Annotated in this window: 96 protein-coding genes, 1 tRNA gene and 1 pseudogene (1 of these 98 running past the window's edge); 40 read left to right on the top strand and 58 right to left on the bottom strand. The window is 71.8% G+C overall.

Features of this window, described 5'->3' with window-relative positions:
• Positions 1-89: 89 nt before the first annotated feature.
• From ACIQMX_RS00550 to glyA (ACIQMX_RS00630), 17 genes are all read right to left on the bottom strand, one after another.
• Complete coding sequence (locus tag ACIQMX_RS00550; protein WP_363074554.1) at positions 90-1,475, bottom strand: MraY family glycosyltransferase; 1,386 nt, start codon at positions 1,473-1,475, stop codon at positions 90-92.
• Positions 1,476-1,633: 158 nt separating this feature from the next.
• On the bottom strand, positions 1,634-2,896 hold the full coding sequence (gene glyA, locus ACIQMX_RS00555) for a serine hydroxymethyltransferase (RefSeq protein WP_363074556.1): 1,263 nt from the start codon (positions 2,894-2,896) through the stop codon (positions 1,634-1,636).
• A gap of 180 nt (positions 2,897-3,076) precedes the next feature.
• Entirely contained in the window at positions 3,077-3,718 is a 642-nt protein-coding gene (locus ACIQMX_RS00560) for a protein-tyrosine-phosphatase (RefSeq protein WP_363074558.1), read from the bottom strand.
• On the bottom strand, positions 3,715-4,362 hold the full coding sequence (locus tag ACIQMX_RS00565) for an L-threonylcarbamoyladenylate synthase (protein ID WP_363074560.1): 648 nt from the start codon (positions 4,360-4,362) through the stop codon (positions 3,715-3,717). The genes ACIQMX_RS00560 and ACIQMX_RS00565 overlap by 4 nt, the downstream gene beginning before the upstream one ends.
• A 46-nt stretch (positions 4,363-4,408) precedes the next feature.
• Entirely contained in the window at positions 4,409-5,254 is an 846-nt protein-coding gene (gene prmC / locus ACIQMX_RS00570) for a peptide chain release factor N(5)-glutamine methyltransferase (RefSeq protein ID WP_363074562.1), read from the bottom strand.
• Between the two features lie 206 nt (positions 5,255-5,460).
• Positions 5,461-6,537 carry a peptide chain release factor 1 gene (gene prfA / locus ACIQMX_RS00575; RefSeq protein ID WP_363074564.1) on the bottom strand — a complete coding sequence of 359 codons (1,077 nt, stop codon included), beginning with the start codon at positions 6,535-6,537 and terminating at the stop codon, positions 5,461-5,463.
• Positions 6,538-6,687: 150 nt separating this feature from the next.
• The gene (rpmE, locus tag ACIQMX_RS00580; protein WP_136328765.1) at positions 6,688-6,912 is read right to left on the bottom strand and encodes a 50S ribosomal protein L31; all 225 of its coding nucleotides are present in this window, start codon (positions 6,910-6,912) and stop codon (positions 6,688-6,690) included.
• A 154-nt stretch (positions 6,913-7,066) separates the two neighbouring features.
• Positions 7,067-8,167, bottom strand: coding sequence for an LCP family protein (locus ACIQMX_RS00585; RefSeq protein ID WP_363074566.1), 1,101 nt, complete (start codon positions 8,165-8,167; stop codon positions 7,067-7,069).
• A 355-nt stretch (positions 8,168-8,522) separates the two neighbouring features.
• Positions 8,523-10,568: a transcription termination factor Rho gene (gene rho, locus ACIQMX_RS00590; RefSeq protein ID WP_363074568.1), complete on the bottom strand. Its 2,046-nt coding sequence runs from the start codon at positions 10,566-10,568 to the stop codon at positions 8,523-8,525.
• Between the two features lie 386 nt (positions 10,569-10,954).
• Positions 10,955-11,872: a homoserine kinase gene (gene thrB, locus ACIQMX_RS00595; RefSeq protein ID WP_363074570.1), complete on the bottom strand. Its 918-nt coding sequence runs from the start codon at positions 11,870-11,872 to the stop codon at positions 10,955-10,957.
• Positions 11,873-12,316: 444 nt separating this feature from the next.
• The gene (gene thrC / locus ACIQMX_RS00600; RefSeq protein WP_363074572.1) at positions 12,317-13,387 is read right to left on the bottom strand and encodes a threonine synthase; all 1,071 of its coding nucleotides are present in this window, start codon (positions 13,385-13,387) and stop codon (positions 12,317-12,319) included.
• Between the two features lie 6 nt (positions 13,388-13,393).
• Positions 13,394-14,725, bottom strand: a complete 1,332-nt coding sequence (locus tag ACIQMX_RS00605; protein WP_363074574.1) for a homoserine dehydrogenase — start codon at positions 14,723-14,725, stop codon at positions 13,394-13,396.
• A 123-nt stretch (positions 14,726-14,848) separates the two neighbouring features.
• Positions 14,849-16,240 carry a diaminopimelate decarboxylase gene (gene lysA / locus ACIQMX_RS00610; RefSeq protein WP_363074576.1) on the bottom strand — a complete coding sequence of 464 codons (1,392 nt, stop codon included), beginning with the start codon at positions 16,238-16,240 and terminating at the stop codon, positions 14,849-14,851.
• Positions 16,241-16,266: 26 nt separating this feature from the next.
• The gene (gene nrtL / locus ACIQMX_RS00615; RefSeq protein ID WP_402474135.1) at positions 16,267-17,325 is read right to left on the bottom strand and encodes an ArgS-related anticodon-binding protein NrtL; all 1,059 of its coding nucleotides are present in this window, start codon (positions 17,323-17,325) and stop codon (positions 16,267-16,269) included.
• Between the two features lie 55 nt (positions 17,326-17,380).
• Positions 17,381-17,794 carry a response regulator gene (locus ACIQMX_RS00620; protein ID WP_363074580.1) on the bottom strand — a complete coding sequence of 138 codons (414 nt, stop codon included), beginning with the start codon at positions 17,792-17,794 and terminating at the stop codon, positions 17,381-17,383.
• A 199-nt stretch (positions 17,795-17,993) separates the two neighbouring features.
• A tRNA-Arg gene (locus ACIQMX_RS00625) sits at positions 17,994-18,065 on the bottom strand.
• Between the two features lie 122 nt (positions 18,066-18,187).
• A complete protein-coding gene (glyA, locus tag ACIQMX_RS00630) occupies positions 18,188-19,471 on the bottom strand; it encodes a serine hydroxymethyltransferase (protein WP_402474139.1) in 1,284 nt (427 codons plus the stop codon).
• A 483-nt stretch (positions 19,472-19,954) separates the two neighbouring features.
• Here glyA (ACIQMX_RS00630) and ACIQMX_RS00635 point away from each other — a divergent pair, with 483 nt between their 5' ends.
• A complete protein-coding gene (locus ACIQMX_RS00635; protein WP_402475551.1) occupies positions 19,955-21,865 on the top strand; it encodes a protease pro-enzyme activation domain-containing protein in 1,911 nt (636 codons plus the stop codon).
• 61 nt (positions 21,866-21,926) lie between these two features.
• Here ACIQMX_RS00635 and ACIQMX_RS00640 read toward each other — a convergent pair whose 3' ends face one another.
• The gene (locus ACIQMX_RS00640; RefSeq protein WP_402474142.1) at positions 21,927-23,096 is read right to left on the bottom strand and encodes a Ku protein; all 1,170 of its coding nucleotides are present in this window, start codon (positions 23,094-23,096) and stop codon (positions 21,927-21,929) included.
• A gap of 60 nt (positions 23,097-23,156) precedes the next feature.
• On the opposite strand from ACIQMX_RS00640, the gene ligD reads away from it, so the two are divergent.
• The 8 genes from ligD (at position 23,157) to ACIQMX_RS00680 (ending at position 32,918) form a co-directional block, all read left to right on the top strand.
• Complete coding sequence (ligD, locus tag ACIQMX_RS00645) at positions 23,157-24,053, top strand: non-homologous end-joining DNA ligase (RefSeq protein ID WP_363074587.1); 897 nt, start codon at positions 23,157-23,159, stop codon at positions 24,051-24,053.
• 147 nt (positions 24,054-24,200) lie between these two features.
• Positions 24,201-26,327, top strand: a complete 2,127-nt coding sequence (locus ACIQMX_RS00650) for a HEAT repeat domain-containing protein (RefSeq protein WP_402474145.1) — start codon at positions 24,201-24,203, stop codon at positions 26,325-26,327.
• Positions 26,324-26,659 (top strand): zinc-ribbon domain-containing protein, encoded by a 336-nt coding sequence (locus ACIQMX_RS00655; protein ID WP_326657954.1) that lies wholly within the window; start codon positions 26,324-26,326, stop codon positions 26,657-26,659. Before ACIQMX_RS00650 ends, ACIQMX_RS00655 begins: the two co-directional genes overlap by 4 nt.
• A gap of 98 nt (positions 26,660-26,757) precedes the next feature.
• The gene (locus ACIQMX_RS00660; protein ID WP_363074591.1) at positions 26,758-27,549 is read left to right on the top strand and encodes a hypothetical protein; all 792 of its coding nucleotides are present in this window, start codon (positions 26,758-26,760) and stop codon (positions 27,547-27,549) included.
• Positions 27,546-28,892, top strand: coding sequence for a HAMP domain-containing sensor histidine kinase (locus tag ACIQMX_RS00665; RefSeq protein ID WP_363074593.1), 1,347 nt, complete (start codon positions 27,546-27,548; stop codon positions 28,890-28,892). The genes ACIQMX_RS00660 and ACIQMX_RS00665 overlap by 4 nt, the downstream gene beginning before the upstream one ends.
• A gap of 82 nt (positions 28,893-28,974) precedes the next feature.
• The gene (locus tag ACIQMX_RS00670) at positions 28,975-30,354 is read left to right on the top strand and encodes an FtsW/RodA/SpoVE family cell cycle protein (RefSeq protein ID WP_363074595.1); all 1,380 of its coding nucleotides are present in this window, start codon (positions 28,975-28,977) and stop codon (positions 30,352-30,354) included.
• Positions 30,355-30,388: 34 nt separating this feature from the next.
• Entirely contained in the window at positions 30,389-31,846 is a 1,458-nt protein-coding gene (locus tag ACIQMX_RS00675; protein ID WP_402474150.1) for a peptidoglycan D,D-transpeptidase FtsI family protein, read from the top strand.
• A 4-nt stretch (positions 31,847-31,850) separates the two neighbouring features.
• Entirely contained in the window at positions 31,851-32,918 is a 1,068-nt protein-coding gene (locus ACIQMX_RS00680; protein ID WP_402474153.1) for an amidase family protein, read from the top strand.
• Positions 32,919-32,944: 26 nt separating this feature from the next.
• Here the strand turns inward: ACIQMX_RS00680 and ACIQMX_RS00685 are convergent, their stop codons facing one another.
• Positions 32,945-33,814: a hypothetical protein gene (locus ACIQMX_RS00685; protein ID WP_363074601.1), complete on the bottom strand. Its 870-nt coding sequence runs from the start codon at positions 33,812-33,814 to the stop codon at positions 32,945-32,947.
• A 60-nt stretch (positions 33,815-33,874) separates the two neighbouring features.
• A complete protein-coding gene (locus ACIQMX_RS00690) occupies positions 33,875-34,765 on the bottom strand; it encodes an ADP-ribosylglycohydrolase family protein (protein WP_363074603.1) in 891 nt (296 codons plus the stop codon).
• A 93-nt stretch (positions 34,766-34,858) separates the two neighbouring features.
• Here ACIQMX_RS00690 and ACIQMX_RS00695 point away from each other — a divergent pair, with 93 nt between their 5' ends.
• Genes ACIQMX_RS00695 through ACIQMX_RS00705 form a run of 3 tightly spaced genes read left to right on the top strand, consistent with a single transcriptional unit; the run spans position 34,859 to position 36,342 of the window.
• Positions 34,859-35,395, top strand: a complete 537-nt coding sequence (locus tag ACIQMX_RS00695) for a GNAT family N-acetyltransferase (protein WP_402474157.1) — start codon at positions 34,859-34,861, stop codon at positions 35,393-35,395.
• A gap of 12 nt (positions 35,396-35,407) precedes the next feature.
• Complete coding sequence (locus ACIQMX_RS00700; protein WP_402474160.1) at positions 35,408-35,809, top strand: VOC family protein; 402 nt, start codon at positions 35,408-35,410, stop codon at positions 35,807-35,809.
• Positions 35,806-36,342, top strand: coding sequence for a DinB family protein (locus ACIQMX_RS00705; RefSeq protein ID WP_402474162.1), 537 nt, complete (start codon positions 35,806-35,808; stop codon positions 36,340-36,342). Before ACIQMX_RS00700 ends, ACIQMX_RS00705 begins: the two co-directional genes overlap by 4 nt.
• 12 nt (positions 36,343-36,354) lie before the next feature.
• On the opposite strand, the gene ACIQMX_RS00710 is transcribed toward ACIQMX_RS00705, so the two are convergent.
• The gene (locus ACIQMX_RS00710) at positions 36,355-37,464 is read right to left on the bottom strand and encodes a ferritin-like domain-containing protein (RefSeq protein ID WP_363074611.1); all 1,110 of its coding nucleotides are present in this window, start codon (positions 37,462-37,464) and stop codon (positions 36,355-36,357) included.
• A 178-nt stretch (positions 37,465-37,642) separates the two neighbouring features.
• Here ACIQMX_RS00710 and ACIQMX_RS00715 point away from each other — a divergent pair, with 178 nt between their 5' ends.
• The 5 genes from ACIQMX_RS00715 to ACIQMX_RS00735 all read left to right on the top strand — a co-directional run bounded on the left by ACIQMX_RS00715 (position 37,643) and on the right by ACIQMX_RS00735 (position 43,776).
• Entirely contained in the window at positions 37,643-38,578 is a 936-nt protein-coding gene (locus ACIQMX_RS00715; RefSeq protein ID WP_402474165.1) for a diiron oxygenase, read from the top strand.
• Between the two features lie 91 nt (positions 38,579-38,669).
• Entirely contained in the window at positions 38,670-39,422 is a 753-nt protein-coding gene (locus tag ACIQMX_RS00720; RefSeq protein ID WP_363074615.1) for a TetR/AcrR family transcriptional regulator, read from the top strand.
• A gap of 17 nt (positions 39,423-39,439) precedes the next feature.
• Positions 39,440-39,706 (top strand): hypothetical protein, encoded by a 267-nt coding sequence (locus ACIQMX_RS00725; RefSeq protein ID WP_363074617.1) that lies wholly within the window; start codon positions 39,440-39,442, stop codon positions 39,704-39,706.
• Between the two features lie 84 nt (positions 39,707-39,790).
• Positions 39,791-42,403 carry a PQQ-binding-like beta-propeller repeat protein gene (locus ACIQMX_RS00730; RefSeq protein WP_402474169.1) on the top strand — a complete coding sequence of 871 codons (2,613 nt, stop codon included), beginning with the start codon at positions 39,791-39,793 and terminating at the stop codon, positions 42,401-42,403.
• A gap of 158 nt (positions 42,404-42,561) precedes the next feature.
• Positions 42,562-43,776 (top strand): C40 family peptidase, encoded by a 1,215-nt coding sequence (locus ACIQMX_RS00735; protein ID WP_402474172.1) that lies wholly within the window; start codon positions 42,562-42,564, stop codon positions 43,774-43,776.
• A gap of 94 nt (positions 43,777-43,870) precedes the next feature.
• On the opposite strand, the gene ACIQMX_RS00740 is transcribed toward ACIQMX_RS00735, so the two are convergent.
• The 5 genes from ACIQMX_RS00740 to ACIQMX_RS00760 all read right to left on the bottom strand — a co-directional run bounded on the left by ACIQMX_RS00740 (position 43,871) and on the right by ACIQMX_RS00760 (position 49,743).
• Positions 43,871-45,112 (bottom strand): styrene monooxygenase/indole monooxygenase family protein, encoded by a 1,242-nt coding sequence (locus ACIQMX_RS00740; protein WP_363066163.1) that lies wholly within the window; start codon positions 45,110-45,112, stop codon positions 43,871-43,873.
• An 81-nt stretch (positions 45,113-45,193) separates the two neighbouring features.
• The gene (locus tag ACIQMX_RS00745) at positions 45,194-45,844 is read right to left on the bottom strand and encodes an ATP/GTP-binding protein (RefSeq protein ID WP_363066165.1); all 651 of its coding nucleotides are present in this window, start codon (positions 45,842-45,844) and stop codon (positions 45,194-45,196) included.
• Positions 45,825-46,241, bottom strand: coding sequence for a DUF742 domain-containing protein (locus tag ACIQMX_RS00750; RefSeq protein WP_328896329.1), 417 nt, complete (start codon positions 46,239-46,241; stop codon positions 45,825-45,827). The genes ACIQMX_RS00745 and ACIQMX_RS00750 overlap by 20 nt, the downstream gene beginning before the upstream one ends.
• Positions 46,238-46,717 (bottom strand): roadblock/LC7 domain-containing protein, encoded by a 480-nt coding sequence (locus ACIQMX_RS00755; protein WP_363066167.1) that lies wholly within the window; start codon positions 46,715-46,717, stop codon positions 46,238-46,240. The genes ACIQMX_RS00750 and ACIQMX_RS00755 overlap by 4 nt, the downstream gene beginning before the upstream one ends.
• Positions 46,714-49,743 carry a nitrate- and nitrite sensing domain-containing protein gene (locus tag ACIQMX_RS00760; RefSeq protein WP_402475553.1) on the bottom strand — a complete coding sequence of 1,010 codons (3,030 nt, stop codon included), beginning with the start codon at positions 49,741-49,743 and terminating at the stop codon, positions 46,714-46,716. The genes ACIQMX_RS00755 and ACIQMX_RS00760 overlap by 4 nt, the downstream gene beginning before the upstream one ends.
• A 364-nt stretch (positions 49,744-50,107) precedes the next feature.
• Between ACIQMX_RS00760 and ACIQMX_RS00765 the strand changes: the two genes are divergently transcribed.
• Positions 50,108-50,890 (top strand): protein phosphatase 2C domain-containing protein, encoded by a 783-nt coding sequence (locus ACIQMX_RS00765; protein WP_402474176.1) that lies wholly within the window; start codon positions 50,108-50,110, stop codon positions 50,888-50,890.
• 78 nt (positions 50,891-50,968) lie between these two features.
• On the opposite strand, the gene ACIQMX_RS00770 is transcribed toward ACIQMX_RS00765, so the two are convergent.
• Positions 50,969-51,466, bottom strand: a complete 498-nt coding sequence (locus tag ACIQMX_RS00770) for a MarR family winged helix-turn-helix transcriptional regulator (RefSeq protein WP_402474178.1) — start codon at positions 51,464-51,466, stop codon at positions 50,969-50,971.
• A 224-nt stretch (positions 51,467-51,690) separates the two neighbouring features.
• Between ACIQMX_RS00770 and ACIQMX_RS00775 the strand changes: the two genes are divergently transcribed.
• Entirely contained in the window at positions 51,691-52,536 is an 846-nt protein-coding gene (locus tag ACIQMX_RS00775; RefSeq protein ID WP_363066173.1) for a lysozyme, read from the top strand.
• Between the two features lie 395 nt (positions 52,537-52,931).
• On the top strand, positions 52,932-53,612 hold the full coding sequence (locus ACIQMX_RS00780; RefSeq protein WP_363066653.1) for a polysaccharide deacetylase family protein: 681 nt from the start codon (positions 52,932-52,934) through the stop codon (positions 53,610-53,612).
• Positions 53,613-53,712: 100 nt separating this feature from the next.
• Here the strand turns inward: ACIQMX_RS00780 and lon are convergent, their stop codons facing one another.
• Complete coding sequence (lon, locus tag ACIQMX_RS00785; RefSeq protein ID WP_402474181.1) at positions 53,713-56,133, bottom strand: endopeptidase La; 2,421 nt, start codon at positions 56,131-56,133, stop codon at positions 53,713-53,715.
• Positions 56,134-56,349: 216 nt separating this feature from the next.
• Here lon and ACIQMX_RS00790 point away from each other — a divergent pair, with 216 nt between their 5' ends.
• The 6 genes from ACIQMX_RS00790 (at position 56,350) to ACIQMX_RS00815 (ending at position 64,736) form a co-directional block, all read left to right on the top strand.
• Positions 56,350-56,949, top strand: coding sequence for a cysteine hydrolase family protein (locus ACIQMX_RS00790; protein WP_402474184.1), 600 nt, complete (start codon positions 56,350-56,352; stop codon positions 56,947-56,949).
• Complete coding sequence (locus ACIQMX_RS00795) at positions 56,946-57,764, top strand: nucleotidyltransferase (RefSeq protein WP_402474187.1); 819 nt, start codon at positions 56,946-56,948, stop codon at positions 57,762-57,764. Before ACIQMX_RS00790 ends, ACIQMX_RS00795 begins: the two co-directional genes overlap by 4 nt.
• A 157-nt stretch (positions 57,765-57,921) precedes the next feature.
• The gene (locus ACIQMX_RS00800) at positions 57,922-58,617 is read left to right on the top strand and encodes a spermidine synthase (protein ID WP_402474190.1); all 696 of its coding nucleotides are present in this window, start codon (positions 57,922-57,924) and stop codon (positions 58,615-58,617) included.
• A 232-nt stretch (positions 58,618-58,849) separates the two neighbouring features.
• A complete protein-coding gene (locus ACIQMX_RS00805) occupies positions 58,850-59,587 on the top strand; it encodes a response regulator transcription factor (RefSeq protein WP_148020697.1) in 738 nt (245 codons plus the stop codon).
• Complete coding sequence (locus ACIQMX_RS00810) at positions 59,584-60,660, top strand: HAMP domain-containing sensor histidine kinase (RefSeq protein ID WP_363066183.1); 1,077 nt, start codon at positions 59,584-59,586, stop codon at positions 60,658-60,660. Before ACIQMX_RS00805 ends, ACIQMX_RS00810 begins: the two co-directional genes overlap by 4 nt.
• A 257-nt stretch (positions 60,661-60,917) precedes the next feature.
• On the top strand, positions 60,918-64,736 hold the full coding sequence (locus ACIQMX_RS00815; protein WP_402474193.1) for a multifunctional oxoglutarate decarboxylase/oxoglutarate dehydrogenase thiamine pyrophosphate-binding subunit/dihydrolipoyllysine-residue succinyltransferase subunit: 3,819 nt from the start codon (positions 60,918-60,920) through the stop codon (positions 64,734-64,736).
• A 73-nt stretch (positions 64,737-64,809) separates the two neighbouring features.
• On the opposite strand, the gene fxsT (ACIQMX_RS00820) is transcribed toward ACIQMX_RS00815, so the two are convergent.
• The 13 genes from fxsT (ACIQMX_RS00820) to ACIQMX_RS00880 all read right to left on the bottom strand — a co-directional run bounded on the left by fxsT (ACIQMX_RS00820) (position 64,810) and on the right by ACIQMX_RS00880 (position 86,498).
• Entirely contained in the window at positions 64,810-67,809 is a 3,000-nt protein-coding gene (gene fxsT / locus ACIQMX_RS00820; protein ID WP_402475554.1) for an FxSxx-COOH system tetratricopeptide repeat protein, read from the bottom strand.
• 413 nt (positions 67,810-68,222) lie between these two features.
• Entirely contained in the window at positions 68,223-69,500 is a 1,278-nt protein-coding gene (locus ACIQMX_RS00825) for a CHAT domain-containing protein (RefSeq protein WP_363066187.1), read from the bottom strand.
• Entirely contained in the window at positions 69,493-71,430 is a 1,938-nt protein-coding gene (locus tag ACIQMX_RS00830) for a hypothetical protein (RefSeq protein ID WP_402474195.1), read from the bottom strand. The genes ACIQMX_RS00825 and ACIQMX_RS00830 overlap by 8 nt, the downstream gene beginning before the upstream one ends.
• Positions 71,431-71,437: 7 nt before the next feature.
• Complete coding sequence (locus ACIQMX_RS00835) at positions 71,438-72,382, bottom strand: AAA family ATPase (protein WP_402474197.1); 945 nt, start codon at positions 72,380-72,382, stop codon at positions 71,438-71,440.
• On the bottom strand, positions 72,379-72,792 hold the full coding sequence (locus tag ACIQMX_RS00840) for a CU044_2847 family protein (protein WP_402474199.1): 414 nt from the start codon (positions 72,790-72,792) through the stop codon (positions 72,379-72,381). Before ACIQMX_RS00840 ends, ACIQMX_RS00835 begins: the two co-directional genes overlap by 4 nt.
• A 70-nt stretch (positions 72,793-72,862) precedes the next feature.
• A complete protein-coding gene (fxsT, locus tag ACIQMX_RS00845; RefSeq protein WP_402474201.1) occupies positions 72,863-75,856 on the bottom strand; it encodes an FxSxx-COOH system tetratricopeptide repeat protein in 2,994 nt (997 codons plus the stop codon).
• 81 nt (positions 75,857-75,937) lie between these two features.
• Complete coding sequence (locus ACIQMX_RS00850) at positions 75,938-77,329, bottom strand: aKG-HExxH-type peptide beta-hydroxylase (protein WP_402474203.1); 1,392 nt, start codon at positions 77,327-77,329, stop codon at positions 75,938-75,940.
• Entirely contained in the window at positions 77,326-78,483 is a 1,158-nt protein-coding gene (locus ACIQMX_RS00855; RefSeq protein WP_402474205.1) for an FxsB family cyclophane-forming radical SAM/SPASM peptide maturase, read from the bottom strand. Before ACIQMX_RS00855 ends, ACIQMX_RS00850 begins: the two co-directional genes overlap by 4 nt.
• 316 nt (positions 78,484-78,799) lie before the next feature.
• The gene (gene fxsA / locus ACIQMX_RS00860) at positions 78,800-78,991 is read right to left on the bottom strand and encodes an FxSxx-COOH cyclophane-containing RiPP peptide (RefSeq protein ID WP_363066201.1); all 192 of its coding nucleotides are present in this window, start codon (positions 78,989-78,991) and stop codon (positions 78,800-78,802) included.
• A 156-nt stretch (positions 78,992-79,147) separates the two neighbouring features.
• Positions 79,148-82,678, bottom strand: coding sequence for an SAV_2336 N-terminal domain-related protein (locus tag ACIQMX_RS00865; protein ID WP_402474208.1), 3,531 nt, complete (start codon positions 82,676-82,678; stop codon positions 79,148-79,150).
• Positions 82,679-82,685: 7 nt separating this feature from the next.
• Positions 82,686-83,705, bottom strand: a complete 1,020-nt coding sequence (locus ACIQMX_RS00870; RefSeq protein ID WP_363066203.1) for a MoxR family ATPase — start codon at positions 83,703-83,705, stop codon at positions 82,686-82,688.
• A 127-nt stretch (positions 83,706-83,832) separates the two neighbouring features.
• A complete protein-coding gene (locus ACIQMX_RS00875; protein WP_402474212.1) occupies positions 83,833-85,917 on the bottom strand; it encodes a trypsin-like peptidase domain-containing protein in 2,085 nt (694 codons plus the stop codon).
• On the bottom strand, positions 85,914-86,498 hold the full coding sequence (locus ACIQMX_RS00880) for a CU044_2847 family protein (RefSeq protein ID WP_402474214.1): 585 nt from the start codon (positions 86,496-86,498) through the stop codon (positions 85,914-85,916). The genes ACIQMX_RS00875 and ACIQMX_RS00880 overlap by 4 nt, the downstream gene beginning before the upstream one ends.
• Before the next feature lie 1,289 nt (positions 86,499-87,787).
• On the opposite strand from ACIQMX_RS00880, the gene ACIQMX_RS00885 reads away from it, so the two are divergent.
• Positions 87,788-87,973, top strand: a complete 186-nt coding sequence (locus tag ACIQMX_RS00885) for a DUF6104 family protein (RefSeq protein ID WP_046907272.1) — start codon at positions 87,788-87,790, stop codon at positions 87,971-87,973.
• Positions 87,974-88,012: 39 nt separating this feature from the next.
• On the opposite strand, the gene ACIQMX_RS00890 is transcribed toward ACIQMX_RS00885, so the two are convergent.
• A complete protein-coding gene (locus ACIQMX_RS00890) occupies positions 88,013-88,846 on the bottom strand; it encodes a hypothetical protein (RefSeq protein ID WP_402474218.1) in 834 nt (277 codons plus the stop codon).
• A gap of 164 nt (positions 88,847-89,010) precedes the next feature.
• On the opposite strand from ACIQMX_RS00890, the gene ACIQMX_RS00895 reads away from it, so the two are divergent.
• Positions 89,011-89,868, top strand: a complete 858-nt coding sequence (locus ACIQMX_RS00895) for a hypothetical protein (RefSeq protein WP_363066213.1) — start codon at positions 89,011-89,013, stop codon at positions 89,866-89,868.
• Between the two features lies 1 nt (position 89,869).
• Positions 89,870-90,859, top strand: a complete 990-nt coding sequence (locus ACIQMX_RS00900) for a helix-turn-helix transcriptional regulator (protein ID WP_363066215.1) — start codon at positions 89,870-89,872, stop codon at positions 90,857-90,859.
• A gap of 56 nt (positions 90,860-90,915) precedes the next feature.
• On the opposite strand, the gene ACIQMX_RS00905 is transcribed toward ACIQMX_RS00900, so the two are convergent.
• From ACIQMX_RS00905 to ACIQMX_RS00920, 4 genes are all read right to left on the bottom strand, one after another.
• Complete coding sequence (locus ACIQMX_RS00905; RefSeq protein WP_402474221.1) at positions 90,916-91,491, bottom strand: Clp protease N-terminal domain-containing protein; 576 nt, start codon at positions 91,489-91,491, stop codon at positions 90,916-90,918.
• The gene (locus ACIQMX_RS00910) at positions 91,491-91,700 is read right to left on the bottom strand and encodes a sigma factor-like helix-turn-helix DNA-binding protein (protein WP_266782775.1); all 210 of its coding nucleotides are present in this window, start codon (positions 91,698-91,700) and stop codon (positions 91,491-91,493) included. The genes ACIQMX_RS00905 and ACIQMX_RS00910 overlap by 1 nt, the downstream gene beginning before the upstream one ends.
• A 38-nt stretch (positions 91,701-91,738) precedes the next feature.
• Positions 91,739-92,704 carry a zinc-binding dehydrogenase gene (locus ACIQMX_RS00915; protein ID WP_363066219.1) on the bottom strand — a complete coding sequence of 322 codons (966 nt, stop codon included), beginning with the start codon at positions 92,702-92,704 and terminating at the stop codon, positions 91,739-91,741.
• A 179-nt stretch (positions 92,705-92,883) separates the two neighbouring features.
• Positions 92,884-94,107 carry an NADP-dependent malic enzyme gene (locus tag ACIQMX_RS00920; RefSeq protein ID WP_363066221.1) on the bottom strand — a complete coding sequence of 408 codons (1,224 nt, stop codon included), beginning with the start codon at positions 94,105-94,107 and terminating at the stop codon, positions 92,884-92,886.
• A 522-nt stretch (positions 94,108-94,629) separates the two neighbouring features.
• On the opposite strand from ACIQMX_RS00920, the gene ACIQMX_RS00925 reads away from it, so the two are divergent.
• Genes ACIQMX_RS00925 through ACIQMX_RS00935 form a run of 3 tightly spaced genes read left to right on the top strand, consistent with a single transcriptional unit; the run spans position 94,630 to position 97,341 of the window.
• Complete coding sequence (locus ACIQMX_RS00925) at positions 94,630-95,604, top strand: ABC transporter substrate-binding protein (RefSeq protein ID WP_363066223.1); 975 nt, start codon at positions 94,630-94,632, stop codon at positions 95,602-95,604.
• 28 nt (positions 95,605-95,632) lie between these two features.
• Complete coding sequence (locus ACIQMX_RS00930) at positions 95,633-96,583, top strand: amino acid ABC transporter permease (RefSeq protein ID WP_363066225.1); 951 nt, start codon at positions 95,633-95,635, stop codon at positions 96,581-96,583.
• On the top strand, positions 96,580-97,341 hold the full coding sequence (locus ACIQMX_RS00935; protein WP_148020678.1) for an amino acid ABC transporter ATP-binding protein: 762 nt from the start codon (positions 96,580-96,582) through the stop codon (positions 97,339-97,341). Before ACIQMX_RS00930 ends, ACIQMX_RS00935 begins: the two co-directional genes overlap by 4 nt.
• A 72-nt stretch (positions 97,342-97,413) precedes the next feature.
• On the opposite strand, the gene ACIQMX_RS00940 is transcribed toward ACIQMX_RS00935, so the two are convergent.
• From ACIQMX_RS00940 to ACIQMX_RS00950, 3 genes are all read right to left on the bottom strand, one after another.
• Positions 97,414-98,172 (bottom strand): hypothetical protein, encoded by a 759-nt coding sequence (locus tag ACIQMX_RS00940; protein WP_363066227.1) that lies wholly within the window; start codon positions 98,170-98,172, stop codon positions 97,414-97,416.
• Entirely contained in the window at positions 98,169-98,657 is a 489-nt protein-coding gene (locus ACIQMX_RS00945; RefSeq protein WP_363066229.1) for a SigE family RNA polymerase sigma factor, read from the bottom strand. The genes ACIQMX_RS00940 and ACIQMX_RS00945 overlap by 4 nt, the downstream gene beginning before the upstream one ends.
• Positions 98,658-98,805: 148 nt before the next feature.
• Positions 98,806-99,582, bottom strand: coding sequence for a class I SAM-dependent methyltransferase (locus ACIQMX_RS00950; RefSeq protein WP_363066231.1), 777 nt, complete (start codon positions 99,580-99,582; stop codon positions 98,806-98,808).
• A 75-nt stretch (positions 99,583-99,657) separates the two neighbouring features.
• Here ACIQMX_RS00950 and ACIQMX_RS00955 point away from each other — a divergent pair, with 75 nt between their 5' ends.
• Complete coding sequence (locus tag ACIQMX_RS00955) at positions 99,658-100,287, top strand: CGNR zinc finger domain-containing protein (RefSeq protein WP_363066233.1); 630 nt, start codon at positions 99,658-99,660, stop codon at positions 100,285-100,287.
• Here ACIQMX_RS00955 and sodX read toward each other — a convergent pair.
• Positions 100,191-100,649 carry a nickel-type superoxide dismutase maturation protease gene (sodX, locus tag ACIQMX_RS00960; RefSeq protein ID WP_363066235.1) on the bottom strand — a complete coding sequence of 153 codons (459 nt, stop codon included), beginning with the start codon at positions 100,647-100,649 and terminating at the stop codon, positions 100,191-100,193. The genes ACIQMX_RS00955 and sodX overlap by 97 nt on opposite strands.
• 180 nt (positions 100,650-100,829) lie before the next feature.
• On the opposite strand from sodX, the gene sodN reads away from it, so the two are divergent.
• The 3 genes and pseudogenes from sodN to ACIQMX_RS00975 all read left to right on the top strand — a co-directional run.
• The gene (sodN, locus tag ACIQMX_RS00965; RefSeq protein WP_219567071.1) at positions 100,830-101,225 is read left to right on the top strand and encodes a superoxide dismutase, Ni; all 396 of its coding nucleotides are present in this window, start codon (positions 100,830-100,832) and stop codon (positions 101,223-101,225) included.
• A 483-nt stretch (positions 101,226-101,708) separates the two neighbouring features.
• Positions 101,709-102,959 (top strand): helix-turn-helix domain-containing protein, encoded by a 1,251-nt coding sequence (locus ACIQMX_RS00970; protein ID WP_363066656.1) that lies wholly within the window; start codon positions 101,709-101,711, stop codon positions 102,957-102,959.
• A 516-nt stretch (positions 102,960-103,475) separates the two neighbouring features.
• Positions 103,476-103,707: pseudogene (locus ACIQMX_RS00975) on the top strand (IS5/IS1182 family transposase); the annotation flags it as partial.
• A gap of 543 nt (positions 103,708-104,250) precedes the next feature.
• Here the strand turns inward: ACIQMX_RS00975 and ACIQMX_RS00980 are convergent.
• A complete protein-coding gene (locus ACIQMX_RS00980) occupies positions 104,251-105,363 on the bottom strand; it encodes a hypothetical protein (protein ID WP_402474230.1) in 1,113 nt (370 codons plus the stop codon).
• A gap of 278 nt (positions 105,364-105,641) precedes the next feature.
• Here ACIQMX_RS00980 and ACIQMX_RS00985 point away from each other — a divergent pair, with 278 nt between their 5' ends.
• From ACIQMX_RS00985 to ACIQMX_RS00995, 3 genes are all read left to right on the top strand, one after another.
• Complete coding sequence (locus ACIQMX_RS00985; protein ID WP_402474232.1) at positions 105,642-106,154, top strand: hypothetical protein; 513 nt, start codon at positions 105,642-105,644, stop codon at positions 106,152-106,154.
• 192 nt (positions 106,155-106,346) lie between these two features.
• Positions 106,347-106,700 carry a hypothetical protein gene (locus ACIQMX_RS00990; RefSeq protein WP_402474234.1) on the top strand — a complete coding sequence of 118 codons (354 nt, stop codon included), beginning with the start codon at positions 106,347-106,349 and terminating at the stop codon, positions 106,698-106,700.
• Between the two features lie 72 nt (positions 106,701-106,772).
• Positions 106,773-107,312: a GNAT family N-acetyltransferase gene (locus ACIQMX_RS00995; RefSeq protein ID WP_363066371.1), complete on the top strand. Its 540-nt coding sequence runs from the start codon at positions 106,773-106,775 to the stop codon at positions 107,310-107,312.
• A gap of 179 nt (positions 107,313-107,491) precedes the next feature.
• Here the strand turns inward: ACIQMX_RS00995 and ACIQMX_RS01000 are convergent, their stop codons facing one another.
• Positions 107,492-108,949: an MFS transporter gene (locus ACIQMX_RS01000; RefSeq protein WP_402474237.1), complete on the bottom strand. Its 1,458-nt coding sequence runs from the start codon at positions 108,947-108,949 to the stop codon at positions 107,492-107,494.
• A 101-nt stretch (positions 108,950-109,050) separates the two neighbouring features.
• Here ACIQMX_RS01000 and ACIQMX_RS01005 point away from each other — a divergent pair, with 101 nt between their 5' ends.
• Positions 109,051-109,677, top strand: coding sequence for a TetR/AcrR family transcriptional regulator (locus ACIQMX_RS01005; RefSeq protein WP_363066375.1), 627 nt, complete (start codon positions 109,051-109,053; stop codon positions 109,675-109,677).
• A gap of 78 nt (positions 109,678-109,755) precedes the next feature.
• Here ACIQMX_RS01005 and ACIQMX_RS01010 read toward each other — a convergent pair whose 3' ends face one another.
• The 6 genes from ACIQMX_RS01010 to ACIQMX_RS01035 all read right to left on the bottom strand — a co-directional run.
• On the bottom strand, positions 109,756-110,370 hold the full coding sequence (locus ACIQMX_RS01010; RefSeq protein ID WP_402474241.1) for a nucleotidyltransferase domain-containing protein: 615 nt from the start codon (positions 110,368-110,370) through the stop codon (positions 109,756-109,758).
• Positions 110,371-110,400: 30 nt separating this feature from the next.
• Entirely contained in the window at positions 110,401-111,333 is a 933-nt protein-coding gene (locus ACIQMX_RS01015; protein ID WP_402474243.1) for an SDR family oxidoreductase, read from the bottom strand.
• On the bottom strand, positions 111,330-111,686 hold the full coding sequence (locus tag ACIQMX_RS01020) for a DUF952 domain-containing protein (RefSeq protein WP_402474246.1): 357 nt from the start codon (positions 111,684-111,686) through the stop codon (positions 111,330-111,332). Before ACIQMX_RS01020 ends, ACIQMX_RS01015 begins: the two co-directional genes overlap by 4 nt.
• A gap of 89 nt (positions 111,687-111,775) precedes the next feature.
• Positions 111,776-113,122, bottom strand: a complete 1,347-nt coding sequence (locus ACIQMX_RS01025; protein WP_402474248.1) for a choice-of-anchor A family protein — start codon at positions 113,120-113,122, stop codon at positions 111,776-111,778.
• A 251-nt stretch (positions 113,123-113,373) separates the two neighbouring features.
• Positions 113,374-114,387, bottom strand: a complete 1,014-nt coding sequence (locus ACIQMX_RS01030; protein ID WP_402474250.1) for an NAD-dependent epimerase/dehydratase family protein — start codon at positions 114,385-114,387, stop codon at positions 113,374-113,376.
• 132 nt (positions 114,388-114,519) lie between these two features.
• Positions 114,520-115,017, bottom strand: partial view of a LysR family transcriptional regulator gene (locus ACIQMX_RS01035; protein ID WP_363066386.1) — the 3' portion only. The gene runs 453 nt beyond the window's last position; the window shows 498 of its 951 coding nt (coding positions 454-951); its start codon lies beyond the right edge, outside the window; it ends in the stop codon at positions 114,520-114,522.

The following is a 115,017-nucleotide window of genomic DNA, read 5'->3' on the forward strand; positions in this document are numbered from 1 at the left end:
GTGTGCTTGCTGTCACACGTGAGAGCTAATCAGCGCGTGTGAGCAAGACAACTCAACGACTTGTCTGGTATTGCCCCTTGGTGACCGAATCAACGAGGCGTCGAGTCGGCCTTGCGGCGGTCCGCGAAGCGTGATCGGTGACCGATCGCCGTCGCTCCGTTGACGCCGGACACCCCCGCGGCGATCGGGGCCTGCGGAGCGGCCTCGTGCCCATTCTGCCCCATCTGATCACCCACGGGCCCCTGTTGGCTCTCCAGCCCCTGCGACAACCCCGTCCCGGGTCCCGCCCCGCGGCGCCGGCGGCGGTACCGCGGCGGTACGAAGCGCTCCGCCCAGCGCGGTGCGCGCGGGGTGAACCGGGGCATCAGCAGGAGGATCAGGCCGAGCGCGCTCAGCCCCACGATCAGGAGCACGATCCACATCGACGTCGAGTGCACCGAGTAGCCGACCGCGCCGAAGGCGATCAGGGCCGACCAGAAGTACATGATCAGCACCGACCGGCTGTGCGAATGGCCGATCTCCAGCAGCCGGTGGTGCAGATGGCCGCGGTCCGCGGCGAAGGGCGACTGGCCGTTCCACGTGCGCCGCACGATCGCCAGCACCAGGTCCGCCGCGGGGATGGCGATGATCGTCAGCGGCAGCAGGAGCGGGATGAAGACCGGCAGCATCGCGTGCGTCGCCTGCCGCTCGCTCCCCGCGAACAGCTTCATCGCGTCCGGGTCGACCTGTCCCGTGACGGAGATCGCACCGGCGGCGAGGACGAGGCCGATCAGCATCGACCCGGAGTCCCCCATGAAGATCCGCGCGGGATGCATGTTGTGCGGCAGGAAGCCGAGGCACATGCCCATCAGGATCGCCGTGAAGAGCGTCGCGGGGGCCGCGGCCTCGATCCCGTACCCGTACCAGAGCCGGTAGGTGTAGAGGAAGAGCGCGGCCGCGGCGATGCACACCATGCCGGCCGCCAGGCCGTCGAGACCGTCGACGAAGTTGACCGCGTTGATGGTGATGACGACGAGCGCGACCGTCAGCAGCGTGCCCTGCCACTGGGTGAGCGGGACGGTGCCGACGCCCGGGATCGGCAGCCACAGGATCGTGAGGCCCTGGAGCACCATGACCGCCGCGGCGATCATCTGCCCGCCGAGCTTGATCAGGGCGTCGATCTCGAACTTGTCGTCCAGGACACCGATCAGCCAGATCAGCGCGGCTCCGGAGAGCAGCGCGCGCGGTTCGTTGGAGAGCTCGAAGACGCCGTCGAGGTTGGCCAGATGATCGGCGACGATCAGCCCGGCACACAGCCCGCCGAACATGGCGATGCCGCCGAGCCTCGGTGTCGGTTCGCGGTGGACGTCGCGCGCACGGATCGCGGGCATCGCCCCGACCGCGATGGCGAACTTACGCACCGGGCCGGTGAGCAGATACGTCACCGCGGCCGTGACACAGAGCGTCAGCAAGTAATCACGCACGGGCTGCCCCATAAATGTCGCCGGCCATCTCAGCCCACACTTTAGCCCCGCTCCTGATTCCGTCCCCCCACGTGCCGGCCCCGCTCAACCAGGGCGGCCTCGTGGTGGAGGACACGGCAGGCCCCGCGATGGTTGCACAGGCTGGCGCCCTCGCGGAGATCAGATGCGTTTCACCCGGGGTACGGCGGATGCTGTGCGGCCATCTCCCGCACCTCCGCGAGGACGTCGCCCTCCTCGCGCACCGCTGACCCCATCAGCACCGCGAGGCGGGCCATGTCGGTGTCGTCCATGCCCTGCGTGGTGACGGCCGCGGTGCCGAGCCTGATGCCTCGGGCGTCCCCGTACGGCAGCGCGCAGGTGTCCAGCACCAGGCCGGCCGCGGCCAGCCGGGTCCGGGCGGTGGGGCCGTCGACGCCGAGCGGGGCGGGGTCGGCGACGATCAGGTGGGTGTCGGTGCCGCCGGTCGTGACGTCGAAACCCTCGGCCTCCAGGCCGGCGGCCAGGACCCGGGCGTGGTTGACGACCTGGTGGGCGTACGCGGCGAAGGCGGGCGCGGCCGCCTCGCCGAACGCGACGGCCTTCGCCGCCACCGTGTGCATCTGGGCGCCGCCCTGGGTGAACGGGAAGACGGCCCGGTCGATCCGCTCCGCCAGCTCCGCGCCGCACAGGATCATGCCGCCGCGCGGTCCGCGCAGCACCTTGTGCGTGGTGGCGCAGACCACGTCCGCGTACGGCACGGGGTTCGGCGCCGCTCCCCCGGCGATCAGGCCCATCGGATGTGCGGAGTCGGCGATGAGGTACGCGCCCACCTCGTCGCAGATCTCCCGGAACTGCTCGTGGTCGGGGTGGCGGGGGTAGGAGATCGAGCCGCTGACGATGGCCTTGGGCCGGTGCGTACGGGCCAGGGTGCGGACCTGGGCGTAGTCGATCAGGCCGCTCTCGGAGTCCACCCCGTAGCCGATGAACTCGAACCAGCGGCCGGAGAAGTTGGCGGGCGAGCCGTGCGTGAGGTGGCCGCCGTACGGGAGGCCCATCGCGAGGACCGTGTCGCCGGGACGCAGCAGCGCCGCATAGGCCGCGAGGACGGCCGAGGATCCGGAGTGGGGCTGCACATTGGCGTGCTCGGCGCCGAAGAGCGCGGTGGCCCGGCGGATCGCGATGCGTTCGGCCGCGTCCGCCTGCTCGCAGCCGCCGTGATGGCGGGCGCCGGGGTAGCCCTCGGCGTACTTGTTGGCGAGCGGGGAGCCGAGGGCGGCCAGGACCGCGGGCGAGCTGAAGTTCTCCGCCGCGGTCAGCTGGAGGGTGCCGGACTGCCGGCGGAGCTCTTCCACCAGGACGTCGGCGATCTCCGGATCCTCCCGGAGCAGGGCGTCGAAGTCCTGCGGCAGGGCGGCGACGGCGGAGGGTGCGGCAGCAGCGGTGGTGACCGGCATCGGGGGCTCCGGGCCTGGGGAGGGGCGACGCCCGGGGAGGGTGGCGTCAGCTCCAATGTAGGCCCGGGGCGGGGCCGCTGCCCGCCGTCCTGAGCCATGACGCACCCGATCGGCCCCCAGGGGACCAGGTCCTCGCCGTACGGCCGTCAGCGCGGCAGGGACGGCCTCCCGGGCGGCCCTTCAGTGCGGCGCGGAGACACCCGTCAGCGCGGTGACGACGGGGTCCAGGGCCTGGTTGATCTCGTCGCCGATGGACCGGAAGAAGGTGATGGGGGCGCCGTACGGGTCGTAGACCTCGTCGGCCTCGGCGGTCGGGGCCAGCAGCCAGCCGCGCAGCGCGGCGGCCGCACGGACCAGGGCGCGGGCACGCTCGACGACGCCCTCGTCCCTCGCGTCGGGCAGCGTCGCGGGGTCTATCGCCCGGACCAGGCGGGTGAATTCCTTGAGCGTGAAGGTGCGCAGTCCGGCCGAGTGACCCATCGAGATCACCTGGGCGCGGTGGTCGCGGGTGGCGGTGAGCACCAGGTCGGCGCGGATCACGTGCTCGTCGAGGAGTTCGCGGCCGACGAACCCGGTGGCGTCGGCGCCGAAGTCGGCGAGGACCACCTCCGCGTTCGCCTCCATCGGGGCGCCCTCGTGCCCCCAGGTGCCCGCGCTCTCCACGATCAGCCCGCCCAGGAACGGGTCGCCCAGGCGGTCCACGAGGGCATGCCGCGTCAGCCGCTCGGTGATCGGTGAGCGGCAGACGTTGCCGGTGCTGACGTGGAGGATGCGGAAGGTGTCGGTCTGCCCCGCTATGCCACGCCCCTCAGGGGCGGTCAATTGGCCACCTCGAGGTCGGGTACCACCTTGCGCAGCTCCTCCGCGGAGAGCGCGCCGGCGCGCAGCAGGACCGGCACCTTGCCGGTGACGTCGACGATCGAGGACGGGACGATGCCCGGGGTCGGGCCGCCGTCGAGGTACACGGAGACGGCGTCGCCGAGCATCTCCTGGGCGGCGTCGCAGTCCTCGGGCGAGGGGTGTCCGGTGAGGTTGGCGCTGGAGACGGCCATCGGGCCGACCTCCGTGAGCAGCTCGATGGCGACCGGGTGCAGCGGCATCCGGATGGCGACGGTGCCGCGGGTGTCGCCGAGGTCCCACTGGAGCGAGGGCTGGTGCTTGGCGACGAGCGTCAGCGCACCCGGCCAGAAGGCGTCGACGAGTTCCCACGCCTGCTCCGAGAAGTCGGTGACCAGGCCGTGCAGGGTGTTCGGCGAGCCGATGAGGACCGGGGACGGCATGTTGCGGCCGCGGCCCTTGGCCTCCAGGAGGTCGCCGACGCTCTCGGAACTGAAGGCGTCCGCACCGATCCCGTAGACGGTGTCGGTGGGCAGCACGACCAGTTCGCCGCGGCGGACGGCGGACGCGGCCTCGCGCAGACCCGTCGTACGGTCCGTGGCGTCGTTGCAGTCGTATCGCCGTGCCATCAGCCGGCCTCCTCAAGCATGTACGGGTAGGGGTGGTTTCCTCCGGTCACGGCATGGCCTTGCGGGCCGTGGCGAACCGGGGGCGCCTGTTGAGGTCGGGGTGGTCGGCCGCGTCGGCCCAGCCACGCTCCTCGGTGAAGATCCACGGCACCTGGCCGCCCTGGGTGTCGGCGTGCTCGATGACGACGAGGCCGCCGGGACGCAGCAGACGGTGGGCGGTGCGCTCGATGCCGCGGATGGTGTCGAGGCCGTCCTCGCCGGAGAAGAGGGCCATCTCCGGGTCGTGGTCACGGGCCTCGGGGGCCACGTACTCCCATTCGGTGAGCGGGATGTACGGCGGGTTGGAGATGACCAGGTCGACCTGTCCGTCGAGCTCGGGAAGGGCCGTCAGCGCGTCTCCGCGGTGCACGGTGACCCTGGACCCCTCGGCGTTCTTCCTGGTCCATTTGAGGGCGTCCTCGGACAGCTCCACGGCGTGCACGCGCGAGCGCGGCACCTCCTGGGCCATGGCGAGGGCGATGGCGCCCGATCCGGTGCAGAGGTCGACGATCATCGGCTCGACGACGTCCATCGCGCGGACGGCGTCTATCGCCCAGCCGACGACCGACTCGGTCTCCGGCCGGGGCACGAAGACGCCGGGGCCGACCTGGAGCTCCAGGTAGCGGAAGAAGGCGCGGCCGGTGATGTGCTGGAGCGGTTCGCGGGCCTCGCGCCGGGCGATGGTCTCCCAGTAGCGGGCGTCGAAGTCGGCGTCCGGCACGTTGTGGAGTTCGCCCCGCTTGACGCCGTGCACGAACGCGGCGAGTTCCTCCGCGTCGAATCGCGGTGAAGGGACACCGGCGTCGGCCAGCCGCTGGGTGGCCTGGGCCACCTCGGCGAGCAGCAGGTTCATCGCGGTTCTCCGTACGGGTTACGAGCGGGGCGGTGGGGCTCGGGGCTCGGGGCGACCGTCACCTGGGGTGCGGCGTCGCGGGGCCGGGCACGCGCGTCTGCGGCGTTGTCGTCAATCACAAGGGCTCCGCCATTGCTCAGTCCTCCGCCTTGCAGCTGCACGCACCCAGCCCCGCTCCTTCTTCCACCCCCATGTGCCGGCCGCCCTTACGCGGCGGCGAGCTTGGCTGCGGAGTCGGCGTCGACACAGGCCTGGATCACGGCGTCCAGGTCCCCGTCGAGCACCTGGTCCAAGTTGTACGCCTTGAAGCCGACGCGATGGTCCGAGATGCGGTTTTCCGGGAAGTTGTACGTACGGATCTTCTCGGACCGGTCGACCGTGCGCACCTGGCTGCGGCGCACGTCGGACGCTTCCTGCTCGGCGGCTTCCTGGGCCGCGGCGAGAAGCCTCGACCGCAGGATACGCATGGCCTGCTCCTTGTTCTGGAGCTGGCTCTTCTCGTTCTGGCAGGAGGCGACGACACCGGTGGGCAGGTGCGTGATGCGGACCGCGGAGTCCGTGGTGTTGACGGACTGGCCGCCGGGGCCGGAGGAGCGGTACACGTCGATACGGAGATCGTTGGCGTGGATCTCGACGTCGACCTCCTCGGCCTCGGGCGTGACGAGCACACCGGCGGCCGAGGTGTGGATGCGGCCCTGGGACTCGGTGGAGGGCACGCGCTGCACGCGGTGCACGCCGCCCTCGTACTTCATCCGGGCCCAGACACCCTGGCCGGGCTCGGTGGCACCGTTGCCGCCCTTGGTCTTCACGGCGACCTGGACGTCCTTGTAGCCGCCGAGCTCGGACTCGGTGGAGTCGATGATCTCGGTCTTCCAGCCGACGCGCTCGGCGTAGCGCAGGTACATGCGCAGCAGATCACCGGCGAACAGGGCGGACTCGTCGCCGCCCGCGCCCGCCTTGATCTCCAGGAGCACGTCCTTGTCGTCACTGGGGTCACGGGGTACGAGCAGGAGGCGGAGCTTCTCGGTGAGCTCCTCGCGCTCCTTCTCCAGGTCCTTGACCTCTGCGGCGAAGTCGGGGTCGTCGGCGGCGAACTCTCGGGCGGTCTCGATGTCGTCGCCGGTCTGCTTCCAGGAGCGGTATGTGGCGACGATCGGGGTCAGCTCGGCGTAGCGCTTGTTGAGCTTGCGCGCGTTGGCCTGGTCGGCGTGGACCGACGGGTCCGCGAGCTTCTTCTCGAGATCGGACTGTTCGCCGATCAGTTCCTCGACCGCCTCGAACATCTTCGGGCTCCTGGTTTCTACGCTCATCGTGCCTGCCGGCCGGCGGATGCCTGCCGTGCGGGATACGGGGTCGCCGTCGTCCCGGCCGGAAAAAAACGCCGGTCCCGGCGCCCCCGGGAAGAGGGCGCCAAGGACCGGCGCAGTGGCTCGCTACTTGCTGGCGGAGCCGGCGGCCTTGCCGAAGCGGGCCTCGAAGCGGGCCACGCGGCCACCGGTGTCGAGGATCTTCTGCTTGCCCGTGTAGAACGGGTGGCACTCGGAGCAGACGTCGGCACGGATGGCGCCGCTGTCCAGGGTGGACCGAGTGGTGAACGACGCGCCACAGGTGCAGCTGACCTGAGTCTCGACGTACTGGGGGTGAATGTCGCGCTTCAAGGGTTTCTCCTAGGTTCGGGAGGGCGCCGGGTCGTACGCACGGATTGCGCGTCCGTGAACCGGGGCCGACGTACCAGTCTGCCAGGACTGGCCGTATCTCCCAAAACGGGGGTCGGCCGCCCGCTATTCCCGGTGCCGGTCGCGGGTGGGGCCGTCACTGCACGATCTGCCCGGCGTCGCCCTTGTCGCCCGCCGACTTCTCGGTGGCGGAGGCGGGGATCGGCCGGTCGTGGAGGAGCGCCTGCCACACCTGCTTGCCGGCCTCCTCCTGCGGGATGACGCGGTTCGGGTCGGCGGGGTCGTACTCCACGGGCAGCGTCACCATGTGGACGTCGTCCGAGCCGAGCCCCTTGAGGCCGCTCGCGAAGGACGCGAGTTCCTTGACGGAGCCGAGGTCGGAGTCGGTGGTGATGGCCTTGGTCGCGGTGTCCGCGATGCCGTACAGCTTGGTGCCGTCGAGGATGCCCACGCTCTTGGCCTGTTCCATCAGCGCCTTGATGAAGGCCTGCTGGAGCTGGATGCGGCCGAGGTCGCTGCCGTCGCCGACACTCTTGCGGGTGCGGACGAGGCCGAGCGACTCCTCGCCGTTCAGGGTGTGGGTGCCCGGCTCCAGGTTCAGATGGCTCTTGGAGTCGTTGATCGCCTGCTTGGTGGTGATCTCGACGCCGCCGAGCTTGTCGACCAGCTTCTTGAACCCGGTGAAGTCGACCTCGATGTAGTGGTCCATGCGGATCCCGGACATCGACTCGACGGTCTTGACCGCGCAGGCCGGTCCGCCGACCTCGTACGCCGTGTTGAACATCGCCCGCTGCTCCCCGGCGACGGGCTGTCCGCTCTCGTCGCCGGTGCACTCGGGCCGGGTGACGAGGGTGTCGCGCGGGATGGAGACGACACTCGCCGTCCTGTGGCCCTTGTTGACGTGCACGACCATCGCCGTGTCCGAGCGGGCGCCGCCCTGGTCCTCGCCGTACTGCGCGTTGGCGCCGGAACGCGAGTCGGAGCCGAGGACGAGGATGTCCTCGGAGCCGTTGTCGACGTTGTCGGGGCGGTCCTTGCCCAGCGCGTTGTTGATGTCGACGGCCTTGAGATTGCCGTTGAGGTGGACGTACGCGTACCCGAGTCCCGCTCCGCCGACGACGACCAGGCCGGCCAGACTCCACACGGCCGTGACGGTCGCCCTGCGGCGGCGGGACGGCTTCCTCCGGCGTTTGCCGGTGGCCCGTATTCGGCTGCTGCTCCCGCTCTGCCCGCTCATCCGTCTCCTCGTTCCTCGGCTGCTCCCGGCTACCCCCTGCAATGGTGTGCGGGTCCGTATGCCGCTTTGTCGCCCATGACGTCACGCGTGGTGTCGCTCCTGGTTACGACGCGGCGGCGACAAGAAGGGTTGCACAGGGGCCTGTGGCCTCCGGGCGGCCCCGGGACCGGCTCAAGGAGTCCGGGAACAGCCGGTCACCCGGCACTCACCTGCGGTTTCTTGCCCGCTACAGGCAACGGGGCGTGGCCGTGGGCCCACCGGCCGTGTGGCGAAGGTCTCGGGAGGGCAACGGCACAGGGCCGCCCCCGGCACCGAAGTGCCGGGGGCGGCCCTGTGTACTGCCGACGGGCTGCGACTAGTCGTTGTTGCCCGGAGCCGGCGTCGTCTTCTGGATCTGGAGCAGGAACTCCGCGTTGGACTGGGTCTTCTTCATCCGGTCCAGGAGGAGCTCGATCGCCTGCTGCTGGTCCAGTGCGTGGAGCACCCGGCGCAGCTTCCAGGTAATCGCCAACTCGTCGCTGCCGAGCAGGATTTCTTCCTTACGGGTGCTGGACGCGTCGACGTCCACCGCCGGGAAGATGCGCTTGTCGGAGAGCTTGCGGTCGAGCTTGAGCTCCATGTTGCCGGTGCCCTTGAACTCCTCGAAGATCACCTCGTCCATGCGCGAGCCGGTCTCGACGAGCGCGGTGGCCAGGATGGTCAGCGAACCGCCGTCCTCGATGTTGCGCGCCGCACCGAAGAACCGCTTCGGCGGGTAGAGCGCGGTCGAGTCGACACCACCGGACAGGATGCGTCCGGAAGCCGGGGCGGCGAGGTTGTACGCGCGTCCCAGACGGGTGATCGAGTCCAGCAGGACGACGACGTCGTGACCCAGCTCGACGAGACGCTTGGCGCGCTCGATGGCCAGCTCGGCGACGGTGGTGTGGTCCTCGGCGGGACGGTCGAAGGTCGAGGAGATGACCTCGCCCTTCACCGACCGCTGCATGTCGGTGACCTCTTCCGGACGCTCGTCGACCAGGACGACCATCAGGTGGCACTCGGGGCTGTTGACCGTGATCGCGTTGGCGATCGCCTGGAGGATCATGGTCTTACCGGTCTTCGGCGGGGCCACGATCAGGCCTCGCTGGCCCTTGCCGATGGGGGCGACCAGGTCGATGATCCGCGTCGTCAGGACGTTGGAGTCGGTCTCCAGACGGAGCCGGTCCTGCGGGTACAGCGGCGTCAGCTTCTGGAACTCCGGGCGGCCGCGGCCGGTTTCGGGCGCCATGCCGTTGACCGAGTCGAGGCGGACCAGCGCGTTGAACTTCTCGCGGCGCTCGCCGTCCTTGGGCTGGCGCACGGCACCGGTGACGTGGTCACCCTTGCGCAGACCGTTCTTGCGGACCTGGGCGAGCGAGACGTACACGTCGTTCGGGCCCGGCAGGTAGCCGGAGGTCCGGATGAACGCGTAGTTGTCGAGGATGTCCAGGATGCCCGCGACGGGGATCAGGACGTCGTCGTCGCTGACCGGCGGCGCGTCGCTCGCGAAGTCGTCGCGGCCACGACGGCCGCGGCGGTCGCGGTAGCGGCCCCGGCGGCCACGGCGGCCGCCCTCGTCGTCGAAGTCGTCCTGCGGTCCGCCGCCGCCCTGCTGGCCCTGGTTCTGCCCCTGGCCACCCTGGCCGCCGCCCTGGCCGCCCTGACGCTGACGCTGGCCGCCCTGGCCGCCGCCCTGCTCGTCGCCCTTGCCGCGGCGGTCGCGCTGACGCTCGCGGCGCTCACCGCGTTCGCCCCGCTGGCCGCGGTCCTGGCGGTCGCCACGACGGCCTTCGGCGTTGTCCGCGGCGGCTTCGGCCTTGGACTCGGAACGGTCCTCGGCGGGGGCCTCGTGCTTCGGCTCGTCCTGCGCGCGGTCCTTGGCCTGAGCCTTGGCGTCCGGCTTGGTGTCCGGGCTGCCCGCCTGCGCGGTCGCACGGCGCCGACGACGCTCGCCCGTGGGCTGGTCGTCGCTGGCCGGCTGGCCGGGGATGTCGATCTGCTGCTGGGCCGTGGCCTTCTCGGCGGGTGCGGCGGCCGGGGTCTCGGCCCCGGTGCCGGTGCGCGCCTTGGAGGTGGCCCGGCGCTTCGGCTTGGTCTCCGCCTCTTCGGCGGGGGCCGGGGCGGCCTTGGCCTTGGGCGCGGAGGAGCCGCCGGCCTGGGCCTCCTTGATGACCTCGATCAGCTGGCTCTTGCGCATCCGCGCAGTGCCCTTGATCCCGAGGCCGGACGCGACCTGCTGCAGCTCGGCCAGGACCATGCCGTCAAGGCCGGTGCCGGAGCGGCGGCGCCGTGCGGTGGTGCCAGTGGCAGCACCTTCGGCGGGCGCGGCGCTGTCGACGCTCTTGTCGGCAGTCACGCCCATCAGATCGGTGGTGTCGCTCACGAAGGGTCCTTCCCTGGAGCGGACGTCGGCCTTCTGGCTCGGCGACCGGTTGTGCTGTCCGACTGCGGTCTTCGGTGCGGACCGTGCCGGGGCGGTGGTCCGCCGGATAGGTACGGCGGAGAGATGAAGGTGTGCTGGGGCCCGGCGCGAGCATCCCCCTGCTCGGCCCACTCCTGGACAAGCGAGGGGTGTCGTGCCGGTTCCGGAGCGTGCTCGAAACTGCTCAGGCAGGCTGCTCAGGCAGTTGGGGAGGCTCCCGGAAGAAAAGGTGGTCCCGGAAAGGGACACGAAGCAACGCGCCACATAGACGTCGATTGCAGACTTGAGGTTAACACTACCGGCTCCAACAAACATTCCCCCTCTCACTCACCGGCAATCACTTCTCGCTAAGACGCGAGCGGCAGCACGCTCGCACCCCGGGCGTCGAGAGCGAGCCGGTTGGCCGCCCATCCCTCGCCCGCCAGCCGTGCGACCTTGTCGGCCGCACCGTCCTCGGCCAGCGCCAGCACGGTCGGCCCGGCACCGGAGATCACCGCGGGCACACCGTCGGCGCGCAGCCGGTTGACGAGCTCCACGCTCTGCGGCATCGCCGGTGCGCGGTACTCCTGGTGGAGCCGGTCCTCGGTGGCCGTGAGCAGCAGCTCGGGGCGCCTGGTCAGGGCCTCGACGAGGAGCGCGGCGCGGCCGGCGTTGAAGGCGGCGTCGACGTGCGGGACGCTGCGCGGCAGCAGTCCGCGGGCGGTCTCGGTGAGCACCGGCTTGCCGGGAACGAAAACCACCGGAACGATGGAATCTGCGGGGTCCATCCTGATGGCGCGGGCCGATCCGCCGTCCATCCAGGCGAGCGTGAATCCGCCCAGCAGGCAGGCCGCGACGTTGTCGGGGTGGCCCTCGATCTCGGTGGCGAGCTCCAGCAGCGCCGCGTCGTCGAGCCGGGCGTCACCGCCGGTCGTCACGGCGCGGGCGGCGACGATGCCGGCGCAGATCGCGGCGGAGGAGGAGCCGAGGCCGCGGCCGTGCGGAATGCGGTTGGCGCAGACGATCTCCAGCCCGCGGGGCTGTCCGCCGAGCAGGTCGAAGGCGGTGCGCATGGACCGTACGAGCAGGTGCTTCTCGTCGCGGGGCAGCGTGTCCGCGCCCTCTCCGGCGATGTCGATGTGCAGCCCGGAGTCGGCGACCCGGACGACCACGTCGTCGTAGAGGCCCAGCGACAGGCCGAGGGCGTCGAAACCGGGGCCCAGGTTGGCGCTGGTCGCGGGGACGCGCACCCGGACGGCGGCGGCTCGGAAGGCGGGACCGGCCATCGCTTTGACGACTCTCCTTGTGAGGCGGCGGGGAATGCGAGGAGCTGCGGTGTCCTTCGGGGCTCTCGCGGCTCTTCGGGTTCTGCTCTGTACGGCTCTTCGGGGTTCTGCCGGGCTGGGGATTTCCGGGGTCTGCGGGTGTGTGGGGATTCTTCGGGGCGCGTGCGGCGGCGGGTGAAGCCCTGATCCCGGGAATGAACCGACGGCCGCAACGGCCCGAACACCCCGGCTCATTCGGCGGGGCGGGTTGGGTACAGCTTATCGAAGGAAGGTTCTGTCGCGACATAGGGCGCACAGGAGGCGCACGATGCGTGTCGCACCCCTTCGATGCGCTCTCTGCCCCTGAAAGCGGCGTTTGGACCGGCTTTCCGATGAGCCGCGGCGGCCGTACCCGGGGTCCGTCGTCCGGACCCCGGGCACGGCCGCAACCGTGGCGGGGTACGGCTACGCGAGGCCCAGCTTCTCGGCGGCGGTGACCGCGTCGACCGGGACGGTGACCGGCTGGGGGGCGCCCGCGACGGCCCAGTCCGGGTCCTTCAGGCCGTTGCCGGTGACCGTGCAGACGATCTTCTGGCCGGGGTCGACCTTGCCCTCTTCGGCGGCCTTCAGCAGACCGGCGACGGACGCAGCCGAGGCGGGCTCCACGAAGACGCCCTCCTGCGAGGCCAACAGGCGGTAGGCGGCCAGGATCTGGCGGTCCGTCACCTCGTCGATGAAGCCGCCCGACTCGTCCCGCGCGGCGAGCGCGTACTGCCAGGAGGCCGGGTTGCCGATCCGGATGGCGGTGGCGATGGTCGACGGGTCCTTGACGATCTCGCCGCGCACGATGGGCGCGGAACCGGAGGCCTGGAAGCCCCACATCCGCGGCTTGTGCGTGGACAGGCCGTCCTTGGCGTACTCCGTGTAGCCCTTCCAGTACGCGGTGATGTTGCCCGCGTTACCGACCGGGAGGACGTGGATGTCCGGGGCGTCGCCGAGCGCGTCGACGATCTCGAAGGCGGCGGTCTTCTGGCCCTCGATACGCACCGGGTTGACCGAATTGACCAGCGCCACGGGGTAGTTGTCCGAGAGCGAGCGGGCCAGCGTCAGGCAGTCGTCGAAGTTTCCGTCGACCTGGAGGATCTTGGCGCCGTGGACGAGCGCCTGGCCCATCTTGCCGAGCGCGATCTTGCCCTGCGGCACGAGGACGGCGCAGACCATTCCGGCCCGCACCGCGTACGCGGCGGCGGAGGCGGAGGTGTTGCCGGTGGAGGCGCAGATGACGGCCTGCGCGCCCTCCTCCTTGGCCCGGGTGATGGCCATGGTCATACCGCGGTCCTTGAAGGACCCGGTGGGGTTGGCGCCCTCGACCTTGAGGTGCACCTCGCAGCCCGTGCGCTCGGAGAGAACCTGAGCGGGTACGAGCGGCGTACCGCCCTCACGGAGCGTGACGACGGGCGTCGTGCTCGTGACCGGAAGACGGTCCCGGTACTCCTCGATGATGCCGCGCCACTGGTGGGTGCCCTTGGTGGTCATGGGTCCTTACTCCCCTTCAACACGCATGATGCTGGCGACACCGCGCACGGTGTCGAGCTTGCGCAGTGCCTCGACGGTCCCGGAGAGGGCGGCGTCGGGCGCGCGGTGGGTGACGACGACGAGGGATGCCTCGCCGCCGCCCTGTTCGACGCCGGCTTCGTCGCCGCCGCTCGAATTCCGGCTCTGCTGGCGGACCGTGTCGATCGATACGCCCTGCTCGGCGAAGACCGTCGCCACCTGGGCGAGCACGCCCGGTTTGTCGGCCACGTCGAGGCTGATGTGGTACCGCGTGACGACGTCGCCCATGGGGCTCACCGGCAGACGCGTGTACGCGGACTCTCCGGGCCCGGGGGCCTCGTTGAGTTTGTTGCGGCAGACCGCGACGAGGTCGCCGAGGACCGCGGAGGCGGTCGGTGCGCCACCGGCGCCGGGACCGTAGAACATCAGCTGCCCGGCGGCCTCGGCCTCGACGAACACCGCGTTGTACGCCTCGCGGACGGAGGCCAGCGGGTGGCTGAGCGGGATCATCGCGGGATGCACGCGGGCCGTGACGGACTCCCCGTCGGCTGCCCGCTCGCAGATGGCGAGGAGCTTGACGGTGCAGCCCATGCGGCGGGCGGAGGCGATGTCCGCGGCGGTGACCTCGGTGATGCCCTCGCGGTGCACGTCGCCGATCCGCACCCGGGTGTGGAAGGCGATCCCGGCGAGGATCGCGGCCTTGGCGGCGGCGTCGAAGCCCTCGACGTCGGCGGTCGGGTCCGCCTCGGCGTACCCGAGGGCGGTGGCCTCGTCGAGCGCCTCGGAGTAGCCGGCGCCGCTGGTGTCCATCTTGTCGAGGATGAAGTTCGTGGTGCCGTTGACGATGCCGAGGACCCGGTTGACCTTGTCGCCGGCCAGGGACTCGCGCAGCGGCCGGACGAGCGGGATGGCACCGGCCACGGCGGCCTCGTAGTAGAGGTCCCGGCCGTGCTGCTCGGCGGCGGCGTGCAGGGCCGCGCCGTCCTCGGCGAGCAGCGCCTTGTTCGCCGAGACGACGCTCGCGCCGTGCTCGAAGGCGGTGGTGATGAGCGTACGGGCCGGCTCGATGCCCCCGATGACCTCGATGACCACGTCGATGTCGCCCCGTTTGACCAGGGCGGTCGCGTCGGTGGTGATCAGCGCGGGGTCGATGCCCTCGCGGACCTTGGAGGGCCGGCGCACGGCGACGCCGGCGAGCTCCACCGGTGCGCCGATGCGCGCGGCGAGGTCGTCGGCGTGCGTCGTCATGATGCGGGCCACCTCTGAGCCGACCACTCCGCAGCCCAGCAGCGCCACCTTCAGCGGACGCGTACGCATCATCCGACCTCGTTTCCTTTACATCTGATGTGTGAACCAGTCTCACTCACCGGACGGGGGTTTCCGCCACCCGTCCGGATCCTGAGATGTTTGGCGGGGCCCGGGGGTGTCCCCCGGAATAACGCGTCAGCCGACGTCGAGACGCAGAAGATCTTCCTCCGTTTCGCGCCGGACGATGACCCGGGCCTGTCCGTCGCGCACGGCGACGACGGGCGGGCGCAGGGCGTGGTTGTAGTTGCTCGCCATGGAACGGCAGTACGCCCCGGTCGCCGGGACCGCGATCAGGTCGCCGGGGGCCAGGTCGGAGGGCAGGAACGCGTCCTTGACCACGATGTCACCGCTCTCGCAGTGCTTGCCGACGACCCGGACGAGCATCGGCTCGGCGTCCGAGGTCCGCGAGACGAGGGCGACGCTGTACTCGGCGTCGTACAGCGCGGTGCGGATGTTGTCCGACATGCCGCCGTCGACACTGACGTACGTACGCAGCCCTTCCAGGGGCTTGATGGTGCCGACCTCGTACAGCGTGAAGGCCGTGGGCCCGACGATGGCGCGGCCGGGCTCGACGGAGATCCGGGGAGTGGCGAGCCCGGCGGCCTCGCACTCGCGGGTCACGATGTCGCCGAGCGCCTTGGCGATCTCGTGCGGCTCGCGCGGGTCGTCGTCGGAGGTGTACGCGATGCCGAGGCCGCCGCCGAGGTCGATCTCGGGCAGTTCGACGCCGTGCTCGTCGCGCACCTCGGCCAGGAGCTGCACCACGCGGCGGGCGGAGACCTCGAAGCCGGCCATGTCGAAGATCTGCGAGCCGATGTGGGAGTGGATGCCGATGAGTTCGAGCCCGTCGAGGGTGAGTGCCCTGCGGACGGCCTCGGCGGCCTGCCCGTCGGCCAGCGCGATGCCGAACTTCTGGTCCTCGTGCGCGGTGGCGATGAACTCGTGGGTGTGCGCCTCGACGCCGACGGTCACCCGGATCTGTACGCGCTGGCGCTTGCCGAGCCGCTGCGCGGTGTGGGCGACGCGGACGATCTCCTGGAAGGAGTCGAGCACGATCCGGCCGACCCCGGCCGAGACGGCCCGCTCGATCTCGTCGACGGTCTTGTTGTTGCCGTGGAAGGCGATGCGCTCGGCGGGCATCCCGGCGTCCAGCGCGGTGGTCAGCTCGCCGCCGGAGCAGACGTCGAGGTTGAGCCCCTCCTCCTGGAGCCAGCGCACGATCGCGCGGGAGAGGAAGGCCTTGCCGGCGTAGAAGACATCGGCGTCGGGTCCGAACGCATCGGACCAGGCGCGGCAGCGGGCCCGGAAGTCGGACTCGTCGAGGAAGTACGCCGGGGTGCCGAACTCCTCGGCCAGCCGGGAGACTTCGATCCCGCCGACGGTCAGGGCACCGTGCTCGTCCCGGGTGACCGTGCGGGCCCACACCTTCTCGTCCAGGACGTTGAGGTCCTCGGCGGGGGCGCTGTAGTGGCCCTCCGTCATGACGTCGGCGTGACGGGGCCCGGCGGGGTGTGCGGATCGGCTCATCGTGATGCTCTGCTCTCTCGGGTCTCTCAGAGGTGTTCGGGTGCGCTGATACCGAGCAGGGACAGGCCACCGGCCAGCACCGTCCCGGCGGCCTCGGCGAGGGCGAGCCGGGAGCGGTGGGCGGCCGAGGGTTTCTCGTCCCCGACGGGAAGCGGTGAGGCGGCGTCGTGGAAGTCGAGGAAGGCGCGTGCGACCGCTTCGAGGTGCCGGGCGAGCCGGTCGGGGGCACGGTGGCGTGCGGCGGCGAGCAGTGCGGCGGGGTGGTCGGCGAGAAGCGTGAGCAGCGCGCCCGCCTCGTCGCCGCCGGGCTCCTCGCCGGGCTCGCTCGTGACACCGAGGAGTGCGGCACCACGGGTCAGCGCGTGGACGCGGGCGTGTGCGTAGCGGACCAGGAACAGGGCGTTGCCCTCGCCCTGGACGAGGAGGTCGTCGCCGAGCGGGGCCCGGTCGTGCCCGGCGGGCCGCAGCAGCCCCCAGCGGGTCGCGTCGGGCCCGAGCCGGCGGAGCAGCTCGCCCGCGGTGGCGCCGGCCGGGACGGGCCGTATCTTCGCCGGAAAGGGTTCCTCGGCCTCGACGGTGATCCCCAGCCGCGCCCAGTCCGGGTCCGGCACCCCGTCGCAGCCGATGTGCGCACGCGCGCCCTGCGATCGTACGAGCCCGCCCACCACGTCGGCGGTGACGGCGGCCCGGACCTCGCTCGCGTGGCTGCACCGCAGCAGGTCGCCGGCGAGTGCGTCGCCGTGCCCGTACCGCGGCCCCTGCTCGCGCACCCGGGCCATCAGCGTGGCAAACGCGTCGGCGGAGGCGTCGAGCGTGAAGTTCAGGAATCCGGGCCCGGTGATCTCGACCCGCCCGATGCCGGGCGTCCCGGCCACCCGCTCCCGCAGGATCTCGGCCACGTCCCGCGCGGACAGGGCAGCGGGTCCGGCCAGCTGGAGCGCGACGGCGCTGGCGTAGTCACCGCGTCCGCCGGGCCGCGTCCTCTCGACCCGCACGCGCGCGGGCACGGGGGCACGCAAGGCGTTCTCGTCGACCGCGCGGCGCACGGCGCGCAGCACGGTCATGGAGAGATCGGCGGGGGTCACGGGACAAGCGTATGGGAGAAAGGGGGGCCTTTCGCCAACGCGTTTCGCCATCCGGTCACCCGGCGGCGTTCTCCGCCCGTCCGGCGCCCTGCCTGCCGTCGAACGCGGGCGGCCGCCCGCGTTCCATCAACTGCCGTACGACCCGTACCAGCTCGCTCGGCTCGAAGGGCTTCGCCAGGAACGCGTCGACGCCCGCCGCGACCCCGTTGTCCACCTCGTACGGCGTGCAGGCGCTGATGATCGCCACGGGCAGATGCCGGGTGCGCGGGTCGGAACGCAGCCTGGTGGCCGTCTGCAGACCGTCCAGCCGGGGCATCACGACGTCGAGCGTGATCACATCGGGACTGACCCGATGCACCAGATCCAGACACTCGACACCATCGGCCGCGGTCACGACCTCGAAGCCCTCCAGCTCGAGATTGACCCTGATCAACTGCCGGATGACCTTGTTGTCGTCGACAACAAGCACGCGGCCGCATGCCCCTGACACTCTTCGAGAGTAGGCGGGGCGGAGTGGCTGCGTCCGGGTTTTGCCCACTTCCGCCCACGGACGGGCGGGGCGGAGGGTGGCCGGATGTGCGTGCGATGGGCGGGGGCGTATCTGCGTCGGGGCATGCAAAAAAGGCTCTGGTCAGCATTTCTGCTGGCCAGAGCCTTGATTCCGGAAGTGCCCCCGGCAGGATTCGAACCTGCGCACCCGGCTCCGGAGGCCGATGCTCTATCCCCTGAGCTACGGGGGCGTATCGCTGTGTTGCTCTGCGACGGGTGAAACACTACCAGCTTCCACGGGGTGTCCGTGAACAGGTATTTCCGCGTCGCGGCGAGGGACCCGGGGAGTCCGGGTCCCTCGACCGCCACCCGCTCAGGCCACCGGCAGCCCCGGTGCCGGATACCCGTCCATCAGGTCCTTCACCTCGGCGCGCACCTTCGTGATGACGGACTCGTCGCCGGTGCGGGCGGCGGTCGTCACATGGTCGATCCAGCGCGCGACGGTGGCCATCTGCGAGGCGGGGACGCCCCGTGAGGTCAGGGCGGGGGTGCCGATGCGGATGCCGGAGGGGTCGAAGGGTTTGCGGGGGTCGTAGGGGACGGTGTTGTAGTTGACGACGATGCCGGCGCGGTCCAGGGCCTTGGCCGCGGTCTTGCCGGGGACGTCCTTGTTCGTGAGGTCGATCAGGAGGAGGTGGTTGTCCGTGCCTCCCGAGACGAGATCGAAGCCGCGGGCCGCCAGTTCCTCGCCCAGGGTGCGGGCGTTGGTCACCACGTCGTGGGCGTAGGTGCGGAAGGCCGGTGCGGCGGCTTCGCGCAGGGCTGCGCCGATGGCCGCCGTGGTCTGGTTGTGCGGGCCGCCCTGGAGGCCGGGGAAGACGGCGCGGTCGAGGGCGCGGGCGTGTTCGGCACGGCTCAGCAGCATCGCGCCGCGGGGGCCGCGCAGGGTCTTGTGGGTGGTGGTGGAGACCACGTCCACGTGCGGGGCCGGTGAGGGGTGTGCGCCGCCGGCGATCAGGCCCGCGATGTGGGCGATGTCCGCGACGAGGACCGCGCCCACCTCGCGGGCGATCTCGGCGAAGCCGGCGAAGTCGATCTCGCGGGGCACGGCGGTGCCACCGCAGAAGATCACTTTGGGCCGTTCGGCGCGGGCCAGGTCGCGGACCTCGTCCAGGTCGACGCGGCCGGTGTCGCGCCGCACCCCGTACCGCACGCCGTTGAACCAGGTGCCGGTGGCCGAGACGCCCCAGCCGTGGGTGAGGTGGCCGCCCATGGGGAGCGACATGCCGAGCACGGTGTCGCCGGGCTTGAGGAAGGCCAGGTAGACGGCGAGGTTGGCCGGGGAGCCGGAGTAGGGCTGGACATTGGCGTGGTCCATGCCGAAGAGCGCCTTGGCCCGGTCGACGGCGAGCGTCTCGACCTGGTCGATGATCTGCTGGCCCTCGTAGTACCGCTTGCCGGGGTAGCCCTCGGAGTACTTGTTCTGGAGCACGGTGCCGGATGCTTCGAGCACGGCCGCGGAGACGTAGTTCTCACTGGGGATCAGGCGGAGGGTGTCGGCCTGGAGTTGTTCCTCGGCGGCCACCAGCGCGGCGAGTTCGGGATCTGCTGCCGCCAGGGCGGGGTGGCGGGGGTTCGAGGGTACGGATGCGGTCACGGGATCCTCCCGGGTCGGCCGCTCGCTGCGGCGTGGACCCGGATGCCCAGGCGGACGGCTCTCCGGAGATGACGCCCCGGGCGGGCCCGGGGTGTGCCGCTCCCTCGTGGTCGATTCCACTGAGCACCCCGGCAGGGGCGCGCGCCAGTCGCAGCGGTTCGTACCCTACTCGGCGGCGGACCCGTGAGTCCGGAATACCGTCCGGACGGACAGGCGGCCACGGCGGCGGGCGACCGGGATCATCCGGAGTGATCGGGAGCAACCGGGCGGCACGGTGCGAGCTCGGCCAATCGGTGCGAACTCCCCGGCTCCGGGCAGCCTTTGGCCCATTCTTGATCAATGCATGCCCCTTACATGAGGTGTTCCTCGCCAGAGTGGCGCATTGCATGCGCACAACATTCGGCACATGCGCCACACGCGAGACCCAGATCGCAGGGGGTTGTTTTGAGAATCAGCCGCACCCGACGACGCGCCGCGCTGAGCATGGCGGCGACGCTGCCGCTGCTCGCCGGAGCGCTCACCCTCGGGATAACCGACGCCAGCGCGGATTCCGCGACGGGCGGCCGGGACGCGCTGCAGGGCACCAAGCCGGCCTGGGCCACCGCCACGGCCGATCAGGGAGCCACGGCCGACAGCGGAAAGGTCGCCGTCCGGGTCCACCTGGCAGGGCGGGACGCGAAGGGGCTTGCGGCCTACGCGGCCGCCGTGTCCGACCCGCAGTCGCCGTCGTACGGGAAGTACCTGAGCGCCGCACAGGCGCAGGCGCGGTTCGGGGCCACCCAGGACCAGATCGACCGGGTCAGCCGGTGGCTGGAGGCCAGCGGGCTGACCGTCACCGGCGCCAACCAGCACTACGTCTCGGCCACCGGCGAAGTGGGCCAGACCGAGAAGGCGTTCAGCACTCAGCTGCGCAACTACCGCAAGGGCAGCCGCACTTACCGCGCGCCCGCCTCCACCGCCTCCGTGCCCGCCGCGCTGAGCGATGCCGTGCTCGCCGTCTCCGGCCTCGACAACGCGCCGCACAGGTCGAGCCACGACGAGGTGCTGCCGCCGCCGGACGCGGTGTTCCGCAACTCCGGGCCGTCCTCCTCGTACTTCGGGTCGAAGACCGCCTCCACCCTGCCGAGCGCCTACGGATCCAAGGTGCCGTACGCCGTCAAGGGGTACACGGGCAAGCAGCTGCGCTCCGCGTACGGGGCCGGCGGCTACACGGGCAAGGGGGTCACCGTCGCCATCACGGACGCGTACGCCTCGCCCACCATCGCGAAGGACGCCGCCCAGTACGCGAAGCGCAACGGTGACGCGCCCTACCGCCGCGGTCAGTTCAGCCAGGTGCTGCCGGACGACTACACGAAGACCGAGGAGTGCGGGGCGTCCGGCTGGTACGGCGAGGAGACCCTCGACGTCGAGGCCGTGCACGCCGTCGCGCCCGCCGCGGACATCGTGTACGTGGGCGGCGCCTCCTGCTACGACAACGACCTGCTGGACTCGCTGAACAAGGTCGTCGACCACCGCCTCGCGGACATCGTCTCCAACTCGTGGGGCGACGTCGAGGCCAACCAGACGCCCGACCTGGCGCTCGCCTACGACCAGGTGTTCAAGATGGGCGCGGTCGAGGGCATCGGCTTCTACTTCTCCTCGGGCGACAACGGCGACAACGTCGACTCGACCGGCACCAAGCAGATCGACGTGCCGTCCAACTCCGCCTGGGTGACCTCGGTCGGCGGTACGTCACTGGCCGTCGGCAAGCACGACACGTACCAGTGGGAGACCGGCTGGGGCACGCTGAACGCCCCGCTGGCGGCGGACGGCAGGAGCTGGGCCGGCTTCCCCGGGGCGTACACCTCCGGCGCGGGCGGCGGCACCAGCTCCACGGTGAAGCAGCCGTCCTACCAGCGCGGCATCGTGCCGGACTCGCTGGCGAAGGCGAACGGGGCGACCCGGATGCGGACGGCCCCGGACATCGCGGCCGTCGCCGACCCGAACACCGGCTTCCTGGTGGGTCAGACCCAGACGCTGCCGGACGGATCGCTGGGTTATGACGAGTACCGCATCGGCGGTACGTCGCTGGCGGCGCCGGTCATCGCCGGTGTCCAGGCCCTGGCCCAGCAGGCGCAGCACGGTCGCCCGATCGGTTTCGCCAACCCGGCGATCTACGCCCGCTACCACTCGAAGGCGTACCACGACGTGACGGACCACCCGCTGGGTGCCCACCGTGACCTCGCGGTCGCCCGGGTGGACTTCATCAACGGCTACGACGCGGCGGACGGGCTGCGGACCTCGGTGCGGAGCCTCGGCAAGGACGCCTCGCTCTCGGCGGTGCGGGGCTACGACGACGTGACGGGTGTCGGGACGCCGGCCTCCGGCTATGTGAGCTCGTACCGCAGGCGCTGAACCTGCGGGGCGGGATGTGAGCCGGCCGCCGCGGGGGCGATCCCCCGCGGCGGCCGGCCTGTCATGCGGAGGCCCGTTTGCGGGTGGCCGTCTTCGTGCCGCTCTGCTTCTTGGCCGCCGTCTTCTTGGACGTGGTGCTCTTGGACGTGCCGGACTTGGACGCACCGGCCTTGGACGCGGTCTTCTTCGCGCCGGACCCGCCGCTGGACGCGCTCTTCTTCGCCGCCGGTCCGCCGCTGCCCGCCGTGGACTTCTTCGCCCCCGAGGACTTGGGCGAGGAAGCGGTCTTCCGGGAGGCGCCGGAGGACGAGGAGCGCGACACCGACTTGCCCGTGGGGGTCCTGCGGGTGGTGGAGGCCGACGGCTTGCGGTCCGCGAGCGAGGTGACCGACGCCTTCTCCTCGTCCGCCCCGGCCTCCTCGCCCTCCTCGCCCTCCTCGCTCCCGTCCTCGCCGCGGGCCTCCTTCGCCGCCCGGACACTGCTCTCCAGGGCCGCGAGGAGGTCGATGACCTTGCCGCCGCCGGAGCCCCCGGCCTCGGGCTGCTCCAGGGTCTCGCCGGAGGCCTTGGCCGCGATGAGTTCCTCGACCGCCTCGCGGTAGTCGTCGTGCAGCGAGTCCATGTCGACCTCGCCGAGCGTGTCCATCAGCGCGTCCGCCAGGTCGAGCTCGGCGTCACGGACCGACACGTCGCTCTCCGGGGCGACCCCTTCGGGGGCCCGGATCTCGTCCGGCCACAGCAGTCCGTGCATCGCGATCACGTCGTCGACCACCCGCAGCATCCCCAGGCGCTCCCGCCCGCGCAGCGCGTACTTGGCGAGGGCCACTTTCTGGCTGCGCTTGAGCGCCTCGCGCAGCAGGGTGTAGGGCTTGGCGGCCGGCACCCCGTTGGCGGACAGGTAGTACGCCGCGTCCATCTGGAGCGGGTCGATGGAGTCGGCCGGCACGAAGGCGACGATCTCGATCGTCTTGGCGGTGGGCAGCGGGAGCGAGCCGAGGTCCTCGTCGGTGATCGGGATCATCGAGCCGTCCGCGTCCTCGTACGCCTTCCCGATCTCGGCGGACGTCACCTCCTCGCCGTCCAGCTCGCACACCTTGCGGTAGCGGATGCGGCCGCCGTCGGCGGCGTGGATCTGGCGGAAGGAGATCGAGTGGTTCTCGGTGGCGTTGACCAGCTTGATCGGGATGCTGACCAGCCCGAAGGAGATGGCGCCGTTCCAGATGGACCTCACCGGTCACCCCTTACATGCGTTACGTCCCTGTAGATCCGTATTTCATGTGATTCTTATCGTATGACGCCGATCACCGTGGTGGAGGGGCGGCGGGTGCCGCTCAGCAACCTGGACAAGGTCCTGTATCCCGCCACCGGCACCACCAAGGGCGAGGTTCTGCACTACTACGCGGCCACGGCGGCCGAGGTCCTGCTGGCACACCTGCGGGACCGGCCCCTGTCCTTCCTGCGCTATCCGGACGGGCCGGACGGGCAGTTGTTCTTCACCAAGAACCCGCCGCCCGGTACGCCGTCCTGGGTACACACCGCCCCGGTGCCGCACCACGAGAAGGAACAGGCCCGGCAGGTCGTCGTCCAGGACCTCGCCTCGCTGATGTGGGCGGCCAATCTGGTGGTGGAGTTCCACACCCCGCAGTGGCGGGCCGGGTCGCCGGGGGTGGCCGACCGGATGGTGTTCGATCTGGACCCGGGTGCGCCCGCGACGGTCGTGGAGTGCTGCGCGGTCGCTCTCTGGCTGCGGAAGCGGCTGGCGGCGGACGGGCTGGAGGCGTACGGCAAGACGTCCGGGTCCAAGGGGCTGCATCTGCTCGTACCGCTGGAGCCCACCGCCTCCGAGCGGGTGTCGGCGTACGCGAAGGCACTCGCCGTCCAGGCGGAGAAGGAGCTTCCGGATCTGGTGGTGCACCGGATGAGGCGGGCGCTGCGGCCGGGCAAGGTGTTCGTCGACTTCAGCCAGAACGCGGCGGCGAAGACGACGGCCACCCCGTACACCCTGCGGGCGCGGGCCGAGCCGGCCGTCTCCGCGCCGGTCACCTGGGAGGAGATCGAGGCGTGCCGCGGGGCGGGGGCGCTGGTCTTCCTCGCCGACGACATGCCGGCGCGGCTGGACCGGTACGGCGACCTGCTGGCGCCGCTCACCGAACCGGGCCGGGGGCGGCCGATTCCGGACACTCCGTAGGGCTCCGATGGCCGGGACATACCGCATCGGCGCAGGTCTTGTCATGTTCAAGGGCAAAAGGCGGCATCGGGCGGGTGGATTGTCCGAGCGGTGGTGCACACTCTGCGCAGGACACTGCTTCGTGGGAAACCGTGGGGAGGCGATGGCGTGTTCGCGGGGATCGACGAGGTCGACTGGGCCTCGATGGAGCATGCCTACGGGCCTGCCGACGACGTGCCGGCCCTGCTTCGGGGCCTGGCGTCCGCCGACCCGTCGGAGCGCGAGGCCGCGCTGGACGGCATGTACGGGGCGGTCCACCACCAGGGCGACGTCTACGCCTGCACGCTCGCCTGCATCCCCTTCCTCTTCGAGCTGGTCGTCGACCCGCTGGTCCCGGACCGCGGGGGCATCGTCGAGCTGCTGACCAGCATCGGCGGCATCGACATCGACGAGGAGGACATCGGCGAGGCCGAGGACGACGCGGAGGGTGCGGCGAACTACGCGATGGCGGCGGCGGCCGTCAGCGCGGGCGCCGGGGTCTTCTTCGCCCTGATGGCCGACGAGGATCCGGGCGTGCGGGTCTCCGCGCCGCTGGCGCTGGCCACGCTGCACGGCAGTCCGGCCCGGGTCCTGGCCCTGCTGCGCGAGCGGCTGCCGCTCGAACCGGACGACGAGGTGCGGCTCGCCCTGGTCGAGGCCGCGGGCCGGGTCGCGCTGCGCCACGGCCCGCTGGCCGGCCCGATCGCCCACTGGCTGAGCCGGCTGGCCGCCGAGGCGGACGGGCCGGGGCTTCGGCTGGCGGCCCTGGCCCAGCTGGCTCGGTGCGCGCCCGAGGCGTTGCCGGGCGATGTGGTGCGGATGGTGGCGGGTCTGCTGCGGCAGCTGCGCTCGGCCCCCGCGGCGCCGGAGGTCCCCGGGGCGGGGTCCCGGGCGCTCGGGGCAGCGGCGGATCCCGCCTGTGCCGAGGCCGCGCCGCTGACCCTGGTGGGTCAGCTGCGGGCACCGGCGGCCGAGGACGGGTCCGGGCGCGCGGCGCCCTGGACGGCCGCGCTGCTGCGCACGCTGCACGTCGGTCTCGACGACCGGGTCGCGGACCGGACGGCGCTGCTGACCGATCAGCTGTGCAGCCCCGACCCGGGCCAGCGCATCGACGCCGTCCGGATGAGCGGCGGGCTGATCCGGTCCTGGCGCGGTTCGTACGGGGAGCTCGTCCGGCTCGTGGGCGATCAGCTCGTCTCGGACGAGCCGAAGCTGGCCGAGGCCGCCTCGCACGTGCTGGAGGAGCTGTTCGGCCTGGCCGCGCCCGCGGGCGACGCGCTGGCGGCGCGGGTCGCGGCCGATCCGGGTGCCTGGGTGAAGGAGTGGGCGAGCGGGCCGCCGGGGCTCGGCAGCGCGGTGAAGGCACTGGCCCGGCTGGGCGACGTGCGGGCGGTGCCCGCGCTGGCGGCGGCGCTGGAGCGGCCCGAGGTGCCGCACGACGTGGGGTTCGCCATCGGGCATCTGGGGGCGGCCGCCGCGCCGCTGGCCGGTGTGCTGCGCCGCCGGCTGGGCGAGGTCGGGCTGGACGAGGAGGCGTACGACCGGGCGAGTCCGCTGCTGGCCGGGCTGACCGCGCTCCGGGCGGGCGAGGCGGCGCCGGAGGTGCTGCGGATCCTGCGCGGGGCGCCGGAGTACCGGGGCGAGTGGCTGCGTACGGCGGCGCTGCGGGCGCTCGGCTCGTTCGGGCCCGCGGCGCACTGCGCGGTCCCGGAGCTGCGGACGCTGATCCGGCGCGCCGGGACGCCGGGGGCCACGGAGGCGGCCGAGGCCCTCTGGGCCGTCGACGGGGACGTGGGGGCGGTGCTGCCGGTCCTGATCGAGGGGCTCCAGGCGGAGCACGCGCGCGAGCGGCGGGCGGCGGCGAGCGCGCTGGGCCGGCTCGGCGCCCACGCCGCGGTGACCGCGCCGCGGCTGCGGGCACTGCTGCTGCACGAGGAGCTGTGGCTGCGGGTGGACGCGGCGATCGCCCTGTGGGAGGTTTCGGGACGGGCCGAGGAGTCCGTTCCGGTACTTCTCGCGGCCTGGGAGAAGAACCGTCATGTCAGGGTTCGGGTGGCCGAATGCCTGGCGCGGGCGGGGGCTGCTGGTGCAGGGTCGGAGGCGGCGCACGCGCTGCGCGCCGAACTCGCCTCCGTACGCCGTCACCACGCGATGGACGGCGGATACGGCAGCCACGACACCTACGAGGACGAGAAGCTGCTCGCGCTCTGCCGCCGGGCGCTCCTGGGGAATACGGGGAAGGGACCCACGACATGATCATTTTTGGTACGCGAGGCTATCTCTACCAGCTGGCGGTCCTGACGCTGGTCTGCGGCTGGTGCGGGAATCCGGCGGCGCACACGCTGCGCAAGCGGGTGACGAAGTTCACGCTGTTCTTCGTGCCGCTGTTCCCCTTCTCGACGAAGTACGCGACCCAGTGCACGTTCTGCGGCGGGGAGCAGCAGATCCCCAAGGAGCAGGCGGACCAGCTGCTGGCCCAGCACGTGGCCGCGCAGGGCGGTAACCCCTTCGGCCAGTCCCCGCAGCAGCCGGGCTACGCTCCGGGCTCCCAGGGCCAGGCGCAGGGCCAGAACCCGTACCAGCAGTAAATACGCTTAAGGGACTTCCTTCCGAATAAGGTCTACGGAGCCGGGGCCGTGCGCGCACGCGTGGTCCGGACCGGCGGCCGTCGGAACGGGAGGAAGACATGCGTCCGCAGCACCGGACGGGGCGAGGCGCGGCTGCCGCCGTGGCGGCGCTCACGGGCGCCGCCCTGCTGGCCGGATGCGGCACCGGCGGCGAGCTGAAGAGCGCCGGACGGCCGCCTGCCGCCATCGGCCCCGCGCGCCTCTGGCCGGAGCTGCCACCGGCCTCGGCCGCCCCCTACGACTACGGCGAGGGCGAGACCGCGCACATCCCCGGGATCACCGTCCCGGGCGGGGACGTACGCCGGCTGGACCCGGTGGCGGTGGTGCAGGCGGGACTGAACGCCCGCCCCGACCGGTCCAGCGGCACGGACGCGCTCCCGGACGCGGCCGTGCAGCGGATCAGGGCCTGCCGGACGGCGCCCGCCTCCTGCCCGGTGCTGAAGCCGTACTACCGCGATCTGACGGGAGACGGCCGGGACGAGATGATCCTCGCCATCCAGCTGGCCGCCCGTCAGCTCTCCGTACGCGTCTACATGCCGGAGCCGAGCGGGCTCACCCGGATCATGTCGACCTCCGACGCCGTGATCAGCGTGGAGCTGGCGGGCCGGGCCCTGGTCATGCGGGCGCCTTCGGCCATCACGGGGTACGAGTACCGCACGGCCTGGTCCTGGGACGACCGGCAGCGCGCCATGCTGCCGACCCAGGAGGAGATCCTGCGGATGGACGCACGGCCCGCTCCGGGCCGCCGCCGTGCCCCGAGCGTCCGGCCCTCCGCCCCGCCGACCGCCGACGCGAGCCCGGGGCCCGGCACGGAGGCACCCTCGCCGGCCGTGACCGCGGAGCGCCGGTGAGTCGCCCGCGGACGGGCGCGCGCCGGGTCCGCCGACGAGGCCGGCGGCTGCGGCTGCCCGCCTGGACCGCGACGCTCACCTGGAGGGCCGCCGTCTTCATCACCGTGATGTGCTGCGTCCTCGCCGCCCTGCTCGGCGTCCTGGTGCACACCGCGGTCACCCGGCAGACGGTCGGCCATGCCCGGGAGAAGGCGCTCGCCCGGCTGGAGACGGCCACCGCCGCCTACCAGGCGGGCAGGGCGCTGCCTCCGCGTTCCGGGATCGACCCGCCGGGGCTGCCCGCGTCGCTGCGCGCCCTGGCGGTGGAGGACGGGAAACGGGGCACCATGGTCGCCGACCGTCTCGGCCGCCCCACGATGTGGGCGGCCGCCCCGGCGGACGGGCGCGCCCTGGCGACACAGGTCGACTACAGCCAGAGCGCCCGCACGATCAACGGACTGGACGGGGCGATCCTCGGCTCCTCGCTGCTGGCCATCGGCGCCACGCTGCTCGTCGGCGCGTTCTCCGTCACCCGGGTCACCCGGCGGCTGCACCAGACCGCGCAGGTGGCCCGGCGGATCGGCGCGGGCGATCTGGACGCCCGGGTCGACGACCCCCGCACGGCCGACCCCTCGCGCCGGCCGGACGAGGTCGCGATCGTCGCGGGAGCGCTCGACACCATGGCCTCCGCGCTCCAGCGCAAGCTCGTGGCCGAGCAGCGCTTCACCGCCGATGTCGCGCACGAGCTGCGCACCCCGCTGACCGGTCTGTCGGCCGCCGCCGAGCTGCTGCCGCCGGGCCGCCCCGCGGAGCTGGTCCAGGACCGGGTCCGGGCGATGCGCGCCCTGACGGAGGACCTGCTGGAGATCTCCCGGCTCGACGCCCGGACCGAACAGGTCGACCTCGATGTGCACGAACTGGCACCGCTCGCCGAGCGGGTGGCCCGCGCCTCGGGCAGCGGCACCGAGGTCGAGGTCGTCCGGGACGGACCGCCGGTGCGGGTCGAGACGGACAAGCGGCGCCTGGAGCGGGTGCTCGGCAATCTGATCGGCAACGCGCACCGGCACGGCAGCCCGCCGGTGGTGCTGACGGTCGCCGGGCCGGTGGTGACCGTACGCGACCACGGCCGGGGCTTCCCCGGCTATCTGATCGCGGGCGGTCCGCAGCGCTTCCGCACGGAGGGCGGTACCAAGGGCCACGGCCTCGGTCTGACCATCGCCGTCGGGCAGGCGGAGGTGATGGGGGCCGAGCTGGTCCTGGAGAACGCGCCGGACGGCGGTGCGCTGGCCCGGCTGACGCTGCCGGAGTACGTACGCCTGGACGACGGCGACGAGGACCCGCCGCGCTCCCCCGCCGGACCCTGACGGCCGGACGGCACCCGGACCCCACGCACCTTCCATGAGGACATAAGGGAAATAACACCCACCTCTTGCTACGTTGCGTGGCATGACCGCAACGACGGCGGACGCACCCCCGCCCGAGCTGCGCCTGCCCAAGCGGCGCGGCGTAGAACTCTCGCTCCTCATCGGGGCCGTCCTCATCTCCGTCTACGGCTACGCCGCCGTCGGTCTGGCCCACGACGACGCGGTCCCGCCCGACGTCGCCGGATACGGCGGCGGACTCGGGCTGCTGGCCCTCCTCGCCCATCTCGCCGTCCGCTTCCGCGCCCCGTACGCCGATCCGCTGCTGCTGCCCATCGCCGTGCTGCTCAACGGGATGGGCCTGGTGCTGATCTACCGGCTCGATCTGGAGACGCCGAAGGACCAGGCGGCACCGACCCAGCTGATCTGGTCGACGCTCGGTGTCGCGTTCTTCATCGCGGTGGTGGTGTTCCTGCGCGATCACCGGGTCCTCCAGCGCTACGCGTACCTCTCGGTCGCCGCCGCCCTCGCCCTGATGATCGTGCCGATCTTCTTCCCCGCGGTGAACGGCGCCAGGATCTGGATCAGGGTCGGCGGATTCTCCTTCCAGCCGGGCGAGTTCGCCAAGATCCTGCTCGCCGTGTTCTTCGCCGCCTACCTCGCGGCGAACCACAACGCCCTCGCCTACACCGGCCGCAGGATCTGGAAGCTCCAGCTCCCCACCGGCCGGGTGCTCGGTCCGATCGTGGCGATCTGGCTGATCAGCGTCGGCGTCCTGGTCCTGGAACGCGATCTGGGCACCTCGCTCCTGTTCTTCGGCCTGTTCGTGATCCTGCTGTACGTGGCGACCGGCCGGACCGGCTGGATCGCGGTCGGACTGCTGCTGGCCGCCGTCGGCGCGTTCGCCGTCGGCTCCTTCGAACCGCATGTGCACAGCCGGGTGCAGGACTGGCTCGACCCGTTCGCCTCCATCGACGCCGGCCGGGGCCCCGGGCAGCTCGCCCAGTCGCTGTTCGCCTTCGCCGCGGGCGGGATGCTCGGCACCGGGCTGGGGCTCGGCCACTCCATCCTCATCGGCTTCGCCGCCAAGTCCGACTTCATCCTGGCGACGGCCGGTGAGGAGCTCGGCCTGACCGGGCTGACCGCCCTCTTCATGCTGTACGCCCTGCTGGTGGCGCGCGGCTACCGGGCCGGGCTCGCCCTGCGCGACGCGTTCGGGCGGCTGCTGGCGATCGGCCTCGCCTCGATCCTGGCGCTCCAGGTGTTCGTGATCGCGGGCGGAGTGATGGGGCTGATCCCGCTGACCGGTATGGCGATGCCGTTCCTCGCGCAGGGCGGCTCGTCCGTGGTCACCAACTGGATCATCGTGGCGCTGCTCATCCGGGTCAGCGACGTCGCCCGCAGACCCCACCCCGACGAGGTCGAGACCGGCGTCGTCGCACCGGTACCGGAGAACGAACGGTGATCCCGCATCCGCCGACCGCCCTGGGGGCCCGGACATGATCCGCTACATCCGCCACGCCGCCGCGTTCTGTCTGCTGCTGCTCGTGGCACTCCTCGTCAACGCCGCCCGCATCCAGGTCTTCGAGGCCGACGAGCTCGACGACAACTCCGCCAACCGCCGCACCACGATCGACCGTTACGACCAGCCGCGCGGCAACATCCTGGTCGGCGGCCGGTCCGTCACCGGCTCCGAGGACACCGGCGAGCAGCTCGCGTACGAACGCACCTACCGCGACGGGCCGCTGTACGCGCCGGTGACGGGGTACGCCTCGCAGACCTACGGCACCACCCTGATCGAGAACGCCGAGGACGCGGTCCTCTCCGGCACCGACCCCATGCTCGCCCCGCTCCCCTTCTGGAACGAGGTCACCCGGGACCGGCAGCCGGGCGGCGATGTCGTCACCACCATCAGGGACTCCATGCAGCGCGCCGCGTACGAGGGGCTCGGCGGCCGGCGGGGCGCGGTCGTGGCCCTCGAACCGACGACCGGCGAGATCCTGGCCCTGGTCTCGACGCCGTCGTACGACCCCGGGCGGCTCTCCGGCACCGGGTCGTCCGTCACCGACGCCTGGCGCGAGCTCAACGCGTCCACGAGCCAGCCGATGCTCAACCGGGCGATCCGGCAGACGTATCCGCCCGGCTCCACGTTCAAGATCGTGACGGCGGCGGCGGCCCTGGACGCCGAGGTCGTCACCGATCCGGACGCCGCGACCGACACCCCGTCCCCGTACGTCCTGCCGGGCACCTCGACCACGCTGCCCAACGAGGCCCGGGGCTGCGAGAAGGCGTCGCTGGCCGAGGCGATCCGGGCCTCCTGCAACACCGTGATGGCGCATCTGGGAGTAGAGGTCGGCCTGGACGGCATGGTGGAGGCAGCCGAGAAGTTCGGCTTCAACGACTCCGGCCTGAAGATTCCTTCCGGGGTGGCGAGGAGCAACTTCGACACGGACATGAGCGACGACCAGCTGGCCCAGTCCGCGATCGGCCAGTTCAACACGACGGCCACCCCGCTCCAGATGGCGATGGTGGCCTCCGCCGTGGCCAACGGCGGCGACCTCATGTATCCGCACCTGGTGGACCGCACGACCACGCACGGCGGCTCCACCGTCCGCACCACGGGATCGCGTTCGTACCACCGGGCGATGAACCCGATGACGGCGACGCAGCTGCGGCAGATGATGACCGACGTGGTGCAGGACGGCACCGGCACCAACGCGGCGATCGACGACGCGACGGTCGGCGGCAAGACCGGCACGGCCCAGCACGGAATCGACAACTCCGGTCTGCCCTACGCCTGGTTCATCGCCTGGGCGCAGGCGGAGGGGTCGGCCAGGCCCGCCGTCGCCGTCGCCGTGGTCGTCGAGGACGCCTCCGCCGACCGGGCCGACATCAGCGGCGGCGGCAGCGCCGCGCCGATCGCCCGTTCCGTCATGGAGGCGGCCCTGGAAGACTGAGTCCATGACGGCTTCCCGGCAGGTCTCCGAGGCGCTGGCCGCGATCGGACGGGAGGACCCGCGGCTCTGCGCGTTCCTCGACGTGTGGCCGGGCGAGGCACTCGCCCGGCTGCCGGAGGCGGCCCGGCTGCCCCTCGCCGGAATGCCGTTCGCGGTGAAGGGCCGGGCCGGGATCCGCTCGTACGCCGCGCGCCGGCTGATCGCGGCCGGCGGTGTCCCGGTCGGCTCGACGGCCGTACCCGGCCCCGGCACGCACTGGAAGACCTGGGGTCTGGGCACCCACGGACGCACCGTCAACCCGTGGCGGCCCGACCGGACACCGGGCGGGTCCTCGGCGGGCTCGGCGGTGGCGGTCGCGGCGGGTCTGGTGCCCCTGGCGACCGGCAGCGACGGAGCGGGGTCGGTGCGCATCCCGGCCGCCTGGTGCGGGGTGTTCGGGCTGAAGACGACCAACGGGCTGCTGCCTTCGCCCGACCGCTCCGGCCTCGCCGCCGCCGGGGTCCTGACCCGGACGGCCGCACAGGCGGAGACCTATCTGCGCTGTGTCCTGGACGGCTGCGGACCGGCCACGGCCGAACTGCCCCTGCGCGCCGCCCACGACCAGGACCTGGGGTTCGCCGACGTCGACCCGGAGGTGGCGGCGGTGGTGCGGGGCGCGGTACGGCGGCTGGCGGCGGCGGGAGTGGTACGGCTCGTGGACGGCGGATGCGCGCTGCTGGACCCCGGGGCGGCGTGGCAGGCCGTACGGGACGGAACGGCGGAGCCGCGCCTCGGGGAAGTCCGGCGCGAGAACGACCGCAGGCTCGACGCCTTCTTCGCGGACACGCCCCTGCTGCTGACGCCGGTCACCCCCAACCGCCCGCACGGCCACGACGGTCCGGGCGAGTTCTTCTCCACCTCACTGACCTGGGCGTTCAACCTGAGCGGGCATCCGGCGGCGAGTGTGCCCGCCGGATTCACCCCGGACGGCTGCCCGGTCGGACTCCAGCTGGTGGCGCGGCGCGGTGCCGACGCCCAGCTGCTCGCCATGGCCCGCGCGGTGGAGGAGGCGCTGGGTCCCGTACGGCCGTGAGCGACGGCCACCGGGCCGGCGCCGGGTCAGCCCGCTTCGGCCGCGGCTATCGGCTTGCGGGACTCGGCCCTGACCCTGGCGGTGTCCAGGGCGGCCTTGTCCAGGTCGACCTTCGCCGGGTCCTGGAGCGCGGTCTCGGCGGTGACGACGGCGACGAAGGACGCGGTGTTGTCGTCGCCCCAGGCGCACATGGGCAGGGTGCTGGTGACGCCGCCCTCCTTCGACCGGACGACCTGGCAGGACACCGTGATCCCGTAGCCCTCGGGGGTGAACTCCCGGGCGGGTACGGCGATGGTCATGCCCTCGTTCTGCACCGCGCCCTCGAGGATCTTGTCCCGGGTGAACTCGGGGCCCTTGATCCGGCCCCACATCCCGGAGATGACCAGGGTGCCGCCGCTCTCGGAGGTGTACTGGGTGACGACGGCCTTCGCGTCGCGGATGGTCGGGTCGTAGGTCTGCTCGACGTCCTTCCCGTCGGTCGACGAGGAGTCCTCGAGCAGCGTGTACTCGTCGTCCAGCAGCTTCTTCGGCACGGTCAGCCGGTACTCGGCCGCCGGGAACTCCCCGGCCGACGGGATGCCGCCGGCCTTGTCCACCTCGTCCACCAGCCGCGAGACGCCGAAGGCGATGCCGCCGGCCACCACCAGGGCGCCGAGGGTGATGCCGACGATCAGACCGGTCCTGTTCCGCCGCGGCGGCGGCATCCCGGGCCAGCCGGGCGCGCCGGGTGCCGGAGCGCCCCACGGCTGGGGTGCCTGCGGATACCCGTAGGGCTGCGGCTGCCCCGGCACCGGCTGCTGGGCGTACGGATTCTGCTGGGGCTGCTGCGGGGGTCCGTACGGGCCCTGCGGCGCTCCGTACGGACCCTGCGGGGGCTGGGGCGGGGGCGTGGTCATGGCGCCCAAGTTACGCCACATGGGAACACCCTTTCGTACGCCGGAGCCTGCGGCCCCGCGTCAGCTCAGCGGCTCGCGGCGTCGCAGCCACTCGGCCGGCGCCCCGTCGACTCCGGTGACCGCGCCGACGACCCCGCCGGTGATGGCGCACGTGGTGTCGACGTCCCCGAGCCCTTCGGCGGTGGCCCAGAGCGCCGCCTCCAGGTCGTCCGGATGCCGGGCCGCGGTCCACAGGGCGAACGGCACGGTGTCGTCGGAGCGGATGCGCTGCCCGTTGCCGAGCAGGTCGGCGGCCTTCCAGGGTTCGGTGGCGAACGGCACGTCCACGGCACGGAGAAGACCGTCCCGCACCGGCCCCGCGGGGGTCAGCCCGGCGACCCGGGCGAGCGTGAACTCGCCCCGTACCGCCAGCGCCGCCGCCACCGCGACGGCCACCGCGCCGGCGATGCCCTGCGGGTGCGCATGGGTGACCTCCGCCTGCAGCACGGCCTGCGCGGCCACGTGGCCGAGGTCCCGGTGGAACCGTGCGCCGAGCGGGGCGACCCGCATCGCGGCGCCGTTGCCGAGGCTGCCGCCCTCGAACAGCCCGGGGGCCAGCGTGCGCCAGTCGGCCGGGGCGGCCAGCAGCTGGGGCAGCAGCAGGTGCATGCCGTGGCCGTACCCGCGGGCCTGGTCGGCGTCGAAGGCGAGCGCGAAGTACAGGGCGAGCCGGTCCTGCTCGACGTGCCCGTGGTCGTCGAGGACCCGCTGCAGCGCGCGGGCCAGCGCGGTGTCGTCGGTCCAGTGCCAGACGGGCTCGTGCGGGGTGCGGCGCGCCCTGATCTCGTCGAAGGCCTTCCGGGGTTCCCGGAAGAGCGGGAACCAGCGCTCGCCGAACGCGTCGCCGAGCGCGAGGCCTTCGAGACTGCGGCGGGCGGCGGTCAGGTCGGGGGCGGCTTCGGTGGGGGCCATGGAGGCATCGTCCCGCCGCCGGCCCCGGAACGTACACCGGATTTCGGCCGTGCCCGGGCTGTCCCGGGTGGGGCGCCGTGTGACCCTGGAGCCATGAACGATCGACGTGACCTTGCCGTCGTACAGCCTCCCGCAGGCTCCCTCGCCACCGTGCACGGGCTTTCGGCGCTGCTGGCCGACTACCACCTGCAGACGGAGGCGGAGAAGGGCCGGCCCGTCGCGGACGCGGCCGCGCTGCCCGCGGCGTACCGCGCGGAGGTGGAGGATCCGGACGGCGCGTTCGCAGGTGCCGCCGTGCTCGTCGCGCGCGACGGGGACACCGCGGTGGGCTGCGTCGTGGTCACCGCGCCCTCGGAAGGCCGGGCGGAGATCAAGCGGCTGTGGACGGCACCGGATTTCCGTGGCCGGGGCGTCGCCTCCGCGCTCCTCGATGCCGCGCTCGCGCACTCCGCGCGGAGCGGGGTCCGCACCGTGCGGCTGTCGGTGTGGCGGTGGCGCACGGGAGCGGTCTCCCTCTACGAGCGGCTCGGCTTCTCGGTCACCGCGTCGTGGGACGAGCGCGAGGAACTGGTCTGCATGGAGCGGACATCGCAGGAGCCGGACCCCTGTACAGAGCAGGACCGTTCGTAGATCGTGACTGCCGTGACAGAAACGAACGGCACGGCCGACTGGCCCGGCGATATCAGCGCACTCACCCTGTTCACCGAGGACCTGGAGGAGACCAGGCGGTTCTACCAGGAGGTCTTCGGACTGCCGGTCACCTACGAGGACGACAACTCGGCCGTGTTCACCTTCGGCAACACGCTCATCAATCTGCTGCGGACCACCGCCGCGCACGGGCTGATCGAACCGGCGGACGTGGCCGGCCCGGCCGCCGGCGCCCGGATGCAGCTCACGTTGACCGTGGAGGACGTGGACGCCCTGTGCGAGGTGCTGGCCGATCGCGGTGTGACGCTGCTGAACGGGCCGATGGACCGCCCCTGGGGCATCCGGACCGCCAGCTTCCGTGACCCCGGCGGGCACATCTGGGAGATCGCACAGTGACCGCGGCCGATACCGTCCAGGAGGCCGGGGCCCACACCCCCGGCCCCGAGCTCCGCGCCCTCCTGTCGTTCCTGGACGGCCAGCGCCGCCATGTCCTCGGCATCCTCGAAGGACTCGACGCCGAGGCGCTGCGGCTGCCCGTACTGCCGTCCGGGTGGAGCTGCCTGGGGCTCGTCCAGCACCTGGCGCTCGATGTCGAACGGTTCTGGTTCCGCGCGGTGTTCACGGGCGATCCGGCGGTGATCGCCGCCCTGGAGGAGATCGACGACGCCTGGCAGGTGGACCCCGGGATCACCGCCGGCGAGGTCATCGAGCGCTACCGCGCGGAGACGGCGCTCGCGGACGCCGTGATCACGTCGGCCGTGGCCGAAGCACCCTTGGTCTGGTGGCCGCACGACCAGTTCGGCGCGCCGCATCTGCACACGCTGCGGGACGTCCTGCTGCACGTCATCACCGAGACCGCGTGCCACGCCGGTCATCTCGACGCGGCACGCGAACTCCTCGACGGGCGGCGGTGGCTGGTGCTGACGTAGGCCCGGCCCTGCCTACCGGTCCTGTCCGCCCTCCGCGATCGCGTCCGCGACCTCCGCCACCCGCTCCTGCTCCTCCGCCTCGAAGCGCTCCCGGTCCAACTGCTCGGCTATCTCCTCGTCCTGGGCCATCAGCAGGTCCAGGTTCGAGTCGCCGAGGTCGAAGACCCCCATGTCGACGTACGCCTTCTGCAGGCGCTCGCCCCACAGGCCGATGTCCTTCACGCACGGGACGATCCGGCTGAACAGCAGCTTGCGGAAGAGCTGGAGGAACTCCGAGTGCTCGGAGAGGTCCTTCGCCTCCTGCTTGGCGATGCCGAAGTTCTCCAGCACCTCCACGCCGCTGAGCCGGTCGCGCATCAGGTAGCAGCCCTCGATGACGAACTCCTCGCGTTCACGCAGTTCGGCATCGCTCAGCTGCTTGTAGTAGTCGCGCAGCGCCATCCGGCCGAAGGCGACGTGGCGGGCCTCGTCCTGCATGACGTACGCGAGGATCTGCTTGGGCAGCGGCTGGGTCGTGGTGTCGCGGATCATGCCGAAGGCGGCCAGCGCCAGACCCTCGATGAGGACCTGCATGCCGAGGTAGGGCATGTCCCAGCGCGAGTCGCGCAGGGTGTCGCCGAGCAGTCCCTGGAGGTTGTCGTTGATCGGGTACAGCATCCCGATCTTCTCGTGCAGGAACCGGCCGTAGATCTCCGCGTGCCGGGCCTCGTCCATGGTCTGGGTCGCGGAGTAGAACTTCGCGTCCAGATCGGGTACGGACTCCACGATCCGGGCCGCGCAGACCATGGCACCCTGCTCGCCGTGGAGGAACTGGCTGAACTGCCAGGAGGTGTAGTGCTTGCGCAGCTCACCCCGGTCCTTCTCGGTCATCTTCGCCCAGTGCGGGGTGTCGTACAGGGGCAGGGCGTCGTCGGGGGTGCCGAGGGGGTTGGCGGGGTCGACCTCGATGCTCCAGTCGATGCGCTTGTTGCCGTCCCACTGCTTGTCCTTGCCCTTCTGGTACAGGGCGAGAAGCCGCTCGCGGCCGTCGTCGTAGTCCCAGCTGAACCGGGCGGCACCCGAGGCGGGCACCGTCCACAGCGGCTGCTCGGGGGCGGTGGTGTAGAGGTCGTGTGTCGACACGGACGGCTCCTTCGCCTCTCGGGGCCCGGTAAGTCACCTGACATGTGGCTCAGTTGGCAGGTTCACACGTTGGTAGACGCTGGGTCAACAAGTCGTGCGCAAGGGATTGACGACCTTGCTGACAAGTAGTCTCATCATGCGTGACCGTCGGTAACCCCTGGGAGAGGCGCCTCCAGCCATGACGACCGCGACCGAACGCGATGTGCAGATACTCCGCGACGCACTCGGCCCGCTCCGTGACCGCGAGCAGATCGCCGAACGGCTCCTGGAGGCGTCCGCCAAGCACTCCTTCGACCCGGACAGGGAGCTCGACTGGGTCACCCCGCCCGAGGACGGCAAGTGGTTCTGGCCGCCCGAGCTGATCTCCCTCTACGACACCCCCATGTGGAGGCGGATGTCGCAGGAGCAGCGACAGGAACTGGCCCGGCACGAGGCCGCGTCGCTCGCCTCGCTCGGCATCTGGTTCGAGATCATCCTGATGCAGCTGCTGGTCCGCCACATCTACGACAAGCCGGTGGTCAGCAACCACGTCCGCTACGCGCTCACCGAGATCGCCGACGAGTGCCGGCACTCGATGATGTTCGGCCGGATGATCACCTGGGGCGGCTCGCCCTGCTACCCCGTTCCGCGCCGCTACCACAATCTGGCCCGCGTCCTGAAGACCGTCTCCACGACGCCCGGTTCGTTCGCGGCGACCCTGCTCGGCGAGGAGATCCTCGACTGGATGCAGCGCCTGACCTTCCCCGACGAGCGGGTACAGACCCTGGTGCGCGGGGTCACCCGCATCCATGTGGTCGAGGAGGCCCGGCACGTCCGGTACGCCCGCGAGGAACTGCGCCGCCAGATGGTGACCGCCCCGCGCTGGGAGCGCGAACTCACCCGCGTGAGCTGCGGGGAGGCCGCCCGCGTCTTCTCGGTCTGCTTCGTCAATCCGCAGGTGTACGAGAACGTCGGCCTGGACCGGCAGGAGGCCGTGGCCCAGGTCAGGGCCAGCGGCCACCGGGCCGAGGTCATGCAGACCGGCGCCAAACGGCTGACGGACTTCTTCGACGACATCGGGGTCCTCAACGGCGTGGGACGCAGGCTGTGGAAGAAATCCGGCCTGCTCGCGTGACGGCACCCGGCGCTCATGGCCCTCCGCCGGGATCGTGCCGGACCCCGCGAGCGCCCGGCACGATCCGGACGAGAAGCTCTAAGCTGCTGATATGACCCCTGCCGCAGCCGCGCCGCCCAGCCGTGCGTACCGAAGGCTCAGCGTCGAGGAACGCCGCACCCAGCTGCTCGGTGCGGCCCTCACCCTCTTCGCCCACCGGGCCCCCGACGAGGTCTCGCTCGACGAGGTCGCGACGGTGGCCGGGGTGTCGCGCCCGCTGGTCTACCGCTACTTCCCCGGCGGCCGTCAGCAGTTGTACGAGGCGGCGCTCAGGTCCGCCGCGGAGCAGCTGAAGCTGTGCTTCGCCGAACCGGCCGTGGGCCCGCCCACGGAACGGGTCTCCCGCGTACTCGACCGCTACCTCGCCTTCGTCGACGAGCACGACGCCGGCTTCAGCGCGTTGCTGCGCGGCGGCAGCGTCGCCGAGACGTCCCGTACGAGCACGATCGTCGACGAGGTACGGCGGGCGGCGGCCGAGCAGATCCTCCTGCACCTGGGCCGGGGCGCCGACAGCGAACCCGCGCCGCGGCTGCGGATGATGGTGCGCACCTGGATCGCCGCCGTCGAGGCGGCGTCGCTGATCTGGCTGGACGAGGGCAAGAAGCCGGACGCGTCCGAGCTGCGCGACTGGCTGGTCGACCACTTCATCGGACTCCTCGCCGTCACCGCGACCACCGACCCGGAGACCGCGTCCGCGGTGGCCGGCCTGCTGCCGCTGGAGACCGCGGCGGGCCCGGCCGGCCGGCTCGCGGACCGGCTCGCGCCGCTGGTCGGCGCGGCCGCGCATCTGCTGCCGCCGGACTGATCGGTCAGACTGGGACGGTGAGAAGCGAGAACGTCCCCTTCACCGGCGGCCCGCTGGACGGGCGGGTCCTGCCCGTCCTGGTCGGCGCGACCGGCCACCCGCCCAAGTGGTACGAGGTCCCGGTCCCGGGCTCCCACGGCGGGCCCGCCACCGTGCACGCGTATCTGAGGGTTCCGGCCGGATACACCAAGCGGCTGCGGATCCAGCGTGGCTGGGTGTACGAGTACGCCCCGGCCGGCCGTGAACGCCACCGGCCCAAGTGGCCCTGGTCGAAGCCGGGCTGAGACCCGGGGCGGAATGCGGCGTTGGGGGCCGGACGTCCTAAGATCGACGCTCTGGTCCGAGGGACGGTCACAAGGGGGTGCGCCATGGAGGCGCTGCGTCAGGACGATCCACGCCGCTTCGGCCCGTACACGGCGCTGGCACGCTTCCGTGAGACGGCCGCCGCGGTCCAGTACCTCGCGCACGGCACGGGTCCGGACGGCCTCGTCGTGGTCACCGCGGCCCGGCCGGAGCTCGCCGCCCTGCCCGCGTTCCGGCGGCGGTTCCACGCCGAGGCCCGTACCGCCGACCGGCTGGCCGGTGGATGGGTGGAGGCGCGGCCGGATGCTTCCGCCGACGGCTCCGGGGACGAGGACCCGCTGTGGACGGCCTCGGCGTACGTGCCGGCGCTGACGCTCGCGGAGGCGGTCGACCTGGCCGGGCCGCTGCCCGAGCGCGCGGTGCGGATACTGGGCGCGGGCATCGCCGAAACGCTCTCCCGGGTCCACGCGACGGGGGCCGTGCTCCAGGGCCTCGCCCCCAGGACCGTGCTGCTGGCCGCGGACGGGCCGCGGCTCACCGCGTTCGGGCCGCTGGGCGCGGCGGCCGACGCCGAGGCCAGGCCGGGCGGTCACCTCTCCGTAAGGCTCGGCTATCTGACTCCGGAGCAGGTCGCGGGCCAGGAGGCGGGACCGGCCTCCGACCTCTTCGTGCTGGGCCTGCTGCTCGCGTACGCGGCGACGGGCAGCACCCCGCTGGCGGACGGCCCGCCCGCCGAGGCCGCGGAACGGATCGCGCACACCGACCCCCGGCTGGACTCCGTACCGGATGCCTTGCGGGAGCTGGTCGCCCGCTGCCTGGCGAAGGACCCGGCCGACCGTCCCACCGCGGGCACGGTCGCGGCCGAGCTGGCGCTGGAGGGCGCGGCAGGGCTGGCCAAGGGCGGCTGGCTCCCGGGGCTGCTCGCGGCCGCCGTGGCCGAGCAGAACGCCCGGGCCCGGAAGTCGTTGGCCACGGCCGCCGAGGCCGCGGCGGGCGCCCCGGCCTCGGCGGCCGTGGCCGACGCCCCTGACGTACAGGACGCCGTCCCCGCCGCCTCCGGGGACACGACGCAGGATCCCTCGTCCCGGCCCGCCCCCCACCACGACACCAGGACCGCGCAGTTGGGGGTCATCGACCACCAGGCCCCCCGGCCGGACCGGGCGACGGCCCAGCTCTCCATGCCGTCCGAGCTGCCCGCACCGCCCGGGCAGTCCGCACTGCCCGCGCTGCCTCCCGGGCAGGGGCAGCCGGCCGGGCTCCCCGCCGCTCCTCCGGCCCCGCTCCCCCGGGCGCTGCCCGCCCCCGGCCCCGCGGAACCCCCGACCGCCGCCGCTGCCCCGGCTCCCGCCGGGCGCGTGGCCGTCGACCGCCGGACCCTGCTGATCGGGGCGGCCGCCGGAGCCGCCGGGCTTCTGGTCGGAGGCGGCGGCGTGCTCGCGTTCGGCTCCGGTGACGACGCCGAGCCCGAGGCCGACGCCAAGCCCGCGCCGAGCCCCAGCCGTCCGGTCGTCGCCGGGCTGCCTCCGCAGCCGCGCTGGATCTACACCCACCCGGCCTCCGAACCCGCCCCCCTCACCGCCGCGCTCTGGAACGAACGGCTGCTGGTACTGACCGGCGACACCCATGCGTCCGCCGTCGACCTGAACACCGGGCGCCGGATCTGGGAGAGCCCGGACGCCGCCAAGGGCCAGGCGGCCCTGGCCGCCGGCAAGGAGTTCTGCTTCGTCGCGGGACCGTCCGAGTTCCTGTGGCTGTCCGCGAAGGACGGCCGGGTGGCTCATCGGGTGGCGTACGCCGACGGGTTCGAGGGCGCTCCGCAGCTGTCGGTGCGCGGCCTCGTCGGGTCGGACGGCCCGCAGCTCTGGTTCACCGGTTCGCACCAGGTCACCGTGAAGGCCCCGAAGCCGAAGAAGGGCAAGAAGCCCGGCAAGGACCGGCAGGTCGTCAAGTCGTACCTGTTCGGATACGACATCGAGCAGCGCAAGGAGCTGTGGCGGACGCCCGTGCCCACCGGCCGCGGCCCGGCCGCGCCCGTGTACCGCCCGGTGGCGATCCGGCCGGACGCCGTCGTCGTACGACAGGACCGGCTGACGCTCACCCCCGCCGACGTGAAGGCGGCCAAGGGCAAGGCGCTCTTCCGCAGCTTCGACCGGACGACCGGGAAGCAGCAGTGGGCCAAGGTCTTCGGCACGGCCCCGGACGCGGCGGCCGTGGGAGACGCGGACGGGATGCTGTACGTGGCGTTCGGCGACGACCTGCGGGCCCTGGAGACGCCCGGCGGCCGGCCGACGTGGACGCTGAACGGCACACCGGGTTCCTCGTTCGGGTCCCCCGTCGAGGCCGGTGCGCTCCTGTTCACCACCAGCAGCAACCAGGAAGTGGGCGTGGCCGAACGGGAGACCGGACGGCTGCGCTGGCGGCGGTCCACGGAGTCGACGGCCGCCGGGACGGCTCCCGCCGTCACGGCCAGCGGCTCGGGCGGCACGCTGCTCGCGGCGGATCCCGGGCAGGTCACCGCGTTCGCGGCGGCCGACGGGCGGCGGCTCTGGAAGTTCCAGGACATCGGGGCCCAGGACCCGAAGGGGGCGACCGTCACCGCCCGGTACCAGGTGATGGCTTACGGGAAGAGCGCGCTCGTCCGGCGCGACCGCGTGATCTACGCATTCCCGGTGGACTGACCGGAAGGCGGCGGGCCCGGCCCGCCGCCTTCCGGGGGAACCGGGCGGCCGCCACGCCCGGAGGTTCTTGCATCGCCCGACGGCGAGTGAGCGTATGGAGGAATTGCGCTCACTCATGGGGTAGTCGCACGATTCGCCCCGTTTCCGGAGGTGGTGTCGTGTCAGGCAAACTTCTGCGCTCCCTCGGAACGGCGGCGCTGGCCGCCGTCGTCGTGACGTCGCCGGCCGCAGCCGTCGCGGCCCCCTCTCCTTCGCCGTCCCCCTCGCCGTCCCCCTCGCCGGAAGCCGAGGACTCCGACGCCCCGGCCGACGCCCCGGCCGCCGGCCCGGAAGCGGCGGCCGGCAGCGTCACCGGACTGCTGAACGAACTCCAGCGGCTGTACCAGCAGACCGAGGAGGCCAGCGAGACCTACAACGGGACGGCGGCGGAGCTGAAGAAGAAGGCCGCGGAGGCGAAGAAGCTGGACTCGGCGCTTGCCGCCTCACGGCTCCAGCTGTCCCGCAGCCGCGACGCCGCCGGACGGCTGGCCCGTGAGCAGTACCAGGGCCGCTCCGACCTCTCCGCGTATCTTCGGCTGCTGCTCATGCGCGATCCCGAGTACGCCCTGGACCAGGGCCAGGTCGTCCAGCGGCTGGCCGCCGGCCGGGTGGCGACCATGAAGCGCCTGGACGGCGCCGAGAAGCGTGCCGCCGGGCTGGCCAAGCAGTCCCGCAAGGTCCTGGACCGGCAACGCACCCTGGCGGCCCGGCAGAAGAAGGAACGGGACGCGGTCCAGGCACGGCTGAAGCAGGTCGAGGGGCTGCTCGCCACGCTCTCCGCGGACCAGCTCGCCGAGATCGCCCGCCTCGAACAGGAGGGTACGGACAAGGCGCAGGACGCGCTGGTCGCCTCGGGCGCCCTGTCCTCGGCCCGGCCGGCGACCGCGCAGGGCGGGGAGGCGGTCCGGTACGCGATCGAGCAGATCGGCAAGCCGTACGTGTGGGGCGCGGAGGGGCCGGACGCGTTCGACTGCTCCGGACTCACCTCGCAGGCCTGGGCCGATGCGGGCCGCATCGTTCCCCGTACGTCGCAGGAACAGTGGCGGCAGTTGCGGAAGGTGCCGGTGAACGCCCTGCGGCCGGGCGATCTGGTGGTCTATTTCCCGAAGGCCACCCATGTGGCGCTGTACATCGGCAACGGGCTGGTGGTGCAGGCGCCGCGGCCCGGCTCCCGGGTCAAGGTCTCGCCCATGGCGTCGAATCCGCTGCTGGGCGCCGTCCGGCCCGATCCGGAGAGCGTGCCGCTGGCCACGTACAGGACACCGGATCTTCCCGAAGGGGCGTCCGACGGCTCCGACGAGGGGTACGGCGACACGTCGGCGCCCGGCGAGTAGCACGGGCGCCGGACACGCACGGGCCGGGCCGGGCACCGCCGGGATCTTCCCGCGGTGCCCGGCCCGGCCGGTGCGTTCAAGGGGTACGCGGTACTCAGGCGGCCGGACCCGCGACCGAGGCCAGGTACGCGTTCGTCTTCTCGGGCTCGAAGAAGAAGTTCTCGAAGTCCGCCGGGTTGTTGAACCCGTTGGCGAATCGGTCGGCGACCGGCTGGAGCTGGCCCGCGGCGCCGATCAGGTTCAGCACGTGCTCCGGCGGGACGCCGAGCATCGCGTTCGTCCACTTCGTGACGTGCTGGGCGGTGTCCCAGTAGCGGTCGAAGGTGGCCTGCATCCACTCCGCGTCGAACGCGCGGTCGCCGTGCTCGATGATCGAGTCCAGGTAGGCGTTGGCGCACTTGGACGCCGAGTTGGAGCCCTGCCCGGTGATCGGGTCGTTGGCCACGACGACGTCCGCGACGCCGAGGACCAGGCCGCCGCCGGGGAGCCGGCCGATCGGCTTGCGGACGGTCGGGGCGTAACGGCCGGCCAGGGTGCCGTTGGCGTCGGTCAGCTCGACCTTGGTGGCGCGCGCGTACTCCCACGGGGTGAACTTCTCCATGAGCTCCAGCGTCTTGGCCAGGTGCTCCGAGGGGTCCTTGATGCCCTGGAAGGCGTCGAGCGGTCCGCCCGGGATGCCCTCCCAGAACAGGATGTCGGCACGGCCGGACGTGGTCAGGGTCGGCATCACGAAGAGCTCGCCGACGCCCGGGACCAGGTTGCAGCGGACCGCGTCGAACTCGGGGTGCTCGGGGCGCGGGCCCATGCCGTGGACGTACGCGACGGCCAGGGCGCGCTGCGGGGCGTCGTACGGCGAACGGGAGGCGTCCCGGCCGAACATGGAGACCAGCTCGCCCTTGCCGGCCGAGACCATCACCAGGTCGTAGGTGCGGGAGAAGTAGTCCAGGTCCGAGACGGCCGCACCGTGGATGACGAGCTGTCCGCCGCGCTGGGCGAAGGTCTCCATCCAGCCGGCCATCTTCACGCGCTGGTCCACGGACTGGGCGAACCCGTCCAGCTTGCCGACCCAGTCGATGGCGCGCGAGGAGTCGGGCGCGGCGACCGAGACGCCGAGGCCCTCGATGCGCGGGGCCTGGGACTCCCAGAAGTTGAGCTGGTAGTCCCGCTCGTGCTGGAGCGCGGTATGGAACATGCACTGCGTGGACATGACCCGCCCGGAGCGGATCTCGTCGGCGGTGCGGTTGGACATGAGGGTGACTTCGTAGCCTCTGGACTGCAGTCCGAGAGCGAGCTGGAGCCCGGACTGACCGGCTCCGACTATGAGTATCTTCCGCATCGCGGTTCTCCGTTGTGTGTTCGTGCGAGTGAGGGTTGCTGGGGGACCTCGGCGAGCCCTGCCGGGATCCTCGGTGCCCTCCTAGGCCGGGGTGGCGTCGAGAGCGTGGCCCACCAGGGCCAGCAGCGACTCGACGACGGTGATCCTGTTGCGCGCGTCCATGATCACAACAGGCACGTGCGGGGGGACGGTCAGGGCCTCCCGGACGTCCTCGGCCTCGAAACCGGGTGTTCCCTCGAAGTGGTTGACGGCCACGATGTACGGCAGGCCGCAGCTCTCGAAGTAGTCGAGGGCGGGGAAGCAGTCGGCGAGCCGGCGGGTGTCGGCCATCACGACCGCGCCGATCGCGCCGCGTACGAGGTCGTCCCACATGAACCAGAAGCGCTGCTGGCCCGGTGTACCGAAGACGTACAGGACGAGGTCGTCGTCGAGCGTGAGGCGGCCGAAGTCCATCGCGACGGTCGTGGTGACCTTGTCGGGCGTGGCGCTGAGGTCGTCGGTCTCCTCACTGGCCTGGGTCATCATCGCTTCGGTCTTCAGCGGGGTGATCTCGGAGACCGAGCCCACGAAGGTGGTCTTGCCCACGCCGAAGCCGCCCGCGACCACTATCTTCGTGGCGATCGGGGCCCTGGTGCGGTCGAGCTGCCAGGCCTGGATCGATTCCTCGGCCTGGTCCTTCGGCCCCGGCTGGCGCGGGGCGAACAGCGGCGACTCAGAGACGACGGAGTCCATTGAGCACCCTTTCGAGCAGTGCGCGGTCGGGCTGGCCGGTGCCGTGACCGGTTCCGTACACGCGGATCTTTCCCTGGTCGGCCAAGTCGCTGAGCAGCACCCGGACCACGCCGAGCGGCATCTTCAGCAGGGCGGAGATCTCCGCGACGGTACGCATCCGGCGGCAGATCTCGACGATGGCCTGGAGCTCCGGCATGACGCGCGAGGCCAGGTTCCCGTTCGTCAGTTCGCGGCGCTCGTCGGGGGCGTCGAGCGCCGCGACGAAGGTCTCCACGAGCAGGACGTGGCCGAAGCGGGTCCGGCCGCCGGTGAGCGAGTACGGGCGCACCCGCGCGGGCCGTTTGTCGGCTCCTCGCACGGGGAGCCTGCGGGCGGGTTCAGCAGCAGCGTGGGTCACTGGGTGCTCTCCATCGATTTGCGCAGCTCACTGCGGAGTTCGGGGGTGAGTACGTGTCCGGCGCGGCCGACGAAGAGCGCCATGTGGTAGGCGATGACGCTCATGTCGCAGTCGGGGGTCGCGTGCACACCGAGCAGCGAGCCGTCGCTGATCGACATGACGAAGACACTGCCCTCGTCCATGGCGACCATGGTCTGCTTGACGCCGCCGCCGTCCATCAGCTTCGCGGCGCCGACGGTGAGACTGCCGATGCCGGAGACGATGGTCGCCAGATCGGCGCTGGAGCCGCGGGGGCCGTCCTGCCTGCCTGTCCCCCGGGCGACCTGGTGGCCGGGGTCGGAGGACAGCAGCATGAGTCCGTCGGACGAGACGACGGTGACCGAGTGGACCCCGGGCACCTCCTCCACCAGATTGCTCAGCAACCAGTGAAGGTTCCGGGCCTCGGTACTCAGCCCGAATGTGCTGGGCGCAGTCAACTGCGTGCCTCCTCGACTGTGTCCCCCGTCTCTCCGGATCGGCCATCGGTACGGCCGGCCTGCTCAGTGTGCTCGGTACGTGTGGTGACTCCGGCCGGTCCGGTGCCTTCGGCGATCTCCGCCTCGACGTCCCGGCGGCCGTTCTTCGCGCCCTGGTGGAAGCCGCCGAGGCGGCGGCGCAGGGCCTCCTTGTCGACGCTGCCGGTGCGCTCGGGTGCGGGGGCCGACGCGGGCCTGACGACCTTGGGGGTGCGCTTGGGCAGCCCCTTGTCGGTGATCCGTCCGGGCTGCGGCCCGGGCTCCCGCCCCGACTGCGACTCCGGCTCCGGGTGGCGCGGCCCCGGGAGCGCGTCGGCCACGGGGGTCGGCGCGGGAGCGGGGACCGGGGCGGGCTCGGGGGTCGGCGCGGGAGCGGGGACCGGGGCGGGCTCGGGGGCCGGCTGCGGCGGGACGTTCTCGTCGGCGGTGCGCTCGTGGCGGTCCGGGCCGATGGCGTACGGGCCGGCGGCGGCCGTGGTCTCGGGGCCGTCCCCGAAGGCGGGGGCGTGCGTGAACTCGGGGACGTCGTCGAATTCGGGCACCCGTGGGAGCCGGACCTGCATCGTGGTCTCGGCCTCGGACTCCGCGGGCAGCAGGGGCTCGGGAGCCGGGGCGGGCTGCGCCGCCTGCGGGGGCTCGGGTTCGACGGCGACCGGGGGCTCGTGGTCGGGGGCTGCGAGGACCCCGGCCTCCGGGCGGGGTACGGGAACGGCGTCCGGACCGGCCTCGGCGATCGTCTGCTCGGCGGCCGCGATGAGCGGGTCTCCGGGCAGGGCGAGGGTGCGGGGCGGCAGCGCGTTGGAGTTGGCCTCGGCGACCGATCCGGGGAGGTTCAGCGTGGGCGCGTCCCCGGGGGCCGTGACCGGCGGCGGGGTCGCGGCCGGGGGCGCCTTGGGGAGCAGGGCCTGGGGCAGCACGACGACCGCGGTCACCCCGTTGCCCTTCTGCTCGCGCAGCTGGACCCGTACGCCGTGGCGGGCGGCCAGCAGCGAGGTCACCTGAAGACCGAGACCGGCGCCGTCCGCGCTCTGCTCGCCCGCCTCGAAGAGCGACGGGTCGCCGAGGCGGGTGTTGAGCTCGCCCATCCGTACGGACGACATGCCGATGCCCTCGTCCTGCACGGAGAGCATGACCTCACCGGTCTCCAGCAGCCAGCCGGAGAGCTGGACGCGGGAGTCCGGCGGGGAGAACGACGTGGCGTTCTCCAGGAGTTCGGCGACGAGGTGGCTGAGGTCGTCGGCGGCGAACCCGGCGATCTGGGCGTGCGGCGGCAGGGACTGGATGGTGACCCGCTCGTACCGCTCGATCTCGCTGACCGCGGCGCGCGCCACGTCGACCAGCGGGATCGGCCCCGGGTGCCCGTGGCCGTGCTCGGCGCCCGCGAGGACCAGCATGTTCTCACTGTGGCGGCGCATGACGGTGGCCATGTGGTCGAGCTTGAACAGCGTGCCGAGCCGCTCCGGGTCCTGCTCGCGCTCCTCCAGGGACTCGATGACCCCGAGCTGTCGCTCGACGAGGCCGAGGGTGCGCAGCGACAGGTTGACGAAGGTGTGGTGGACGGTGTTCCTGAGCTTCTCCAGCTGCGCCGTCAGATCCGCGGTGTGGACCTGGAGTTCGGCGCGCTGGAGCGTGAGGGCCTCGCGTCCGGCGATCAGTTCGCCGCGCTCGGCCTCCAGCTTCTCGAACCGTCCGTTGAACTCGTGGAGCAGTCCGTGCAGCCGGCCGTGCAGGGCGTTGATGGAACGGACGACCTGCGCGAACTCGTCGTTGCGGCCGGTGTAGCGGACCGGTTCGGCCTTCTCGGGCTCCGCGGCCAGGCGGCCGGCGCCGATCCGCAGGACGGCGAGCGGCTGGGTGAGGGTGCGGGCCACGGCGGTGGAGACGCCGACGGCGATGAGCAGACAGCCGCCGAGGAGCGCGATCCGCAGTTCCAGGGCCGTGACGTCGTCGTCGCGCAGTTCCCCGAGCCGCTGCACCTGGGCGGTGCCGAGGGCGGACTCGACGCCGCGCATCCGGTCGATCCGGGCGGAGAGGGCCGCCCGGAGCTTCTTGCCGCTGACCTTCTGGTCGGACTCGGAGAGCTCGGGGCGGTCGGTGAGCGCGGCGAGGTACTTCTCCGCGCTGTTGACCTCGGGGCCGGTGACCGTGGTGGACAGCTTGTCGCGGGCGGTGGCGCCGGCGGCCTGGTCGAAGTCGGCGAGGGCGGAGAGTTCGCCGACCCGGGACTGCTGGGCGGCGCTGCTCAGTTCGTCGCGGAGACGGTCCTCCTTGGTCTCGCCCTCGTCCTGGGTCTGGACGGGCAGGCCGGTGAAGGGGTCGATCTGCGGCTGGGCCGGCTCCTTGCGGGGGACGGCGAGCGCGGCGAGCAGCAGTCCGCGGGTGGCGGAGGCCTGTTCGGTGGCCCGGCCGAGCGCGAGGGGGGCGCGGACCGCCTCGGCGGCGCGCGGAGAGGTGTTGTCCGCGAGTTCCTCGGCGAGATCGTGGAGCTTGGAGATGACCTCGGTGTACGCCTGATGGGCCTCCAGCGCCGTGCCCTTGCCGCTGATCGCCTCGCGGCGCAGGGAGGGGATGGCGGAGAGGTCGCGGCGCAGGACGGCGGAGGCCGCGTCCCGGATCTCGTCCACCTGCTGGTCGACGCGGGCGCTGCGGCTGCCCGCGGAACCGCTCGACGCGCCGGGCTTGCCCTCCCGGCCGGCGGCGATGAAGGCGGTGACCTCGTCGCGCTCGTCGGCGAGGGAGTGCGCGAGCGCGATGGCCTGCTGGTTCAGTTCCGCGAGAGTGACCAGGCGCTGGGATTCCGTCAGGTCGGAGGAGGCGCTCAGGGCCGCGGGGGCTCCCGCGGCAATGACGGTGATCCCGACGACCGCGACGCCCGCGACGAGCCGGCTGCGCACGCGCACGGAGCGCCCGCTCTCAGCCGGCGCCGACGACGCCACCTCGGAACCGCTGTGCTGGCTGCCCTTGCTCCGAGGCCGCTTCTTCTGCACCGGTGCTCGCAATCTCGACTCGTCCGCCCTTGAAGCAGAGGTGACGCTCGGTCACATGAACGAGCGCCCCGACCCCTGGTACGGCTTCTGACCATTCCAGTGCTTTTGAGAGGGGGGCGCGCATCAACCGCTCCGCCACTCGAACGAGTGAACCGCACTCCTGAGTTGGCGAACAAGTCTCCCCCCGGGCCCCCGACGACACACCTGGACACTCGGCTGGATCTTCCGAGCAGGCTTTGGCAGGATGCCCGCCCGCACACTGCCCGGAGTGAATCCTTCCGCTCCAGCCGCCCGTCTGACCTGCTGGTACGGGCCAATCCTCGGCCCGTGCAGGCCCCGTGAAGGCATCGTGCAGACTGGCCGCATGCGCATCGAACTCGCCACCGTCGCCGGCCTCGCCGGCCGCCCGAACGAGGACTGGGCGGCCACCGTCCTGCCCGCCTCCGGCCAGGGTGGGGGGCTCGTCCTGCTGGACGGGGTGACCCCGCCGCGGGGTGACGACGGTTGCGCACACTCGGTTCACTGGTTCACGGCACGGCTGGGCGGCGCCCTGGTCGAACTGTCCGGTTCGCGGCGGGATATGACTCTGCGGGAGATCCTCGCGGAGTCCATCCGGCGCACCGCCGACACGCATCGTTCCCTGTGTGACCTTTCTCACGTGCGCACGCCACAGGCAACCGTCGTCATGGCGCGTTGGGACCAGGCGGAGATCGAACACCTGGTCCTGTCCGACTCGGTGCTGCTGCTCGAGTCGCCGGACGGCGCCGTCCGCGCGGTTCTGGACGACCGTCTCGACCGCCTGCCGCCGGGGTCGCTCGCCTCCGAGGCAGCCGCCGACGCGCTGCGGAACCAGGAGGGCGGCTTCTTCACCGCCGCCGCCGACCCGGCCGTGGCGGACCGGGCGGTCACCGGCCGGACGCCGCGCGCCGGGGTGCGGGCGATCGCCGCGATGACGGACGGGGCGAGCCGCTGGACGGAGATGTTCGGCGAGGGCGACTGGGCGGACTGCCTGGGGGTGCTCCACAAGGAGGGCCCCCAGGGGCTGATCGACCGGGTCCGGGCCCTGGAGGAGGCGGACACGGGCCGTACGTACCTGCGGCGGGGCAAGCTGCACGACGACGCGACGGCGGTCTACGCACAGCTGTGAGGGTGCGTGACGGCGGTCTCCGCACAGCCGTGAAGAAGCGACGTGAACCCCGATCGCCCCGCCTCGCGCGGGCCCGGCTCAGCTCTCGGCGCGGGCGTTCAGCTGGTGCAGCAGCCGGGCCAGTTCCGCGACCTCGGCGCGGTCCCAGTCGGCGAGTTTGCGCACGTAGCGGTCGCGGCGGGCGTCCCGGACACTGCGGAAGCGGGCGAGGCCCTCGTCCGTGAGGTGGACGAGGAAGGCCCGCCCGTCGGCCGGGTCCGGCTCGCGGGCGACCAGTCCGAGGTCTTCCAGGGCGCGCAGTTGACGGCTCATGGTGGCTTTGCCGACACCGAAGTACGAGGCGAGGTCGGTGGCCCGCTGACGGCCGGCCGATTCGAGGCGTACGAAGAGCCCATAGGCCGCCGCCTCCAGTTCGGGGTGCACCTCGCGCGCCATTTCACCGGAGTTGGCCCGGGCGCGGCGCAGGAAGACCGCCAACTCCAGCTCCAGGGCGAGGAACTCGTGGTCCACACCACTTCCCCCGGTTGCGCCGGGTTCACTCCCGCGTTCGCTCCCGTGCACGTCAACACCCCTCATGAGCTTTCCCGCCACTGAAAGTTTCTTTCGCCGCCGGTCATCGCCGCAGCTCCACCAGTATTTCGCAGGAGTAGACCAACGGCACCGCCCAGGCCCTCTTCCGCCACCCGGGTCTACGTGCGTAGCGTCATGCATGGCATGTTCACACCATGGCATGCCGCAAGGGGTGCGTCCGTCGTGCCCCGGGTCAGCAGATCCCCCCACCGAGGCCTCGGAGGCACGCAATGCCCGTGCACAGATCCGGCTCCACGACCGTCCGTCGCTCGCGCTTCGCCGCGGCGGGAACCCTGCTCGCAGCTCTCTCCCTCCTCGTCGTCCTGCCCGGCGCCGCCGGCGCGGCCCCCACCGCCGGGGACCCGACCGCGCCCGCCCGGGGCACGGCCACGATGGGCATGGGCGTCGTCGCCCACGACGGCCAGGGCGGCCTGCCCACCACCCGCGCGGTCCAGACCGAAGGCGTGGACGTGAGCAGCCACCAGGGCAACGTCGCCTGGTCGACGCTCTGGAACAGTGGCGTGAAGTGGGCCTACACCAAGGCCACCGAGGGCACTTACTACACGAACCCGTACTTCGCCCAGCAGTACAACGGCTCATACAACGTCGGGATGATCCGCGGTTCGTACCACTTCGCCACGCCGGACACGACCAGCGGAGCCACCCAGGCCAACTACTTCGTGGACCACGGTGGCGGCTGGTCCAAGGACGGCAAGACCCTGCCCGGCGTGCTCGACATCGAGTGGAACCCGTACGGCGCGCAGTGCTACGGCAAGACCGCGGCCGGGATGGTCTCCTGGATCCGTGACTTCGTGAACACGTACAAGGCGCGCACCGGGCGCGACGCGGTCATCTACACCGCGACGAGCTGGTGGCAGTCCTGCACGGGCAACAACGCGAGCTTCGGCAGCACCAACCCGCTCTGGGTGGCCCGTTACAACACCACGGTCGGCACGCTCCCGGCCGGCTGGGGCGTCTACACGATCTGGCAGTACACCTCGTCCGGCCCGACGGTGGGCGACCACAACCACTTCAACGGCGCCCTCGACCGCGTACAGGCACTGGCCAACGGCTAGGACCTCTCGCCCGGATCATGCCGGGCTCGCGGGGTCCGGCCCGATCCGGACGAAAGACCCTGGACCCGTCCCTTGAAAGTCCCGCCTGTCCGGCGACGCCCGGCAGGCACGCCACCTCCCCGCATCGCTTCCCCACGGAGCCCGGTGACGCACCCCGTCACCGGGCTCCGCCCCGTTACGCGTCTCCGACCAGGCACGAAGGCTCCCGGTCATACACACCCACCCCCCTATACATGGCATGTATACGCGCTATGTATAGTCCGTGCAGTCCGCACATAAGTGCGACGTAAGCCATGAGGGAGTGACCCGCCTTGCCCAGTAGGACGAAGTCGATCGGGACGGGGTTGGCCCTCGCTCTTGTGACGGCGCTCACGCTGACGCTGAGCGGCTGCTCGATGGAGACCACGGCCCCCGGCAGCGCCCGGGGCGACGCTGGCTCCGACGCCAAGGGCTCGTTCGGCCCGGTCGACTGCCGCAAGGCGAAGTGCATAGCCCTGACCTTCGACGCGGGGCCGGCCGAGGCCACCCCCCACCTGCTGGACATCCTGAAGAAGGAGAAGGTCCACGCGACGTTCTTCCTGCTGGGCAAGAACCATGTGATGAAGCACCCCGAAATCGTCCGCCGGATCGCGGCGGAGGGCCACGAGGTCGCCAACCACACCTGGTCGCACGAGATCCTGACGGACAAGAAGCCGGCGGAGATACGCGCCGAGCTCAAGAAGACGCAGGACGCGATCGAGGCCATCACCGGCAAGAAGCCGCGGCTGATGCGTCCGCCGCAGGGCCGCACCGACGACACCGTCTCCGGGATCAGCAAGGACCTGGGCCTGTCGCAGATCCTGTGGAGTGCCACCGCCAAGGACTACTCGACGACCGACTCCGCGCTGATCACGAAGCGGATACTCGACCAGGCGAGCAAGGACGGCATCATCCTGCTGCACGACATCTACAAGGGCTCGGTGCCCGCGGTGCCCGGCATCATCAAGGAGCTGAAGAAGCGCGGCTACACCTTCGTGACCGTCCCGGAGCTGATGGCCCCGGCCGAGCCGGTCCCGGGCACCATCTACCGCCCCTGAGCCACGGCCGCCCACGCGGAACGGCCCGCCTCCCCGCAAGGGAAGACGGGCCGCCCGTACCGGCCGTGTCCGTGGCGCCGCGCCCGTCACTGCGTGGCGCCTACGCCGCGGCCGGGATCCTCCGCTCCGCCGGGGCCGAGGCCGGGGCGAGGGCGATCTCCAGGACCTGGCGGACGTCCGTGACCGGGTGGACGTCCAGCGTGTCCAGCACCTCGGCGGGAACGTCGTCCAGGTCGGCCTCGTTGCGCTGCGGAATCACCACGGTGGTGATGCCCGCCCGGTGCGCGGCCAGCAGCTTCTGCTTCAGGCCGCCGATCGGCAGGACGCGTCCGGTCAGCGAGACCTCACCGGTCATCGCCACATCCGTACGGACCAGCCGCCCGGAGAGCAGCGAGGCCAGGGCGGTCGTCAGGGTGATGCCCGCGCTCGGGCCGTCCTTGGGGACGGCGCCCGCCGGGAAGTGGATGTGCACGCCCCGGTCCTTGAGGTCCGCGACCGGCAGTTCCAGCTCCGCACCGTGCGAGCGCAGGAAGCTCAGCGCGATCTGCGCGGACTCCTTCATGACGTCGCCGAGCTGACCGGTGAGGGTCAGTCCGGAGGCACCGGTCTCCGGGTCGGCGAGCGACGCCTCCACGAAGAGCACGTCACCGCCCGCCCCGGTCACCGCGAGCCCGGTGGCCACGCCGGGCACCGCGGTGCGGCGCCCGGCCGGGTCCTGGGCGGACTCGGGGACGTGGTGCGGCCGGCCGATGAGAGCGCGCAGGTCCTCGCCGGTCACCGTGAACGGAAGCTCGCGGTCGCCCAGTTCGTGCTGGGCCGCGACCTTGCGCAGCAGCCGGGCGACGGCCCGCTCCAGGTTCCGGACGCCGGCCTCCCTCGTGTACTCGCCGGCCAGCTTCCGCAGCGCCGACTCGTCGAGCGCGACCTCGTCCTCCTCCAGACCGGCCCGCTCCAGCTGGCGCGGGAGCAGGTGGTCGCGGGCGATGACGACCTTCTCGTCCTCGGTGTAGCCGTCGAGCCGGACCAGTTCCATCCGGTCGAGCAGCGCTTCCGGAATGGCTTCGAGCACATTCGCCGTGGCCAGGAAGACGACGTCGCTGAGGTCGAGTTCGACCTCCAGGTAGTGGTCGCGGAAGGTGTGGTTCTGCGCCGGGTCGAGGACTTCGAGGAGGGCCGCGGCCGGGTCGCCCCGGAAGTCGGAGCCGACCTTGTCGATCTCGTCGAGCAGGACGACCGGGTTCATCGAGCCGGCCTCCTTGATGGCGCGGACGATACGGCCGGGCAGCGCGCCGACGTACGTACGCCGGTGGCCGCGGATCTCCGCCTCGTCCCGGACACCGCCGAGGGCGACGCGGACGAACTTGCGCCCCATGGCGTGCGCCACGGACTCGCCGAGCGAGGTCTTCCCGACCCCGGGCGGCCCGACCAGGGCCAGTACGGCACCGCCGCGCCGGCCTCCGACCACACCCAGCCCGCGGTCGGCACGCCGCTTGCGCACCGCGAGGTACTCGGTGATGCGCTCCTTCACGTCCTGCAGACCCGCGTGTTCGGCGTCGAGGATCTCCTGGGCGCCCTTGATGTCGTACGCGTCCTCGGTCCGCTCGGTCCACGGGAGTTCGAGGACGGTGTCGAGCCAGGTCCTGATCCAGGGGCCTTCGGGGCTCTGGTCGGAGGCACGCTCCAGCTTGTCGACCTCCTTGAGCGCGGCCTCGCGGACGTGCTCGGGCAGGTCGGCGGCCTCGACACGTGCCCGGTAGTCGTCGGACTCGTCCTCCGGGTCGCCGTTGAGCTCGGAGAGCTCCTTGCGCACGGCGTCGAGCTGGCGCCGCAGCAGGAACTCGCGCTGCTGCTTGTCGACGCCCTCCTGGACGTCCTTGGCGATGGACTCGGCGACGTCCTGCTCGGCGAGGTGTTCGCCGAGCCACTGGATGGCGAGCTTCAGCCGGGCGACCGGGTCGGCGGTCTCCAGGAGCTGCACCTTCTGTGCGGTGGTCAGGAAGGGGGAGTAGCCGGAGTTGTCGGCGAGCGCGGAGACGTCCTCGATCTGCTGGACCCGGTCCACGACCTGCCAGGCGCCGCGCGTCTTCAGCCAGCTGGTGGCGAGGGCCTTGTACTCCTTGACCAGTTCGGCGACGGCTCCGGGGAGCGGCTCGGGGACGGTGCCGTCGACCCGGGTCCCCTCCACCCAGAGCGCGGCGCCGGGCCCGCTGGTCCCGGCCCCGATGCGTACGCGTCCACGCCCGCGGATGAGGGCGCCGGGGTCGCCGTCCGAGAGCCGTCCGACCTGCTCGACGGTCCCGATGACACCGATCCCGGTGTAGGTCCCGTCGATACGCGGAACGAGCAGCACCTCGGGCTTGCGGCCACCTTCGCGGGCCGCGGCCTGTGCGGCCTCCACCGCGGCCCGGACCTCGCTGTCGGACAGGTCGAGAGGTACCACCATTCCGGGCAGCACGACCTCGTCGTCGAGCGGCAGCACAGGCAGCGTGAGCGGTGTGACCGCATTGGACTCAGTAGCCATGATCTCCCCTTCGGCAGTCAAGTTGAGCTATGCAGACTCAATGCTCCTGAGCCGCGCAATGTTCCCGGGAGTGCGTTCGCTGTGAGCGATCGCGCACGACTGCCGTGCCGCGCCTTGGTGCAACACCGGCCCCGGGCCCCTTAGTCCTTCCGCCCCAGGACCGGGTCCGTGCGATATCCCGTGGAGCACGAAGAGGCCACCGGACAGGATGACCCCATGACCGATGCCGCGTTCCCTTCCCAGGCCCTGCTCGTCGTCGACGTCCAGAAGGCCGGGGTGACCGGCGACCGGGCCGTGCCCGGCGCGGCCGCACTCCTGGAACGGACGGCGGACCTGATCGCCCGCGCACGCCGGAGCGGCGCGCTCGTCGTGCATCTGCAGAACGACGGCGCCCCGGGCTCGGGCGACGAGCCGCACACCCCCGGCTGGGCGCTCCACCTGCCGGTCGAGACGGGACCCAAGGAGTTCGTGATCCGCAAGACGCGGGACGACGGCTTCGCGGAGACGTCCCTGGGCTCCGTCCTCGGCACGGCGGGCGTCGGCTCTCTCGCCGTCTGCGGCGTCATGTCGGAGATGTGCGTCCAGGCGACGGCCCGCACGGCGCTGGCCCTGGGTTACCGGGTCGTCCTCCCCCACGACGCGCACGCCACGCAGGACATCCCGGCCGCCCCCGGCATCAGCGAGGCGGTCCCGGCGGCCGTGGTCTCGCGGGTCGCGGCCTGGGCGATCAGCGCGGACGCCGACGTCACGGCGCGAGCCGAGGGCGTGACGTTCGCATCCCCGAGCCCGGGCCCGCAGAGCGGGATGTCCTCATGACCGGCGTCCGAGGGCTGAACCAGGACGGCACGATCGCACGGGAGGGGTCGCCGGGCCGGGTACGGCCCGCGTTCGCACCGGTCGTGGCCGCGGCCCGTACCCGGATCGCCGAGGTCTTCGGTCCCGCGCGGCTGGACGGCGCCTACATCTACGGCAGCATCCCGCGCGGCACGGCCGTGCCCGGGGTCTCCGACCTGGACCTGCTGCTCGCCCTGCGCGACAAGCCGACCGGGGCGGACCGCGCCGACGCCGATGCCGTGGAGGGAGCCCTGGACGCGGCGTTCGACGAGATCGACGGCGTCGGCATCCTGCTCTCCGACACGAACACGCTGCTCAGCACCCTCGAACGTCATGACTTGGGCTTCTTCGTCGCCTGCCTGTGCACGCCCCTGCTCGGCGAGGACCTCGCCACCCGGCTGCCGCGCTACCGGCCGACCTCGCTGCTCGCCCGCGAGACCAACGGAGATCTGTGCCTGGCGCTCCCCCGCTGGCGCGAACGGGCCGCCGAGGCCACCACGGACGCCGCGCGGCGCACCCTGACGCGGGGGGTCGCACGCCGGATCGTGCGTACGGGCTTCACCCTGGTCATGCCCCAGTGGGGCGGCTGGACCAGCGATCTGGCGGAGTCGGCCGAGCTCTTCGCCCGCTACCACCCGCACCTCCCCGAACGGGCGGAGCAGATGCGGCTGGCCGCGCGCACGGGCCGCACCCCGAGCGCCGACCCGGCCGTCCTGTCCCTGCTCGTCGACGACCTCGCCCCCTGGCTGGCGGCCGAACACATCGCGGTGCACGGCGAGAAGGCTCCACGTCCCTGACCGGGTCCGCATGCGGCGTGCGTGCGCAGGAGGCGGGTCCGCGGCGGCCGCACACGCGAGCCGCCACCGCCCCGTTCGGGGAAACCGCTGGCCCGGTGGCCACGCCAGCCGACAGGATGGCGGGGACAGCGACCGCCATCCACCGGAGAGCATCGCCATGCCCCTCACCTTCGGCCCCGACATCCTCGCCCCCGTCACGCTGGACCGCCGCCAGGGGCCCCACGGGGAGGTCGTGCTGCGCAGGCGGGGCGACGACTTCGAGATCATCGCCAACGGCTGCTTCCTGATGGACACCTCGGACGGGCGCTCCGAGCGGCTGCTGATCGACGCGGCGCTCGACGCCCTGCCCGCCGGCCGGACCACTCCGGCGGTACTCATCGGCGGGCTCGGCGTCGGGTTCTCGCTCGCCCGGGCCGCCGCCGAGCCGCGATGGGGGCGGATCGCGGTGGCCGAGCGGGAGCAGGCCATCGTGGACTGGCACCGGGACGGGCCGCTGGCGGAGATCTCGGGGGCGGCGCTCGCCGATCCGCGGACCGTGGTCCTGACGACGGACCTCGTCACCCACCTCCGTACGACTACGGACCGTTACGACGCACTGTGTCTGGACATCGACAACGGACCGGACTGGACCGTCACCGACGACAACGGGAATCTGTACTCACCCGCCGGGCTCGCCGACTGCCACGCGCGCCTCACACCGGGCGGCGTGCTCGCAGTGTGGTCCGCACAACCGTCCGAGAAGTTCGAACAGGCCTTGCGGGATGCCGGATTCCATGGGGTACGGACCGAAGAGGTAGGCGTTGCCCGAGGTGTGCCCGACGTGGTTCATCTCGCAATTCGAGCAAGCCGATAAGCCCCCGCCCGGTATGTGGGCCCCCGGGACGCCCGGGGGCCAAGCGCCACAAGCGCGACACTCCGCCTCCGCTGTTCACCCGTACGGCCCCCACCGGCTTGCACCCTGCGTAGCCGGGAGCCCTCCGCTGCCTTTACGCTGCTGAGCGATAGCGGGATCACCCACGAAATTCACGAGCGAAAACCGTACGTCCGGGGGAATGGCCTCCGCGAGAACGGGCAGGGGCGGGGCGATGGAACAGACACACACCACCCACACAGGTGTCGCGGCCACCCCGGGCGCGCAGCGCCGCGTGCTGGTGGTCGAGGACGACGCCACGATCGTCGATGCCATCGCCGCCCGGCTGCGGGCCGAGGGCTTCCTGGTGCAGACCGCGCTCGACGGCCCCGCGGCCGTCGACGCGGCCGAGGCCTGGCAGCCGGATCTGATGGTGCTCGACATCATGCTTCCCGGTTTCGACGGCCTGGAGGTCTGCCGGCGCGTGCAGGCCCAGCGCCCGGTGCCGGTACTGATGCTGACCGCGCGCGACGACGAGACCGACATGCTCGTCGGCCTGGGCGTCGGCGCGGACGACTACATGACCAAGCCGTTCTCCATGCGCGAGCTGGCGGCCCGGGTACACGTCCTGCTGCGCCGGGTGGAGCGGGCCGCACTGGCCGCCGTGACGCCGCGCAGCGGCATACTCCGCCTCGGCGAGCTGGAGATCGACCACGCGCAGCGCCGGGTGCGGGTCCGCGCGGATGACGTGCACCTGACCCCGACCGAGTTCGACCTGCTGGTCTGTCTGGCCAACACCCCGCGTGCGGTCCTCTCCCGGGAGCAGCTGCTGGCGGAGGTCTGGGACTGGGCGGACGCCTCGGGCACCCGCACGGTCGACAGCCACATCAAGGCGCTGCGGCGGAAGATCGGCGCGGAGCGGATCCGGACCGTGCACGGTGTCGGTTACGCGCTGGAGACCCCCGCGCCATGACCTCGCCCGGACCGGGGCTTCGGCCGTTCTCGATCAAGGCCAAGCTGGGCACGCTGGTCGTCGTCTCGGTGTTCATCACGACCGGGCTGGTCATGGTGGCCATGCGCACGCGCACGGAGCTGCGGTTCATCACCGTGTTCTCGGTGATCGCGACGCTCCTGATCACCCAGTTCGTGGCACACGGCCTGACCGCGCCGCTGGACGAGATGAGAGCCGTCGCCCGGTCGATCTCGCACGGCGACTACACCAGACGGGTGAGTGGCGCCGGCCGGCGGGACGAGCTCGGCGACCTGGCGCAGACGATCAACCTGATGGCCGACGATCTCGCGGCCGTGGACCGCCACCGCAAGGAGCTGGTGGCGAATGTCTCACACGAGCTGCGCACACCCATCGCGGCGCTGAGAGCCGTGCTGGAGAACGTCGTGGACGGGGTGTCCGCGGCCGATCCGGAGACGATGCGCACGGCCCTGAAACAGACGGAACGTCTCGGCAGGCTGGTGGAGACGCTGCTGGACCTGTCCCGGCTGGACAACGGCGTGGTCACGCTGAAGGCCAGTCGTTTCGAGGTGTGGCCCTATCTGTCGGGGGTCCTCAAGGAGGCGAACCTCGCCGCCGCGCACCGCCGGCTGTCGTCGGGCTCCGGCAACCACTCCCGCACCGACGTCCATCTGCACCTGGACGTGTCGCCGCCGGAGCTGACCGCGCACGCGGACGCCGAGCGGCTGCACCAGGTGGTGGCCAATCTGATCGACAACGCCGTGAAGCACAGCCCGCCGCACGGCCGGGTCACCGTGCGCGCGCGGCGCGGCGGACAGCCCGAGTCACTGCATCTGGAGGTCGTGGACGAGGGTCCCGGCATCCCGGAGTCCGAGCGGCACCGGGTCTTCGAGCGGTTCAACCGGGGCGAGGAGCCCTCTCCGCACGGCCCGGGCAGCGACGGCGGTACGGGACTGGGCCTGGCGATCGCCCGCTGGGCGGTGGATCTGCACGGCGGCCGGATCGGCGTGGCCGAATCCGCCCGTGGCTGCCGCATACGCGTCACTCTTCCGGGGATCCGTCAGCCGCGAGGTTGACATAGGGTTCGAACCGGAAGGGCACGTTCTACGTGTTCTGTTCAAGGGGTACGGTCCAAGGGGCCGTAACTGCGGTCTCGCGTACCCGGAGCAAAGCGGAACCAAGCTTGTTTCCCGCCATTTCCTGCCCCGAAACCCGACTTTCGATGTGACTTGCACGACGAAGACCGGCCCGGCCTGCAAGGAACGGCCGGGGAGGCGTAGCCTTGATTTCCGCTGTCCATCACCTTGTGAAGCGGAAGAGGGCGGTTGCCGCCGTGTCGTCTCAGTCCCCCAGTAACTCGAGCATCTCCACCGACCAAGCCAGCCCGGGTACGAACCCGGCTGCCGCTTTTGGCCCCAATGAGTGGCTCGTCGACGAGATCTACCAGCAGTACCTCCAGGATCCCAATTCGGTCGATCGCGCCTGGTGGGACTTCTTCGCCGACTACAAGCCGGGTACGTCCGGCACGGCGGACAAGCCCGTTCCCGGCGCCGCAGCCGCGGGGGCTGCGGTGCCCGCGGCCCCGGCCGTCACCGCACCGGCCGCCAACAACACTCCGGCAGCGCCGGCCGCACCCGCGGCCAAGGCTCCGGCCGCGCCCGCTGCCCCGGCGCCCGCTCCGGCCGCACCCGCCGCCCCGGCGGCTCCGGTGAAGGCCGCACCGGCGAAGGCCGCCCCGGCTCCGGCCGCGAAGGCTCCCGCCGCCCCGGCCGCCGAGGCACCTGCCGGCCCGGAGTACGTGACGCTGCGCGGCCCCTCCGCCGCTGTCGCGAAGAACATGAACGCCTCGCTGGAGCTGCCGACGGCCACGTCCGTCCGCGCCGTCCCGGTGAAGCTGCTCTTCGACAACCGCATCGTCATCAACAACCACCTCAAGCGCGCCCGCGGCGGGAAGATCTCCTTCACGCACCTCATCGGGTACGCGATGGTGCAGGCCCTCAAGGCCATGCCGGCGATGAACTACTCCTTCGCCACCAAGGACGGCAAGCCGACCCTGGTGAAGCCGGAGCACGTCAACCTCGGCCTCGCCATCGACCTGGTGAAGCCGAACGGCGACCGCCAGCTGGTCGTCGCGGCCATCAAGAAGGCCGAGACGCTCAACTTCTTCGAGTTCTGGCAGGCCTACGAGGACATCGTCCGCCGGGCCCGCAACGGCAAGCTCGGCATGGACGACTTCACCGGAGTCACCGCCTCGCTGACCAACCCCGGCGGCATCGGCACCGTTCACTCGGTGCCCCGCCTGATGCCCGGACAGGGCCTCATCATGGGCGTCGGCGCGATGGACTACCCGGCGGAGTTCCAGGGCACGTCGCAGGACACCCTGAACAAGCTGGGCATCTCGAAGGTCATGACGCTGACCTCGACGTACGACCACCGGGTCATCCAGGGCGCCGCCTCCGGCGAGTTCCTGCGGATCCTCTCCCAGCTGCTGCTCGGCGAGAACGAGTTCTACGACGAGATCTTCAAGGCGCTGCGCATCCCCTACGAGCCGGTCCGCTGGCTCAAGGACATCGACGCCTCGCACGACGACGACGTCACCAAGGCCGCACGGGTCTTCGAGCTGATCCACTCCTACCGGGTCCGCGGCCACGTCATGGCCGACACCGACCCGCTGGAGTACCACCAGCGCAAGCACCCCGACCTGGACATCACCGAGCACGGCCTCACCCTGTGGGACCTGGAGCGGGACTTCGCGGTCGGCGGTTTCGCCGGCAAGACGATGATGAAGCTCCGCGACATCCTCGGTGTGCTGCGTGAGTCGTACTGCCGCACCACCGGCATCGAGTTCATGCACATCCAGGACCCGAAGCAGCGCAAGTGGCTCCAGGACCGGGTGGAGCGTCCGCGCCCCAAGCCCGAGCGCGAGGAGCAGCTGCGCATCCTGCGCCGGCTGAACGCCGCGGAGGCGTTCGAGACCTTCCTGCAGACGAAGTACGTCGGCCAGAAGCGGTTCTCGCTGGAGGGCGGCGAGTCCGTCATCCCGCTGCTCGACGCGGTCATCGACTCCGCCGCCGAGGCCCGCCTCGACGAGGTCGTCATCGGCATGGCCCACCGCGGCCGGCTGAACGTGCTGGCGAACATCGTCGGCAAGTCGTACGCGCAGATCTTCCGGGAGTTCGAGGGCAACCTCGACCCGAAGTCGATGCACGGCTCCGGCGACGTCAAGTACCACCTGGGCGCCGAAGGCACCTTCACCGGTCTGGACGGCGAGCAGATCAAGGTCTCGCTGGCCGCCAACCCCTCGCACCTGGAGGCGGTCGACCCGGTCCTGGAGGGCATCGCCCGCGCCAAGCAGGACATCATCAACAAGGGCGGCACGGACTTCACCGTCCTGCCCGTCGCGCTCCACGGCGACGCGGCCTTCGCGGGCCAGGGCGTCGTCGCCGAGACGCTCAACATGTCGCAGCTGCGCGGCTACCGCACCGGCGGCACCGTGCACGTGGTGATCAACAACCAGGTCGGCTTCACGGCCGCCCCGGAGTCCTCGCGCTCCTCGATGTACGCCACCGACGTGGCGCGCATGATCGAGGCGCCGATCATCCACGTCAACGGTGACGACCCCGAGGCCGTCGTCCGGGTCGCCCGACTGGCCTTCGAGTTCCGTCAGGCGTTCAACAAGGACGTCGTGATCGACCTCATCTGCTACCGCCGCCGCGGTCACAACGAGGGCGACAACCCGCAGTTCACCAACCCGCAGATGTACACCCTGATCGACAAGAAGCGCTCGGTGCGCAAGCTGTACACCGAGTCCCTCATCGGTCGTGGCGACATCACGCTGGAAGAGGCGGAGCAGGCGCTCCAGGACTTCCAGGGTCAGCTGGAGAAGGTGTTCGCGGAGGTCCGCGAGGCCACCTCGCACCCGGCGCAGCCGCATGTCTCGGACCCCCAGGCAGAGTTCCCGGTGGCCGTGACCACCGCGATCTCCCAGGAGGTCGTGAAGCGGATCGCCGAGTCGCAGGTCAACATCCCGGACCACATCACCGTCCACCCGCGCCTGATGCCGCAGATGCAGCGTCGTGCGGCCTCGGTGGAGGACGGCACGATCGACTGGGGCATGGGCGAGACCCTGGCCATCGGTTCACTGCTGATGGAGGGCACCCCGGTCCGGCTCGCCGGCCAGGACACCCGCCGCGGCACGTTCGGCCAGCGCCACGCGGTGCTCGTCGACCAGGTGACCGGCGAGGACTACACCCCGCTGCTCTACCTCACCGACGAGCAGGCCCGCTACAACGTCTACGACTCGCTGCTCAGCGAGTACGCGGCGATGGGCTTCGAGTACGGCTACTCGCTGGCCCGCCCGGAGTCGCTGGTCGTCTGGGAGGCCCAGTTCGGTGACTTCGTCAACGGCGCGCAGACCGTCGTGGACGAGTTCATCTCCTCGGCCGAGCAGAAGTGGGGCCAGACCTCCGGCGTCACGCTGCTGCTGCCGCACGGCTACGAGGGCCAGGGCCCGGACCACTCGTCCGCCCGCCCGGAGCGCTTCCTCCAGATGTGCGCGCAGGACAACATGACGGTCGCGATGCCGACCCTGCCGTCGAACTACTTCCACCTTCTGCGGTGGCAGGTGCACAACCCGCACCACAAGCCGCTGATCGTCTTCACCCCGAAGTCGATGCTCCGCCTCAAGGCGGCGGCGTCGAAGGCGGAGGAGTTCACCACCGGCGGCTTCCGCCCGGTGATCGGCGACGACTCGGTCGACCCGAGTGCGGTCCGCAAGGTCGTCTTCTGCGCCGGCAAGGTCTACTACGACCTGGACGCCGAGCGCCAGAAGCGCGGCGACACGGAGACCGCGATCATCCGTCTGGAGCGCCTGTACCCGCTGCCGGGTGCGGAGCTCCAGGCCGAGATCGCCAAGTACCCGAACGCGGCGAAGTACCTGTGGGCCCAGGAGGAACCGGCCAACCAGGGCGCGTGGCCGTTCATCGCCCTGAACCTGATCGACCACCTGGACCTGGCCGTCGGCGCCGACGTCCCGCACGGTGAGCGCCTGCGCCGCATCTCGCGGCCGCGCGGCTCGTCCCCCGCGGTCGGCTCGGCCAAGCGCCACCAGGCCGAGCAGGCACAGCTGGTCGCGGAGGTCTTCGAGGCCTGACCGGCACGTTCTTGAACCGGGGGCCCGGCTCCGCGAGATGATCGCGGGGGCGGGCCTTCGGCCTGTGCCGTCCTCAGATGGTCTGTGGCTCGAAGTCCCAGTAGGGCCGGGCACGGGACCGTGCCGACACGGTGTGGACGTGGTGCGCGCCCAGCGTCTTCGCCAGGTCGTCCAGCGCCTCCGACTCGATCTTGTCCGCACGCCGCAGGTCGCGCAGGCTGCGCAGGTCCGCCGCGTGTGCGATGCGGGCGGAGAGCGTCAGCGGGTGGGTCCGGCCGAGCGCCTCGATGGCCCGGGTGACGACGGCGTTCATCAAGGTGGCGGCCGATTCCGGGTCGCCCACGAGATTCCGCAGGGCCGAGGCGTTGATCGCGCAGCCCAGGGTCCAGGGATGGTTCTCGCCCACGGCCCGGCCCATATCGGTCAGCGCTCCCTCCAGCAGATGGTGCGCCTGGTCCCGCTCGCCCATGTTGCGGAGGATCAGGGCATGGTTGGCACGCGTGCCCGCGACATAAGGGTGCTCCTCACCCAGCATGCCGACATATCCACTCACGGTCCTCTCGCTTGTCGCCCGGGCCTGGTCGATATCTCCGTGCTCCCGGGCGAAGAAGCTCTGGCTGGCCGCGAACATCATGGTCAGGGGATCCGCTTCGCCCAGGACCCGCTCGCCCCGTTCCAGCACCCGGGTGAACAGCTCCGCCGCCTCGCTCCGCCTGCCCGAGCGGTACAGGCACAGGGCCAGGTTGTGCTGGGCCCGCAGGGTCTGCGGATTGTCCTGGCCCATCACGATGCTGTGCACCCGGACGCTCTGGGTCTGGAGTGATTCGGCCTCGTCGTACCGGCCGAGCAGACGCAGGTCGGTGGCGTAGTTGATCTCCGAGTAGAGCGTCCAGCTGTGACGGTGGCGGAGCAGTTGCCGACGCGCCTCCAGGGTGCGCCTGTTGAGCTCCAGGGCCTCTTCGTACCGGCCCAGCAGCCGCGTCGAGATGGCCAGGTTGTTCTGCGCGTTCAGCGTGCGCGAGTCCTGCTCCCCCAGCAGCTCCCGGTAGGCGCCCAGGATCCACTCGGACATCTCGTGGGCCTCTTCGTACCGCCCAAGACCCCGCAGATCGGCCGCCAGACCGCCCGCCGCACGCAGGTACTCCAGATCCTGCGCGCCCCGCTCGGCCCGCAGATGGTCGACGGCGGCCCGCTCGATGGCCTCCGTTCCGGCGTAGTCACCGACCGCCCGCAGCAGGTTCGCGTAGTGGTAGCTGAGGTCCCACACCCGTGGATGGTTCTCGCCCAGCAGCTCCCGCCAGGCGTCCATGGCACGCGCGCCCAGCTTCATCCCGGCGCCGTACTCGCCCGAGAGGTACATGTAGCGGAGGCAGTTGAGTACCAGACTGTGCATTGCCGGATCCGTACTACCCAGAGCGTCGGCGAACTTCAAGTGTGGCGTGATCTCCGCGTACGCGGGCCACGACCGGGTGTCCGAGGGACGGCCGGGGTCGGCCGCCGCCAGGGCGCGGCGTACGACGTCGGCGGACTCCCGCTGCTCCCCGTCCGGCACACCCTTGCGGACGATCTGATGGACCATGCGGTGCAGATAGATCGACTCGCCCGAGGACGCGTCGCCGGTGATCACATCCTGGGACTCCAGGCGGACCACGGAGTACTGGCGCAGCTGACCGATCGCCTTGTTCCACAGCAACGGGTCGTTCATCAGACCCGTGAGGCGAGCGGGCAGTTCATCCGGCGGGATCGCCTTCAGCAGCCGTACGGGGACGGAGCCGGGCGCGAAGAAGCTGCACAGGCGCAGCAGGTCGACGGACTCGGGGACCGTGTCGCGGAGTTTGTTCAGCAGTATCGACCAGGCGGTCTGGAAGGCCAGCGGGAAGTCCCCCGAGACGCTGACGACGTCCTGGTCGATGCCGCCCGCGAGGAGGTCGATGTACTCCTCGACGGACATGTCGGAGTCGTTGAGCCATCCCGCGGTCTGGTCGAGCAGCAGCGGCAGGTCCTCCAGCACCTCGGCGAGCCGGTCCGCCTCGGTGTGGGTGAGGCGCGGGGCGCGGCGGCGGATGAAGGCGACCGACTCCTCGCGCTCGTAGACCGGTACCTCGACGAGGTTGCTGTTGTGCTCGCTCCACTCCGGATTGCGGGAGGTGATCAGGACATGCCCCGGCCCGGTCGGCACGAGGTCCCAGATCTGGTCGGGTTCGTCCGCGCCGTCCAGGATCAGCAGCCAGCGGGAGTGCGGGTCGCCGCGGCGCAACGCGTCGCGGACCGCGCGGAGGCGTTCGCCGTACTCGACGCCGGTGGACAGGCCCAGTTCCGGGGCGAGTTCGGCGAGCTTCTGCCGGTAGAGCGCACGCCGGTCCGCGGGCACCCACCACACCACGTCGTACTCGGAACCGAACCGGTACACGTACTCGGCGGCCAACTGCGTCTTACCGATACCGGACATGCCGTGGAGCGCCACCACGCCCGCCCCGGTCCCGGCGTTGTGCAGCGTCTCGTACACCACCGGCAGCAGTCCCTCACGGCCGGTGAAGCGGATGTTGCGCCGCGGGACCCCGCCCCACACCTCGGGCACGTCGCCCGGGAAACGGGGCACGGTCCGAGCGGCGCCGTCGGGCGGCGAGTCGGCGGGCAGCCCCAAGCGCGCCACAAGTCTTCGTTCCGCCTCGTCCGCACCGATACCGGTGAGGTCCGCCGCATCGAGCACCGAGGTGGCGCCCGGCAGCGCGGAGGTCGTGAGCGAGACCGCGGCGAAGCGCCCGGGATCGGGCGCCACGACCTCGCGCAGGGCCCGGTTCCACTCCTCGTGGCTGCGCGGTCCCAGCTGCACGTACCAGTCGCTGAGCAGGACCAGGACCCGGCCCGGGGAGAGCGTGAGGTCCCCGAGTGCCTCCTCCAGCGGCTGTTCGACCGGAGGGGCCCAGCGCTGGTGGTGCACGGTCACCCCGCGCCGCTCCAGCCGGTCCGCGATCCATGCCGCCCAGGCCCGGTTGAACCCGGCGAAACTGAGGGTCACGCTCGTATCGAAGCGGGCGGGTGCTTCGGGGCGGGGGACGGGCGTTCCCGGAATTCTGTGACCGGGATCGGGTCTGCCGGCGGGCCCTTCCGACTCCCGTATGACACAGGGGAGTTCAGCCTTGCGTACCGACGCACCCCACTGGTTGAAGATGGTCAGCCGCAGGACGGCGTCGCCGGTGGCGGATCCCGCGGTGACGAGGAACGTGGCCGGTCCGTACGTGCCACCGAAGCGGTGCAGCACGAGTCCCGGGTCGTCGAGCACCTCGCAGACGAAGTAGGGAAACCCTTCCAGGGAGACGCTGAAGGCCTGCTCCTCCTCGTCGTACGGCCATGCTTCGGGGTCCGGCTCGCCCCAGCTGTCGAGCGGGCCGTGCAGGTCGACGCTGACGCACTGGACGAGGCCGGGTTCGACCTCGGGCAGCCAGCCCACGACGGGTTCGATCAGCAGGGGTCGTTCGTCCCGGGTCACGACGCGTCGGCCTCCGCCCTGACCACATGCTTGGGAGCGCGCCCGTTCAGACGCACCGTACTGAGCGGGTGCCCGTAGTACTGGAACATCAGGCTGTACAGCACACGCAGGACGTTTCCCTGCCGCTCCGCGTCGAACATGCCGTCGTCCCGCACCATCATCGGGACGTCGCTGCCGCCTGCGGCGAACGTCGCGTGGACGTCGGCCCGAAACGTGCGCAGCGCACGGGCCACCGGCCGGTCCGGATCCTCGGTCACGGTGTCGACGATCCGGCGGATCATGATCCTGGCCTCGGTGTCGCCGACCTCTCCGGCCGAGACGATGCAGCCGCCCGCACCCTTCTCCAGGAAGACCTGGGTGAAGCCCCGAAGCCCCTCCAGGCCGTCCCCGTCGTAGTCGACGAGGCGCCCGGAGTGACAGGCGTTGAGGCAGACCAGCGCTTCTTCCTCCCGCAGAACCCGCATGTCGAGTCTCTGGTAGTCCGCCCACGTCGCGTCGGCGAGGGTGAGTTTGCCGAGGTTCTCGTGGTCGAAAGTGCCGTGGCAGCCCATGTAGACCAGACCGGTCGGCTTCGCGGGAACGTCGTCGAGGCTGCGGAGGAAGGTCTCGATGCCGAAATACGGCCGGTGCTCGTACTCCTGGAAGAACTCCTGGTCCCCACCCATGTCGCGGTGGAAGAAGCCGACGACCGCGCCGCTCGGCGCGGTCGGCCTGATCGGGAAGCGGGCCAGCCAGCGTGCCAGGTCGACGAGCGCGCCCAGCGGCCCGCCGGGAAGCTCGTCCTCCGGTGCCGCGGGCAGGATGAGTGCCTCCCACGGCAGGTCGAAGCCGGTCTCGTCGAGGATGACGATCTGCAGTGCGTCGCCGTGGGCCCGCCTGCACCGGTTGATCCATTCCGTCAGAAGATGCTGGTACCCCGACCAGCGCTCGATGGACTTGAACAGTTCGGACGGCGCTGTGCCGCCCCGGCGGGCATGACCGAGGCTGATGTCGAAGGGGCGGAGAAAACCCGCACCCGTGGTGTACGGGAACGTGTCCACGCCGCGGCACCAGGCCTTGACCCCGAAGGCGTCCCGCCGTCCGTTGCTGTCGCGTTGGACGAGGATGGTGGCATGCGCCGCGTCGGGTGCCCGCCCGGCGTGCACGGGGGCGGCCCCCAGGCGCCGTGGTGCTGCCGTACGCACCCCTTCCGGCAACCGGGCCCGCTGCCCGGGCAATGCCTGAGCGGCCGATGCGACCAGGCCCCGGAGCAGACGCAGGCGGTCCTCAACCATGCCGGGCCGCCCGCCGCTCGTCGTCCGCCCACGGCTCCCGCTCCCCCTGTACCGCGACGACTCCGCAACCGAGAGCCTCGGCCAGCGCGGCCGGGAGCCGGGTGTACGGGTGCCGGCCCGGGTCGACGACCACGCAGTGCAGCCGGCTCCGGTCCATTGCGCGGATCCGTGCGGCCACGGCCAGCGCGTCGTCGACGCCCGCCCGTCGCACCGGAACCCGGTCCTGCCTGCCCGCACGGCTCATGGCCAGCGGAACGTTGCCCCGGCCGTCGGTGACCGCGACCAGGAGCGCCTCGACGAGCCCGGCGCGATGGTGGCGGAAGGTGCGCCGCAGCGCGTGCGCGGCCCGGTCGAGCCCGTGCGCGAGGGGCGTGGCCCTGCCCGGCGGGCGGGCCAGCGCGGCCGCGATACGGGGGTCGCGAGTGGAACGGGCCGTGAACCCGCCGGCCCGCAGCTCGTTCGCCTCTCCCGCGCCGCCGACCTCGACGACATGGACCGCGGCCCGGGTGACATAGGCCCAGTGCAGGAACGGTTCGAGCGTCGCGGACCAGTCCTGGTCCCCGCGGCAGGTGTGGTCGAGCAGGAGGGTGAGCATCCTGACCGGTTCGGGCGCCCGGACGTAGCCGCGCAGGTCCTGCGGAAGAATCACCAGCGGGCCGCTGCCGCCCCGGCGCGCCCGGTGCTTGGCGGCCTCCATCGCGGTGCGGACCATGGCCAGGTCCCACAGGTCACGGGCGCGCCGCACCCCGACGACAGGTCCCCGGGAAGCCCGGGCGCCCACCGCCCGGCGGGTGGGGATGCGCAGGGTGGCCCCGCCGGGTCCCGGGCCCGTGATGTCCTCCGGGTACGGGGCAGCCGGGGCCGGCCGCTCCCCGGCCACCGGGGTCTGTCCCAGCGGGACCGCTGACTCGGGGTCGTGTACGGGGATACCCGGCTCCGTGCCCCGCTCCGTCCCAGTCCGGGGCTCGGGCCGGTACAGGTCGCGCCCCGGATCGGGGCGCTCGGGTGCGTCCTGCACCGGGGCCTCGTCGGGCGGGGCTGCCACAGAGGAGAGGGAGCGCAGACTGATCAGCCGGGCGGCCCGGCCGACGTGGCCGGCGGTGACCTGGAGCGGGCTTCCGAGCGGCACACCGTCGGCCGCGGCAGACCCGGCACCGTCCAGGCGGGCCAGGGCGCGGGCGATCCGGGCCAGCGCGAGCGCACGGCGCTGTCCGCCGCTCTCCTGGTCCGCCAGATACTCAAGCACCGCCGGGGCGAGCTCATCGGTGAGCACGGTACGGGGACGCGGGGCTGACGGGTCGAGGGCAGCGGCCCAGTCGGCCGGGAGGGCGCCGAGAGGGTCGGAGCCCGGCTCCGGCCGCAGATCCGGGACGGCCAGGCGGAGAGGGAAGCGGTCCAGCAGGTGGGGGGAGAGGAGTTCGGCGTCCTCGGACCGGCAGCAGGCCAGCCAGCGGGCACGAGGCCGCCAGCGGTGCCGGATGCCGGAGTGTTCGAGGGTGGCGGTGTCCGCGCCGAGCAGTTGGACGGCCGCCCGCATGCCCGGGACGCTCAGCCGGGCCAGATCGGGCACGACGACGAGTTGCGGAGCGTCATCCGTCTCGACCAGCGGTCCGGGCCCGAAGCTGAACTCGATGCCTTGGCCGCTACGGCGCACTCGGGGACGTATCCACAGCTCCTCGTCGACCGTTGCCGCGTCGAGAACCGTCTGTGGCACGGTGAGGCCCTGATCCTGCCCGGCGGCCCGACCCAGCACCTGGGCGAAAACCCTGGCGACGGCGGAGAAATGCTCGGGCGGAAGGTCGAAGAGCAGAACGCCCGTGAGGGACGGTTCGAGGGCGGAGCAGACGAGTGCGGCCAGCAGCCGTCGGGAGACGTCTTCCGGCTCACCCGGGTCTCCCGGTTCCTGGGGCGGCTTCGGCCCGGTGGACATCCGCTGCCTAGCCGAACAGCTCGTCGAGCGCGGTCTCCTCGTCCTGCCCCCAGCTCAGCTCCGACCCGTGGACGGAGTCGGGCCTGCGGTGGCGCAGGGCGAGCGGCAGGACCCGGCGTACGTGCCGGGGTTCCACCTGCGGCGCCTCCTCCTTGGCTGCGAGCGCCCGTGCGGCCTTGGCCACCAGCAGGTCGCCGCGCTGTCCGACAGCCCTCGTACGGACGGCGGCTTCGGCGCAGAGCTCGCCGATGCCCGCGTCCAGCCGAACGGACTTCAGCCGGTCGCGGGCTGCCAGCAGGCCGTTGCGCAGCTGCCGGTTCTCCTCCTCGGCGGTCCGCAGCCAGGCGGATCCGGGAATGTCCCGCTCCTCCTCGAACGTGAGCACGGTGGTGATCATCCGCTGGCGTTCCTCGATGTCCAGCTCGGCCGCGGTCACCATCAGCCCGAACCGGTCGAGCAGCTGGGCCCGCAGGCTGCCCTCCTCGGGATTCATCGTGCCGACGAGTCCGAAGGAGACATGGGTCTGTGTGTCGATGCCCTCACGCTGGACGGAGAGGACGCCGGTGGAGACCACGTCGAGGATGATGTTGACGATGTGGTCGTCGAGGAGGTTGACCTCGTCGACGTACAACAGGCCCTTCTCGTGGGCCTCTTCGAGCAGTCCCGGCTGCCGCTTCACCTCGCCGCGCATCAGCGCGTCCAGTTCCCAGCCGCCGAGGACCCGGTCGTCGGTGGCGTTGATCGGCAGGGTGACGGGCAGCTTGCCGCCGGTCATCAGAGCGAAGGCGCGCACGACGGTGGACTTGGCCGTGCCACGCTGCCCCGCGATGAGGACACCGCCGATGCCGGGAGCGATGAAGTTCAGTTCCAGAGCGAGCTTCAGCTCGCCCTGCCCGACGACACGGCTGTACGGGAGAATGGGAGCAGGCGTCCCCCCGGCCGCCCCGCTCACGACGGGGCCACCACCGCGGTCGCCTGCTCCTCGCGCCCCGGCTGCCAGCGGAAGGTGACCTGGATCTGCGCCTCCGCACCGGCCTTCACCACGGCGGCCATACCCGCCTCGAAGGTGATGCCGACCTGGAGTTCGACCTCGTCGGGCCGCAGCCCGTCGCCGAGGTCGCCCAGCCTGCGCATGGCCTGGGAGGCGCAGCGCCGGGCGAGGTCGAGGCCGTCCCCGTACAGATCGCCGGCCGCCCCCAGCGCGCGCCGGGCGGCACCGGCGCCGTCCCGGGTGTCCACGCTCCCGTACAACGAGTCGGCATCAGTGACGGGCGCCTGGGCCGCGGTGTACGCCTCGGCGTCCACCACGACCGGTATCGGACCGTCCTCGCCGGGTGCCACTGAACCCACCACTACCGCCATGCGCTCCCCCTGGATTGCTCAATTGCCCTGCCACACAAGGTTACTGACGGCATATCAATATCTCTGCGGATCAGATGATCTGAGGCTCGAAATCCCAGTAGGGCCGGACGCGGGACCGCGCCGAAACGGTGTGGACGTGTTGCGCGCCCAAGGTCTTCCCCAGGTCGTCCAGCGCCTCCGACTCGACCTTGTCCGCATGCCGCAGGTCGCGGAGACCTCGCAGGTCCGCCGCGTGCGCGATGCGCGCGGAGAGCGTCAGCGGGTGGGTCCGGCCGAGCGCCTCGATGGCCCGGGTGCTGATCGCGTCCGTCAGCGCGGCGGCGGACTCCGGGTCGCCCACGAGATTCCGCAGCGCCGAGGCGTTGATCGCACATCCCAGGGTCCAGGGGTGGTTCTCACCCACGGCCCGGCCCATCTCGGTGAGCACTTCCTCGAGGAGGTGGTGCGCCTGGTCGCGCTCACCGACGTTGCGCAGGATCAGGGCGTGGTTCGCCCGGGTGCCTGCGACATACGGATGCTCCTCGCCGAGCATGTCGACATATCCACTCACGACCTTCTCGCTTATGGCCCGGGCCTGGTCGATGTCGGCGTGCTCCCGGGCGAAGAAGCTCTGACTGGCCGCGAACATCATGGTCAGCGGGTCGGTCTCGCCCAGGACCCGCTCGCCCCGTTCCAGCACCCGGGTGAACAGCTCCGCCGCCTCGCTCCGCTTGCCGGTCCGGTACCGGCAGAGGGCGAGGTTGTGCTCGGCCCGCAGGGTCTGCGGGTTGTCCTGGCCCATCACGATGCTGTGTACCCGGGCGCTCTGGGTCTGGAGTGATTCGGCCTCGTCGTACCGGCCGAGCAGACGCAGGTCGGTGGCGTAGTTGATCTCCGAGTAGAGCGTCCAGCTGTGACGGTGGCGGAGCAGTTGCCGACGCGCGTCCAGGGTGCGCCGGTTGAGTTCCAGCGCCTCCTTGTACCGGCCCAGCAGACGCAGCGACATGGCCAGGTTGTTCTGCGCGTTCAGCGTGCGCGAGTCCTGCTCCCCCAGCAGCTCCCGGTAGGCGCCCAGGATCCACTCGGACATCTCGTGGGCCTCTTCGTACCGCCCAAGCCCCCGCAGATCGGCCGCCAGACCGCCCGCCGCGCGCAGATGCTCCAGGTCCTGCGCGCCCCGCTCGGCCCGCAGATGGTCGACAGCGGCCCGCTCGATGGCCTCCGTTCCGGCGTAGTCACCGACCGCCCGCAACAGGTTCGCGTAGTGGTAGCTGAGGTCCCACACCCGCGGGTGGTTCTCGCCCAGCAGCTCCCGCCAGGCGTCCATGGCACGCGCGCCCAGCTTGATCCCGGCCCGGTACTCGCCCGAGAGGTACATGTAGCGGAGGCAGTTGAGCACCAGGCTCTGCACCGCGGGATCGGTGCTGCGCAGGACGTCGGCCCACTTCAGGTGCGGGGTGATCTCGGCGTACGTGGGCCACGACCGGGTGTCCGTGGGGCGGCCGGGGTCGGCCGCCGCCAGGGCGCGGCGTACGACGTCGATGAACTCCCGGCGGTCCTGGTCGGGCATGTCCTTGCGGACGATCTGGTGGACCATGCGGTGCAGGTAGATCGACTCGCCCGAGGACGCGTCGTCGATGATCGAGTCGTGGGACTCCAGGCGGACCACGGAGTACTGGCGCAGCTGGCCGATCGCCTTGTTCCACAGCAACGGGTCGTTCATCAGGCCCGAGAGCTGTTCGGGCAGCTCCCCGGACGGCATTTCCTTCAGCAGCCGTACGGGGATGGATCCGGGCGCGAAGAAGCTGCACAGGCGCAGCAGGTCGACGGACTCGGGGACGGTGTCGCGGAGTTTGTTCAGCAGTATCGACCAGGCGGTCTGGAAGGCGAGCGGGAAGTCGGCGGAGACCTTGACGACGTCCTGGTCGATGCCGCCTGCGAGGAGGTCGATGTACTCCTCGACGGACATGTCGGAGTCGTTGAGCCATCCCGCGGTCTGGTCGAGCAGCAGTGGGAGGTCCTCCAGCGCCTCGGCGAGCCGGTCCGCCTCGGTGTGGGTGAGGCGGGGGGCGCGGCGGCGGATGAAGGCGACCGATTCCTCGCGCTCGTAGACCGGTACCTCGACGAGGTTGCTGTTGTGCTCGCTCCACTCCGGGTTGCGTGAGGTGATCAGGACGTGTCCGGGGCCGGTCGGGACGAGGTCCCAGATCTGGTCGGGTTCGTCCGCGCCGTCCAGGATCAGCAGCCAGTGGCCGTGCGGGTCGCCGCGGCGCAGCGCGTCGCGGACCGCGCGGAGGCGTTCGCCGTACTCGGCGCCGGTGGACAGGCCGAGTTCCGGGGCGAGTTCGGCGAGCTTCTGCCGGTAGAGCGCACGCCGGTCCGCGGGCACCCACCACACCACGTCGTACTCGGAACCGAACCGGTACACGTACTCGGCGGCCAACTGTGTCTTGCCGACTCCGGACATGCCGTGGAGCGCCACCACGCCCGCGCCGGTCCCGGCGTCCTGGAGTGCCTGGTAGGCCTTGCTGAGCAGGTCCTCGCGGCCGGTGAAGCGGGTGTTGCGCCGCGGGACCCCGCCCCACACCTCGGGGGTGTCGAACGGGAAGCGGGGCCCGGTCCGGGTCTCGTTGTCCTCGGGCAGCGCGTTCGTGGGCAGGCCCAGGCGGACGAGCAGACGGCGTTCGGCCTCGACCGCGCCGACGTTGGTCAGGTCGGCGGCGCCGAACACGGAGGTGGCGCCGGGCAGGGCCGAGGTCGTGATGGAGACCGCGGCGAACCGGTCGGGGTCGGGGGCGACGACCTCGCGCAGGGCCCGGTTCCACTCCTCGTGGCTGCGCGGGCCGAGCTGGAAGTACCAGTCGCTGAGCAGGACCAGGACCCGGCCGCGGGAGAGCGTCAGATCCTGCAGCGCGTCCTCCAGCGGAACCTCCACCTGGGGGTCCCAGCGCTGCTGGACGACCGTCACTCCACGCCGCTCCAGGCGGTCCGCGATCCACGCCGCCCAGGCCCGGTTGAACCCGGCGAAACTGAGGGTGACGGTCTGCGCCCCGATTGCTCCAACTTGCTTACGCGTACCGGGCATTCAACCGTCTCCCTGACATCGTTGCGAGCCTTTTCACGATACACCGGGGCGTACTCGCTCCGGCCGGAATCACCTGGCTGCTCAGGTCCTGGGCGATCCGTTCCTCTGCTGCCATATCACCCTCGTGGTGTTCACGTACGCGTCCGCGCGCGCCAGGTGACCCGTGGGTGGCGGCGAATCCTCCAGACGGTGGTAGAGCGTGATCATCTCGTTGACGAGCACGCGCCCCTCGGTGGTCAGCAGGGCCGATCCGGCCAGAACGGGCAGTACGGCCCCGACCTGTTGGCGGCAGCGGGCATGTTCGGCCCAGGCCAGGTCGCGGTGGGTGACGCGTCGGGCGCCGAGCGCGAACCGCTGCCAGTAGTCGGCGAGCGCGAGGTGCGAGTAGGCGCCCTGGAGGAGTCCGTCGAAGGGCCTGGGGTCGGCGCGCCACGGGGCGAAGTGGCGGGGCGTGGCGTCCTCGTGGTGCAGCGGGACGAGGGCGCCGAGCGCGGCGAGTTTGGTGTGCTGGAGCTCGTGGACGAGCGTCGAGGCGAAGTAGGCGGGGGTGGCGGGCTTGCTGCTGAGGACCGCGCCGAAGGCCTCGCGCCGGGTGCCGCTGCAGTGGGCCGCGGCCTCCCCGGTGGGCCCCGAGCCGGGCGGCGGGCCGAGCGGGACGAGGCAGCGCAGCAGCACCGCCGCTTCGGTGAGCCGGTGCTCGCCGCCGAGCCGTAGCAGCGGTTCGACTCCGGCCCAGGACGCGATCCAGGCCTTGCGTTCCTGGTCGTCGACATGGGTGGCCGCGCTCAGTCCGTGCCGTTCGAGGCCTGTTCCACGGGTGCGGTACGGATCGACGTCGTCCAGGGGCACGGGGCCGGTGCCGGGCAGCACGGGGTGCAGCATGAGCACCGGGAGCCAGCGGGGGTCGGCGGAGGTCAGGGTGGCGTCCGGCTGGGTCCGTACCGTCAGGGGTGGTCCGCCGGCCGGCCGGACGGTCATCTCGCCGTACTCGAAGGCGATGTCGGCCGGTCCGTCCTCGGCGCGCACCGCCCCGAGGGTGGGCAGGGCGAGCTGTCCGCCGTGGGCCGTGAGCCGGGCGGTGACGGGCATCCCGGCGCGGATCGCGGCCGCTGCGGCGAGGGCGGTCAGGTGGGCCAGGCCGGTGAGGAGGCCAGGGCCCGCCGCGGTCTGCCGGGTGAGACCGGCCAGGAGGCCCTCCGCCCAGGGGCCCGTCATGGGGTGGAACAGCACGGCGCGCACGGCGGCCCGGTCGGTGCGCTCGGCGGCTTCGAGCAGCGCCCAGTCCGTGTGCAGCCGGTCGAGGAGTGGAGGTGGGCACACGGTCGCGGGCGCCGCGGCCGCCGCGTCGAGCAGGGCCCGGAGAAGGACGAGACGGCGGGTGTCCTGGTCGCGTACGAGCAGGCCGAGCGTGTCGGCGGTGCCTTCGGTGCGGCCGAGTTCGCGCAGGGCGCGGTCGGGGACGGCGGAGCTCATGGGGGGTCTCCTGCGGTTGCGTCGGCGAGCCGGTCCGCCACGTGGCGGACCAGCCGGTCGAGGTCGGCGCAGTAGACGGACGGATTGACGAAGCCGTTCTCTGCGCGGTACCGGTGGGCGTAGTGACCGCCGCCGCAGACGTTCAGCAGCGGGCAGGCGCGGCAGACGGCGGCGAGGGCGCCGGCTCCTGCCTGGCGGGCGGCGACGCCCGGGTGGCGCAGGGCGTCGTCGAAGGTGTGGCGGAAGACGTCGAGTCCGGTGGCGGCGGCGGTGTCGTAGGCGGACTTGAGGGAGTCGACCTGTTCGATCGATCCGTCCGTCTCGACCACGACCGCGTTGACCGGGTCGAGGCCGAGTGACTCGGTGGCGGCGGGCAGCCCGAGGAGCAGGGCGACGCACTCCTCGAAGAGCCTGATCCGGGTCTCCCGCCGGGCGGCCGGCCACCAGCGGTCGAAGACGGCGCACAGCCAGTCGCCGTACGGGGTGGCGCGGCCCGGTCGCGGGCCGGTGGGCGGACCGGCCCGGTCCGCCAGGCCCGGTGGCGGACTGGTCCAGTTGCCGTGCGGCAGCAGGAGGTCCAGGGCCGGGGGGCGCAGGGCGAGCAGTGACTCGTACATCTCCACTGGGTCGGTGCGCGGGTCGACGACGGTGAGGATGCCCGCGTACGCCTCCGGGTGGCGGTCGGCGAGCAGCCGGGCGCCGCGCGAGGCGGCGGGCCAGGAGGGGCGGCCCGCGTGGTCGGTGCGCAGGGTGTTGTGTGCGGCCAGGCCGCCGTCCAGGCTGATGCCGATGCGGATGCCGTGCCGGGCGAGCGTGGTGGCGCCGGCGTCGGTGAGCAGGGTGGCGTTGGTCTGCACGGTGGCGTGGACGGTGCAGTGGGCGGGCACCCGTGCACGCAACCGGCCGGCGAGTGCGGCGAGCCGTTCGGGGCCGGCGAGGAGGGGTTCGCCGCCGTGCAGGACGAGGGCGACATGACGGAGCCGGTGGGTGGCCGCGTGTTCGGCGATGCGGTCCGCGGTGCGGTCGAGGACCTCGGGCGAGGCGGCGGCGGGGCGGGTCCGCCAGGTCGTGTCGGGGCCCTCGTAGAGATAGCAGTAGCGGCACGCGAGGTTGCAGCGGCCGTGCACCTTCACGATGAACTGCCCGAAGGGCACGGGGGCGGCCTCCGGGGAGGGCGGGGCCGGTTGCGGGCGTGCCGCCTCCTGCGCGCGCCGCGGCGTCGTTGGTCGGGCCACTCGGGCACCCCCGTGCTGTGCGTCTGCCGGGACGGATCCCGGATCCGGCTGCCCGGGCCGCAGGGCCCCCGCGTCGCCCGGCGGGGGCCCGCCGGTCCCGGGCGGTGAGGTCGTGGTCGTCGGCACCCCGGACCGCGTGGCTGCGGGGCCCTGCGCCGGGGACCGGGTGGCTGCGGGACTCCCCGCCGCGGCCGTCGGCGGCCCGGACCGCGTGGCTGCGGGGCGGGGCCCCGCCTCAGAAGGCGTTGTTGAATCCCCAGAGCATTTCCCGCGGCTGCTCGACGCGGCCGCGCAGATCCGCGACCACCTCGGACAGCACGGGGTGGTCCAGCGTCCGCAGGGACTCCAGATCCAGGCCCAGCAGATCCGGCAGCTCCCCGGCCACGCCGCTCGCCCCCGCCTCGTCCTTACGTGTCGACTCGCTCATCACGCCTCCCCGTAGTGCAGCACCGGAACCGCCGCGCCCGCGCTCGCCGTTGAGCGCACACCGCCGGTCCCGCGTCCCTGACCCGCCTCGGGCCCTTCGTGTGGATCACACCGGGCGTCACCGGTCACGCAACGCCCTGTGCTCGCCGTTGAGCACTCAGCGCTCCAGCTCGGCCAGCCGCGCGGCGGTCGACTCCCCCGCCGCGCCGCCGCCGTCCGGCAGTTTCCGCCACTCCTGACGGGCCGCCCGGTACGCGTCCCGCGCGGCCCGGGGGCGCCCGGCACTCTCATAGGTCTTACCCCGCCAGTGGTTGGCTGTAGCACCCAACTCCACAGCCTCTTGCAGCTGTTGTGGACTCATCTGCTCCGCTTCTGCCTCCGCGGCGGACTCGGCGGCCGACCGGAAGGCCTCTGCCGCGTCATCGCGGCGGGCCGGCCGGTCCAGTACGTCGGCGGCCTCCAGGCAGGCCCGGCCCAGCTCCAGCCAGCAGCGGGCCGCGGTCAGCGGGGCCGCCGCCTCCTGCGCCGCCAGCCTGAGCAGATGCTCCGCCTCCCGCAGGTCGACCCGGTCCGCGCCCGCCCGGTGCCTCAGCATCAGGGCCCGGCCGAGCATGAGCAGCCGCTCGGACTGGTGCGCGCCGCCCGCGGGCGTCTCGGACCGGCAGTCACGCAGTACCCGCACGGCCGCGCCGACGTACCCGCCGCCGTCCGGCAGTTCGGCGCGGCGCAGCAGCGTGGCCCCCCACTCGGCGAGCAGGTCGGTGTGGGCCCGCGAGTCGCGCGGGGTGCCGCGGGCGGCGCGGGCGAACCAGTCGGCGGCGGCGACGAGTTCGGCCGGGTCACCGGTGTGTTCGTAGCGGGCCGCCCGGACCCGCCCGGCCCGGGTCTGCAACTGGGCGCGCTGCCGCTGCTCGCGTACGGTCTCCAGGGCCTGGCCGGTCAGCGCCGCGGCTTCGTCCGGTTCCTCGCCCGAGGCGAGCACGGCGTCCACGAGATCCAGCACGATGCGGTTCTCGGTGCCCATGGTGTGTCCGCCGCCCTGGGTGAACGCCGTGCGCAGGGAGCGGGCGGACTGGCGTGCGTACTCCCGGGACTGTTCCGCATCCTCGGTGGCACCGGCCAGTTTCAGCAGCGTTCTGCCGTGCTGCAGCGGCAGCGAGGCCGGGCGGTTCTCCTGGTCGGGCCAGGAATCGGCGAAGGCCTCCAGCATCCCGCAGGCGCTCTGGAGCAGGGCGCTGTCGCCGTCGAGCCGCCACTGCGCCTCCAGCGCCCGCACCCGCTCCAGGGTGAGCCGCAGGGCGTCGGCGGGCTCCAGCCCGGGGGCCGCGCAGGCGAGGATGTACTCGCGCTCGGCGCGCCGCAGAAGGTCCAGGGCGCCGCGCCGGTCCCCCCGCCGCCGCGCGTCGTCGGCCGCCGCGTGCAGTACCTGGGCCAGCACCGCGCGTTCGCGTACGGCGCCGGGCTGGGCCACGGCCCGTTCGGCGGCGCTCCTGGCCTCGCCGAGGAGATCGTCACCGCCCCGCACCTCCCAGAGCCTCAGCGCACACCGGGCGTGCGCGGCCGAGAGCTCCGGATCCGCGGCGGCCTGCGGGCTGTTCCCGGCGGCTCCTCTCAGCAGTTGCACGGCGTCGATCAGGCGCTGCACCATCTTGTCCGCCTCGAACTGCCGCACGAGCTCGCGGGCCTGTTCCACGGCGGGGCTCGTACCGGCTTCCGGGAGGCCCGTCCCGTCGGCGGGCTCCCGGGTCACGAACCCGGGGGGTACGGGCATGAAGCGCTCCAGCACGCGGGCCGCGACCTCGGCGAAGGCGTGCGGGACACCCAGGCCGTCGCCCGGCTCGTCCTCCTCGCCCCCGATCCCGTCCGGCTCGTCGCCGCCGTTCTCCTCGCCCGCCGCGGTGTCCGGGGCCCCGTCACCGGGCCGGGTCCGGGTCATGGCGCCGGTCCGTGCGCCGTGCAGCGTGCCGTCCCCGAGCTGGGCGAAGGCGAGCGCGGGGAAATTGGGGCCGCTCTTGCCGAACCGCTGCTCGATGTACTGCGAACAGTGCTTCAGCACGAGGAGGGCCTCGTCACGCCCGAGCGGTCCGAGGAGTGCGTCCTGGACGCCGGGCTCGAACGCGTACCACTGCCCGCGGCCGCCACCACCGTCGGCGCGGCTGAGCAGTCCGCTGAGCAGCACCTCGGCCAGTTCGGAAGGTCCCGAGTGGGGCAGCATCGTGCGCTGCACGAGCTGCATCACCGGGAGGTAGAGGGGGGCGGCCGCCAGATGGACGGCCAGTTGCCCGGCGGCCGGTGAGGCCACCGAGCGGAAGCGGCTGACGAGCTGGAGCGAGGAGAGCGGTCCGCCGGACCGCTGGGCCGCTGCCGCCGGCTGGTCGGCCCGCACCCAGCCGACCGCCCCGTCGATCCGGGCCGCACCGGTGCCGGAGAGCAGCCGGGCCCAGGCCCCGAGCGCGTCCGCCGTCGGCGGGAGGACCGGGACGGCCAGCGCTCCGGGGTGGACGGCGGGGCCCGTCCCGGCGTCCTCCGTGACCTTCAGCTGCGCCGCTCCGGCCGGGCCGTCGCCCCGCGAGAGGGCGCCGAAGGTGACGGGCAGCCTGGTCCGGCTCCACATGCGCTGCGGCAGGGGCTGCAGGACCGCGACCGGGGACTGGCCTGCCAGTTGGTGCAGCAGCCGGTGGGCGCGCCCGCTGTGCCAGAGCGGTCCGGCGCAGTCGCTGATCACGACGGTGACCCGGCGCCCGGTCGGATCGCTGAGCCGGTCCGCGGAGTGCAGCGGTCCCGCCGCCGGGTCGGAGCTGCGGCTGACCGCGCATCCGCCGTCGGGCCCCTGGTGCAGATAGCGCACCTGGACATCACGGAAGGCGCCCAACTGGGCGAATATGCGCTGGAGCTCATGGAACATCCGGTCCCACACCAGCATGGAGGAGGAGGCGTCCATGACGCACTGGAGGATGGCGTCGCCCCGGCGGATGCCACGGAACACCGGCATGATCATGCCGCCCGCCCGGGCGCTGCGTTCAGCGGTCGCCGTCTCGTCCAGGGCGCGCCGCAGCGGCGCGGAGGCGGGATGGTAGCGCTGCAACGGCCGCAGCGCGCGGGTCAGTTCGAGAGGTGCGGGGAGCACGGGGGCGGCGGGCACGCCGAAGGTGAGCGCGGTGTCGGGGGCGCCCGCCCGGGGCTGCCGGCCGGATCCGCGGTCGTCGCCGTGGGGCGCGTCCGCCCGGCCCGGGAGGGGGTACAGGGAGATCTTGCCGTCGCCGCTCGGCCCGCGCGGCTTCTCGGGCGGGGCCTCCTCGCCCGCGTCCGGAACGTCTCTCCCCGGCGTGGCCCCCGTTCCGGTGCGGGCGGGAGGCGCGGGCTCATCGGTGAGCGGCTCCGGCGAGAACGCCTCCGGCTCCCCGGGCCCGTCCCGGTCCGTTGCGGGCTCGTCGGCACTGCGGGTCCACCGGGCCAGCCAGAGCGCGTCGCACAGCTGCTCCACGTCGGGGTCGAGCCCGGCTCCGCGCAGGCGGGCGACCAGTGTCGCCAACTGCCCCTCACCGGGCGCCGGTCCGTCCGGGCCCGCGCCGTCGGCACCGGATGCCGCACGGCTCACGCCCGCACCGGGCGCCGGGCCCTCCGGCTCGGGCGCCCTGTCCGGCCCCCGGCCCTCTGGGGCCCCGGGCGTCCCGTCCGCCGCACGCATCAGCGCGTCACCTCGGCCGGTCGAGTCGCTGGATGAGCAGGTCGGCGAGCCGGTCGCGGCCGGTCGGGGCCGCCGTCTGGGTGAGGTAGATCGCGTTCAGCAACTGGTCGGTGGCCAGGAGTTCGCTGCGCGAGCGCTCCAGGAAGAGCGTGATGAGGTCCTCGCTGGACCGGGCGGCCTCCTCGCCGAGGTGGGCCTTGACGAACGCGGCCAGGCGCTTGTGGTCGGGGCGGCCCAGCTCCAGGTGAATGCAGCGGCGCATCAGCGGGGCGGGGAAGTCCCGTTCCCCGTTGCTGGTCAGCACCACGAACGGGAAGGCCCGGCACTGCACCCGGCCGCCCTTGATCCGCACCTTGTTGCCGTCGTGGTCGAGGACGTCCGCCTCGCCGTCGGGCAGCCGGTCCGCGATCCGTTCCAGTTCGGGGATGGCGAACTCGCCCTCCTCCAGGACGTTGAGCAGATCGTTCGGCAGGTCGATGTCGCTCTTGTCGAGCTCGTCGATGAGCAGCACCCGCGGCCGGTCCGAGGGCAGCAGCGCGGTACCCAGCGGGCCCAGACGGATATAACTGCCCACGCTCTGGGCCGAGTCCGCCCCGGCCCCGCCGCCGGCGGAGGCGTGCGAGGCGATCTGCACGTCCTGCAGCCGGGCGATGGCATCGTAGTGGTAGAGGCCGTCGAGCAGCGTGGTGCGGCTGACGACGGGCCAGCGCAGCACCTTGCCGAACTCCAGCTCCCGCGCGACGGAGTGGGCCAGGGTGCTCTTGCCGGCGCCCGGGTCACCGGTGACCAGCAGCGGACGCCTCAGGTACAGCGCGGCGTTGATCATTTCGAGTTCCTCGGCCCCGGGCCGGTGCTCATCGGCGATGCGCCCGGGAATCCCGAGGCGGCGGTCGGCCGACTCGGCCCCGTCCGCTCCGCCGGACGCACCGGCGAAATCGCGCCAGGGCGGAGGCGGGGGCAGCTGCGCCACCTCGTCGTGCGGTTCGCCGATGCCTCGGTAGATGAGCCACTCGCTGGGTTCACTCATAGCGTGTTCCTCGTTGTCACTCGCCTGCGGGCGGCCACCGTCGAACCTGCCTTACCGTATCGATCCGGAGTAACCCCCGTAAGGGGCATGGCTCTTGGGCCCCGGGCACGAGGTGTTGAACTTCGCTTCACGGCGCCTCCAGGAACGCGTCCGAATCCGGCAGTGCACGGTTCGGATCTTCGTAGTACAGGGCGACTCCGTCGGACCAGAACATGTCCGTACGTCCCGCCCCCACTCCTCTTCTCAGCTCATGGATCTTCCACGGCAGCCGGTCCCGGGTGCGGGCGTCCGCGACGGCCTCGGTCACGCGTCGGTGGAATTCCCTGCAGACCGTGTCGGCCTCGGCGGCCCTTCGCTGCAGCAGGACGGCCCCGAAGCCGGTGTCGATCAGCCGCACCACCGCGGCGGTGGTGTCGGAGTCCGGCCGGCTGCCGTAGCGGCAGAGGACCGGCACGGTGTCGTGTGCCAGGGCCCGCAGCCGCGTCACATCCGGTACACGTACCCGCAGATCGTCCTCGCAGTCGACCGCTTCGGCGTGGATCCCCGGCACCGGCCCGGTGTCCCAGCGCACGCGGCGCTCCTCCGCAGGCCCCTGGTACGCGCTGCGCAGGACCACCGGGCGCACGGCTCCGAGCGGCAGCCCGTTCGACGGGAGCACCCAGTCGTCGACCGGAAGTCCGAGGAGCGCGGGCGCCACGACGACCTGGAGCATCGCCGGGCTGCCCGGCTCGTCGCACCGCCGGAAGGCCTCGGCGAGCGCGGCTGCGAGCCGGTCGGGAACGGTGCCGAGCGGGGCGCCGCGGCTGTCCTCGTCGATGGGCTCCGCCCCCGAGGCCTGCCGGTCGACGGCGACCCGCCAGTCGTACTGGTCGCGGGCCCAGCCCTGAAGGTCCACGTTCAGCACGACTCCGTCGCGGTCCCCGTACAGGACGGGTTCGCTCACGGACGGGCGCACGGCCTGCTGACGGCTCTGTTCCAGGCGCAGCCGGATGGCCGCCCACTCCATGTCGAGCTGCCCGCGCAGGTCCCGGGACAGCTCGACGTCGGCGATCCGCTTCACCCACCCCCACAGCGCCTTGGCGTTCGTGACGGAGAGCTGTCCGCAGGGCCGGTCCACCGTGAGGACACCCATGCAGTAGCGCACGATCAGTTCGAACCGGGCCTGCCGGTCGCGGGCACGGGTGTCGTACAGCACTCCCAGCCCGTCCCGCCAGCCGCGCGGGGCCGGCCGGTGGTCGCGGGAGTACACGCCGGGCAGACGGTCGAGGAGGGTGAGCAGACTGCGGGTGCTGGCCGGTGGCGGGAGTTCGGCGAGCCGCCCGAGCAGATCCGCGCGCAGCCGGGGGCCGAGGATGCCGGCCGGGGTCCCCGGCAGTTCGCTCTGCACGTCGGTCCAGGTCCGCTCGGTGCCGACCGCGACGTTGTGCCGGTCCGCGTGGTAGCGGTCGTGGGCGTGGAAGACGGACTGGTAGGTGTCGTCGGTCTCGGTCTCGATGGGCGTGGACGGCACCTCCAGGGTGCGCAGGCGCTCGATGCCGACGGCCGTTCCGCCCTGCTGCCGGTCCAGCCGCGACTTGACCACCCCGACCACCTCGCCCCGGGCGAAGTCGATCACGGGCCCGCCGGACATGCCCGGCTCCAGCCAGCCCTCGTCGAGGAGGACGACCTGCTCCACGTCGTCGGCGGCACCGTAGGAACCGTTCACCCGATAGGTGCCGTTGCGCAGCTTCAGGCCGCCGCCGGGCGAGTTGACCCATCCCACGCAGCGGATGTCACCGCCGCGGAGCAGGGCCCCGGAGCGCTCGGCGACGTACACGCAGGCGTGCTCGACGGGCCGGCGGAGCTGGATGAGCGCCAGGTCGGGGGCGGGCCAGGCGGCGGTATCCGGCGGCCGGGTGCCGGGCATCGCGACGACGACCTTGCCGGGGACCTCGGCGAGTTCGCCGGTGTAGCGGTCCGCCTTGAACACCACGTTCACCATGCCCCCCTCCCCCCGCATGGCCACGTGGGCGCACGTCAGGATCCAGCTCGGAGCGATGAAGAACCCGCTCCCCAGGAACTCTCCCCCCGGGGCCTGACCGCCCGGTCCGTCAGGGGCATACCCGGACGCCGGTCGATGGATGCGTACGGTCGCGTCCTCCACGAGGCCCAGAAGAGCAGCGTCCGACTGTCCCCGGCCGCCCTCTGCGCCCCCGTCGGGGTCCGAGGTCATGCCCCGCCGCCGTCGGTGTCGTCCGCGCCGTCGGGGTGTGCCGGTGCGCCGGGGGCTGCCCCGGCGTGCGGAAGGCCCGTGGGTGCGCCGGCGGGCGGCGCCGGGGGCACGGGCGCCGGGGGCGCGAACGGGACGGGCGGCACCGCGGGGGCGGGGGCAGGGGCAGGAGCGGGCGCCTGGGCCGGTACGGGCACGGGTTCCGGCGGGGGCGGATCGACCGGTGGCCCGCCCCCGTTCCAGGTCAGCGTGACCTTGATCGCGCCCTTGGCCTCACCGTCCGCGAGCAGTCCGACGACCTTGCCGGACTTGGCGGTGAGCTCGATCCCGAACTCGACGCTGACCTCGTCCGGCCGCACCGCGCGCAGCGGCACGGCGAGCGAGCGCGCGACGCTGGTCACCACGGAGTGCAGGCTCTCCACCCGCGCCTGCACCTGGCCGGTGAGGTTCCCGAATCCGGTGTCCGTGAACGTCAGCCCACCGGGCTCCGGACGGTCCAGTTCCTCTGCTCCGGAGATCCGCGCCCAGACCGGTGTGCCGTCCGGCATCTCGATGCGCGTAATACGGGTCCCGCTGTCGTCCATGAAGCCCCCCGTTCCCCAACTACCCGCAGGTTAACGGCCGTAGGCGGCCGATGCGAGGTACTTGGACCATGACGCGTGTGCGTGGCGGCCCGGTTCTCGGCCGGTCCGCGCGGCCGCCGGCGGCCCGCATCCCGGGATGCGGCCTCTGCCGCTGCCGGCGGTCACCGCGCAGCGGTGAGGGGCCCGCCGCTCGATGGAGCGGCGGGCCCGGTGGTGCACCCCCGGCTCCACCAGATGAGGCCGGTGACGACGGCCCCTCCGGCTGCGGACGCCAGGCCGTGGACCAGTCCATGGCCTGCGGTGAGCGCGAGGGAGCGCAGATCACGGTGGCGCCTCACAGGGACGTCACCACTGCCGGACGCCCCTGCGGGCAAGGCCCCGAGCGACGCCTTGCGCCGTAAGGGGAGGGTCGACGTGCCTTCCGGATCGTCCGTAGGCTCGGATGTGCAACCCATGGTTCTCTCCTTTGATCGGTGGAGCTACTGGGCAAGGCACGCGGCCTCCTGTTCGCAGCAGGGGGCCGCAGCCGTTTTCGTACGCCTCCTCTCGACTTCGCCCGTCCGCCATGAAGCGGCCGGGGCGCAACCCACGGTTCCGGTCTCCCGGACAGGCGCTGTGGACCCGTCCGGGAACGCCGGTCGTGCACGGCGGGGATCGTCGCAAAAGAACACCGCTCGGGCGGGCCCCGTCGCTCGAAGGCGTGGCGGCCGACACGGACAGCACCGGCGGCGTTCGGTCTCGCCCTCCTCGCTGTCGCACTCCACGGCACCCGCACACCACACGTGGGAATCCAGCCGGGCGCGCTGAAGAACACGCTCCCCGGGTCACGGGGGTCCGTCCGAGGACTTACCCGACCCCGCCACCACGGATGCGCACGGTCGCCGCCATGACGAGGTCACGCAACGCAGTGTGCGCGTCTGCCGTTCCACGGGGTCGCCGATCACGGTCGGGGACACGGCCCTGGCCCGAGCGCAGGATGCCAGGTCACAGCCACAGCGGGGCGCCGGGCCGGCAGCCATCGCCGACAGAGAAGCGGCACTGCGGCCCGCCCCACCACGGCCCTGCCCGGGTTGGCCCGCCTCGGCCCTGCGCGGGTTGCCTCGCCTCGGCCCTGCGCGGAACGCCTGCCTGCCCCACGGTCCTGCGCGGGACGCCTGCCTACCCCTCGGTCCTGCGCGGGACGCCTCGCTTCGACCCTGCGCGGGACGCTTCGCCCCGGCCCCGTGCGGGGCGGTTCACCAAGGCCTGGAGCGTGCCGGGCCAATCCGCTTCACCAGTAAACTTGCGCCATGTACTTCACCGACCGCGGTATCGAGGAGCTGGAGAAGCGGCGAGGCGAGGAAGAGGTCACTTTCGAGTGGCTCGCCGAGCAGCTGCGCACCTTCGTCGACCTCAACCCCGACTTCGAGGTGCCGGTCGAGCGCCTCGCCACCTGGCTGGCCCGGCTGGACGACGAGGACGACGACGAGGACTGAGCGGCCGGGGAAGTCCGGCGCGCGGGACTGACGGGCCCGTCAGTCCCTGATCCGGTCGTACGCGAGGCCGAGCGCCCCGTGCGCCATCAGCAGGGCCCCCGCGAAGACCCATCCGCCCCTGCGCCGGCCCGCTCCCCAGAGGGCCATCGGGAGCCCCGCCGCCAGTTGGGCGCCCGCCAGGGCGCGGGCCCGGGGGCCACGCATCCAGGGGCCCAGGCGGCTGCTCTCCACGGCTTCGAGTTCGACCCTGACCGCGTCCCGCCAGCCGGCCCACTCGATCTTCTCGGCATCCGGCGGCAGCCCGGCCCCCGCGACCGGCCGGCCGGAGGGCTCACCGGGGTCGAGGCCCGCCGGGAGTTCCAGACCGATGCGGGTGAGCACGGCGAGCAGGCCGCGGAGCCGGGCCCGGGCGTCCGTCTCCGGATCAGGACGGGTCAGGGCTTCGAGGGCCTGGACATCCAGCACGGGATCGAGGCCGAGCCGCTCGGCGAACGTACGCATCGCCTCGTCCTCACCGGCGGGGGTCCCGTCGGCGAGCCAGACATAGCCGACCGGGCGGCGGAATCCCGCGGCGAGCGTGCATCCGGCCCGGTCGCCGTCCCACCACAGCGCCAGGACCGGCCAGGTGGACCCGACCGCGAGTGCGGTGGCCCAGCCCCCGAGGACCCGGTCGACGGGTTCGGCGGTCTCCCCGGCCGCCGGCGGCCCGGCGTTCCCGCCCCGCCAGGGCGTTCCCTCCGGCACGAGGACGCTCCAGTCCTCCCCGGCGGGCGCGAGCAGCATCGGCTCGCGCAGCAGATGGGCGACCGGCCGCACGGTGTCCGGCTCGGCCCGGCACAGCAGCAGTGCTCCCACGGGTGATGTCGCGTCCATGCTCCACACCGTAGGACAAATTGCCCACTTCTGATGCACTTTGCCCCACTCGCCATCTCGCCCACTCCCCCACATCGGCCTTGACTTCCCCTATCCGCGATATATCGTGTTCCGCAAGAGACGCGATATGTTGCGTCATCCGCGCTCCCCAGGAGGTCAGATCCATGCCTGTGTCGACGTGGGCCATCGCCGAGCCTCGCAAGCTCACCTTCGACGAGCCCGTGACCGCGCTGAGCGTGCGCATCGTCAACGGGACGGTCAACGTCGTCGGCACCGACGAGCCGACGGCCAGGCTGGAGGTCTCCGGCATCGAGGGACCGCCGCTGATCGTCACCCAGCAGGACGGCGTCCTGACCGTCTCGTACGAGGACCTGGCCTGGCAGAGCGTGCTCAAGTGGCTCGACCGCAAGGGCTGGCACCGCCGCGCGGTGGTCTCCCTCGCGGTCCCGGCCGATGCGACGGTGGAGGTCGGCGCGGTCGGCGCGGGCGCGTTCGTCTCCGGGATCCGCGGCCGTACGGACGTACGCGGCGTCACCGGCGACACCACGCTCGTCGGGCTCGCCGGGCCGGTCGGCGCGGAGACCGTGTCCGGCAACGTGGAGGCCCAGGCCGTCACCGGCGACCTGCGCTTCCACTCGGTCTCCGGCGATCTGACCGTCGTCGAGGGCGCCGGCGCCTCCGTGAAGGCGGATTCGGTCAGCGGCAGCATGGTGCTCGATCTCGACCCGACCGGGAGGCCCACCGACGTCCGGCTGGCCACGGTCTCCGGCGAGCTCGCCATCCGCCTGCCGCACCCGGCCGACGCCAGGGTCGAGGCGAACACCGCGAGCGGCTCCGTCTCCAACGGCTTCGAGGACCTCCGGGTCAGCGGCCAGTGGGGGGCGAAGAAGATCACCGGCACGCTGGGCTCCGGAACGGGGACACTGAGGGCGACGACGGTCTCGGGATCGATCGCCCTGCTGCGCCGCCCACCGGCCGAGGGCGAATCGCACGACGCCGAGCCGACCGGAAAGGTGCTCTGACATGCCCCCCGTTTTCGCCCATGGCCGCCTGCGCCTCTATCTGCTGAAGCTGCTCGACGAGGCCCCTCGCCACGGCTACGAGGTGATCAGGCTCCTGGAGGAGCGTTTCCAGGGGCTGTACGCCCCGTCCGCGGGCACCGTCTACCCGCGCCTGGCCAAGCTGGAGGCGGAGGGCCTGGTCACGCACGCCACCGAGGGCGGCCGCAAGGTCTACTCGATCACCGACGCCGGCCGCGACGAACTGGCGGGCCGCACCGGCGAGCTCGCCGATCTGGAGCTGGAGATCAGGGAGTCGGTCTCCGAGCTGGCCGCCGAGATCCGCGACGACGTCCGGGGCGCGGCGGGCAAGCTGCGCAGCGAGATGCGCGCCGCGGCCGACGAGTCACGGCACACGGGCTCCGCCCGGCCGGGCGGCAGGACCGCCGAGGAGCCCCCGTTCGGCGCCTTCGGCGACTTCGGGGACAAGGAGGCCTGGCGCACCGCCAAGGAGGAGCTGCGCAAGGCCAAGCAGGAGTGGAAGGAGCAGGCGCGCCGGGCGAAGGACGAGTCCCGCCGCGCCCGCGAGGAGGCCCAGCAGGCCCGCCGCCAGGCCAAGGAGGCCCAGGACAGGGCGCGTGAGCAGATGCAGAACGCCGCCCGCCAGGTCCAGGACCACTTCGCCCGGGGTGACTGGCCGGCAGGCGTACGGGAGGGACTGGCCGAGATCACCGGCCAGCTGGGCGGCTTCGCCCGTACCGGCAACTGGCCGCCTCACGTGAAGCCGGACACCGCCGGAACCGACCCCGAGTGGGGCAAGGACTCGGGCGGCACCGGCGACCCGGCCCGCGACCTGGACCGCCTGCTCGACCGGTTCCGCGACGACATCCGCGATGCGGCAAGGGACCGGGGGGTGACGGAGGACCAGCTCGCGGAGGCCCGCCGGCATCTGTCGACGGCGGCGGCCCGCATCGGGGCGCTGCTGCGGAAGGACGCCGACGGCCCCGCGAAGTAGGACGGGACCGGCCGGGCGGCCCGGGAAGCGGCAACGCTCCCCGGGCCGCCCGTCGTTCAGCCCGCCTCGCGGTCCCGGCCCGCTTCGCCGTCCCCGTACAGCGCACGGCTGACCGTCTCGTACGTCGCGCCGTGCTCGGCGAGCACGTCGGCCACGACTCCGGGGGACGCGGTGAGGGCCAGCAGGAGGTGTTCCTCACCGATGAAGCGGTCGCGGCGGCCGACCGCGATCCGGAGCGACCGCTCCAGGATCTTCTTGGCCCCGGGTGTGAACGGGCGATGCCCCGTCAGCCGGCGGCGACCGCCGCGGCCGCCCTCGAGAGCACCCTCGCCGTGCGCCTCCTCGACACGGGACACGATCGCGCCGAGATCGATGCCGATGTCCGCCAGGGCGTCGGCATCGGCCCTCGTCATACCGCCGCGCCTGCGCGCGTCGGCCAGGGCCGCCTCGACGGACTCCCTGCGGTCGGTGAGGCCCAGCGCGGTCAGGGCGAACGGCGCCCGGCCGCCCTCCTGGTCCAGCAGCGCGAGCAGCAGATACTCCTCGGAGACCGTATCGGCGTCCGCCCGTTCGGCATGGGCCACGGCGCCGCCCACGGCGGCGCGGGCACCCTTGGTGAATCGCTCGAACATCAATGCCTCCCGTACTTCTTGTGCACGGCTTGCCGGCTGACGCCCAGTTCGGCCGCGATCTCCTGCCACGACCAGCCCTGCACCCGGGCGCTTCTGACTTGTACGGCTTCCAGCTGCTCCAGCAGCCGCCGCAGCGCGGCGACCGACCGCAGCCCCACGCGGGGGTCGCGGTCGCCGGCGCGTTCGGCGAGATCCGTTGCTTCGGTCATGGTGTCAACTTACGTTGACACCATGACCGACGTCAACCCTAGTTGACAGTCAGCACGATCTTCCCGAACAGGTCACCCGAGGCGATCCGCTCGAACCCCTCGCGAGCACGGTCCAGCGGCAGCACCTCGTCGATGACGGGCCGCACCCCGGTGGTCGCGCAGAAGGCGAGCAGGTCCTCCAGCTCGTCCTTGGACCCCATGGTCGAGCCGACGACCTTCAGCTCCAGGAAGAAGATCCGGGTCAGTTCGGCGTGCGAGGGCCGGTCGCCGCTGGTGGCCCCGGAGATGACCAGCGTGCCGCCGGGGCGCAGGGACTTGACGGAGTGCGACCAGGTGGCGGCGCCGACCGTCTCGATGACGGCGTCGACCCGGTGGGGCAGCCGTGCGCCGGGTTCGTACGCCTCGACGGCACCGAGTTCGACGGCTCGCCTGCGCTTGGCCTCGTCGCGGCTGGTGGCGTAGACGCGCAGCCCGGCGGCCCGGCCGAGGACGATCGCGGCGGTCGCGACGCCGCCCCCGGCACCCTGGACGAGGACGGAGTCACCGGGCCGTACCCCGGCGTTGGTGAAGAGCATGCGGTACGCGGTCAGCCAGGCGGTGGGCAGGCAGGCGGCCTGCTCGAAGGTGAGCTCCTTCGGCTTGGGCAGCACGTTCCAGCTGGGGACGGTCACCTGCTCGGCGAACGTGCCCTGGTAGCGCTCGGTGAGGATGGAACGGGGCTCGTCGGGGCCGACCCCGTGCCCGGTCTGGCCGATGACGGAGTGCAGGACGACCTCGTTGCCGTCCTGGTCGGTGCCCGCGGCGTCGCAGCCGAGGATCATCGGCAGCTTGTCCTCGGTGATGCCGACACCGCGCAGGGACCAGAGGTCGTGGTGATTGAGGGAGGCGGCCCGGACGTTGACGGTGGTCCACCCGGGACGCGCCCCGGGAGCCGGGCGTTCGCCCAGCTCAAGGCCGTTGAGGGGGTGGTCGCGGTCGAGGCGGGATGCGTAGGCGGCGAACATGGGCCCGACGATAGGCGGGCCGCGGGGCGGGCGTAACCGGCTGCGGGTGTGACACGCACCGCGCGCGATCCAGCCCCTGGGAGCCTCCCCGGACGAAGCCCGGAGGAGATCGAGAAGCGGGGGTCCGGGGGCGGCACCCCCGGAAAGGCGCCGCGCCCGGACCCCCGCACTCGCTCACCTCAGCGCCGGGCGACACCCTCCGCCCGCGCGGCCGCCGCGACGGCCGCCGTCACCGCCGGGGCGACCCGCTCGTCGAACGGCGACGGGATCACGTAGTCGGCGGCCAGTTCGTCGCCCACCACGTCGGCCAGCGCGTTCGCCGCGGCGATCTTCATGCCCTCGGTGATCCGCGACGCCCGCACCTGGAGCGCGCCGGCGAAGATCCCGGGGAACGCCAGCACGTTGTTGATCTGGTTCGGGTAGTCCGACCGCCCGGTCGCCACGACCGCCGCGTACTTGTGCGCGATGTCGGGGTGCACCTCGGGGTTCGGGTTCGCCATGGCGAAGACGAAGGCGCCGGGTGCCATCGAGGCGACGGCCGGCTCCGGGACCGTACCGCCGGAGACACCGATGAAGATGTCCGCACCGGCCAGCGCGTCCGCCAGGGACCCCGAGATCCCTGCCTTGTTGGTGAGCTCGGCGAGCTCACGCTTGACGTCGGTCAGGTCCTCGCGGTCCCGGCTGACGATGCCCTTGCGGTCGGCGACGGCGACATCGCCGAGCCCCGCCTCCAGCAGGAACTTGGCGATGGCGACTCCGGCCGCGCCTGCGCCCGAGATGACGCCGCGCAGCTCGCCCAGGCCGCGCCCGGACAGCTTCGCCGCGTTGCGCAGGGCTGCGAGCGTGACCACGGCGGTGCCGTGCTGGTCGTCGTGGAAGACCGGAATGTCGAGCCGCTCCTGGAGCTTGCGCTCGATCTCGAAGCAGCGCGGCGCCGAGATGTCCTCCAGGTTCACCCCGCCGAAGGACGGGGCGAGCCGGACGACGGTCTCCACGATCTCGTCCGCGTCGGTGGTCGCGAGCGCGATCGGCACCGCGTCCACGCCACCGAACTGCTTGAACAGGATCGCCTTGCCCTCCATCACGGGGAGGGAGGCCTCGGGGCCGATGTCGCCGAGACCGAGCACCGCGGTGCCGTCCGTCACGACGGCGACGACCTGCGACTTCCAGGTGTAGTCGTGGACGAGCTCCGGGTTCTCGGCGATCGCGCTGCACACCTTCGCCACGCCGGGCGTGTACGCGAGGGACAGGTCGTCCTTGTCCCGGATCGGGACGGTGGCCTGCACGGCCATCTTCCCGCCCCGGTGGAGCGCGAAGGCCGGATCGAACGGCTCGTCGGTGGTGTTGTCGGGCGTGCTGTCCGTATTGCTGTCGCTGCGAGGATTGACGATCTCCGCTGCCATGGTGTTGACCCCTTAAGTCTTCATCGTTCGAGGGTGGCCACTCCTGGTTGAGGAGGGGTGGGTGGGCACCGCGTACGTTCCCCGCGCTGGGCGAGTGGGCCGCCCGGCGGGGAGAGATTCATACGCGCGGGCGCGCCGCACACGCGCCCTGAGCCCCGGATGAGGGGTGTAAACGTCCTTCTTACCGGACAGGCCGCACCGCGGACGAGTCGGTATCCCCACGGTGACGCGTCTCATAGTGGGACATACGCACAAGTCGGCCAGGCGACATGAAATCCGCCCAGAGCAGGTCCAGCGCGGTGGATCTTCCGGCAGGAAGAAGCGATTCCAGGGAAAGGTCCGGCCTTGATGTGCCGGCCCACTGGGTTCGGGGGTGTCCCGTTACCCGATTTTGACATGCGGTGCCCCCTGTTCGGGCTAGTCCGAATGGCAAGATGCCGTAATCACACAAGGCGGCGACACCCGACGCTGTGTGCCATACCGCCTGGCGACACCACCCTCACCTGCCGGAGGAACCCCACCATGACCGCACGAACCACGCGTCGCACGACCGCGAAGTCCCGTATTGCCGCGGTCGGCGCCATCGCGGTCGCCGGCACCATGCTGCTGACCGCCTGTGGCGACCAGACGAAGAACAACGCCGACGACTCGGCCTCCGCCAAGGCCAGTGACGGCGCGTCCGCCGCGGCCTCCTCGCCCGCCGACCTCCTCCCCGCGGACATCAAGTCCAAGGGCGTCATCAAGGTCGGCTCGGACATCGCGTACCCGCCGGTCGAGTTCAAGGACGGTTCCGGCAAGACGGTCGGCATCGACCCGGACCTGGCCGCCGCGCTCGGCAAGGAGCTGGGCGTGGAGTTCCAGTTCGAGAACGGCACCTTCGACACCCTGGTCACCGGTCTGCGCGCCAAGCGCTACGACATCGCCATGTCGGCCATGACGGACACCAAGGACCGTCAGAACGGCGTCGACCCCGAGACGAAGAAGAAGGTCGGCGAGGGCGTCGACTTCGTCGACTACTTCACCGCCGGCGTCTCGATCTACACCAAGAAGGGCGACGACCAGGGCATCAAGACCTGGGCCGACCTCTGCGGCAAGAAGATCGCCGTCCAGCGCAACACCGTCTCCAACGACCTGGCCAAGGCCGAGTCCAAGAAGTGCACCGGCGGCAAGAAGATCGCCATCGAGTCGTACGACAACGACCTCCAGGCCCAGACCCGGCTGCGCTCCGGCGGGGCCGACGCCGGCTCCTCCGACTTCCCGGTCGCCGCGTACGCGGTGAAGACCTCGGGCGGCGGCAAGGACTTCCAGCTCGTCGGCGAGCAGGTCGAGGCGGCCCCGTACGGCATCGCCGTCGCCAAGGGCAACGACCAGCTGACCAAGGCCATCCAGGCGGCCCTGGCGGCGATCATCAAGAACGGCGAGTACGAGAAGATCATCGCCAAGTGGGGCGTGGAGGCCGGCGCGGTCACCGAGGCCAAGCTGAACGGCGGATCCTGACCGGATCCGGCGCTGAAAGGCATCAGCCGTGACTGACATCGAGAAGACGGGCCCGGCCGACCGGTCGCCCGCACCCCCCACACCGTCCGCCGGCCCGGAGGCGATCAAGGCCATCCCGGTCCGGCACTACGGCCGGTACGTCTCGGCGGTCATCGCCATCGCCGCGCTCGTCGCCATCGTCTACGCCTTCAGCCAGGGCAAGATCAACTGGGGCGCGGTCCCGGACTACTTCTTCGACGACCGGATCATCAAGGGCGTCGGCCAGACGCTCCTGCTGACCGTGCTGTCGATGGTGATCGGCGTGGTCGGCGGCATCCTGCTGGCCGTGATGCGCCTGTCGAAGAACCCCGTGACCTCGTCGATCGCGTGGTCCTACATCTGGTTCTTCCGCGGAACGCCGGTCCTGGTCCAGCTCTTCGTCTGGTTCAACCTCGGTCTGGTCTTCGAGTACATCAACCTCGGACCGATCTACAAGGACTACTGGTCGAGCTTCATGACGCCGCTGCTGACGGCGCTGCTCGGCCTGGGCCTCAACGAGGCCGCGTACATGGCGGAGATCTGCCGTGCCGGCCTGCTCTCGGTCGACGAGGGCCAGACGGAGGCCTCGCACGCGCTCGGCATGAGCCACGGCAAGACGCTGCGCCGGGTCGTGATCCCCCAGGCCATGCGGGTGATCGTGCCGCCCACGGGCAACGAGGTCATCAACATGCTGAAGACCACGTCGCTGGTGGCCGCCGTCCAGTTCTACGAACTGTTCAAGTACGCCCAGGACATCGGACAGGCGTCCGGGGCCCCGGTGGAGATGTACTTCCTCGCCGCGGCCTGGTACCTGGTCATGACCTCGGTGCTGAGCGTCGGGCAGTACTACCTGGAGCGGTACTACGCCCGTGGCTCCAGCCGCAGCCTGCCGCCCACACCGATGCAGAAGATCCGGGCCAACCTGCTGTCGCTGGGCCGCCCGAAGGGAGGCATGGCATGACCGCCATGGTGAAGGCCGAGGGCGTCCACAAGTCCTTCGGCGCCGCGCACATCCTCAAGGGCATCGACCTGGAGGTCGCCCCGCGCGAGGTCTTCTGTCTGATCGGCCCGTCCGGTTCCGGCAAGTCGACGTTCCTGCGGTGCATCAACCACCTGGAGCAGATCAGCGCCGGCCGGCTGTACGTCGACGGCGAACTGGTGGGCTACCGCCAGAAGGGCGACAAGCTCTACGAGCTCAAGGACAGTGAAGTCGCCCTGAAGCGCCGTGACATCGGCATGGTGTTCCAGCGCTTCAACCTGTTCCCCCACATGACGGCGATCGAGAACGTCATGGAGGCGCCCGTCCAGGTCAAGGGCGAGTCCCGGGCCGTCGCCCGGGCCCGCGCCGAACGCCTCCTGGACCGCGTCGGCCTGTCCGACAAGGCGAAGAACTACCCGTCGCAGCTCTCCGGCGGACAGCAGCAGCGGGTGGCCATCGCCCGGGCGCTGGCCATGGAGCCGAAGCTGATGCTCTTCGACGAGCCCACCTCGGCGCTCGACCCGGAGCTGGTGGGCGACGTACTCGACGTCATGCGCGGTCTCGCCGAGGACGGCATGACGATGATCGTCGTGACCCACGAGATGGGCTTCGCCCGTGAGGTCGGCGACGCGCTGGTCTTCATGGACGACGGCGTGGTGGTCGAGTCGGGCCACCCGCGCGACGTGCTGACCAACCCGCAGCACGACCGGACGAAGTCGTTCCTGTCCAAGGTGCTGTAGCGGCCGTACGCACGTGAGAGGGCGGTACGGACCCCTGCGGGTCCGTACCGCCCTCTCACATATCGCGCAGCCCTACTTCTTCAGCAGCTCCGGGCGGAGCATCAGCTCCCGCAGCTGCGCCCGCGTGAGCGGCGGCGTCTTCAGGAGCGGCCCCAGCGCGGTCTTGGCCTCGAAGCCGGTGCTGTCGCGTACGGCCAGCTGCCCGCCGTCCTTGAGCGTGAGCCGGGCCACCAGCTCCGGCCCCCACTGCGGGGTGCCGTCCCCGTAGTCCATCGCATCGCTCCAGATGGTCAGCACCCGCCCGTCCGGCAGCTCCTCGCGGACGCAGTCGGTGGGTTCGGGCTCACCGTTGTCCGGCTTGCACAGGTCCTTCTGCTGCGGGAATCCGCCGAGCTTCTTCTCGATGGACTTCGCGGAGCGCGTGTCGACGGTCAGATAGCCGACCCCGCCCTCGCGCCGGACCGCGTACTGCCCGTCCAGCGGCCCGTACGGGTGGTCCTTGGCCTGTGCGGGCGTCGCCTGCTTGATGATGACGGCCAGCGACACCTGCTGGACCGCGCCGACGCCCTTCGGCAGCAGCGCGCTCAGCAGGCCGGCCCGGTCGCCGGCCTTGGTCGGGGCCGCCACCGACGAGGTCCGCGGGCTCTGCTCCGCGGAGAGTCCGGGTACCACGAACGCACCCGCCGCCACCGCGCACACCGCGGCCGCCGTCACCGCGACCCGGCGGCGCCTGCGTACCCGGGCCGCCCTCGCGTAGACCACCGCGGTACTGATGACCGGCCGCCCGGCGTCCTCTGCGGCCCGCCCCAGCAGTTCACGCACGTCGTTCATACCAATTCCTCCGCCATCTCGGCGCGCAGCGCCGCCAACCCCCGAGCCGTGTGGCTCTTGACCGTGTTCTCCCGCATCCCGAGCAGCTGGGCCGTGGCCTCGACGCTCAGGTCCTCCCAATAACGCAGCACCAGGACGGCCCGCTGCCTGGGCGTGAGCCGGGCGAGTGCCGCCCGTACCGCGAGGCCGGTCTCCGTGTCGGGTGCGTGTGCCGCCCGTTCGGGCAGTTCGCCGTAGGACTGCTCGCGCCGCCAGAACCGGCGGCGGGCCGCGATGAACGTGTTGACCAGCGTCTTGCGCGCGTACGCCTCGATGTTGTCGAGGCGCCCGTGCCGCCGGCCGCCGAGCACCACCTTGACCAGCGTCGCCTGGACCAGGTCCTCGGCCTCGTGGCGGTCGCCGCAGAGCAGATACGCGCTGCGGAACAGTGCGGTGCGCCGGCCCTCGACGAAGGCGTGCAGCGCGTCGTCGTCATCGCTCCGCATCGTCACCGTCCCTCCCCCGGTCCGCGGGCGCGGACCGTCTCACCCTTCCAGTGCGGTGGGACGCGGGGCGGGTTGCGGCAGTGGGTCACAAAAAAATGGCGGGGCGGTCCGGACCGTCGTCCGTACCGCCCCGCCCCGCATGGTGCCCCTACTTCACCGCGAGCACCAGACTGTCCGAGGGCGAGGACCAGACGGCCCGCGCCTCGGCGAACCCCGCGGCGCGCAGGGTGTCCGCGTGCCAGGACGCGGACGGCATGTCGCCGTCGGCGTGCTCGCCGTAGATCTCGAACCGCTCGGCGGTGGGCCCGGCGAGCACCGGGTCCTTCGCGGCCAGCGCCCACCACTGCGACCAGTCCAGGACCCCGGCGGCCTTGGCCCGGTCCATACCGGCGTGCCGGTGGGCTCGTTCGGCGGCGTTGATCCGGGGCGTCCCCGTCTCGATCATGCGGTCGGCGTTCATGAACACGCCGCCGTCCCGGACGAGACCGCCGATCTGCCCGTACAGGGCGGCGAGCGGCTCACTGTGCAGCCAGTGCAGGGCGGTGGCGGTGAGGACGGCGTCGTACGTGGCGTGGGGCAGCCGCTCCGTCCACCGCGGGTCCTTGAGGTCGGCGGTCACGAAGCTGACGCGTTCGTCACCGGCGAAGGTGCCTCGGGCGATGGCGAGCAGCGCCGGGTCGAGGTCGACGCCGGTACTGGTGGCGTTCGGGAACCGCCGCAGCAGCCTGTCCGTAATACTTCCCGTACCGCATGCGAGGTCGAGCACCCGCGGTTCCGGGCCGGCGAAGGCCTCGACCATGTCGAGCATGACCCGGAAGCGTTCCTCGCGGTCGGGCAGGTACCACTCCTGCTGCCGGTCCCAGCTCTCCTGCCAGGACTGCCAGTCGGTGCCCGTAGCTGTCTCCGTCACTTGAAACCCTCCCATGTAATACCCTGGACCCCTAGAAGCCCATTACTTCATCGCCGCACCGACCCTAGCCCGACGCCGTAAGGACTACAAGTGGAACTGGCCTATTACTCGGACTACGCCGTGCGCCTGGTCAACACCGAGGAGCCGGCCCGCAACAAGGACGCCCTCACCTCGGTCGACGCGGTGCGCGAGCTCTTCGGCGCCAATGGACAGGCCGCACGGCGGGCGACCGACGCGGACGTGACCCGCTTCCGGTCCGTGCGGGGCCGGCTGCGCGCGGTCTTCGAGGCGGCCGACGGCGACGACGAGACGCTCGCTGTCGACCTGCTCAACTCACTGCTGCTGGAGTTCCCCGTCAGCCCGCAGATCTCCGGGCACGACACCCGGGACGCGGACGGCAAGCCGGACTGGCACATGCATCTGAGCGACCACCCGTCCAACGCCACGGCGGGCTACGCCGCGATCGCGGCGATGGGCCTCGCCTTCCACCTCACGTCGTACGGCGTGGACCGGCTCGGCCTCTGCGAGGCGCCACCGTGCCGCAACGCCTACCTCGACACCTCGACCAACCGCTCCCGCCGCTACTGCTCGGACCGCTGCGCGACACGCGCCAACGTGGCCGCCTACCGGGCCCGGAAGCGCCTGGAGACGGAACGGGCCGCGGAGACCGGCCGCAGCGCGGACACGGCCCAGCCCGCCACCCCGCGCACCGAGAGCTGATCCTTCGTCAGCGGCCGGTACCGGGCCCGGACCCTGGCCAGGACGAGCTCCACGGGCACCGTCCCGTAGTCCGTGCTGTCCCCACCCGCGAAACGGTTGTCACCCAGCACCCACCAGCCACCGGCCCGCCGCTCCACGGCCCGCTTGACCACCAGCAGGTCCTGCTGGAACGGATGCCGCAGAATCACCACGTCACCGGGGCGCACCTGCGCCCCGTACTGCACGAGCAGCCAGTCCCCGTGGTGGAGCGTGGGCACCATCGAGGGCCCCGTCACCTCCACCACCTGGAACGGCACTCTCGCCGCCAGCCCCCTTCGAGGCTGGTCATCGGTCAGTTCCGGCACCTCCGGCACCTCCCGCATCGCTCCGCCACCTCCCCGGCCCGTCCAGTACACCGCCCCTCACAGGGTTCCGTACATTCGGCCACTGGTCTCATCCCCACCCTGGACTTTTGGCCTAAGCCCATGGGGGCACCCGCAAAAACACGCTTCTCACGGAGTAATGTCCCACCTGAGAAGACGATCACGAGGAAGGACAGCTCAATGCTTTCCCGCCTGTTTGCCCCCAAGGTGAAGGTCAGCGCCCACTGCGACCTCCCCTGCGGCGTGTACGACCCGGCCCAGGCCCGCATCGAGGCGGAGTCCGTCAAGGCCGTCCAGGAGAAGTACCAGGCCAACGAGGACCCGCACTTCCGGGCCCGCGCGGTGGTCATCAAGGAGCAGCGCGCCGAGCTCGCCAAGCACCACGTCTCGGTGCTGTGGAGCGACTACTTCAAGCCCCCGCACTTCGAGAAGTACCCGGAGCTGCACCAGCTGGTCAACGACGCCCTCAAGGCGCTTTCGGCCGCGAAGGGCTCCACGGACCCGGCCACGGGCCAGAAGGCGCTCGACCTGATCGCCGAGATCGACAAGATCTTCTGGGAGACCAAGAAGGCCTGATCGGTCAACCGTTCGGCTGCTGGCCGGACAACCGGCCAGAGCAGGAACGAGAGGGCTCGACCGCTTCATGCGGCCGGGCCCTTTCCCTGTTCGTGGATCGCCTCGCCGAACTGGCCGGACACCCAGTGGGTACCCCCTCCGCTTAGGCCGACGTTCGACGTGGCCGACTCCGGCACCACCGTCAACCCGGGGCGGCGACGACGGTCACCACACCCTGTCGGTGACCGGAACGCAGTACATGAGCGGGACCTGAACCGGGAACCCGATCATCGTCAACACGGCGGGATCACGTGCCGTGTTCCGGTTCTCCAGCCGCTTCCGGACCGGGTTCCTCGCATCAAGCCATGTCCGCCGCCGCGCCCCTTGCCCCGGCCTCGGTGGGCGGCGGCGCTTCTGCGCGTTCAGGATCATGTGACCGGGCACACGGAAAGGGCGGCGGCTCATACCCTGACGGTGACGAGCTGTTCAGAGAGGGGCACGCCCATGCCAGCTGATGCCACCCCCGACCCGTACGCCGCCCCGGTCGCATTCGGGCAGCGAATGCAGATCCTGCGGACGAAACGAGGCCTGTCTCGGCCAGTCGTGGCGGGGCTGCTGGGCATGTCGCAGTCGTGGGTGAAGCAAGTCGAGACGGGGCAGATCGGTATGCCGAAGCTTCCCGTGATCCTGCGCATCGCCGAACTGCTGCGCGTCCGGTGTCTGTCCGACCTGACCGGAGACCAATCCGCCCCCGTGGATCTGTTCATCGGGCCGGGCCACTCGCGGTTGCCGGAAGTGCGGGCCGCGGTGAACGCCCTGTCGTTGGACGGGGACCGGCAGGCGCCGCCGGCCGAGCATGTCGCAGCCCGGTTGGTGAAGGCGTGGCAGGCGCGGCATCGGGCGCCGAACCACCGCGAGGTCTTGGGCGAGTTGCTGCCCGGGTTGATCCGGGATGCGCAGTTGACGGTGAGGCAGGCCGGCACGTCTGCTGAGCGGCGGGCGGGGCAGGCCGTCCTGTCCGAGGTGTACAGCCTCAGCCAGTTCTTCGTGGCGTACCAGCCGGACAGTGCGCTGCTGTGGCGTGTGGCCGAGCGGGGCATGGCCGCGGCCCAGGAGTCGGAGGAGCCGCACGCGATCGGTGTCGCAGCGTGGCTGTCCGCGCAAGCGCACCGCGACACCGGGCCCGCACACTTCGACGCGGCCGACGCCATGACGATGGAGGCGCTCGGCTACCTCGAACGGTCGCTCCCGGACGCCGACGACCGCACCATTGCGATCGCCGGGGCATTGCAGTTCGAGGCCGGGTACACCGCCGCGCGTCGCGGAGAAAGCGGCACGGCGTGGGGGTGGTGGGACAAAGCGAACATCACCGCGGCCCGACTGTCCCCCGGCTACTACCACCCGATCACGTCGTTCTCGCAGGCCATCATGGGTGCCCACGCGGTGACCGTGGCGGTTGAGCTGCGAGCCGGCGGGGAGTCGGTGCGGCAGGCGGTCGCCGCGGACAGCACGGCGATCCCGTCGCGGCCGCGACTGGCCCGGCACCGCATCGAGGAGGCACGCGCGTATCAGTTGGACGGGCAGGCGGAGACCGCCCTCGCCACTCTGGAGAAGGCGCACCAGGCGGCCCCGGAGACGATCCGCTACAACGGCTACGCGCGCCGGATCGTGCTGGAGGAAACGGAGTCCCGCGTCCCGGCCCGGCGTCAGCGCGCCGCGGCCTTGGCCGACCAGCTCGGACTGCTCGCCGCGTAGTCGAACCCCCGAGCGAGGGGCAGGATTCCTGCCCCTCGCTCGCCATGCCCGCTCATACCGTCGGGGAACTGCCGACGAGATGACCGGGGGGACGAGCGCCCGTGATGACCATCAAGGTGTATGTGGTGAACCGGGCCGGGATCACCCGCGTGTTACGCCCGGAGGCCCCGGTGGTGCCGGCCACGACAGTGGACCCGTCGGCGGCGTTCCCGGACTGCGGATGCCCTCGGTGTCTGCCCCGGCACGACGCCGCGTACCGGAAGCTGCTCGGCCACACCGCTCAGTGCGCCACATGCCGCGCCGGGGCGGCCTGTACCACCGCCACCCACCTCGGCCGAGCGCGGAAGGACGCCCGATGATGTGTGCCCGCTGCGACAAGCCGATGAAGCCCGAGGACTCAGTCCCGTACACAATTCCCGGGGCAACGGGGCCTGGGGTCACCATCCTCGTTCACCGAGTCGTGTGCGACATCCCGAGGACTGCGCCCCGCGCGTATCCGTCCCGGTGAAACTTCCAGTCCGCGCTGTCATTCCCCAGCCGTCCGGCCAGGTCGGCCACCGTCTGCGGCGAGGCCGCTCGGGTGGCCGACCACCCGCTTTCGACGCCGAGGCACACCAGCAGCGCAACACGCTCGAAAGACGCATCAACCGACCAGTGGCGCGGGCCGGCCATGCGAACGGACAAGCTTGCGATTGCCTACCAGGCCGCACTCCGCCTCGCGGCCATCCTCGTCCGGGCCCGCAGATGACCTACGAGAGAAGCTTTAGGACCGATGGCCGTTGCCAAGAGCGTGTTCTTTGAGGAATGCGCCCGCGTGGGCCGCTGCTTCCTCTGCGGCCGGGTAAAGCGTCCCATCCGCGGCCGTGCCGGATGTCCCATCAGCGTCCTTACCTGTCCAGCGCCAATCGCCGGAAGGCGACTGCACCAGCTCGGCAGTCCCTCCGAACAGCGCACGTGTGCTTCTGCCCGCCGCCGCAGGTGTCGGGCGACTGACGGCTTCGGGCCCCCGTGATCCAGAGCCGCGCTCGCAGTCCGCAGGACACCCGATCACGACCGTCACACACCCTCGCCAGCCATCAGCAGAAGGCCGGGTCAGCAACCCACAGGAAAGATCCCCTCAGGTCACCGACCCGACCCATTGCCAGGAGACCGAGAAGGCCTGATCTCCGGTTGGGCCGTCCGACCCCCGATACAGCGGGCCGCGTTACCCGTACCCGACCGCACCCGGACCGCGGGGCGCCTATGACGGCGTCCTTGTCGGACCGGGTGCGGCCTTCCTTTCTCCGGGCTCCTAGAACAGGGCGGCAGAGGTGCCCTGCGTGAGGTTCTCGAGGATGGTGCGCAGCCACGGTCTGCGCACGGCCGGCAGTCGGACCAAGGTGTGCTCGAACGTTCCCCGGTCGGCCCGGAAGGACTGGTTGGGCAGCATGGGGAGCGGGTCATCGCGGAGTACGTCCCGGGGTATGCGGCCCGACGCGGGAACCGGCAAGTGCGGCTGGGGCGAGACGAGCCACAGCCACACCCCCAGAGGCAGGGGCACCAGGTACGCCGAGGCTGCCCGGCCCGGGCCCTCAGGAGTCCAGGGCAGGCCCGTCTGCGGGTGGAGGGGTACGAGGAGGATGTCGGCGTCCTCGTCGGCGGAAGGCCGCCCGGGTCCGGCCAGGACGGCGCGCCGCTTCGGGGTGCCGGTGGACAACAGGGTGTCGAGCGCGCGCTGGAACACGTCCGCGGCCGCGCCGTCGGGGACCGCCACCGGCTGCCCCCGGGAGGCCACCAGCAGGTGAGCGAGCGCGTGGCCGGCTGCGGCCTCCCACCGCGGGCTCCACGACCAGAAGTGGCCCGGCCCCAGCGGTCCTCCCCACGTGCCGATCGGTTCGAACAGGGGTGTCCGCTCTCCCTGTTCCGCCAGCTCCGCCCAGGAGAGGGGCGCGGCGTGGGTGCCGTCGACGGGGTTGCGGTGCACGGCGTCCGAGTCGAGTCGTACGGCCTGCCAGAGCGAGCAGTCATCGACCCTGGTCGCCACGGGAAGATCGCATGTCTCGCAGGCCATGTTGGGCCCGTCGGCTCCATCGAGGCCGCAGCAGGCGCCACCGCACTGTTCCGTGATCAGCCGAACGCCACGGATATCGCCGGGTGCGATGACACTGGCCCGGGGGGTGCCGTCGGAGAGTGCGTGGACCGGCGCGTAGATGCCGCGTTCCTCGGCCTCGCCCGGATTGATCCCGTCCCATATCCGCCACGGCCCACCCCAGGGGTCCGGGTCCACGGCAAACGTTCCTGCCTGCATGAGCACGGGGAGCTGGGCCCCGTTCCCGTACTTCTGCCGGGCGTGGACCGGCAAGGCGACCTGGGACAGCGGGATGGTCAACTCGGCACCGCATCCCGCACACACGAAAACGAACAAATGTCCTCCATCTGCGAAACAGGCGCATCCTCGCAGGCCGCCGACGACCGGCCAACATGTTTACCCGTCGTTGCGGGAACGGCGTCTGCCGCCCGGGGCCGGTGCGTTCTCTGATGGCGAGATGAGCGGATGGGCCCTTCGTGAAGGCGAATGGGCGGCAAGTACGCCCCGAGTCGGGGCAGTTCCGGCCGACCGTGCGATGCCGGATTCAGCCGCCCTCGTCCGAGGCCGCCGCTAGGATCCGGAAGTCACGACGTGGCGGCGGACGGAGCCAGGGCATGGACGACAAGAACGAGGCAAAGATCAAGCGGGCGCTCGGGATCGACTCCTGGAGGAATCTCTCCAAGGACAAGGTGGTCAGGTTCGCGGCGATGATGCCCGATATGGCCACTGAGGTGCGCCTGAAGATCATTGAGCAGTTCCCCGCCTTCAAGGACCTCGCCAAGAATTCCGTGGATTCGGTGAAGCAGGCACACGAGTCCACCCTCTCGGCCAACGAGAAGAGCCAGGACCATTTCCATCGAGCCTCGCAGCAGCACAGGGACATGCTGGCCCGCGAACTCAACAGGGACGATCTCAGCTGGGAACAGCGGCAGACCATCCACGAGAGTTTCCAGCGGAATGTGGCGATGGAGTCCCAGAAGGACAGTGAGACGAAGCAGTTCCTGGACAGAGGACTCAGGACGGTGGCAGTCACCGCTGGCGCCGCAATCGCTCTGGGAGCGGTTTTCGTCGGCGCCAGGGTTCTGGGCGAAGGCAACGACGGCGAGCAGGAATCGCCGAAGAGCTGAGGGCTGCCCTGCGGCCGGCCTCGTGTTCCGGGCACCCGGGACGCTGCCCGCGGCTCCCTGGGACTGAAGTCACCGCATCCCCTGAACCGGGCTACATACGCGGGCGGATGGACTGCGGCCCAGCCCGTGAGGAAGGTGGCCGGCGTCGACGGGTCTGGCGTTTCCGGACCCCGCGCAGTAGAACTTGGCCCCATGTCCAACCCGCAGCCGCCCCGCCACCCGGCCTGGGCACCCGGTGCCTACGACATGTACGCGCAGCCACAGGTCCGGGCGGTCAGCGCCGCCTACCGGCGATGGGCACGCCTTCTCCGCTGGCTGGCCATCGTCATCGCGGCCCTCGTGGTGGTGGCGTTCGTGATGAGCCTCGTCCTCCTTGCGCAGGCGGACGCGGATCCGGCGAAGGCCGCCCACGGGTACGGGGCCATCTTCCTCTGGTTCGGGATCGCCGCGGCGATACCGGTCCTGCTCGCGGTCGCCGTCCCCGGTGTGGTCATGACGCGGCGTGTGCGGAAGGAGCAGCGGCAGGCGGGGATCACGCCGCCGTAGGGCGTGGGGGCTTCGTCAGCAGTCAATGCCGTTGCCTTCAGGGATGTCAGAGGCGAGTGCCATGATCGCGGGATGACTGCCGCACCCGCCTTTCAGCAGCTCGTCTCTCCGGACGACGTCACTCCACGGATCCGGCGCGCGCTCACCGAGTGCTGGGTCGAGGTCACCAACGCGGGCGGCGCGGCAGGCTTCCCCTTCCCTCCCGTCGATGCCGACACAGTGGCTTCGGCGCTCGATCGCATCATCGAGCTGCTCTCTCCCGACACCAGTCGGCTGCTCGTGGCGACCGTGGACGGTGAACTCGCAGGCTGGCTCAACGTCCGCCGCGACCCGTTCAGACTGATCGCGCACTGGGGCACCCTCCACCATGTCCAGACCCGAACCGCCGTACGCGGCCGGGGCGTCGGCCGTGCCCTCATGGAGGAAGTGCGCAGGGCCGCCAAGGAAGAGATGGGGTTGGAACAACTGCGCCTCGCTGTCCGCAGCGAGGTCGGCCTGGAGGACTTCTACGGGCGGCTCGGCTGGAAGGAAGTGGGCCGGTGGCCCGGCGCCCTCCGCCTTGCAGCAGGCGAAGACCGTGACGAGATCCTCATGATCCTTGCTCCGCTCTGACCCGCGAACCCGGCGAAGGAGTGCGGATTCGCGGGGCAGACACGCGTCGCTGCTCCGCGGATGGCGCGGGTACCGGTCTGCGGAAGTCGTACCGGAGTGCGTACGACCGGAGACGCGGGGCCTCGTGGCCCCGCGTCTCCGGTCGGTGGTCCGCGTACCGTGCGTGCCCCGCACCCTTGCTAGCGCGCCGCGCGCCGCGGTGCGAGGAAGGCCCCGGCCAGCAGGGATCCCGCCAGGACGAGGGCGGAGTTGACCAGGATCGCGAGCGAGACGCCGGACAGGACGGTCTGCGGGTCGCCGTCGCCGAGGCCGGACATCCGGGCCGTGGCGATGGCGCTCATGATCGGGATGCCCATGGTGATGCCGACCTGCTGGGTCATCGTGGCCAGGCCGGTGGCCAGGCCCTGTTCGTCGTCGGGGAGGCCGGAGGTCGCCGTGACCATGAAGCCGACGATCATCAGCATGTTGCCGATCCCGCCGATGAAGGTGGCTGCCAGCAGGAGCCAGATCCAGGCACCGGAGGTGCCGAGTGCCACCAGGGAGAGGGTGGCGACGGCCTGGATGATGCCTCCGGCCACGATGGCCGTCCGGTTGCCGTAGCGGCCGACGGCCCGGCCGCCGAGCGTGCCGCCGATCACCGTGCCGATACCCAGGACACCGAAGGCGAGGCCTGTCGCGAGTGGCGAGTAGCCGAGGACTTCCTGGAGGTAGAGCGTCAGCAGGAAGACCAGCGAGGTCTCGGTGACGAAGGCGATCAGACCGGCGGTGTTGCCCCAGATGACGCTGCGGCGCTTGAGGATGCGTACGGGGACGAGCGGCGCGGCGGCCCTCTTCTCGACGAACCAGAAGGCGACGAGCAGCGCGGCACCGGCGAGCAGTGCGGTCAGGGTGGTGGGCGCGGTCCAGCCCGTCGCGCCGGCCTGGGTGAGGCCGTAGACCAGGAGCAGCAGTCCGCCGGTGACGGTCGCGGCGCCCGGGACGTCGAGGCGGGGGCGGCCTGCGGGGCGTGAGTCGGTGATGACGGACGGGGCGAGCGCGACGACGAGGGCCGCGACGGGGACGTTGACGAAGAAGGCCCAGCGCCAGGAGAGCAGGTCGGTGAGGAGTCCGCCGAGGATCGCGCCCGCGGTGAAGCCCGCGGACATCAGCGCGCCGTTGAGGCCGAGCGCGCGTTCACGCAGCGGGCCCTCCTTGAACGCGGTGGTCAGCAGGGCGAGTCCGGCGGGGGTGACGGCCGCCGTGGCCAGGCCCTGGAGGACCCGGGCGGTGAGCAGGACCTCGGGCGAGGACGCCAGTCCGCCGAGTGCCGAGGAGACGCCGAGGACGACCATGCCGCCCACGAAGAGGCGCTTGCGGCCCACGAGGTCGGCGATGCGGCCGAACAGGAGGGTGAATCCGGCGGCGGCCAGGGCGAAGGAGGTGGCGATCCACTGAAGGTCCGGGAGCGAGAAGCCGAGTCCTTCACCGACGACGGGCAGGGCGACGTTCAGGATCGAGAAGTCCACGGCGATCATGAACTGGGCGCCGAGGAGGAGGGTCAGGACGAGCTTCTGCCGCCCGGTCATACGGGGAGCCGCCGACGGGGCCACGGCGGGAGCGGTCGCGTCGCGTTGCTGGGTCTGGCTGGGTGCGGACATGGTCGTCCTTCCTCGAAGGAGAGTTTTAACGGGTCTGTGGTTCCGTTAAGATGGCATGACCGTAGCAGAGGAACACCCATTAATGGAACTGGAGACCCGTTATGACGTCCGAGAGCGCGGAGAACGTGGAACCCGGCACGGTCCGGCCCGGCGGGCGCACCGCCCGGGTACGTGAATCCGTCCTGCGTGCGGCAGGTGACGCGCTGGCCGAGCACGGCTTCGACCGGCTCGACCTCGCCGATGTCGCACGGCGCGCCGAGGTGGGCAAGACGACCGTCTACCGGCGCTGGTCCACCACGACCGGTCTGATCGCCGACCTTCTCGACGACATGGCCGAACAGTCCTCGCCGCGGACCAGGAGCGGCTCACTGGACGAGGACCTCAGGGCCAACGCCCGGCTCGTGCTGTCGACGCTCACCGACGCGCGCCAGGGCGCCCTGTTCCGGTCCGTGATCGCCGCGGCGACCTGCGACGCGCGCACGGCCCAGGCCCTGCACCGGTTCTACGCGGTCCGCATCGAGGAGTGGGCAGGGTGCGTCACCGAGGCCGTCGAGCGCGGCGAGCTTCCCGCCGGGACCGATCCGGACGAGGTGATCCGCGCCGTGTCGGCCCCCCTCTACTACCGCCTGCTGGCCAGCGGCGACCCGCTCGACGAGGCGGCCGCCGACCGCGCAGCCGAGGCGGCGGTCGCGGCGGCGAAGGCCGGCGCGTATGTGTCCGCGAGGTGAGCCGGGCCGGGTGCGTACGCGAGTGAGCGCCGCCAGGTACGCAGGGGCCGGGTTCGGCCGGTCCGCCGGTGAGTGCTCTCAGTTCGCCCGCAGGCGGGCCGCCCAGGGATGGCCGGCGCCCTCGGCCAGGGTGATCGTCTCCGTAAGCCAGGAACGCCCGTCCTCGCCGAGCACGGGCAGTGCGGCCTCGAAGTCCTGCTCGTCCTTGGGCCGCCGGGACCTGGCCTTGTAGAGGAGCTGGACCTCCGGCGCGAGGTAGGGCACGCCGTCGCCCGAGACCCGGCCGAGCCGTTCCAGCGGGAGACGGATCCTCGGGTCGCGGCGGAACACCCAGTCCCCGTCCTCCACGTCGTCGAGCATGAACTGCATCCGCCACGGTTCGCCCGCGCCCGGCCGGCACCAGATGTCGTGGACCCTCGGCGGGAGGATCTCGCCGGGGAGCCAGGGGCGCAGGGTGCCGGGCGGATCGGCGGCCCACCACTGCCCGTCCGGCAGGATCCGCTGGACGGCGAGCTGGTCGCGGCGCAACAGGAGGACGTCGATGTCACCGTGGTCCCGGAACGCGCGGCCCACGGCCAGTTCGACCGCGTACCCGCCCGCGATCCACCACGGTGTGCGCAGCGGGGCGAGCAGGTCCGCGGCGGCGGCGAGGGACATCGGCTCCCAGGGGCCCCAGGGCGTTTCCGTGCGCATCGGTTCCCGTCGGATCGTCGGCCCGGCCGCTCAGCCGCCGGTGAGGAGGTGGCGGTAGCTGTCGGGGTGCTCGCGGAGGTACGTGGCCAGGCTCATGGGCGGACGGCCCGTGAGGGTGGCCACGGCATCGGAGACGGTGGCCATCTCCCCGGCCGCGATGGCTTCGTACGAGGTCACCCAGCCGGCCACCTCCCAGTCCGGCGCGCCGTAGCCGGACCGCGAGGCGTAGGCCTCCTCCCGGGTCTCCGGCACGTAGGTGACGGTCCGTCCGGTGACCCGGCCCAGTTCCTCGGCGGCCTCGGCGAGGGTGAACGCCTCGGGCCCGGTGAGGTCGTACGTCAGCCCGTCGTGCGTCGGGCCGGCGGGGTCGGTGCCGGACAGCAGGACGGCGGTCGCCGCGTCGGCGATGTCCTCGTGGGCCACCGCGGCGACCCTGCCGTCACCGGCCGGTCCGCGCAGGACTCCGTCGGTGCCGGTCATCGCCGGGAGGCCGGCCAGGTACCAGCTGTCGCGCAGGAAGGTGTGCCGGACGCCGGAGACCCGGATGTGGGCCTCGGTGTCCCAGTGGTCCCGGGCGAAGGTGAACGTCGCATCCGGTGCGGCGCCGAGGAAGGAGACGTACACGATCCGCTCGACGCCTGCCGCGACCGCCGCGTCCACGGCCGTGGTGTGCTCGTGCACGCGGTCCGGGCTCTCGTGCGCCGAGACGAGGAACAGGGTGTGCGCCCCGGCCAGGGCGCGGCGCATGGCCTCGCCGTCCCCGTACGGCGCGGGCGGTGCGATGTCGGCGCCCGGCAGTTCGGGCAGCCGGGACGGGTCGCGGCCGAGGAGCCGTACGGGGACGCCCGCCCGGGTCAGCCGCCGGGCGACCCGGCCGCCGAGCGCGCCGCTCGCCCCCGTGACGGCGGTGAGCGGGCCGTTCGTGACGCCTTCGGAATCCTGCGTGGGGTCTGTGGGGCTCATGAGAGGTTGCCTTTCTCGTACGGCCAGGGGCGCACCTCCACGACCGCCCCGACCGGAACCGGTCCGTAGATGTGCGGGAACTCCTCGCCACCGGGCCTGAGCGACTCGTATCGCACGGGCACCTGGAGCCGTCCGGTGTCGATGACGAGCACCACCAGGTCCTGGTCACCGGCTCCGGCCCCGCTCCCGGCGCCGTACAGCAACTCGGCCACACCGGCGAGCTGGTGGGGCAGTGAGCAGTGGATGAAGCCCTCTTCGTGCAGGGTGCGGCCGCGGGTGGACATCTCGTACGTCCCGGTCCCGCGGGCCGCCTCCCACAACGGGCGTTCGGTCAGGTGCAGCAGTTCGGTCATGGGTCAAAACTAGGGTCTTCCGTTTGGATCAGGCCGGACCCCGCGAGCCCGGCGTGATCCGAACGATCCGAACGATCCGAACCAAAGGCCTAGTGCCCGCGTCGACGCGTCCTGCGGGCGATGAGCGTGGCCGCCGAGCCGGCGACGAGCAGGGCGGCCGCGATTCCACCGATCACCCATTCACCGCCGCGCGAGCCCGTGTCCGGGAGCTGTCCGCCGTGGTGGGGCGGTCCGGGCCGACCGCTGTCGGTCGGGGTGGGGTGCGGGGCCGGCGTCGACTCCGAGGGGGACGGCCCGGGGCTGTCGGAGTCGGTGGGCGTCGGCGTGGGCGAGTCCGTGGGGCTGGGTGTGGGTGAATCCGTCGGGGTCGGTGACGGCGAGTCCGTCGGGGTCGGTGACGGCGACGGCTCCTCTCCGCAGTCCGGCAGATCGCCGTCGAACGGGTAGGCGTGCAGCTCCTGCCCGCCCGACTCCCCTTCCGAGGTATGGGTCAGCGAACCGGCGCTGTAGAAACGGCCGTTGGTGCCACTGATCGCGACCGTCGCCAGGCTGGACTGCTGGCCGATCAGCACGCTGCCCTGGAACTGCCCGGTGCCCTTCAGTCCGATCGTGGTGGCGTCCGGGAAGTTCCACAGCAGGTGCTCGCGGAGTCCGGACTGCGGCAGCGAGCCCATGTAGGTGCTGATGTTGCGGGTCGTGCCGTAGACGTTGACCAGCACCGTCGCGCCGTCCGGGATGTCGCGGAAGACGATGCCCTCCTGACCGCCGGACTCCGTCATCAGATCGGCGTCCAGCTCGAAGACCTGGAGGGCGGAGGTGCCGTCGCCGTTGAAGTAGGTCTCCGAGCCGGTCTGTTCCACCGTCCCGTTGGCCGGGCGCCGGTGGTCCTCGTTGTCGTCGTACGCGTAGCAGTGGCTGGCCGCCGTCAGCTGGTCGCGCAGCGCGGTGTACGGATCGGTGGCGTCGGCGTCGTGGACCGGGTCGGGGATCACCGTCCCGCTGAGGCCCTGGGCGTAGCGCACCACGCCGTGGTTGGAGCCCTCCTCGGCCAGGAGGCGCTGCTCGTTCGCGACGGTCAGATCGCCGCCGACCGTCAGGTAGTCGGAACCGTCCGGCGGCGGTACCTGTGATCCTCCGCCCGCGACGCCGACGTTGTAGATCTGCGAGACGCCCTGCCGCTTGTTCATGTCGAACTGCCCAAGGGTGACGATCTTGCCCTCGGCCTCGGCGGCGGCTTCCCTCACGAGGTAGTCGCCGCCGACGAAGATGTTGATGTTGCTGTCGTGGTAGATGACGGGGTCGCTGTTCGGATCCGGCCAGGTGGGAGGGCAGTCGTCCCCGAGACACGGGCCGAGCCCGCCGGGCAGCGGGTCGGCGGCGGCAGCAGGCGCGAGCGCCCCCACCATGGCCGCCGCCGCTGCCACCGTCACCGCCACGCGGTGGGTTTTACCGCTTCTGCGCATTTTCGTTCCCATATAGCGCAATATGCAGCTTATGGGGCACTGAGGAGGGCATGCCACGCCGGGCGGTCGGCCTCATCCGCCGACTGCCCACACCCGCCGACGGCCCTCGCCCCCGGACGGCCCTCGTCCCCGACGGCCCTCGTCCCCCGATGGCCCTCGTCCCCCGACGGCCTCGGAGGGCTGCCGCCGTCGCGGTGCTGCCGTCGTCGCGGTGGCTGCCGTCGTCAGCCGGCCAGCAGCTTCGCCTCGGCCGCCGGGTCGACGCCTTTCAGCGGACGGTCGGCGCGCTGCGGAGCCGTACCGCCGATCGCGCACAGCCAGGCCCAGGTGTCGGCCACCGTCTCCTCGACCGGACGGCAGCGCAGGCCCGCCGCGTACGCCCTGCTGACATCGCCCTGGTGGAGCGTGTCGTACAGCTCCCCCGGCGGCAGCCAGACCGGCAGATCCGTCCACGGCTCCACGCCCGCCGCGAGGATCCGCTCGGCGTCGGTCCAGCGCAGCTCCGCGTCGGAACCGGTGGTCCGTACGCAGGCGTTCAGCAGCCCGCCCATCGTGGTGTGCCCTGGACGGCTGACCAGGTTGTACGGGCCGTGCAGGCGCTGACCGGAGGCGTCCAGGAGCCATTCCGCGAGGTCGCGGACGTCGATGTACTGCACGTCCAGGTCCGGTGTGCCGGGCGCGAGCACGGGGCCGCCGCGCGCGATCCGCGTCAGCCACCACGGCAGCCGGCCGACGTTCTCCCAGGGGCCGATGATCAGCCCCGCGCGGGCCAGCAGCGCCCGGTCCCCGAAGGCGTCCAGCACGGCCAGTTCACCGCCGAGCTTGGCCTGTGCGTACGGGACGTCGCCGCCGGCGTCCGGCGAGGCGCCCTCCACCAGCGGGCCGTCCTCGGGCAGGCCCGCCGGTGCCGGGTAGTCGTACACCGACCGGCTGGAGACGTACGTGTAGTGCGCGGCGCGGCCGGAGAGCAGCCGGGCCGCGTCCCGTACCGCCGAGGGCGCACCGCTCCAGGTGTCGACGACCAGGTCCCAGGTGTACGTCCCGTCACCCGGCCCGGTGACCCCGGCGAGCGCCGCGAGGCCGTCCTCCTCGGTGCGGTCGCCGAGCAGTTCGGCCACGCCGGGCGGCGGCGCGTGACGCCCGCGGTGGAACACCGTGACGTCCCAGCCCCGCGCGAGCGCGGCCTCGGTGACGGCCCTGCCGACGAATTCCGTACCACCCAGGATCAGAAGCCTCATGCCCCGACTCTGCCCTCCCGTGCCCCGGTCCGGAGCGGTCCTCGCTCTCGGCGGAATCGCTGTCGGCGCAATCGTCCCGGCTCCGGCACGGCTCACCCGGACACCCCGCCCCGGGCGGCGGCGGGCCCGGGCTCAGGAGAGGGCGAGCGGGCTGCGGTGGCGCAGCAGCCACTGGTGATACCCGGCTGCCCGCCGGGCCGCCTCCCGGTACGCGGCCTCCAGTTCCCCGTACACCACCGTCATGTCGGCGCCCGGCCGGGAGACCAGCAGCAGCCGGACGGCGAGCGGGTCGTCGCGCAGCGGGCGGATCGCCATGTCGTCGCGCGGGCCCGAGGTGGGCTGGCACGGCGCCACCGCCTCGCCGAGGACGATGAGCGAGGCGGCCGTGAGGTAGTCGCCGTGCAGCACGGTCGGCGCGACACCGGCGGCGCCGAACACCCGGCGCAGGCCGTCCCATTCGCCGTCGACCGTGGGATCGACCATCCACCGGTCGGCGGCCAGGTCGGCCAGGTCGACTACGGGCAGGGCGGCCGCCGGATGATCGCGGGCCATGGAGACGAACTGCGGTTCGCGGTCCAGCAGGACGCGCTGCTCCAGCCCCTCGGGAACGGGCAGCGGGCAACCCTCCAC

Origin of the sequence: Streptomyces sp. NPDC091416, from assembly GCF_044756845.1 — a bacterium.
GTDB lineage: Bacteria > Actinomycetota > Actinomycetes > Streptomycetales > Streptomycetaceae > Streptomyces.

Bases quoted from the DNA above. Each gene is read 5' to 3' on its own strand.
- ACIQMX_RS00550 (WP_363074554.1), bottom strand. From the start codon at position 1,475: ATGGGGCAGCCCGTGCGTGATTACTTGCTGACGCTCTGTGTCACGGCC.
- glyA (WP_363074556.1), bottom strand. From the start codon at position 2,896: ATGCCGGTCACCACCGCTGCTGCCGCACCCTCCGCCGTCGCCGCCCTG.
- ACIQMX_RS00565 (WP_363074560.1), bottom strand. From the start codon at position 4,362: ATGGCACGGCGATACGACTGCAACGACGCCACGGACCGTACGACGGGT.
- prmC (WP_363074562.1), bottom strand. From the start codon at position 5,254: ATGAACCTGCTGCTCGCCGAGGTGGCCCAGGCCACCCAGCGGCTGGCC.
- prfA (WP_363074564.1), bottom strand. From the start codon at position 6,537: ATGTTCGAGGCGGTCGAGGAACTGATCGGCGAACAGTCCGATCTCGAG.
- ACIQMX_RS00585 (WP_363074566.1), bottom strand. From the start codon at position 8,167: ATGAGCGGGCAGAGCGGGAGCAGCAGCCGAATACGGGCCACCGGCAAA.
- thrB (WP_363074570.1), bottom strand. From the start codon at position 11,872: ATGGCCGGTCCCGCCTTCCGAGCCGCCGCCGTCCGGGTGCGCGTCCCC.
- thrC (WP_363074572.1), bottom strand. From the start codon at position 13,387: ATGACCACCAAGGGCACCCACCAGTGGCGCGGCATCATCGAGGAGTAC.
- ACIQMX_RS00605 (WP_363074574.1), bottom strand. From the start codon at position 14,725: ATGATGCGTACGCGTCCGCTGAAGGTGGCGCTGCTGGGCTGCGGAGTG.
- lysA (WP_363074576.1), bottom strand. From the start codon at position 16,240: ATGAGCCGATCCGCACACCCCGCCGGGCCCCGTCACGCCGACGTCATG.
- ACIQMX_RS00635 (WP_402475551.1), top strand. From the start codon at position 19,955: ATGGCGGCGACGCTGCCGCTGCTCGCCGGAGCGCTCACCCTCGGGATA.
- ligD (WP_363074587.1), top strand. From the start codon at position 23,157: ATGACGCCGATCACCGTGGTGGAGGGGCGGCGGGTGCCGCTCAGCAAC.
- ACIQMX_RS00655 (WP_326657954.1), top strand. From the start codon at position 26,324: ATGATCATTTTTGGTACGCGAGGCTATCTCTACCAGCTGGCGGTCCTG.
- ACIQMX_RS00660 (WP_363074591.1), top strand. From the start codon at position 26,758: ATGCGTCCGCAGCACCGGACGGGGCGAGGCGCGGCTGCCGCCGTGGCG.
- ACIQMX_RS00670 (WP_363074595.1), top strand. From the start codon at position 28,975: ATGACCGCAACGACGGCGGACGCACCCCCGCCCGAGCTGCGCCTGCCC.
- ACIQMX_RS00675 (WP_402474150.1), top strand. From the start codon at position 30,389: ATGATCCGCTACATCCGCCACGCCGCCGCGTTCTGTCTGCTGCTGCTC.
- ACIQMX_RS00680 (WP_402474153.1), top strand. From the start codon at position 31,851: ATGACGGCTTCCCGGCAGGTCTCCGAGGCGCTGGCCGCGATCGGACGG.
- ACIQMX_RS00685 (WP_363074601.1), bottom strand. From the start codon at position 33,814: ATGACCACGCCCCCGCCCCAGCCCCCGCAGGGTCCGTACGGAGCGCCG.
- ACIQMX_RS00690 (WP_363074603.1), bottom strand. From the start codon at position 34,765: ATGGCCCCCACCGAAGCCGCCCCCGACCTGACCGCCGCCCGCCGCAGT.
- ACIQMX_RS00695 (WP_402474157.1), top strand. From the start codon at position 34,859: ATGAACGATCGACGTGACCTTGCCGTCGTACAGCCTCCCGCAGGCTCC.
- ACIQMX_RS00715 (WP_402474165.1), top strand. From the start codon at position 37,643: ATGACGACCGCGACCGAACGCGATGTGCAGATACTCCGCGACGCACTC.
- ACIQMX_RS00720 (WP_363074615.1), top strand. From the start codon at position 38,670: ATGACCCCTGCCGCAGCCGCGCCGCCCAGCCGTGCGTACCGAAGGCTC.
- ACIQMX_RS00730 (WP_402474169.1), top strand. From the start codon at position 39,791: ATGGAGGCGCTGCGTCAGGACGATCCACGCCGCTTCGGCCCGTACACG.
- ACIQMX_RS00740 (WP_363066163.1), bottom strand. From the start codon at position 45,112: ATGCGGAAGATACTCATAGTCGGAGCCGGTCAGTCCGGGCTCCAGCTC.
- ACIQMX_RS00745 (WP_363066165.1), bottom strand. From the start codon at position 45,844: ATGGACTCCGTCGTCTCTGAGTCGCCGCTGTTCGCCCCGCGCCAGCCG.
- ACIQMX_RS00765 (WP_402474176.1), top strand. From the start codon at position 50,108: ATGCGCATCGAACTCGCCACCGTCGCCGGCCTCGCCGGCCGCCCGAAC.
- ACIQMX_RS00770 (WP_402474178.1), bottom strand. From the start codon at position 51,466: ATGAGGGGTGTTGACGTGCACGGGAGCGAACGCGGGAGTGAACCCGGC.
- ACIQMX_RS00775 (WP_363066173.1), top strand. From the start codon at position 51,691: ATGCCCGTGCACAGATCCGGCTCCACGACCGTCCGTCGCTCGCGCTTC.
- ACIQMX_RS00780 (WP_363066653.1), top strand. From the start codon at position 52,932: ATGGAGACCACGGCCCCCGGCAGCGCCCGGGGCGACGCTGGCTCCGAC.
- lon (WP_402474181.1), bottom strand. From the start codon at position 56,133: ATGGCTACTGAGTCCAATGCGGTCACACCGCTCACGCTGCCTGTGCTG.
- ACIQMX_RS00790 (WP_402474184.1), top strand. From the start codon at position 56,350: ATGACCGATGCCGCGTTCCCTTCCCAGGCCCTGCTCGTCGTCGACGTC.
- ACIQMX_RS00795 (WP_402474187.1), top strand. From the start codon at position 56,946: ATGACCGGCGTCCGAGGGCTGAACCAGGACGGCACGATCGCACGGGAG.
- ACIQMX_RS00800 (WP_402474190.1), top strand. From the start codon at position 57,922: ATGCCCCTCACCTTCGGCCCCGACATCCTCGCCCCCGTCACGCTGGAC.
- ACIQMX_RS00805 (WP_148020697.1), top strand. From the start codon at position 58,850: ATGGAACAGACACACACCACCCACACAGGTGTCGCGGCCACCCCGGGC.
- ACIQMX_RS00810 (WP_363066183.1), top strand. From the start codon at position 59,584: ATGACCTCGCCCGGACCGGGGCTTCGGCCGTTCTCGATCAAGGCCAAG.
- ACIQMX_RS00825 (WP_363066187.1), bottom strand. From the start codon at position 69,500: ATGGTTGAGGACCGCCTGCGTCTGCTCCGGGGCCTGGTCGCATCGGCC.
- ACIQMX_RS00830 (WP_402474195.1), bottom strand. From the start codon at position 71,430: ATGTCCACCGGGCCGAAGCCGCCCCAGGAACCGGGAGACCCGGGTGAG.
- ACIQMX_RS00840 (WP_402474199.1), bottom strand. From the start codon at position 72,792: ATGGCGGTAGTGGTGGGTTCAGTGGCACCCGGCGAGGACGGTCCGATA.
- fxsT (WP_402474201.1), bottom strand. From the start codon at position 75,856: ATGCCCGGTACGCGTAAGCAAGTTGGAGCAATCGGGGCGCAGACCGTC.
- ACIQMX_RS00850 (WP_402474203.1), bottom strand. From the start codon at position 77,329: ATGAGCTCCGCCGTCCCCGACCGCGCCCTGCGCGAACTCGGCCGCACC.
- fxsA (WP_363066201.1), bottom strand. From the start codon at position 78,991: ATGAGCGAGTCGACACGTAAGGACGAGGCGGGGGCGAGCGGCGTGGCC.
- ACIQMX_RS00865 (WP_402474208.1), bottom strand. From the start codon at position 82,678: ATGCGTGCGGCGGACGGGACGCCCGGGGCCCCAGAGGGCCGGGGGCCG.
- ACIQMX_RS00870 (WP_363066203.1), bottom strand. From the start codon at position 83,705: ATGAGTGAACCCAGCGAGTGGCTCATCTACCGAGGCATCGGCGAACCG.
- ACIQMX_RS00875 (WP_402474212.1), bottom strand. From the start codon at position 85,917: ATGACCTCGGACCCCGACGGGGGCGCAGAGGGCGGCCGGGGACAGTCG.
- ACIQMX_RS00880 (WP_402474214.1), bottom strand. From the start codon at position 86,498: ATGGACGACAGCGGGACCCGTATTACGCGCATCGAGATGCCGGACGGC.
- ACIQMX_RS00885 (WP_046907272.1), top strand. From the start codon at position 87,788: ATGTACTTCACCGACCGCGGTATCGAGGAGCTGGAGAAGCGGCGAGGC.
- ACIQMX_RS00890 (WP_402474218.1), bottom strand. From the start codon at position 88,846: ATGGACGCGACATCACCCGTGGGAGCACTGCTGCTGTGCCGGGCCGAG.
- ACIQMX_RS00895 (WP_363066213.1), top strand. From the start codon at position 89,011: ATGCCTGTGTCGACGTGGGCCATCGCCGAGCCTCGCAAGCTCACCTTC.
- ACIQMX_RS00900 (WP_363066215.1), top strand. From the start codon at position 89,870: ATGCCCCCCGTTTTCGCCCATGGCCGCCTGCGCCTCTATCTGCTGAAG.
- ACIQMX_RS00905 (WP_402474221.1), bottom strand. From the start codon at position 91,491: ATGTTCGAGCGATTCACCAAGGGTGCCCGCGCCGCCGTGGGCGGCGCC.
- ACIQMX_RS00910 (WP_266782775.1), bottom strand. From the start codon at position 91,700: ATGACCGAAGCAACGGATCTCGCCGAACGCGCCGGCGACCGCGACCCC.
- ACIQMX_RS00915 (WP_363066219.1), bottom strand. From the start codon at position 92,704: ATGTTCGCCGCCTACGCATCCCGCCTCGACCGCGACCACCCCCTCAAC.
- ACIQMX_RS00920 (WP_363066221.1), bottom strand. From the start codon at position 94,107: ATGGCAGCGGAGATCGTCAATCCTCGCAGCGACAGCAATACGGACAGC.
- ACIQMX_RS00925 (WP_363066223.1), top strand. From the start codon at position 94,630: ATGACCGCACGAACCACGCGTCGCACGACCGCGAAGTCCCGTATTGCC.
- ACIQMX_RS00935 (WP_148020678.1), top strand. From the start codon at position 96,580: ATGACCGCCATGGTGAAGGCCGAGGGCGTCCACAAGTCCTTCGGCGCC.
- ACIQMX_RS00940 (WP_363066227.1), bottom strand. From the start codon at position 98,172: ATGAACGACGTGCGTGAACTGCTGGGGCGGGCCGCAGAGGACGCCGGG.
- ACIQMX_RS00945 (WP_363066229.1), bottom strand. From the start codon at position 98,657: ATGCGGAGCGATGACGACGACGCGCTGCACGCCTTCGTCGAGGGCCGG.
- ACIQMX_RS00950 (WP_363066231.1), bottom strand. From the start codon at position 99,582: ATGGGAGGGTTTCAAGTGACGGAGACAGCTACGGGCACCGACTGGCAG.
- sodX (WP_363066235.1), bottom strand. From the start codon at position 100,649: ATGCGGGAGGTGCCGGAGGTGCCGGAACTGACCGATGACCAGCCTCGA.
- sodN (WP_219567071.1), top strand. From the start codon at position 100,830: ATGCTTTCCCGCCTGTTTGCCCCCAAGGTGAAGGTCAGCGCCCACTGC.
- ACIQMX_RS00970 (WP_363066656.1), top strand. From the start codon at position 101,709: ATGCCAGCTGATGCCACCCCCGACCCGTACGCCGCCCCGGTCGCATTC.
- ACIQMX_RS00985 (WP_402474232.1), top strand. From the start codon at position 105,642: ATGGACGACAAGAACGAGGCAAAGATCAAGCGGGCGCTCGGGATCGAC.
- ACIQMX_RS00990 (WP_402474234.1), top strand. From the start codon at position 106,347: ATGTCCAACCCGCAGCCGCCCCGCCACCCGGCCTGGGCACCCGGTGCC.
- ACIQMX_RS00995 (WP_363066371.1), top strand. From the start codon at position 106,773: ATGACTGCCGCACCCGCCTTTCAGCAGCTCGTCTCTCCGGACGACGTC.
- ACIQMX_RS01000 (WP_402474237.1), bottom strand. From the start codon at position 108,949: ATGTCCGCACCCAGCCAGACCCAGCAACGCGACGCGACCGCTCCCGCC.
- ACIQMX_RS01005 (WP_363066375.1), top strand. From the start codon at position 109,051: ATGACGTCCGAGAGCGCGGAGAACGTGGAACCCGGCACGGTCCGGCCC.
- ACIQMX_RS01010 (WP_402474241.1), bottom strand. From the start codon at position 110,370: ATGCGCACGGAAACGCCCTGGGGCCCCTGGGAGCCGATGTCCCTCGCC.
- ACIQMX_RS01015 (WP_402474243.1), bottom strand. From the start codon at position 111,333: ATGAGCCCCACAGACCCCACGCAGGATTCCGAAGGCGTCACGAACGGC.
- ACIQMX_RS01020 (WP_402474246.1), bottom strand. From the start codon at position 111,686: ATGACCGAACTGCTGCACCTGACCGAACGCCCGTTGTGGGAGGCGGCC.
- ACIQMX_RS01030 (WP_402474250.1), bottom strand. From the start codon at position 114,387: ATGAGGCTTCTGATCCTGGGTGGTACGGAATTCGTCGGCAGGGCCGTC.